Source organism: Arthrobacter stackebrandtii (assembly GCF_017876675.1).
In the GTDB taxonomy this organism is placed as follows: domain Bacteria; phylum Actinomycetota; class Actinomycetes; order Actinomycetales; family Micrococcaceae; genus Specibacter; species Specibacter stackebrandtii.
On record NZ_JAGIOI010000001.1, the window covers coordinates 3380438 to 3492058 of the forward strand.

The 111621-nt window shown below is 64.2% G+C and carries 118 protein-coding genes, 2 tRNA genes and 1 other RNA gene (2 of these 121 only partly in view); 61 read left to right on the forward strand and 60 right to left on the reverse strand.

The window, feature by feature from the left end; all coding sequences use genetic code 11:
* Positions 1-270: the 3' portion of a DUF3145 domain-containing protein gene (locus JOF48_RS14710; protein ID WP_209681847.1), read on the forward strand. 234 nt of this gene lie to the left of the window's left edge; 270 of the gene's 504 nt are visible here — the last part of the coding sequence; its start codon lies off the left edge, out of view; its stop codon occupies positions 268-270.
* Between the two features lie 108 nt (positions 271-378).
* Here JOF48_RS14710 and fabF read toward each other — a convergent pair whose 3' ends face one another.
* The 6 genes from fabF to aceE all read right to left on the reverse strand — a co-directional run bounded on the left by fabF (position 379) and on the right by aceE (position 8529).
* Complete coding sequence (gene fabF, locus JOF48_RS14715) at positions 379-1641, reverse strand: beta-ketoacyl-ACP synthase II (RefSeq protein WP_209681848.1); 1263 nt, start codon at positions 1639-1641, stop codon at positions 379-381.
* A gap of 139 nt (positions 1642-1780) precedes the next feature.
* Entirely contained in the window at positions 1781-2026 is a 246-nt protein-coding gene (locus JOF48_RS14720) for an acyl carrier protein (RefSeq protein WP_038462997.1), read from the reverse strand.
* A gap of 94 nt (positions 2027-2120) precedes the next feature.
* Positions 2121-3182: a beta-ketoacyl-ACP synthase III gene (locus tag JOF48_RS14725; RefSeq protein ID WP_209681849.1), complete on the reverse strand. Its 1062-nt coding sequence runs from the start codon at positions 3180-3182 to the stop codon at positions 2121-2123.
* Positions 3179-4123 (reverse strand): ACP S-malonyltransferase, encoded by a 945-nt coding sequence (locus tag JOF48_RS14730; protein ID WP_209681850.1) that lies wholly within the window; start codon positions 4121-4123, stop codon positions 3179-3181. The genes JOF48_RS14725 and JOF48_RS14730 overlap by 4 nt, the downstream gene beginning before the upstream one ends.
* Positions 4124-4266: 143 nt before the next feature.
* Entirely contained in the window at positions 4267-5517 is a 1251-nt protein-coding gene (locus JOF48_RS14735; protein ID WP_209681851.1) for a PucR family transcriptional regulator, read from the reverse strand.
* A 270-nt stretch (positions 5518-5787) separates the two neighbouring features.
* Positions 5788-8529: a pyruvate dehydrogenase (acetyl-transferring), homodimeric type gene (gene aceE, locus JOF48_RS14740; RefSeq protein WP_209681852.1), complete on the reverse strand. Its 2742-nt coding sequence runs from the start codon at positions 8527-8529 to the stop codon at positions 5788-5790.
* 295 nt (positions 8530-8824) lie between these two features.
* Between aceE and JOF48_RS14745 the strand changes: the two genes are divergently transcribed.
* The 12 genes from JOF48_RS14745 (at position 8825) to JOF48_RS14800 (ending at position 20111) form a co-directional block, all read left to right on the forward strand.
* Positions 8825-9244, forward strand: coding sequence for a DUF3052 domain-containing protein (locus tag JOF48_RS14745; RefSeq protein WP_209681853.1), 420 nt, complete (start codon positions 8825-8827; stop codon positions 9242-9244).
* Entirely contained in the window at positions 9244-9735 is a 492-nt protein-coding gene (locus JOF48_RS14750; protein WP_209681855.1) for a peroxiredoxin, read from the forward strand. Before JOF48_RS14745 ends, JOF48_RS14750 begins: the two co-directional genes overlap by 1 nt.
* Complete coding sequence (locus JOF48_RS14755; RefSeq protein WP_342591255.1) at positions 9732-10727, forward strand: NAD-dependent protein deacetylase; 996 nt, start codon at positions 9732-9734, stop codon at positions 10725-10727. The genes JOF48_RS14750 and JOF48_RS14755 overlap by 4 nt, the downstream gene beginning before the upstream one ends.
* An 11-nt stretch (positions 10728-10738) precedes the next feature.
* A complete protein-coding gene (locus JOF48_RS14760) occupies positions 10739-11782 on the forward strand; it encodes a LacI family DNA-binding transcriptional regulator (RefSeq protein WP_209681857.1) in 1044 nt (347 codons plus the stop codon).
* A gap of 244 nt (positions 11783-12026) precedes the next feature.
* Positions 12027-13361: an ABC transporter substrate-binding protein gene (locus tag JOF48_RS14765; RefSeq protein ID WP_209681859.1), complete on the forward strand. Its 1335-nt coding sequence runs from the start codon at positions 12027-12029 to the stop codon at positions 13359-13361.
* 4 nt (positions 13362-13365) lie between these two features.
* On the forward strand, positions 13366-14265 hold the full coding sequence (locus tag JOF48_RS14770; RefSeq protein WP_209681861.1) for a carbohydrate ABC transporter permease: 900 nt from the start codon (positions 13366-13368) through the stop codon (positions 14263-14265).
* 10 nt (positions 14266-14275) lie between these two features.
* A complete protein-coding gene (locus JOF48_RS14775) occupies positions 14276-15220 on the forward strand; it encodes a carbohydrate ABC transporter permease (RefSeq protein WP_209681863.1) in 945 nt (314 codons plus the stop codon).
* Entirely contained in the window at positions 15217-16611 is a 1395-nt protein-coding gene (locus JOF48_RS14780) for an arabinan endo-1,5-alpha-L-arabinosidase (RefSeq protein ID WP_209681864.1), read from the forward strand. Before JOF48_RS14775 ends, JOF48_RS14780 begins: the two co-directional genes overlap by 4 nt.
* Positions 16604-17278 (forward strand): DUF624 domain-containing protein, encoded by a 675-nt coding sequence (locus JOF48_RS14785; RefSeq protein ID WP_209681866.1) that lies wholly within the window; start codon positions 16604-16606, stop codon positions 17276-17278. The genes JOF48_RS14780 and JOF48_RS14785 overlap by 8 nt, the downstream gene beginning before the upstream one ends.
* 86 nt (positions 17279-17364) lie before the next feature.
* Positions 17365-18885, forward strand: a complete 1521-nt coding sequence (gene arfA, locus JOF48_RS14790) for an arabinosylfuranosidase ArfA (protein WP_425353723.1) — start codon at positions 17365-17367, stop codon at positions 18883-18885.
* Positions 18886-18904: 19 nt separating this feature from the next.
* Positions 18905-19885 (forward strand): arabinan endo-1,5-alpha-L-arabinosidase, encoded by a 981-nt coding sequence (locus tag JOF48_RS14795; RefSeq protein WP_209681868.1) that lies wholly within the window; start codon positions 18905-18907, stop codon positions 19883-19885.
* A 153-nt stretch (positions 19886-20038) separates the two neighbouring features.
* Positions 20039-20111, forward strand: a tRNA-Val gene (locus tag JOF48_RS14800).
* Between the two features lie 156 nt (positions 20112-20267).
* Here JOF48_RS14800 and JOF48_RS14805 read toward each other — a convergent pair.
* Positions 20268-21422 (reverse strand): IS1249 family transposase, encoded by a 1155-nt coding sequence (locus JOF48_RS14805; protein ID WP_209681872.1) that lies wholly within the window; start codon positions 21420-21422, stop codon positions 20268-20270.
* Here JOF48_RS14805 and JOF48_RS14810 point away from each other — a divergent pair.
* The 4 genes from JOF48_RS14810 to JOF48_RS14825 all read left to right on the forward strand — a co-directional run bounded on the left by JOF48_RS14810 (position 21409) and on the right by JOF48_RS14825 (position 25610).
* Entirely contained in the window at positions 21409-22398 is a 990-nt protein-coding gene (locus tag JOF48_RS14810) for an exonuclease domain-containing protein (protein ID WP_209681873.1), read from the forward strand. The genes JOF48_RS14805 and JOF48_RS14810 overlap by 14 nt on opposite strands.
* Before the next feature lie 176 nt (positions 22399-22574).
* Positions 22575-22862, forward strand: coding sequence for a hypothetical protein (locus JOF48_RS14815; protein WP_245346557.1), 288 nt, complete (start codon positions 22575-22577; stop codon positions 22860-22862).
* Positions 22863-23326: 464 nt separating this feature from the next.
* Positions 23327-24121, forward strand: coding sequence for an IclR family transcriptional regulator (locus JOF48_RS20050; protein ID WP_209684594.1), 795 nt, complete (start codon positions 23327-23329; stop codon positions 24119-24121).
* Positions 24122-24287: 166 nt separating this feature from the next.
* Complete coding sequence (locus JOF48_RS14825; RefSeq protein WP_209681874.1) at positions 24288-25610, forward strand: MFS transporter; 1323 nt, start codon at positions 24288-24290, stop codon at positions 25608-25610.
* A 251-nt stretch (positions 25611-25861) separates the two neighbouring features.
* Here JOF48_RS14825 and JOF48_RS14830 read toward each other — a convergent pair whose 3' ends face one another.
* The gene (locus JOF48_RS14830; protein ID WP_209681875.1) at positions 25862-26926 is read right to left on the reverse strand and encodes a D-2-hydroxyacid dehydrogenase; all 1065 of its coding nucleotides are present in this window, start codon (positions 26924-26926) and stop codon (positions 25862-25864) included.
* An 85-nt stretch (positions 26927-27011) separates the two neighbouring features.
* Between JOF48_RS14830 and JOF48_RS14835 the strand changes: the two genes are divergently transcribed.
* The 4 genes from JOF48_RS14835 to gndA all read left to right on the forward strand — a co-directional run bounded on the left by JOF48_RS14835 (position 27012) and on the right by gndA (position 31448).
* Complete coding sequence (locus JOF48_RS14835) at positions 27012-27965, forward strand: NAD(P)-dependent oxidoreductase (protein ID WP_209681877.1); 954 nt, start codon at positions 27012-27014, stop codon at positions 27963-27965.
* Between the two features lie 61 nt (positions 27966-28026).
* Positions 28027-28797, forward strand: a complete 771-nt coding sequence (locus JOF48_RS14840; protein WP_209681878.1) for an SDR family oxidoreductase — start codon at positions 28027-28029, stop codon at positions 28795-28797.
* 4 nt (positions 28798-28801) lie between these two features.
* Positions 28802-29857: an L-idonate 5-dehydrogenase gene (locus tag JOF48_RS14845; protein WP_209681879.1), complete on the forward strand. Its 1056-nt coding sequence runs from the start codon at positions 28802-28804 to the stop codon at positions 29855-29857.
* 139 nt (positions 29858-29996) lie between these two features.
* On the forward strand, positions 29997-31448 hold the full coding sequence (gndA, locus tag JOF48_RS14850; protein WP_209681880.1) for an NADP-dependent phosphogluconate dehydrogenase: 1452 nt from the start codon (positions 29997-29999) through the stop codon (positions 31446-31448).
* Positions 31449-31689: 241 nt separating this feature from the next.
* Here gndA and epsC read toward each other — a convergent pair whose 3' ends face one another.
* From epsC to msrA, 3 genes are all read right to left on the reverse strand, one after another.
* A complete protein-coding gene (gene epsC, locus JOF48_RS14855; RefSeq protein WP_209681881.1) occupies positions 31690-32277 on the reverse strand; it encodes a serine O-acetyltransferase EpsC in 588 nt (195 codons plus the stop codon).
* Between the two features lie 168 nt (positions 32278-32445).
* On the reverse strand, positions 32446-33381 hold the full coding sequence (cysK, locus tag JOF48_RS14860; protein WP_209681882.1) for a cysteine synthase A: 936 nt from the start codon (positions 33379-33381) through the stop codon (positions 32446-32448).
* Between the two features lie 114 nt (positions 33382-33495).
* Positions 33496-34020: a peptide-methionine (S)-S-oxide reductase MsrA gene (gene msrA / locus JOF48_RS14865; RefSeq protein WP_209681883.1), complete on the reverse strand. Its 525-nt coding sequence runs from the start codon at positions 34018-34020 to the stop codon at positions 33496-33498.
* Positions 34021-34541: 521 nt separating this feature from the next.
* Between msrA and JOF48_RS19735 the strand changes: the two genes are divergently transcribed.
* From JOF48_RS19735 to JOF48_RS14880, 3 genes are all read left to right on the forward strand, one after another.
* Positions 34542-35411: a Nif3-like dinuclear metal center hexameric protein gene (locus JOF48_RS19735; RefSeq protein WP_342591338.1), complete on the forward strand. Its 870-nt coding sequence runs from the start codon at positions 34542-34544 to the stop codon at positions 35409-35411.
* Between the two features lie 159 nt (positions 35412-35570).
* Positions 35571-36308 carry a zinc ribbon domain-containing protein gene (locus JOF48_RS14875; RefSeq protein WP_209681884.1) on the forward strand — a complete coding sequence of 246 codons (738 nt, stop codon included), beginning with the start codon at positions 35571-35573 and terminating at the stop codon, positions 36306-36308.
* On the forward strand, positions 36299-36721 hold the full coding sequence (locus JOF48_RS14880) for a VOC family protein (RefSeq protein ID WP_342591256.1): 423 nt from the start codon (positions 36299-36301) through the stop codon (positions 36719-36721). Before JOF48_RS14875 ends, JOF48_RS14880 begins: the two co-directional genes overlap by 10 nt.
* A 93-nt stretch (positions 36722-36814) precedes the next feature.
* Here JOF48_RS14880 and JOF48_RS14885 read toward each other — a convergent pair whose 3' ends face one another.
* Positions 36815-37579 (reverse strand): YaaA family protein, encoded by a 765-nt coding sequence (locus JOF48_RS14885; RefSeq protein ID WP_209681885.1) that lies wholly within the window; start codon positions 37577-37579, stop codon positions 36815-36817.
* 196 nt (positions 37580-37775) lie between these two features.
* Between JOF48_RS14885 and JOF48_RS14890 the strand changes: the two genes are divergently transcribed.
* From JOF48_RS14890 to JOF48_RS14900, 3 genes are all read left to right on the forward strand, one after another.
* Positions 37776-39257 carry a glyceraldehyde-3-phosphate dehydrogenase gene (locus JOF48_RS14890; RefSeq protein ID WP_342591257.1) on the forward strand — a complete coding sequence of 494 codons (1482 nt, stop codon included), beginning with the start codon at positions 37776-37778 and terminating at the stop codon, positions 39255-39257.
* A gap of 138 nt (positions 39258-39395) precedes the next feature.
* An RNA gene (rnpB, locus tag JOF48_RS14895) (RNase P RNA component class A) lies at positions 39396-39775 on the forward strand.
* 279 nt (positions 39776-40054) lie between these two features.
* Positions 40055-40888: an HNH endonuclease family protein gene (locus JOF48_RS14900; RefSeq protein ID WP_209681886.1), complete on the forward strand. Its 834-nt coding sequence runs from the start codon at positions 40055-40057 to the stop codon at positions 40886-40888.
* Positions 40889-40912: 24 nt separating this feature from the next.
* Here JOF48_RS14900 and JOF48_RS14905 read toward each other — a convergent pair whose 3' ends face one another.
* From JOF48_RS14905 to JOF48_RS14940, 8 genes are all read right to left on the reverse strand, one after another.
* Positions 40913-41659: an alpha/beta fold hydrolase gene (locus tag JOF48_RS14905; RefSeq protein ID WP_245346559.1), complete on the reverse strand. Its 747-nt coding sequence runs from the start codon at positions 41657-41659 to the stop codon at positions 40913-40915.
* A 47-nt stretch (positions 41660-41706) separates the two neighbouring features.
* Positions 41707-43317 (reverse strand): peptide chain release factor 3, encoded by a 1611-nt coding sequence (locus JOF48_RS14910; RefSeq protein ID WP_209681887.1) that lies wholly within the window; start codon positions 43315-43317, stop codon positions 41707-41709.
* 164 nt (positions 43318-43481) lie between these two features.
* Complete coding sequence (locus tag JOF48_RS14915; protein WP_209681889.1) at positions 43482-44342, reverse strand: acyltransferase domain-containing protein; 861 nt, start codon at positions 44340-44342, stop codon at positions 43482-43484.
* 506 nt (positions 44343-44848) lie between these two features.
* Positions 44849-46300, reverse strand: a complete 1452-nt coding sequence (locus JOF48_RS14920) for a sugar porter family MFS transporter (protein WP_209681891.1) — start codon at positions 46298-46300, stop codon at positions 44849-44851.
* A 241-nt stretch (positions 46301-46541) separates the two neighbouring features.
* Positions 46542-47114, reverse strand: a complete 573-nt coding sequence (gene def, locus JOF48_RS14925) for a peptide deformylase (protein WP_209681893.1) — start codon at positions 47112-47114, stop codon at positions 46542-46544.
* Between the two features lie 126 nt (positions 47115-47240).
* Positions 47241-47316, reverse strand: a tRNA-His gene (locus JOF48_RS14930).
* A gap of 168 nt (positions 47317-47484) precedes the next feature.
* On the reverse strand, positions 47485-48087 hold the full coding sequence (orn, locus tag JOF48_RS14935) for an oligoribonuclease (protein ID WP_209681895.1): 603 nt from the start codon (positions 48085-48087) through the stop codon (positions 47485-47487).
* 26 nt (positions 48088-48113) lie between these two features.
* The gene (locus JOF48_RS14940) at positions 48114-49448 is read right to left on the reverse strand and encodes a glycosyltransferase 87 family protein (RefSeq protein WP_425353740.1); all 1335 of its coding nucleotides are present in this window, start codon (positions 49446-49448) and stop codon (positions 48114-48116) included.
* Positions 49449-49761: 313 nt separating this feature from the next.
* On the opposite strand from JOF48_RS14940, the gene mptB reads away from it, so the two are divergent.
* On the forward strand, positions 49762-51270 hold the full coding sequence (gene mptB, locus JOF48_RS14945; protein WP_209681897.1) for a polyprenol phosphomannose-dependent alpha 1,6 mannosyltransferase MptB: 1509 nt from the start codon (positions 49762-49764) through the stop codon (positions 51268-51270).
* Positions 51271-51356: 86 nt separating this feature from the next.
* On the opposite strand, the gene JOF48_RS14950 is transcribed toward mptB, so the two are convergent.
* Positions 51357-52088: a DNA alkylation repair protein gene (locus JOF48_RS14950; RefSeq protein ID WP_245346561.1), complete on the reverse strand. Its 732-nt coding sequence runs from the start codon at positions 52086-52088 to the stop codon at positions 51357-51359.
* Positions 52089-52125: 37 nt separating this feature from the next.
* Between JOF48_RS14950 and JOF48_RS14955 the strand changes: the two genes are divergently transcribed.
* The 7 genes from JOF48_RS14955 (at position 52126) to JOF48_RS14985 (ending at position 55973) form a co-directional block, all read left to right on the forward strand.
* Positions 52126-53010, forward strand: a complete 885-nt coding sequence (locus JOF48_RS14955; RefSeq protein WP_209681899.1) for a putative protein N(5)-glutamine methyltransferase — start codon at positions 52126-52128, stop codon at positions 53008-53010.
* A gap of 266 nt (positions 53011-53276) precedes the next feature.
* A complete protein-coding gene (locus tag JOF48_RS14960) occupies positions 53277-53921 on the forward strand; it encodes a pyridoxal-dependent decarboxylase (RefSeq protein WP_209681901.1) in 645 nt (214 codons plus the stop codon).
* The gene (locus tag JOF48_RS14965; protein ID WP_209681903.1) at positions 53870-54007 is read left to right on the forward strand and encodes a hypothetical protein; all 138 of its coding nucleotides are present in this window, start codon (positions 53870-53872) and stop codon (positions 54005-54007) included. The genes JOF48_RS14960 and JOF48_RS14965 overlap by 52 nt, the downstream gene beginning before the upstream one ends.
* Positions 54008-54247: 240 nt before the next feature.
* Positions 54248-54394 carry a hypothetical protein gene (locus tag JOF48_RS14970; RefSeq protein WP_209681905.1) on the forward strand — a complete coding sequence of 49 codons (147 nt, stop codon included), beginning with the start codon at positions 54248-54250 and terminating at the stop codon, positions 54392-54394.
* A gap of 117 nt (positions 54395-54511) precedes the next feature.
* Positions 54512-55012 carry a universal stress protein gene (locus tag JOF48_RS14975; protein ID WP_209681907.1) on the forward strand — a complete coding sequence of 167 codons (501 nt, stop codon included), beginning with the start codon at positions 54512-54514 and terminating at the stop codon, positions 55010-55012.
* A gap of 77 nt (positions 55013-55089) precedes the next feature.
* Positions 55090-55464, forward strand: a complete 375-nt coding sequence (locus JOF48_RS14980) for an ArsR/SmtB family transcription factor (RefSeq protein ID WP_245346562.1) — start codon at positions 55090-55092, stop codon at positions 55462-55464.
* 11 nt (positions 55465-55475) lie between these two features.
* Positions 55476-55973, forward strand: coding sequence for an SRPBCC family protein (locus JOF48_RS14985; RefSeq protein ID WP_209681908.1), 498 nt, complete (start codon positions 55476-55478; stop codon positions 55971-55973).
* Positions 55974-56028: 55 nt separating this feature from the next.
* On the opposite strand, the gene JOF48_RS14990 is transcribed toward JOF48_RS14985, so the two are convergent.
* Complete coding sequence (locus tag JOF48_RS14990) at positions 56029-56664, reverse strand: TetR/AcrR family transcriptional regulator (protein ID WP_209681910.1); 636 nt, start codon at positions 56662-56664, stop codon at positions 56029-56031.
* Positions 56665-56741: 77 nt separating this feature from the next.
* Here JOF48_RS14990 and JOF48_RS14995 point away from each other — a divergent pair, with 77 nt between their 5' ends.
* Complete coding sequence (locus JOF48_RS14995; RefSeq protein ID WP_209681912.1) at positions 56742-57860, forward strand: flavin-containing monooxygenase; 1119 nt, start codon at positions 56742-56744, stop codon at positions 57858-57860.
* Here JOF48_RS14995 and JOF48_RS15000 read toward each other — a convergent pair.
* The 5 genes from JOF48_RS15000 to JOF48_RS15020 all read right to left on the reverse strand — a co-directional run bounded on the left by JOF48_RS15000 (position 57827) and on the right by JOF48_RS15020 (position 60017).
* Entirely contained in the window at positions 57827-58291 is a 465-nt protein-coding gene (locus JOF48_RS15000; RefSeq protein WP_209681914.1) for an SRPBCC family protein, read from the reverse strand. The two genes, JOF48_RS14995 and JOF48_RS15000, sit on opposite strands and share 34 nt — an antisense overlap.
* 9 nt (positions 58292-58300) lie before the next feature.
* Positions 58301-58828: a glycosyltransferase gene (locus JOF48_RS15005; protein WP_209681916.1), complete on the reverse strand. Its 528-nt coding sequence runs from the start codon at positions 58826-58828 to the stop codon at positions 58301-58303.
* Positions 58759-59553, reverse strand: coding sequence for a glycosyltransferase family protein (locus JOF48_RS15010; protein ID WP_209681918.1), 795 nt, complete (start codon positions 59551-59553; stop codon positions 58759-58761). Before JOF48_RS15010 ends, JOF48_RS15005 begins: the two co-directional genes overlap by 70 nt.
* Positions 59554-59600: 47 nt before the next feature.
* Positions 59601-59768: a hypothetical protein gene (locus JOF48_RS15015; protein ID WP_209681920.1), complete on the reverse strand. Its 168-nt coding sequence runs from the start codon at positions 59766-59768 to the stop codon at positions 59601-59603.
* A 93-nt stretch (positions 59769-59861) separates the two neighbouring features.
* Positions 59862-60017, reverse strand: a complete 156-nt coding sequence (locus JOF48_RS15020) for a hypothetical protein (RefSeq protein WP_209681922.1) — start codon at positions 60015-60017, stop codon at positions 59862-59864.
* Here JOF48_RS15020 and JOF48_RS15025 point away from each other — a divergent pair.
* The 5 genes from JOF48_RS15025 (at position 60012) to JOF48_RS15045 (ending at position 63098) form a co-directional block, all read left to right on the forward strand.
* On the forward strand, positions 60012-60569 hold the full coding sequence (locus JOF48_RS15025; RefSeq protein ID WP_209681923.1) for a sensor histidine kinase: 558 nt from the start codon (positions 60012-60014) through the stop codon (positions 60567-60569). The genes JOF48_RS15020 and JOF48_RS15025 overlap by 6 nt on opposite strands.
* Complete coding sequence (locus JOF48_RS15030; RefSeq protein ID WP_209681925.1) at positions 60560-60853, forward strand: response regulator transcription factor; 294 nt, start codon at positions 60560-60562, stop codon at positions 60851-60853. The genes JOF48_RS15025 and JOF48_RS15030 overlap by 10 nt, the downstream gene beginning before the upstream one ends.
* An 18-nt stretch (positions 60854-60871) precedes the next feature.
* Complete coding sequence (locus JOF48_RS15035; protein ID WP_209681927.1) at positions 60872-61795, forward strand: oxygenase MpaB family protein; 924 nt, start codon at positions 60872-60874, stop codon at positions 61793-61795.
* Between the two features lie 63 nt (positions 61796-61858).
* Positions 61859-62323, forward strand: a complete 465-nt coding sequence (locus JOF48_RS15040; protein WP_209681928.1) for a DUF3817 domain-containing protein — start codon at positions 61859-61861, stop codon at positions 62321-62323.
* A gap of 40 nt (positions 62324-62363) precedes the next feature.
* Entirely contained in the window at positions 62364-63098 is a 735-nt protein-coding gene (locus JOF48_RS15045) for a hypothetical protein (RefSeq protein ID WP_209681929.1), read from the forward strand.
* Positions 63099-63695: 597 nt separating this feature from the next.
* On the opposite strand, the gene JOF48_RS15050 is transcribed toward JOF48_RS15045, so the two are convergent.
* Entirely contained in the window at positions 63696-64634 is a 939-nt protein-coding gene (locus JOF48_RS15050) for a hypothetical protein (protein WP_209681931.1), read from the reverse strand.
* 98 nt (positions 64635-64732) lie between these two features.
* On the opposite strand from JOF48_RS15050, the gene JOF48_RS15055 reads away from it, so the two are divergent.
* The gene (locus tag JOF48_RS15055) at positions 64733-65848 is read left to right on the forward strand and encodes an FAD-dependent monooxygenase (RefSeq protein WP_209681932.1); all 1116 of its coding nucleotides are present in this window, start codon (positions 64733-64735) and stop codon (positions 65846-65848) included.
* A 152-nt stretch (positions 65849-66000) separates the two neighbouring features.
* On the opposite strand, the gene JOF48_RS15060 is transcribed toward JOF48_RS15055, so the two are convergent.
* Together JOF48_RS15060 and JOF48_RS15065 are read right to left on the reverse strand one after the other, a co-directional pair.
* Positions 66001-66417, reverse strand: coding sequence for a hypothetical protein (locus tag JOF48_RS15060; RefSeq protein WP_209681934.1), 417 nt, complete (start codon positions 66415-66417; stop codon positions 66001-66003).
* A gap of 647 nt (positions 66418-67064) precedes the next feature.
* Entirely contained in the window at positions 67065-68042 is a 978-nt protein-coding gene (locus JOF48_RS15065; RefSeq protein ID WP_209681935.1) for an alpha/beta hydrolase family protein, read from the reverse strand.
* Between the two features lie 88 nt (positions 68043-68130).
* Here JOF48_RS15065 and JOF48_RS15070 point away from each other — a divergent pair, with 88 nt between their 5' ends.
* The 3 genes from JOF48_RS15070 to JOF48_RS15080 all read left to right on the forward strand — a co-directional run bounded on the left by JOF48_RS15070 (position 68131) and on the right by JOF48_RS15080 (position 69617).
* Positions 68131-68691, forward strand: a complete 561-nt coding sequence (locus JOF48_RS15070; RefSeq protein WP_209681937.1) for a GNAT family N-acetyltransferase — start codon at positions 68131-68133, stop codon at positions 68689-68691.
* 52 nt (positions 68692-68743) lie between these two features.
* Positions 68744-69271 (forward strand): hypothetical protein, encoded by a 528-nt coding sequence (locus JOF48_RS15075; protein ID WP_209681938.1) that lies wholly within the window; start codon positions 68744-68746, stop codon positions 69269-69271.
* Positions 69272-69332: 61 nt separating this feature from the next.
* Positions 69333-69617 carry a hypothetical protein gene (locus tag JOF48_RS15080; protein ID WP_209681940.1) on the forward strand — a complete coding sequence of 95 codons (285 nt, stop codon included), beginning with the start codon at positions 69333-69335 and terminating at the stop codon, positions 69615-69617.
* Positions 69618-70372: 755 nt separating this feature from the next.
* Here the strand turns inward: JOF48_RS15080 and JOF48_RS15085 are convergent.
* Positions 70373-70957 carry a MarR family winged helix-turn-helix transcriptional regulator gene (locus JOF48_RS15085; protein WP_209681942.1) on the reverse strand — a complete coding sequence of 195 codons (585 nt, stop codon included), beginning with the start codon at positions 70955-70957 and terminating at the stop codon, positions 70373-70375.
* Between the two features lie 107 nt (positions 70958-71064).
* On the opposite strand from JOF48_RS15085, the gene JOF48_RS15090 reads away from it, so the two are divergent.
* On the forward strand, positions 71065-73305 hold the full coding sequence (locus JOF48_RS15090) for an MMPL family transporter (protein WP_209681943.1): 2241 nt from the start codon (positions 71065-71067) through the stop codon (positions 73303-73305).
* Between the two features lie 28 nt (positions 73306-73333).
* On the opposite strand, the gene JOF48_RS15095 is transcribed toward JOF48_RS15090, so the two are convergent.
* The 8 genes from JOF48_RS15095 to JOF48_RS15130 form a co-directional block, all read right to left on the reverse strand.
* The gene (locus JOF48_RS15095) at positions 73334-74848 is read right to left on the reverse strand and encodes a cryptochrome/photolyase family protein (RefSeq protein WP_209681945.1); all 1515 of its coding nucleotides are present in this window, start codon (positions 74846-74848) and stop codon (positions 73334-73336) included.
* 37 nt (positions 74849-74885) lie between these two features.
* The gene (locus tag JOF48_RS15100) at positions 74886-75743 is read right to left on the reverse strand and encodes a prenyltransferase (RefSeq protein ID WP_209681947.1); all 858 of its coding nucleotides are present in this window, start codon (positions 75741-75743) and stop codon (positions 74886-74888) included.
* Between the two features lie 3 nt (positions 75744-75746).
* Positions 75747-76106 (reverse strand): lycopene cyclase domain-containing protein, encoded by a 360-nt coding sequence (locus JOF48_RS15105; protein ID WP_342591258.1) that lies wholly within the window; start codon positions 76104-76106, stop codon positions 75747-75749.
* On the reverse strand, positions 76103-76459 hold the full coding sequence (locus JOF48_RS15110) for a lycopene cyclase domain-containing protein (RefSeq protein WP_209681948.1): 357 nt from the start codon (positions 76457-76459) through the stop codon (positions 76103-76105). The genes JOF48_RS15105 and JOF48_RS15110 overlap by 4 nt, the downstream gene beginning before the upstream one ends.
* A complete protein-coding gene (gene crtI, locus JOF48_RS15115) occupies positions 76456-78093 on the reverse strand; it encodes a phytoene desaturase family protein (protein ID WP_342591259.1) in 1638 nt (545 codons plus the stop codon). The genes JOF48_RS15110 and crtI overlap by 4 nt, the downstream gene beginning before the upstream one ends.
* On the reverse strand, positions 78090-78989 hold the full coding sequence (locus tag JOF48_RS15120) for a phytoene/squalene synthase family protein (RefSeq protein ID WP_245346563.1): 900 nt from the start codon (positions 78987-78989) through the stop codon (positions 78090-78092). The genes crtI and JOF48_RS15120 overlap by 4 nt, the downstream gene beginning before the upstream one ends.
* A gap of 69 nt (positions 78990-79058) precedes the next feature.
* Complete coding sequence (locus JOF48_RS15125) at positions 79059-80168, reverse strand: polyprenyl synthetase family protein (RefSeq protein WP_209681951.1); 1110 nt, start codon at positions 80166-80168, stop codon at positions 79059-79061.
* Complete coding sequence (locus tag JOF48_RS15130; RefSeq protein ID WP_209681953.1) at positions 80165-80662, reverse strand: MarR family winged helix-turn-helix transcriptional regulator; 498 nt, start codon at positions 80660-80662, stop codon at positions 80165-80167. The genes JOF48_RS15125 and JOF48_RS15130 overlap by 4 nt, the downstream gene beginning before the upstream one ends.
* 142 nt (positions 80663-80804) lie before the next feature.
* Here JOF48_RS15130 and JOF48_RS15135 point away from each other — a divergent pair, with 142 nt between their 5' ends.
* From JOF48_RS15135 to JOF48_RS20055, 3 genes are read left to right on the forward strand one after another with little or no spacing between them, the layout of a single operon-like run.
* Positions 80805-81593: a tryptophan-rich sensory protein gene (locus JOF48_RS15135; RefSeq protein WP_209681955.1), complete on the forward strand. Its 789-nt coding sequence runs from the start codon at positions 80805-80807 to the stop codon at positions 81591-81593.
* Entirely contained in the window at positions 81590-82204 is a 615-nt protein-coding gene (locus JOF48_RS19740; RefSeq protein ID WP_245346564.1) for an NAD(P)H-binding protein, read from the forward strand. Before JOF48_RS15135 ends, JOF48_RS19740 begins: the two co-directional genes overlap by 4 nt.
* Entirely contained in the window at positions 82137-83072 is a 936-nt protein-coding gene (locus tag JOF48_RS20055; protein ID WP_342591260.1) for an SDR family oxidoreductase, read from the forward strand. Before JOF48_RS19740 ends, JOF48_RS20055 begins: the two co-directional genes overlap by 68 nt.
* Before the next feature lie 97 nt (positions 83073-83169).
* On the opposite strand, the gene JOF48_RS15145 is transcribed toward JOF48_RS20055, so the two are convergent.
* The 6 genes from JOF48_RS15145 to JOF48_RS15165 form a co-directional block, all read right to left on the reverse strand.
* A complete protein-coding gene (locus tag JOF48_RS15145; protein WP_209681956.1) occupies positions 83170-84183 on the reverse strand; it encodes a ferrochelatase in 1014 nt (337 codons plus the stop codon).
* Positions 84184-84474, reverse strand: a complete 291-nt coding sequence (locus JOF48_RS15150; protein WP_209681962.1) for a transposase — start codon at positions 84472-84474, stop codon at positions 84184-84186.
* Positions 84396-84869, reverse strand: coding sequence for a glutamate-cysteine ligase family protein (locus JOF48_RS20240; protein WP_483414900.1), 474 nt, complete (start codon positions 84867-84869; stop codon positions 84396-84398). The genes JOF48_RS15150 and JOF48_RS20240 overlap by 79 nt, the downstream gene beginning before the upstream one ends.
* The gene (locus JOF48_RS20205) at positions 84761-85567 is read right to left on the reverse strand and encodes a carboxylate-amine ligase (RefSeq protein ID WP_209681965.1); all 807 of its coding nucleotides are present in this window, start codon (positions 85565-85567) and stop codon (positions 84761-84763) included. The genes JOF48_RS20240 and JOF48_RS20205 overlap by 109 nt, the downstream gene beginning before the upstream one ends.
* 120 nt (positions 85568-85687) lie before the next feature.
* Positions 85688-86284, reverse strand: coding sequence for a hypothetical protein (locus JOF48_RS15160; RefSeq protein WP_209681967.1), 597 nt, complete (start codon positions 86282-86284; stop codon positions 85688-85690).
* 138 nt (positions 86285-86422) lie between these two features.
* Positions 86423-87262: a formate/nitrite transporter family protein gene (locus JOF48_RS15165; RefSeq protein WP_209684621.1), complete on the reverse strand. Its 840-nt coding sequence runs from the start codon at positions 87260-87262 to the stop codon at positions 86423-86425.
* 310 nt (positions 87263-87572) lie between these two features.
* On the opposite strand from JOF48_RS15165, the gene JOF48_RS19750 reads away from it, so the two are divergent.
* The 4 genes from JOF48_RS19750 to JOF48_RS19765 all read left to right on the forward strand — a co-directional run bounded on the left by JOF48_RS19750 (position 87573) and on the right by JOF48_RS19765 (position 89902).
* Complete coding sequence (locus JOF48_RS19750; protein ID WP_342591261.1) at positions 87573-88787, forward strand: YihY/virulence factor BrkB family protein; 1215 nt, start codon at positions 87573-87575, stop codon at positions 88785-88787.
* A gap of 93 nt (positions 88788-88880) precedes the next feature.
* Positions 88881-89180: a hypothetical protein gene (locus JOF48_RS19755; protein ID WP_245346565.1), complete on the forward strand. Its 300-nt coding sequence runs from the start codon at positions 88881-88883 to the stop codon at positions 89178-89180.
* Between the two features lie 22 nt (positions 89181-89202).
* Positions 89203-89343 (forward strand): hypothetical protein, encoded by a 141-nt coding sequence (locus tag JOF48_RS19760; RefSeq protein ID WP_245346566.1) that lies wholly within the window; start codon positions 89203-89205, stop codon positions 89341-89343.
* 28 nt (positions 89344-89371) lie between these two features.
* On the forward strand, positions 89372-89902 hold the full coding sequence (locus tag JOF48_RS19765) for an NAD(P)/FAD-dependent oxidoreductase (RefSeq protein WP_245346567.1): 531 nt from the start codon (positions 89372-89374) through the stop codon (positions 89900-89902).
* 69 nt (positions 89903-89971) lie between these two features.
* Here the strand turns inward: JOF48_RS19765 and JOF48_RS15180 are convergent, their stop codons facing one another.
* Together JOF48_RS15180 and JOF48_RS15185 are read right to left on the reverse strand one after the other, a co-directional pair.
* Entirely contained in the window at positions 89972-90181 is a 210-nt protein-coding gene (locus JOF48_RS15180; protein WP_209681968.1) for a hypervirulence associated TUDOR domain-containing protein, read from the reverse strand.
* A gap of 124 nt (positions 90182-90305) precedes the next feature.
* On the reverse strand, positions 90306-90638 hold the full coding sequence (locus tag JOF48_RS15185; RefSeq protein ID WP_209681970.1) for a DUF892 family protein: 333 nt from the start codon (positions 90636-90638) through the stop codon (positions 90306-90308).
* Positions 90639-91413: 775 nt separating this feature from the next.
* Between JOF48_RS15185 and JOF48_RS15190 the strand changes: the two genes are divergently transcribed.
* On the forward strand, positions 91414-92355 hold the full coding sequence (locus JOF48_RS15190) for an SLC13 family permease (RefSeq protein ID WP_342591339.1): 942 nt from the start codon (positions 91414-91416) through the stop codon (positions 92353-92355).
* 310 nt (positions 92356-92665) lie between these two features.
* A complete protein-coding gene (locus JOF48_RS15195; RefSeq protein ID WP_209681971.1) occupies positions 92666-93310 on the forward strand; it encodes a carbonic anhydrase in 645 nt (214 codons plus the stop codon).
* Between the two features lie 80 nt (positions 93311-93390).
* Here JOF48_RS15195 and JOF48_RS20060 read toward each other — a convergent pair whose 3' ends face one another.
* The 8 genes from JOF48_RS20060 to JOF48_RS19915 form a co-directional block, all read right to left on the reverse strand.
* Complete coding sequence (locus JOF48_RS20060; RefSeq protein WP_342591262.1) at positions 93391-94179, reverse strand: molybdopterin-dependent oxidoreductase; 789 nt, start codon at positions 94177-94179, stop codon at positions 93391-93393.
* Positions 94146-94985 (reverse strand): hypothetical protein, encoded by an 840-nt coding sequence (locus tag JOF48_RS20065; protein ID WP_342591263.1) that lies wholly within the window; start codon positions 94983-94985, stop codon positions 94146-94148. Before JOF48_RS20065 ends, JOF48_RS20060 begins: the two co-directional genes overlap by 34 nt.
* A 127-nt stretch (positions 94986-95112) precedes the next feature.
* Entirely contained in the window at positions 95113-95910 is a 798-nt protein-coding gene (locus tag JOF48_RS15205) for an anti-sigma factor (RefSeq protein WP_209681973.1), read from the reverse strand.
* Positions 95910-96101, reverse strand: coding sequence for a sigma-70 family RNA polymerase sigma factor (locus tag JOF48_RS20070; protein WP_342591264.1), 192 nt, complete (start codon positions 96099-96101; stop codon positions 95910-95912). The genes JOF48_RS15205 and JOF48_RS20070 overlap by 1 nt, the downstream gene beginning before the upstream one ends.
* Positions 96062-96490 (reverse strand): sigma factor, encoded by a 429-nt coding sequence (locus JOF48_RS15210; protein WP_342591265.1) that lies wholly within the window; start codon positions 96488-96490, stop codon positions 96062-96064. Before JOF48_RS15210 ends, JOF48_RS20070 begins: the two co-directional genes overlap by 40 nt.
* An 89-nt stretch (positions 96491-96579) precedes the next feature.
* Positions 96580-97251, reverse strand: a complete 672-nt coding sequence (locus tag JOF48_RS15215; protein WP_245346568.1) for a fasciclin domain-containing protein — start codon at positions 97249-97251, stop codon at positions 96580-96582.
* A gap of 152 nt (positions 97252-97403) precedes the next feature.
* Positions 97404-98081 carry a DUF4192 family protein gene (locus JOF48_RS19910; protein WP_209681974.1) on the reverse strand — a complete coding sequence of 226 codons (678 nt, stop codon included), beginning with the start codon at positions 98079-98081 and terminating at the stop codon, positions 97404-97406.
* Between the two features lie 23 nt (positions 98082-98104).
* Entirely contained in the window at positions 98105-98632 is a 528-nt protein-coding gene (locus JOF48_RS19915; RefSeq protein WP_209681976.1) for a DUF4192 family protein, read from the reverse strand.
* Positions 98633-99100: 468 nt separating this feature from the next.
* Between JOF48_RS19915 and JOF48_RS15230 the strand changes: the two genes are divergently transcribed.
* The 3 genes from JOF48_RS15230 (at position 99101) to JOF48_RS15240 (ending at position 101022) form a co-directional block, all read left to right on the forward strand.
* Positions 99101-99619: a COG3415 family protein gene (locus JOF48_RS15230; RefSeq protein ID WP_209681977.1), complete on the forward strand. Its 519-nt coding sequence runs from the start codon at positions 99101-99103 to the stop codon at positions 99617-99619.
* Between the two features lie 395 nt (positions 99620-100014).
* A complete protein-coding gene (locus JOF48_RS15235; RefSeq protein WP_209681978.1) occupies positions 100015-100287 on the forward strand; it encodes a hypothetical protein in 273 nt (90 codons plus the stop codon).
* 9 nt (positions 100288-100296) lie between these two features.
* Positions 100297-101022, forward strand: coding sequence for a putative transposase (locus tag JOF48_RS15240; RefSeq protein ID WP_209681980.1), 726 nt, complete (start codon positions 100297-100299; stop codon positions 101020-101022).
* A 142-nt stretch (positions 101023-101164) separates the two neighbouring features.
* Here JOF48_RS15240 and JOF48_RS15245 read toward each other — a convergent pair whose 3' ends face one another.
* The 3 genes from JOF48_RS15245 to JOF48_RS15255 all read right to left on the reverse strand — a co-directional run bounded on the left by JOF48_RS15245 (position 101165) and on the right by JOF48_RS15255 (position 104032).
* A complete protein-coding gene (locus tag JOF48_RS15245) occupies positions 101165-102472 on the reverse strand; it encodes an ISL3 family transposase (protein ID WP_209681982.1) in 1308 nt (435 codons plus the stop codon).
* Between the two features lie 688 nt (positions 102473-103160).
* The gene (locus tag JOF48_RS15250; RefSeq protein WP_209681983.1) at positions 103161-103727 is read right to left on the reverse strand and encodes a type II toxin-antitoxin system RelE family toxin; all 567 of its coding nucleotides are present in this window, start codon (positions 103725-103727) and stop codon (positions 103161-103163) included.
* Complete coding sequence (locus tag JOF48_RS15255; RefSeq protein ID WP_209681984.1) at positions 103724-104032, reverse strand: type II toxin-antitoxin system Phd/YefM family antitoxin; 309 nt, start codon at positions 104030-104032, stop codon at positions 103724-103726. Before JOF48_RS15255 ends, JOF48_RS15250 begins: the two co-directional genes overlap by 4 nt.
* A gap of 209 nt (positions 104033-104241) precedes the next feature.
* Between JOF48_RS15255 and JOF48_RS15260 the strand changes: the two genes are divergently transcribed.
* Both JOF48_RS15260 and JOF48_RS15265 read left to right on the forward strand, forming a co-directional pair.
* Positions 104242-104922: a hypothetical protein gene (locus tag JOF48_RS15260; RefSeq protein ID WP_209681986.1), complete on the forward strand. Its 681-nt coding sequence runs from the start codon at positions 104242-104244 to the stop codon at positions 104920-104922.
* A gap of 256 nt (positions 104923-105178) precedes the next feature.
* Positions 105179-106321, forward strand: coding sequence for an IS701 family transposase (locus tag JOF48_RS15265; RefSeq protein ID WP_425353731.1), 1143 nt, complete (start codon positions 105179-105181; stop codon positions 106319-106321).
* Between the two features lie 628 nt (positions 106322-106949).
* Here JOF48_RS15265 and JOF48_RS15270 read toward each other — a convergent pair.
* Positions 106950-107777 carry a hypothetical protein gene (locus tag JOF48_RS15270; RefSeq protein WP_209681987.1) on the reverse strand — a complete coding sequence of 276 codons (828 nt, stop codon included), beginning with the start codon at positions 107775-107777 and terminating at the stop codon, positions 106950-106952.
* A 679-nt stretch (positions 107778-108456) separates the two neighbouring features.
* Here JOF48_RS15270 and JOF48_RS15275 point away from each other — a divergent pair.
* A complete protein-coding gene (locus tag JOF48_RS15275; protein ID WP_209681989.1) occupies positions 108457-110922 on the forward strand; it encodes an NB-ARC domain-containing protein in 2466 nt (821 codons plus the stop codon).
* A gap of 80 nt (positions 110923-111002) precedes the next feature.
* On the opposite strand, the gene JOF48_RS15280 is transcribed toward JOF48_RS15275, so the two are convergent.
* Positions 111003-111621: the 3' portion of a site-specific integrase gene (locus JOF48_RS15280; protein WP_209681990.1), read on the reverse strand. Its footprint extends 14 nt past the window's final position; the window shows 619 of its 633 coding nt (coding positions 15-633); its start codon lies beyond the right edge, outside the window; it ends in the stop codon at positions 111003-111005.

Here is a 111621-nt window from a genome sequence, read left to right on the forward strand (position 1 = left end):
GTCACCGAGGAGCCCAGCGCCGGCGTTGACGGTTCACGCTGGTCACACACCCCCGAACTTGGCATCTTCCACGCAGTGACGGACGTGCACGGGAACATCATGGTCTCCGAGGACCGGATCCGCTATGCCTATGAAACGGGCAAGGGCGTTCCCGCCGCCGTCTACCACGAACTCTCGCTCGCCCTGGGGGAGGCCTGGGACGAGGAGCTGGAACCCTTCCGCCATGCCGCGGCAGGGGCCAACGTCCGCTGGCTCCACCACGTGGGATAGCGCTCCGCGCCTGCAAAACAACTTAAACAGACGGCCCGCAGCAGGCGGCGAAAATTCCCCTTCGGGAGATTTTCGCTGCCGGCTGCGGGCCGTTTGCGTGCAGGCTGCCTAGCCGGCCAGCTCAACCTTGGGGCCGGTGCTGCGGATGGCAACAACGGCGTTGTGCCCGCCGAAGCCGAAGGAGTTGTTCAACGCCATGACCTCGCCCTCAGGCAGTTCGCGCGGGGTTCCCGTGACCACATCGAGCGGGATTTCCGGGTCCTGGTTCTCCAGGTTGATGGTGACCGGCGCCAGGCGGTGGTATACGGCCAGGACGGTCAGCACGGACTCCACCGCGCCGGACGCACCCAAGAGGTGGCCGGTCTGCGACTTGGTGGCCGAGACGCACACGTTGTTGACGTGCTCGCCCAGGGCGGCCTTCAGCGCGGTGTACTCGGGGCGGTCGCCCACGGGAGTGGAGGTGGCGTGCGCGTTGACGTGGCAGACGTCCTCGGGCAGGGCGCGCGCGTCAAACAGCGCAGCCTTCAGGGCGCGGGTGGCGCCCAGGCCCTCGGGGTCCGGGGCCGTGATGTGGTAGGCGTCGGCAGTTACGGACGTGCCGGCCAGCTCGCCGTAGATGCGGGCGCCGCGGGCCAGTGCGTGCTCCTCGGCCTCAAGCACCAGCGCGCCTGCGCCTTCGCCCATGACGAAGCCGTCGCGGTTCACGTCGTAGGGCCGCGATGCCGTCTCCGGGGAGTCGTTGCGCTTGGACAGCGCCTGCATGGCGGCAAACGACGCCATGGGCAGCGGGTGGATGGCAGCCTCGGCGCCGCCGGCCATCACGACGTCGGCCTTGCCCGAACGGATGAGCTCCAGGGCGATGTGCAGGGCCTCGGTTCCGGAGGCACAGGCCGAGACCGGAGTGTGGGCGCCGGCGCGGGCGCCCAGGTCCAGGCTGACGGCGGCGGCGGGGCCGTTGGGCATCAGCATGGGCACGGTCATGGGCAGCACGCGGCGCGGGCCCTTTTCACGCAGGGTGTCCCACGCGTCCAGGAGCGTCCAGACGCCACCGATGCCGGTGGCGAAGGCCACGGCCAGGCGGTCGTGGTCGATCTCCTCAATGCCGGAGTCCTTCCAGGCTTCGCGGGCGGCGACGACGGCGAACTGGGTTGAGGGGTCCATGCGCTTGGCTTCAACGCGGCTCAGGACCTCTGAGGCAGGAGTGGTGACCTTGGCGGCGAAGTGGACGGGGAGGTCGTATTTCTCCACCCAATCGTCGGTGAGGGTGTGGGCGCCGGAAACACCCTTGAGGGCGTTCTTCCACATGGTCGGGACGTCGCCGCCAATGGGCGTCGTGGCGCCCAAGCCGGTGATGACTACTTTGCGGGCCATGGTTCAACTCTCTGCAAAAAAATAGTGGGCAGGTACTAAACGTAAAAGGAAAAACAGTGGTTGGCCGGTGTCCTGCATATCCGGCCAACCACCAGTCCCCGGTCCGCCGCGGCGGACGGGGCGCAACACAAGCGAAAGCTTATGCCTGCGCGCCTGCGATGAAGCTGACAGCGTCGCCGACGGTCTTGAGGTTCTTGACTTCCTCGTCCGGGATCTTCACGTCGAACTTCTCTTCGGCGTTGACAACAATGGTCATCATGGAGATGGAGTCGATGTCCAGGTCATCCGTGAAGGACTTGTCCAGCTCCACAGCCTCGGGGGCAAGGCCGGTCTCTTCGTTGACGATTTCGGCCAATCCGGCCAGGATTTCTTCGTTGCTAGCCATTGACGGCTCCTTTTCTATATATGTTTGCGCAAGACCAAGGTTTTGATCTGTTCAGGCATGTTGACCAGGCCACGGTTGTGGCCAGATACGTTTGTTAGGGAAGGCGCACCACTTGGGCGCCAAACACCAGTCCGGCACCAAAGCCGATCTGAAGCGAAAGTTTACCGGAGAGCTCGGGGTTCTCGGCGAGCAGGCGGTGTGTTGCCAGCGGAATCGACGCCGCCGAGGTGTTGCCGGCGTCGGCGATGTCGCGGCCGATGATGACATGCTCGGGCAGCTTCAGCTGCTTGGCAAGTTCGTCGATGATGCGCATGTTGGCCTGATGCGGCACAAATGCGCCGAGGTCGGCGGCCGTAATGCCGGCGTCGGCCAGGGCCTTCTTCGCCATCTTGGCCATCTCCCAGACTGCCCAGCGGAACACCGTCTGGCCGTCCTGGCGCAGGGTGGGCCACAGTGTGGAGTGGGCCTCGTCCGCGGCGGCGAGGGCAACGCCGTCGCCCTTCATCGCTTCGAGGCTGAAGTCCCGGATGTCCAGCTGCGAGTGGGTCATGCCGATCGTGTCCCACTTGCTGCCGTCCGAGCCCCACACCGAGGGGCTGATGCCCGGCTCGTCGGAGGGGCCGATCACCACGGCGCCGGCGCCATCGCCGAGCAGGAAGGAGATGGTGCGCTCGTGGTTGTCGATGACGTCGGAGAGCTTCTCCGCGCCGATCACCAGGACGTAGTCGGCGGTGCCGGAACGGACCAGGGAATCGGCCTGGGCCACGCCGTAGCAGTAGCCGGCGCAGGCGGCGGAGATGTCGAAGGCCGGGGCCGGGGTGGCGCCGAGGCGGTCGGCGATCTGGGCTGCGGCCGACGGCGTGGCGTAGGGGTGCGTCACCGTCGAGACCAGCACTGCACCAATCTGTGACGGCTCAATGCCGGCTTTCTCGATGGCCTCGGCACCGGCGGCAACCGCCATGTCCACGACGGAGACGTCCTTCGGGGCGCGGTGGCGGGTAATGATGCCGGTGCGCTGCTGGATCCACTCATCGGAGGAGTCGATCCACTGGCACACGTCCTCGTTGGTGACAATCACCGACGGGCGGTAGGCGCCGATGCCCAAAATGCGGGCGCCTGCCCGGGTGGCGTTCTGCTTCAGGGTGGGGGTGCTCACAGTGTTCCTGCTTCCGGCGAGGTGTGTGCTGCCAGCAATGCCCGGGCAGCGTCGAGGTCATCGGGGGTCTTGACGGCGACGGTGGCCACACCGGCCATGCCGCGCTTGGCCAGCCCGGTCAGGGTGCCTGCAGGGGCCAGCTCGACCAGCCCGGCGACGCCCATGGCGGACATGGTTTCCATGCACAGGTCCCAGCGGACGGGCCGCGACACCTGGGCGATGAGCGACTCAAGTGCCGCTTCCCCGGAAGTGACGACGGCGCCGTCGTAGTTGGAGAGCAGCGGCACCTTGGGGGTGTGCGGGGCCAGTGACGGCGCGAGGGCCTCCAGGGCGGAAACGGCCGGGGCCATGTGGTGGGTGTGGAAGGCGCCGGCGACCTGCAGCGGGATGACGCGGGCCTTGGCGGGCGGGGCGGCCACCAGGGCGGCGATCTGCTCCAGCGTGCCGGCGGCAACCGTCTGGCCCTTGGAGTTCATGTTGGCGGGGGTGAGCCCGGCGGCGGCGATGGCGGCCAGGACCTCGTCCGGGTCCCCGCCCACCACGGCGGCCATGCCCGTGGGGGTGGTGGCGGCGGCGTCGGCCATGCGGTTGGCGCGTTCACGCACAAACGCCATGGCGTCGGCGTTGGAGAGCGTGCCGGTAAGTGCGGCGGCGGTGATCTCACCGACGGAGTGGCCGGCGACGACTGTTGCTGCGGGAGCCAGGTCCGTGCCGTCCAGCAGGGCGGCGGCGGTGATGAGGCCGGCGGCCACGATCAAGGGCTGCGCAACGGCGGTGTCCTTGATGGTTTCGGCGTCCGAGGTGGTGCCGTGGGCGGCGAGGTCGATCCCGGCGGCTTCGCTCAGGGAGGCAAGTTGTTCCGCAACTCCGGGCAGTTCCAGCCACGGTGAAAGGAATCCTGGGGATTGGGAGCCCTGACCCGGGCAGACTATTGCAAGCACATTAACCAGCTTTCCAAACTTATCGGCATTTTCACGGTGTTTTCATGCACCAAGCTCGTGAGCACAATTTGTAGGAAGTCTACAATAGCTGCGCTGCGCGGGCCGCATCGATGACGTCCTTCGTGTGAATTGGGGAACGAGGGTCAGGGCAGGGGCGGTGCCGGGGCGGCGGCCGGCTTGCCGTGTCCGGCCTTGGATGCCCCCGTCCGAGGTGCGGACAGGCGGCCCACGATCAGCGCGGTCTGGAGCACGAACGCCTCACGGGGGATCAGCGGGTCCCACCCCGTGACGTCGGTGACCCGGCGCAGGCGGTAGCGGACCGTGTTGGAGTGGACAAACAATTCCCGTGCGGCGGCCTCCAGCGAATGGCCGCCCTGGAGGTAGCTGCTGAGGGTCTCGATGAGGCCGTTTGAGGCTGCCACGAGGGGACGGTAGATGCCGTTGAGCAGTGTCTTGCGGGCGGAATCGTCACCGCCGATGACCCGTTCCGGCAGCAGGTCCTCGGCAGAGACGGGACGGGGCGCGCCCGACCAGCCGCGGGCCACGGACACTCCGGCGAAGGCGGCCTTGGCAGACGCCGTGGCTTCCGTCAGTGTGACGGCCAGCGGCCCGTAGACCACGGGACCCGGGGCGAACAACTCGCTGAGCCGCGCATGGGCGGACTCCGGGTTGCGTACATTGCCCAGGACGAGAATGAGCCTGTCACCCTGGATGCCCACCATGACGTCCTCGGCAAAACGGGCTGCGGAACGGCGCAAGTTGCCCAGGAACGATGCGTTGGCTTCCGAAGGGGCGGGGCCCACCATGATCGTGAAGTTGCCGTGCGAGGTCCAGCCCAGTGCCGAAATCCGCGACTGCAGGGCGTCGGTGTTTTCGCCGCGCAGGATCCCGTCCACTGCCAGCGCTTCCAGACGCGTGTCCCATGCGCCGCGGTTCTCTGCAGCCCGTGCGTAGACATCCGCTGCGGCAAACGCCACCTCGCGCGAGTAGCGCAGCACGGCCTCCCGCAGGGCCACCTGCTCGCCGGCCGTGGCCAGCTCCGGGACCCTGTCCTCGACTACCTGGACCACGGTGCGGATTAGCTGCAGGGCACGCTGCAGGCTGATGGACCGGGTCAGTTCCGTCGGTGCGGTGCCGAAGACGTCGGAGAGCACCCAGCTGGGGGAGGAAGGCTGCTCGTACCAGGAAACAAAGGCGTTGATGCCGTTTTGGGCCACAAGGCCCAAGGCCGATCGTTCATCGGCGCTCAGCCGCCGATACCAGGGCAGCGTCTCCTCCAGTTCCTTGCGCATCATGGTGGAGAGGGTGCCGATGTTGGCCCGCAGCCGTGCCAGGGTTTCGGGAGACCGGGTGGGCCCGGTGTTCTTTGCCGGAGGTGTCTGCTGTGATGCCATTCCTTGAGGATAGGTGCAAACCTAGCTCCGGTGCTATTTGTGTGAATCCCACAAGTCAGGCCGTGCCCTGCAGTTCCATGCCCGCACCGTTTGTGTGGCCATGGAACTGCGTCGTGCGGCGAGGGTGATTTCGGGGGAGTTGAACCGGAACTAGCGTTTAGGTGGTGTTGGTTGTTTGAGTGCGTGGGAAAGGCCCCCGAACGGTGTGTTTGGGGGCCTTTCCTGTGGTTGTTGCCGGGCCCGTGGGTGGGGCCTTTGGTGTGTGTTGGGTTAGCTGTCGCCGCCTGCGTTGCCGGTGGTGCCGGCGTTGACGTTCAGCAGGTCGTATTTCGCGGCGGCCTGGGCGGGGGCTTCGGCGGGGACTTCGCCTCGCTTGGCGAGCATTTGCAGGGTGCGGACGACCACTGAGTGGGAGTCGATCTTGAAGAAGCGCCGTGCTGCTGCGCGGGTGTCGGAGAAACCGAAGCCGTCGGCACCCAGGGTGGCGAAGTCATTGGGCAGGAACTGGCGTACCTGGTCCGGCACTGCCTTCATGTAGTCGCTGACAGCAACCACCGGACCCTGGGCACCGGCCATCTTGGCGGTGATGTAGGGGACCCGTGCCTCGTTCTCGGGGTGCAGGAAGGATTCTTCCTCGGCAGCCAGTGCATCGCGGCGCAACTCGGTCCAGGAGGTGACCGACCAAACATCGGCGGCCACGCCCCATTCCTCGGCCAGGATCTGCTGTGCCTCCAGTGCCCACGGAACCGAAACACCGGAGGCGAGCAGCTGCGTGCGCGGCCCGTCGATCTCGGCACCCTTGAGGTGGTAGATGCCCTTGGTGATGCCTTCGACATCCATGTTTTCCGGAGCCTTGGGCTGGATGATGGGCTCGTTGTACACGGTGATGTAGTACATGACGTTGGGATCGGTGGAGTCCGGCCCATACATGCGCTCCAGGCCGGCGTGCATGATGGCGCCGATCTCGTAACCGTAGGCGGGGTCGTAGGTGATGACCGCCGGGTTGGTGGAAGCAAGCAGCGGGGAGTGCCCGTCAGCGTGCTGCAGGCCCTCGCCGGTCAGGGTGGTGCGCCCTGCCGTGGCTCCGATGATGAAGCCACGGGTCATCTGGTCGCCGGCAGCCCAGAAGGAGTCGCCGGTGCGCTGGAAGCCGAACATGGAGTAGAACACGTAGACCGGGATCAACGGTTCGCCGTGGGTGGCGTAGGAGGTGCCGGCGGCGGTGAACGCGGCCACGGAACCGGCTTCGTTGATGCCCGCGTGCACGATCTGCCCGGAAATGGACTCCTTGTAGGCCAGGACGAGGTCGCGGTCCACGGAGAGGTAGTTCTGCCCGTTGGGGTTGTAGATCTTTGCCGTCGGGAAGAAGGCGTCGATGCCGAAGGTGCGGGCCTCATCCGGAATGATCGGCACAATGCGCTTGCCGATATTGGGGTCGCGCATGAGGTCCTTGAGCAGGCGCACAAAGGCCATGGTGGTGGCGGCGTGCTGCTTGCCGGAACCTCGGTTGGCCACTTCGTACGTCTTGTCGCCCGGCAGTTCCAGTTCGGTGTGCTTGGTGCGGCGTTCGGGCAGGAATCCGCCCAGTTCGCTGCGGCGCTCCATCAGGTACTGGATCTCGGGGGTGTCCATCCCCGGGTGGTAGTACGGGGGGCGGTACGGATCCGCTTCCAGGACCTCATCGGAGATGGGCAGGCGCAGGTGCGTGCGGAAGTCCTTCAGGTCCTGCAAGGTGAGCTTCTTCATCTGGTGCGTGGAGTTGCGCGCCTCGAAGTGGGTGCCCAGGCCGTAGCCCTTGACGGTGTGCGCCAGGATGACCGTGGGCTTGCCCTTGAACTCCATGGCTGCCTTGTAGGCGGCGTAGACCTTGTGGTAGTCGTGGCCGCCGCGCTTGAGGTTCCAGACCTCGTCGTCGGAGAGGTGCGCAGCCAATTCCTTGGTCTGCGGGGTCTGGCCGAAGAAGTGCTCGCGCACGAATCCGCCGGACTCGGCCTTGTACGTCTGGTAGTCGCCGTCGAGCGTGGTGTTCATGACGTCCACGAGTGCGCCGTCGCTGTCACGGGCCAGCAGGTCATCCCACTCGCGGCCCCACAGGACCTTGATGACGTTCCAGCCGGCGCCGCGGAAGAAGGCTTCCAGTTCCTGGACGATCTTGCCGTTGCCGCGCACCGGCCCGTCAAGGCGCTGCAGGTTGCAGTTGATGACAAAGGTCAGGTTGTCCAGCTTGTCGTTGGCTGCAAGCTGGAGCAGGCCGCGTGATTCCGGCTCATCCATTTCGCCGTCGCCAAGGAAGGCCCAGACGTGCTGGTCGCTGGTGTCCTTGATGCCGCGGTTGTGCAGGTACCGGTTGGACTGCGCCTGGTAGATCGCGTTCATGGGACCGATGCCCATGGAGACCGTGGGGAATTCCCAGAACTCCGGCATCAGGCGCGGGTGCGGGTAGGAAGACAGGGCGTGGCCCTCGTGGGACTTCTCCTGACGGAAACCGTCCAAATCCTCCTCGGACAGGCGTCCTTCAAGGAACGCGCGGGCGTACATGCCCGGGGACGCGTGGCCCTGGAAGAAGACCTGGTCCCCGCCGCCGGCATGGTTCTTCCCACGGAAGAAATGGTTGAAACCCACCTCATACAGTGTCGCAGCACCGGCGTAGGTGGAGATGTGTCCGCCAACACCAATGTCGGGGCGCTGGGCGCGGTGCACCAAAACAGCCGCGTTCCAGCGCAACCAAGCGCGGTACTTGCGCTCAATCTCTTCATTGCCGGGGAACACGGGTTCCTGGTCGGCAGGGATCGTGTTCACATAATCAGTCGTCGTGACCATGGGCACGCCAACACTCTGCGCACCCGCCCGCTGAAGCAGGCTACGCATAATGAACTGGGCACGCTCAGTGCCACGTTCCTGAATCAATGTGTCCAGGGACTCAAGCCATTCGGCGGTCTCTTCGGGATCACGATCAGGCAGCTGGTTTGTCAACCCGCTGAGGATATGGGAGTTCTCGTCTCCTGCAGCCACGTCCAACCTCTCTTAAAAGCAGTGTGGGGTGCCCAATGCTGTGGCCTTGGGCGTATAAACACTCTAGTCCGACGTGCGCGCCAGTGCGTAGCTGTGCACGCCTCATGAACACGCCGGACCGTCAGCAATAAGGCTTGCACACACCGGTTGGTAAGGTAAATCACAGGATCTTGGGTGTTTGGCAGTGATGTTTATTGCCAATGTCCAATAAGTGGAGGCAATATGGCCTCACCCCCTAGACTGGGGTTACTGACCAACAAACCAGCGCGCAAGCGTTGATCGCAGGAGGAAAAACGTGAGCGAGGCCGACGCCGGCACTGTTGCCAAGGTGGCAGGCAATTTGGGGTTCAAGGACGGGGATCTTGTCCAGGAACTCGGATATGACGACGACGTTGATTATGACCTGCGCGACAGCATTGAGGAACTGATTGGTTCCGAAATGTTTGACGAGGACGATCACGACGTTGTTGACGCTGTCATCTTCTGGTGGCGCGAAAACGACGGCGACCTGGTGGATGCCTTGATGGATTCACTCACCAGCCTTGATGAGGGCGGCGTGGTGTGGATCCTCACGCCCAAGCAGGGTCGCGACGGCTATGTCCCGCCGTCGGACATCCAGGAAGCCGCGCCCACTGCCGGCCTCCACGTGACCACCACCGCCGGCGTGTCCACTGACTGGGCCGCAACCCGCCTGGTTCCGCGCAAGCGCCAATAATGGACGACGGCGGCACCCGCCAGGGATTGGTGCCAGGGGACATTGCTCCCGACTTTTCCCTGCCCAACCAGTTCGGCGAGCCAGTCTCGCTGTCCGGGCTGTTGGGCGGTTCGCGGCCGCCCAGGGGAGTGGCGCTTGTCTTCTACCCCTTCGCGTTCTCCGGCATCTGCACGGGTGAACTGTGCGAGCTGCGGGACAACATCGCCGACTTTGCGGCCGCCGGGGTAACCCTGCTCGCGGTTTCGGTGGACACGAAGTTCACGCTCCGTGCCTATGCCCGGGCCGAAGGCTATGACTTTGACCTGCTGGCCGACTTCTGGCCGCACGGGGAGGTCGCGCAGGCTTACTGCGTCTTTGACCCGGTGAACGGCATGGCCGGGCGCAGCACGTTCCTGATTGGCGCCGACGGGCGCATCGCCGATTCGTTCAGCACCCCCCGGGGTCAGGCGCGGCCGCTTGGGCGGTACCGGCAGGCGCTGGAGCGGCTGTGAACGGCGGTGCCGCCCTGAACGGCGACAAAGTGCGTCCCGGCATCGGCCAGACCGGCTTCCGGCAGGCTGCACCGTCGGCTGCTGCCGGGGAAGGAACGCCTGCGGTGCTTGCCCCGGCCGACGCCGCCGTTCTCGACACGGTGGCAGGCATGCTTCGCGGGCTGCCCGTGGCGCTGCTGACGGGGGCCGGGCTCAGCACCGATTCGGGGATCCCCGACTACCGCGGCCCCAGTGCTGCACCCCGGCAACCACTGACGTACCAGGAGTTCATGGGCGACCCGGACCTGCGCCGGCGGTACTGGGCCCGCAACCACCTTGGCTGGGCTCACATGCAGCGGGCCGAACCCAACTCCGGCCACTATGCGGCCGCCGACCTGGAACGGGCGGGTGTGCTCACCGGAATCATCACCCAAAATGTCGACAGGCTGCACCAGGCGGCCGGGGCCCAAAACGTCGTGGACCTGCACGGCCGATTCGACCAAATTGTGTGCACCGACTGCGGCAACAGCTATTCCAGGGAATTCCTGGCCGTGGTCCTCACGGAGCTGAACCCCGGATTCCTGGAGGCCGTTGAAGCTGCCGGTGGCGTTTCTGCCGCGCCGGACGCCGACGCCGAGCTGGAGAGCGAACTGCTCATCGCCTCCTTCAACGTGGCCAGGTGCCCGCTCTGTGGCGGGCTGCTCAAGCCGGACTTTGTGTTCTTCGGCGAAAACGTGCCCCGCGACAGGGTTGAGCGGTCCTTTCACATGCTTGACCGCGCCGGCGCCCTGGTGGTTGCCGGATCGTCCCTGACCGTCATGAGCGGGCTGCGGTTCGTCAAGAAGGCCGCAAAGGACGGCAAGCCGGTCATCATCATCAACCGCGGTGAAACCCGTGGAGACCCGCAGGCCACGGTGAAACTCGAGGCCGGTGTGGGGGAGTCCCTGGTGCGCCTGGTGGAATTGCTGGCCCCCGAGGCGCCGCAGCCGCGGACAGGCGCAGGCACGCTGTAGTCTCTGAAGTTATGGAAATTGCCAAGGATGTGGGCAGGCGCACGGCGCCCGCGACACTGCAGGACGTGGCCGCCCGGGCCGGTGTGTCCATCAAGACCGTCTCAAACGTGGTCAACGACTACACGCATGTCCGGGCCACCACCCGGGCCAAGGTGCAGGCGGCCATTGACGAGCTGAAGTACCAGCCCAACATGACGGCCAGGAGCCTGCGTTCGGGGCGCACCGGTGTCATCAGCCTTGCGGTTCCCGAACTGAGCCTGAGCTACTTCGCCGAACTGGCCGACGGCGTCATCCGGGCGGCCGAGCGCCACGGCCTGGTGGTGCTCATCGAACAGACGGGCGGCGACCGGGACCGGGAGATTGAGCTGCTCACCAGCACCCGTCTCCACTTGTCCGACGGACTCATTTTCAGCCCCCTGGGCATGGATAGCGACGACGCGCACCACCTTGATGTCCCGTACCCCATGGTGTTGCTGGGTGAGCGCATCTTTGGCGGGCCCGTGGACCACGTGACAATGCGCAACGTGGAGGCTGCCCGGGCGGCCACGGAGTTCCTGATCAGCCGCGGCCGCAAGCGGATCGCCGTCATCGGCGCCCATGAAGGCGAGGTCGTGGGCTCCGCGGCGCTGCGCCTGCAGGGATACCGGGAGGCGCTGGCGGCGGCAGGGCTGCCGTTTGACGAAGCGCTGATAGGTCCGACGGGCTTGTGGCACCGCCACGACGGGCTTGTGGCGATGAAGGCCATGTTGGACAGGGGCGTGGAATTTGATGCCGTCTTTGGGTTGAACGACACCCTGGCGCTCGGTGCCATGCGTGTCTTGCAAGAGGCGCGGTACAAGATCCCCGACGATGTTTTCGTCATGGGCTTCGACGACCTGGACGAGACCCAGTACTCGCTGCCCGCCCTGACCACTGTGGACCCCGGCCGGGCGGAGATCGCGGAAATGGCCGTCAAGGTGCTGCTGGACAGGATTGGCGCCCGGGGCAGCCGGAGCCAGCCTCCGCTACAGCACCTCACCGAATTTGCCATCCGCGAACGCGAGTCCACCGGGTAATTGCAGGCGCGGCCGGCCGATTCGACGACTCCGGCAGTGAGCATCGGCAACCAATTCCCGGCTGATTGCTGCCCTGGGCCGTGCCGTCGTGTGCGGCGCTCGGGATGAGGTCATAAATCGTCATAATTTCCATCGTTGGAAATATGTGACGCAAACCACTTGACGAGGCCTGCGGGGGTGTGAGAAGTTTTTCCAACGTTGTAAACGAGGAATTGCACAATCCATCCATCGAAAGGATCCCGTGATGATGAAGTTACGGTTCAAAACTGGTGTCGTGGCTGCGGCCGCCGCCATGGCGCTGGTGCTTGGCGGTTGCGGGGGAGCCGGCACCGATGCCGGCGGCACCACAACACTTACCTTCATGTTCCGCGGCAACGCGGACGAGAAGGCCGCCTACACCAAGGCCATCGCGGAATTTGAAAAGGCCAATGACGTCAAGGTCAACATGGTGGTCACCACGCCGGATGACTACTCGACAAAGCTCAAGGCGGCCATTGCCGGCAAGAAGGTGCCCGACGTTTTCTATGTTGACCCCGGCAGCGTGCAGGCCTACGTCAAGACCGGTGTCATCAAGGACATGAGCCCCATGCTGGAAGGCGCGGACCCCGTGGACCTGGACAACATCTGGCCCTACGGCGTGGACAGCTACCGCTTTGACGGCAAGCTCATGGGCCAGGGCAGCATCTACGCGCTGCCCAAGGATGTTGGGCCGTTTTCCTTCGGCTACAACAAGACCATGTTTGAAAAGGCGGGGATCCCGCTGCCCAGCAAGGACAAGCCCTATACCTTTGACGAGTTTGTGGCAGTGGCCAAGCAGCTGACCCAGGACACCAACGGCGACGGCAAGCTTGACCAGTGGGGGACGGGACTGAATGTCCAGTGGAACCTGCAGCCCTTCGTCTGGTCCAACGGCGGGGACTGGCTCAACGAAGACCGCACCAAGGTCACGGTGGACACGCCGGAATTTGCCGAGGCGCTCCAGTGGTTCGCCGACCTGCAGAACGTGGCCAAGGTAACCCCGTCCGTCGGCGAGGCCCAGACACTGGACACCTACCAGCGGTGGATGCAGGGACAGATCGGCTTCTTCCCTGTCGGCCCGTGGGATGTGTCCACGTATGAGAAGCTGCCGTTTGACTGGGACTTGATCCCGTACCCGGCAGGGGCCACCGGCAAAACCGCCACCTGGACGGGCACGCTGGGCATCGCCGTCTCCAACTCCACCAAATCACCGGAGCAGGCCGTAGAACTGGCCAAATACCTGAGCACCAACGAAGAGGCTCAGCAGTCCCTGGTGGATGCCGGGGTGCAGATCCCCAACCTGATCGACATGGCTGAGGAGTGGGTCGCCGAATCCACGACCAAGCCGGAGAACAAGCAGGAATTCCTGGACATCGTGCAGGACTACGGCCGGGCGCTTCCCGCCAACAACACCTACAGCGCCGAATGGTACGACGAGCTCTTCAAGAACATCCAGCCGGTCCTGGACGGCAAGAAGACGGCCGCCGAATACCTGAAGGAAGAGCAGCCCAAGATGCAGAAGTACCTGGACCAGGCCAACCAGGCCGCCGGGATCGGCTAAGCACGTGACAACCGTCAACCGCCGGTCTACCTTGCACCGCAGGGAGCAGCGCACGGCGCTGGCCTTTGTGGCACTGCCCGTCATCGGGTTCGCGGTGTTCGCCGTCTTTCCCCTGCTGTTCTCGGTGTATGCCTCATTCACCGAGTGGAACGGCATCTCCGCACCCGTGTTTACCGGGCTCGCCAACTTCCAGGCCATGATGGTTGACCCCTACTTCTGGCAGGCCATGTGGAACACGCTCTTCATGATGATCGGCATCCCCGTCGGCCTGTGCCTTTCCCTCCTGCTGGCGCTGGCCCTCAACCGGAAAATGCGGGGCACCACGTTTTTCCGCACCGTCTATTACGTGCCGGTCATCTCCTCGATCGCAGCCATCGCCATCATGTGGCAGTGGGCGTTCAACGGGGATTTTGGCCTCATCAACCAGGCCCTGGCGCTCATCGGGATCGACGGGCCCAACTGGCTGGCCAACACGGCCACCGTCAAGCCGGCCATCATCATGATGAGCGTGTGGAAGGGGCTGGGCTACTCGATGCTGCTGTACCTGGCGGCCCTGCAGTCAGTGCCGCGGCATCTCTACGAAGCCGCGGCGCTGGACGGGGCAGGGGTGCTGGCGCAGTTCCGCAACGTGACGCTTCCCATGCTGCGCCCCGTCACATTCTTCCTGGTTGTCACCTCGATCATTGGCGGCTCGCAGATCTTCATCGAAATCAACATCATGACGCCCACGGGGGGTCCCGAGTTCGGCTCGGCCTCGATCGTTTGGTACATCTGGCAAAAGGCTTTCAACTACCTGCAGATGGGCTACGCCACCTCCATGTCGCTGGTCCTGGGCCTGATCGTCTTTGCCGTCACCGCCATCCAATTCCGGCTCAACCGCCGCAACCAGTTCTCCATTGACTGAGGGAGGGACCATGAGCATTTCACCAACCACTTCCGCGCCCCCAAACGCAAGCACGGGCCCGGCGGAACGGTCCCTGCCCAGGCTGCCGGACCGCCGTCGGGCATCCGAAAGATCAGGCCGCGACAAGCGCAGGCGCACTGGAAACATTGTGGTGGCCGTCCTGCTGTCGGCGGGTGCCTTCATCATGCTGGCGCCCCTGGCCTGGACCTTTTCCACCTCGCTGAAGACCCACGAGGCAGTCTTTGCGCTGCCGCCGCAGTGGATCCCCGACCCGGCGGTGTGGGAGAACTACATCAGGGTGTGGTCGGCGGGCCCGCTGTGGAGCGGCATCAAGAACAGCCTGATCGTGGCCTGCTCGGTGACGGTCGTGGGCACGGTGGCGTCATCGCTTGCCGCCTTTGCCTTCGCGAAGATGCGCCTGCCGGCCAAGAACGTGATCTTCCTGGCGCTGCTGACCGGGATGATGATCCCGTTCCCGACCATGATGATTCCGCAATTCATGATGTTCGCCTCGATCGGCTGGGTTGACACGTTGTGGCCGCTGATCGTGCCGGGGCTGTTTGGCAACATCGTGATGATCTTCTTCCTCAAGCAGTACCTGGATTCGGTCCCGGACTCCATCATCGAGGCTGCCAAGCTGGATGGCGCGTCCTTCCTGCAGATCTTCGCCAAGCTGATCTTCCCCATCATCAAGCCGGCCATGGCGGCCCAGTTCATCCTGTGGTTCATGGCCGTGTGGAACGACTACCTGGCGCCGATCCTCTACCTGAACTCGCCCGAAAACCAGACCCTGCAGCTGGTCATCGCCAGCTTCAACGCCACCTATGCCACGCAGACCGACTACCCGCTCATCATGGCGGCGTCGTTCATCGCGCTGCTGCCGGTGCTGCTGGTGTTTGTCATCTTCCAACGCCAGATCATCGAATCGGTCGCCTTGACGGGGGCCAAGGGATGAGCACGACGGCGTACGACCCCGCCCAGGTGCGCACCTGGGGAGCCCGGAATGCGCACGACCCCACCGTGGTGCGCGGCGCCGACGGGCATTGGTACATGTTCAGCACCGATGCGGGGGCCGGCGCAGCCGAGTCCGCAGCGCCGGCCGGCGTGCACATGCGCCGCTCGGCGGACCTGATCACTTGGGAATTCACGGGCACGGCCCTGGCCGGCGTCCCCGCCGAGGCTGCGGCCTGGTCGGGGGCGGGCGGCCTGTGGGCGCCGGAAGTGGTGCGCTGGCCCGCGGCCGGCGGCGAGACGCGCTGGCACATGTACTATTCGGCGTCCACTTTCGGCTCAAACACCTCGGCGATCGGGCTGGCCACGGCGCCGGGCCCGGCCGGGCCCTGGACCCACCAGGGCCTGGTGGTCGCCACCCGGGCAGGCACGGACGCACAAAACGCGATCGATGCCGCCGTCACCTTTGACGCCGGCGGCCGGCCCTGGCTGACGTATGGCTCCTTCTTTGCCGGGATCCACACGCTGCAACTGTCCCTCGCCGACGGCATGCCCGAATCACCTGGCGACAAGGGCGTCCTGATCGCCCGGCGCGACGCCTCCGTGGAGGGATCGGTGGAAGGCGCCTGCGTGCTGCACCGTCCGGACACCGGACAGTACATCCTGTTTGCCTCGTACGGTTCCCTCTTCTCCACCTACAACATCCGTGTGGCAGTGGCGGACTCCATCACGGGCCCGTACCGGGATGCGCTGGGAAGTTCCTTGACGGATGCGGCCCTGCCGCCGTGGCGGGCCGGCACCAAGGTGCTGGGCAGCTGGCAGTTCAAGGGCGGGCCCGCCTGGACCGCGCCGGGCCACAACTCGGTACTGGTGGAGGAGGGGCCGGCCGGGCCCGAGTTCTTCATGGTCCACCACGTCCGCTTTGCCGAGACCGCCGCGGATCCGGCCATTGAGCACACGGCCCAGTTGCGGCGCATGTTCTTCACAGCCGACGGCTGGCCCGTGGTCTCGCCCCACACCTTCCACGGTGCGGGCAGCGAAATCCTGCCCGCACCCGAGGCCGTCGCCGGCCGGTGGCGCGCCGTGCAGTTCCGTCCCGAAACTGAGCAGCCGGCCCGGGACGTGGCGGGCACGATCACGGTGGCCTCCGGCCCCGCGGCCATAGCCGGGGAGCCTGTGCAGTGCCGCCTGGTCCTGGCTGTCGACGGCGGTCCGGCTGGGTGTGGCGGCACGGGTGGCACCGGGTCCGGGTCCGGGTCCGGAGCCGGGGTGGAACTGGACGCCGTCGTGTTTGGTTCGTGGGATGACACCCGCGGCGAAACATTGCTGTCCTTCTCCGGCATTGACAGCGACGGCACGGCCTGGTTCGGCAGCAAGGGAGGCAACCATGTATGACCATGAAACCGGCTGGGCCGGACGGGTCATGGGCTGGCTGAGGGCCTTGCTCAATCTTGTCCTGGTGAACTTGCTGTTCGTCGCAGGAACCGCGGCGGGGCTGCTGGTGCTCGGGTTCTTCCCCGCGGCCGTGGCGGCCCAGCACGTGCTGGCGGGCATGCGCGGCGGGTGCCGCGGGCAGCAGGTGGCCCGCGAATTTGCGCAGGAATACCTGGCCCAGTTCCGCCGTGCCAACCTGGTTGGCGCACCCTTCTGGGGAGTGGGGCTGCTGCTGTTCCTGGATGCGGGCGCCCTTGCCTCCGGGCATCTCTCCGGGCCGGGCACCGCCGTGCTGGCCGCACTGCTCCCGGCACTGGGGTTGTACGCCGTGCTGGTCATGCTGGCGTCCGTGACGATTATGGCCGGACGGCGGGATTCCGCGGCTGCCATCTGGCGGTATGCACTGGCGCTGCCCCTGTCCTCGCCGGGCATGAGCACCATGCTTGTCCTGGCCATGGCGGCCCTGGCGCTGGTCCTGGGGCAATGGACCGTGCTCATCCCGCTCGTGGGCGCATCCCTGCCCCTGTTTGCGGCCGGCTGGGTCATTGGGCACCGGCTCGAGGCGCTTGAGGCCGGCACGGCCAAATCCCCGGCCGCGACTGCGCCGGGCCAACCGAAACTGGGCTGAACCGGCCCGGCCACGGCCTGCCCCAGCCAAGAACCATCCATCCAAGAACCTACCCATCCGTGCACGGCACGAACATTGGGAACTCAATGAAAGAGGAAGCAACAGTGACAAAGGCAAGCATCTCCATTGACCGGAATTTGGTCGTGGCACCCATCAACCGGCGCATCTTTGGCTCGTTCGTCGAGCATCTGGGACGGTGCGTCTATGACGGCATTTACGAACCCACCCACGCAACTGCCAACGAGGACGGCTTCCGCACTGACGTCGTCGAGCTTGTCAGGGAACTGGGCACCACCACCATCCGCTACCCCGGCGGCAACTTTGTCTCCGGCTTCCGCTGGGAGGACAGTGTGGGCCCGCGTGAGAACCGGCCCGTCCGCCGCGACCTGGCCTGGCACTCCATCGAAACCAACCAGGTGGGCATGGATGAATTTGCCCGCTGGCTGAAGCTGACGGACTCGGAACTGATGCTCGCCGTCAACCTGGGCACCCGGGGCATCGAGGCTGCACTTGACCTGCTGGAATACACCAACCATCCGTCCGGGACGGCCTTGAGCGACCAGCGCATCAAGAACGGCACGGAGGATCCCCACGATGTGCGGATCTGGTGCCTGGGCAACGAGATGGACGGGCCGTGGCAGACCGGATACATGACGGCCGACGACTACGGCAAGATCGCGGCGCGCACGGCCCAGGCCATGAAGACGGCCGACCGCAACCTGGAACTGGTGGTCTGCGGGTCCTCCGGCTCCTCCATGCCCACCTTCGGCGATTGGGAGCGGACCGTCCTCGAGCACAGCTACGAGCACGTCGACTACATCTCCTGCCACGCCTACTACCAGGAGCGCAACGGCGACCTGGCATCCTACCTGGCGTCCTCGCTGGACATGGAGTACTTCATCAAGACGGTAGTGGCCACGGCCGACCATGTGGGCAACAAGCTGCGCAGCAAGAAGAAGATCCAGCTTTCCTTTGACGAGTGGAACATCTGGTACCTCGACGAGCACAAGGACTCGGACGAGGTCAACGACGAGTGGCGTGAAGCCCCCCGCCAGCTCGAGGACGTCTACTCGGTGGCTGACGCCGTCGTGCTCGGCAACCTGCTGATTACGCTGCTCAAGAACCACGACCGGGTGACCTCCGCGTCCCTGGCGCAGCTGGTCAACGTCATCGCCCCCATCATGACCGAGCCCGGCGGTGCGGCCTGGCGCCAAACCACGTTCTTCCCGTTCTCCGTCACTTCGCGGCTGGCACGCGGCGAGGTGCTGGACCCGCGCATCACAGTGGGCAGCTACGCCACCGAAGCCCATGGCGAGGCGCCACTGGTTGACTCCGTTGCCACGGTCGACGGCGAAGCTGCCGCGGTTTTCCTGGTCAACCGCAGCACCACCGATTCCATCGAGGTCACGATCGACGCCTCAGGGCTCGGTGCCACGGCGATCACGGAGGCGGTGACCCTGCACGACGCCGACGTCTACGCAAAGAACACCCTGGCCGACCAGGAGAGGGTGGGCCTGAAGCCGTTGGAGGGCGCAGTGCTTTCCGGCGGCGTGCTCACGGTGGTCCTGCCGCCGGTGTCCTGGTCCGCCGTCGCACTGGCGTTGTAGCACCATGTCGGGGAACCCCATGAGAAGGGCCATCACACTGATCGCAGCGGCCCTGGCCCTGGCCATGGGGCTCTCCGGCTGCGGTGCGCCCGCAGGGGAAAGTGCGCTCCACGGCGATTTCTACACCCACGACCCCGCCCTTGTGGCAGGTGGTGGCGGGGAGCCGTGGTTCGTTTACTCCACAGGGAACGGGGAGGAGGACGACGGGAACATCCAGATCCGGTCCTCCGTCGACGGGGCAACGTGGGAGCGGGTTGGCCAGGTGTGGGAGACGAAGCCGGCCTGGCTGAAGGAGGCCGTTCCGGGCGTGGACAACCTGTGGGCGCCGGAATTGTATGAACACGGCGGAACCTGGTACCTGTACTACTCGGCGTCGACGTTTGGCAGCAACCGCTCGGTGGTCGCGCTCGCCACGAACACCACGCTCGATCCCTCGGAGCCGGGTTATGAATGGGTGGACCGGGGCCCGGTCATCGCCTCCGAGGGGACGGACTACAACGCCATCGACCCGGGCATCGTGGAGGACGGCGAGGGGACGCCGTGGATGGCCTTCGGGTCCTTCCATTCCGGCATCCGCATCGTCAAGCTGCAGTGGCCCGACGGGTTGCGGGCCGACGGGGCCGAGCCGGCGCTGGTGGCCAGCCGCGGGGACGCCGTGAACGCCATTGAGGCGCCCTACATCCTGGAAAGGGACGGCTGGTTTTACCTGTTTGTCTCCAAGGGGTTCTGCTGCCGGGGACTGGAATCCACGTACAGCATTGCAGCCGGGCGCTCGAAATCAGTGACGGGGCCGTACGTGGATGCCAATGGCGTGGGGCTGCTGGACGACGGCGGCACGCCTGTCATGGAGGGTGCGGGGGACCGGGCAGGACCCGGCGGGCAGTCGGTGTCCGGAGGCATCCTGGCGTTCCACTACTATTCGCAGGCCCTCGACGGCGCTTTCCGGCTGGGGCTTGTCCCGCTGCGCTGGGAGGATGGCTGGCCTGTGCCCGACGAGTGAGCCGGGGGCGGCGGTCCGGCATGCCGGGACCGCCGCCGGTGCAGGTTGGCGGGATGCAGCTGCCCGATTGGCGCAACAGGCAAGCCATCATGTACAGTAGTTTCTCGTTGGTCAGCCCGACAGGCGGAAAGCCTGAAGTGCAGAACAATGAATGGGTCTTTAGCTCAGCTGGTAGAGCGCCACGTTTACACCGTGGATGTCATCGGTTCGATCCCGGTAGGACCCACCCAAGAAGAACCCCGCCCTTCCCGCCACATGGCACGGAACGGCGGGGTTTTTTGTGCAGGCGCCCGGATCCTGCGCAGGAACACGTGAGGGAGCACATGCAGGACATTTCATTTACTGGGGTTAGCGGCCAGAATGTGTGTATGGCCCGGGCGTGTCATCGGCTTCTTCCGCCCCATCCTTGTTGGATTCCGTTCCCGTCTTCGGGGCTGAAGGCTGTGTCGTAGAGGGCTGGCCCGATGGGCTCTTCGATGGTTTTGCTTTGTTTTCTTTGGGGCTGCCAGTGGCTGGGTTTCACGAACGTCCAGGGGTCTTTCGGAGACTCGCTGTGGAGGTAGAGGTACCAGTCAACGGCTCGTTTGGCGTGGTCGTCGGTGAGACCACGGTGATCGCGTAGAAGGTGCTTGAGACCGGCATTGATTCCGCCTTCCAAGGGGCTGGTGGTGCGGTCGATCTTGTGCTCGTTGGTGGCGGCGGTGAGCCAAGTGAACAGGTGCCCATTTTTCAATACCGTGGCCAGTGTTCCGCGGGCCCGACGCAGGCGTAGATGTGTAAACCACCATTGCTGGTTCGTGCCGATATGGGAGGGCCTCTCGCCGTTCTTCTTCGCGTAGGTTCGGGTCTTCAAGAAGGACTCCCAGCGTGCTTCCCAGGAAGCGAATTCCCCGGCCCAGACAGCGGCTTGGTCAAGGTCTTGGATCGGTGTCAGGGCCTTGGCTAGTGCCAGTAATTCCTTGCCGGCATCGAGGTTTGGGCGCATCGTGAGGTGTGTTCGAATGTTCTGCTGGATATGAAAAAGACACCGTTGCACCTTCGTCTCTGGCCAGTGCTCGCGCAGCGCACTTTCCAGGCCTTTGTGCCCGTCAACGATCGCGACCGCAGGTGCCGGGATTTGTTGCAGCAGGGCAGACCAGGACGCATTCTTTTCTCTGTCGCACCACTGCCAGGCGATGACGTGGTTGCCGGTGTAGGCGACCAGCACGCACCAGTCGTTGAAGTACGTTCCGTCAAGCATGATCTGGGGGTGTATTTCGCCGCTCACGACGGCTGTAGGGGGCACCGTCCAGCACCAGGCACTCTGACGCCTAAAGGTGCGTGCGGAGCCTGCATGGGCTTCCTGACGGTCCTTGCCGGTGATCCAGGACAGGAACGCTGTGAACTCTGCTTTCTTGCTGACATCGACACGTGACTGGGTGCTGGAAGCACCACAGGACTTGCACCGCCACCTAGTTCTTCCCGCGCTGGTCTTGCCATTCTTTACGAGCTTCTTAGTACATACACCACACCTGGGGTGATTCTTGGGAACTGTCACCGTACATGCTTTCAAAGCATGTACAGGGCCCTGCATCCCATATGATTACTGGCCAAAAGCCACTTTTCATACACACATTCTGGCCGCTAACCCATTTACTGCGATCGACTTTGAAACCGCCAACAACTTCCGGGCCTCGGCCTGCGCCGTGGGCATGACCAAGGTGCGGGCCGGCGTGGTGGTTGAGCAAGTGTCCTGGCTCATGAAGCCGCTGCCCGGCTTTGACGACTTCCACCCCGTCAACGTGGGCATCCACGGCATTACAGCCGCCCAGGTGCGGAACATGCCGGATTGGCGGGGCATCCACGGGCCCATGCTGGACTTCATTGGCGCCGACGCGCTGGTGGGCCACAACGTCAGCTTTGAGAAGTCGGTGATTTCCAAGGCGAACGAGGCCTGCGGGCTTCCCGCCCCGGCCTTTGACTTCCACTGCACCTTGAACCTGGCCAGGCAGCACCTGGTGCTGGACCACTACACGTTGTCGGACGTTGTGGGTGCGCTGGCGCTTCCGGCCTTTAACCACCACGACGCCGGCGACGACGCGCGCGCCAGCGCGTTGATTGCCATTGAACTCGCCAGGCGCAACGGTGCCTCAAGTCTGGGCGCCTTGTGGCCCGGCGAATCAAGGCCGCGGGTGCCCGCCTATTACTCTCCGGGCTACACGCGCAAGGTGTCGGAACTGCCGAAAGCCAACCCGGATGCGAACCCTTACGGTCCGCTCTTTGGCCAGACCATTGTGTTCAGCGGGGACCTGGCTGCCATGCCGCGTGCGGACGCCCAGGACGCTGCGGCGGCCAAGGGTGCGGTGATCGCCAACGGCGCCACCAAAAAGGTCACGCTGGTGGTCAGTGCGGATGCCGGGGGATCAGGCCGGCAGAGCGCCAAGGTCAGGCGCGCCCATGAGCTGGCCGCGGCGGGCCAGGACATCAAGGTCATCAGCGAGCTGCAGTTCCTGCGCCTGCTGGCCTTCAAGTAGCCGCCGCCAGTCGGCCCGCGACACAGTCCGCGACGGCGCGGCCTGTGGGCACGCCCCTCCCGAAGGTGACATCCACGGTGTATATGTGGAGCTCTTCCAGGCGCCCCGCCGTGGGCCATCCCATGTGCGGTGGCAGCCGGGGAGCAATGTCGGACCCCTCCCGTAGCGTTCCCTGCATGAGATTGCCGGGGGAAGAAGTGCTGGTGGAAACCACGGATGAGGGCGTGCCTGTCAGGGTGCACCGCAATGGCAGGCTGTGGACGGTGGGGGCGGAGCCGATGCGCTGGTATGAGCGCACGCCCTGGTGGGAGTACATGCAGCGGATGCCCAAAGGGCAGGGCCGCGTGGATGTCCAGGTGTGGCGGGTGCAGGCGCGGCTGGGGCAGAACATGCGCAGCGATCTCGTCACCATGGACCTGGAGTGCGAGCTCGAGGGAGGCCGGTGGCGCATGAGGGAGGGTTAAACTGAAAGGTTCCCCGCCACAGCTATTGGGGGACGCTGTGGTGGGGAACCAGTAATAAAAATATAACTGGTCGAGAGCCACAATGCAAACTGACACTCAACATTTCCAGATTATTAACAGCTGGCTGTCAGCGGGCGCTCAACTTGGCGCCTGCGGCCGTGTGAAGTGCCGGCCCGGCACGGCACCAGACGCCGTGATACCGTGGGGCGGTTGCCCTTGGCGTGCCATTGAGGCCTTAAATTGGAGGACCTCCCACTGTGGCTATTGGGGGACGCCACAGTGGAAGGTCTGAGAAGAAATATACAGTCTCCGGGGCCAAATCACAACACGGGACGTTCTACGTTCACCTGAACAGTATGATGAATGATGTCCACTGCAATGTACAGTTTTTTGGCCTGCAGAACGCCGCCCGGGGCCGGTCCCGGTGCCTTCAATGTTGAGGAAAACGAAAACACGTGAGCAATATTCTTGCCGAGCCCGTCAAGGGCAATGAGGCGCGGGGTCACGGTTCTCCCGCCCCGGCCGTCACCCGTGCCGCGGCCGTGCTGGACGCGCTGGCCGGCTGTGAAACGGGGCGGCTGACGCTCAGCGACCTGGCCCGGGAGCTGGGCATCCCCAAGTCCTCGACCTCAAACCTGCTGCAGGCCCTCGAGGACGCAGAGCTGATTACCCGGGTCGGGTCCGACTATGCCCTGGGCGTTCGGCTGGTGGAGCTCGGTGCCGCATACCTCAGCCGCCGCGACGAAGTGCGGGAGTTCTACCGTTTCTGCGAGGCCGCACCTGTGCTCAAGGGCGAGACGGTGCGCATCGCCATGCTTGACGGCGGAAACGTCATCTACCTGGCCCGCTATGAAGGCCACCCGGCCGTCCGGTTGACCTCAAACATCGGCGACAAGATGCCGGTCTCCCTGTGCGCGGTGGGCAAGGTGCTGGTGGCGAAGCTGCACGACCATGACCTGGACCAGCAGTTTCCCGACGAATCCCCCCTGCCCGTCCTGACGCCCAATTCGCTGCGGACGGGGCGTGAGCTGAAGGAGCAAATCGGCGCCATCCGCCAGCAGGGCTATGCGTTTGAGGACGAGGAGTCGACCCTGGGCGTGGTCAGCCTGGCGGTGGCCGTGCCAACGCGCGGCTCGCACGGCCCCAGCCTGGGCGTTTCCGTCACGGCGCTCAAGGCGACGTTTTCGGACGGCCAGCGGGATGCCATGGTGGCCGAGCTGACCGAACTGACCAAAATGCTGGGAAATCCCATGGGCTAGTGACGTGGGCAATACTTTACCTTGGCCATGTGTTCATTATGTTGCACGCTGTTCACCATAGTGATCGGCCTTATGGTCGTTGTCGCCTGCCCGGGCCAATGGTGGTCCGGCACGTTTCAAGGGAGATTCAGTGACTGCACGGCCATTAAGCCCCAAAAACCCAACCGTGAATTCCGACGCCGACAAGGTGGATCCGGACCAGCTTCGCCGGGCCACACTGGCCAGTTCGGTCGGCTCTGCGCTGGAGTACTACGACTTTTACATATACGGCCTGGCCTCTGCCTTGATCTTTGGCCCGCTCTTCTTCGCCCCGCTCGGCGACACAGGTGCGTTGATCGCCTCCTTCGCCACGTACGGCGTCGGCTTCGCCGCCCGCCCCTTCGGCGGACTCATCTTTGGCTACATCGGCGACCGCTTCGGCCGCAAGCAGGTCCTGCTGCTCACCATTGGCCTCATGGGTGGTGCGTCCTTCGCCATCGGCCTGCTGCCCACCTACGAGCAGGCAGGCATGGTGGGAGCCATCCTCCTGGTGACCATGCGCATCGTGCAGGGCCTGGGCGCCGGCGCCGAACAGGCCGGCGCTACAACCCTGATCTCCGAGGTGGCCCCGCGCAAGCGACGCGGCTTCTTCGCCGCGCTGCCCTTCGTGGGCATCCAGGTGGGCACGCTGCTGGGTGCCGGAACCTTCGCGCTGCTTGGCATGGCCAACCCCGAGGTCCTGGAAGGCTGGCTGTGGCGCGTTCCGTTCCTGGCCAGCATCCTGCTGATCGGCGTCGCCGTGTACATCCGCCTCAAGCTCAAGGAAACCCCTGTCTTCCAGGAACTGGAGAAGCACAAGAACGTCACCAAGAACCCGCTGGGCTCGCTGTGGCGCACCTCCAAGAAGAACGTGCTGATCGGCATCGGCCTGCGCATGGGTGAAAACGGCAACTCCAGCATCTACTCCACCCTCCTGGTTGGCTTCATGGCCGCCAAGGGCGGCGTGTTTGAAGGGGACAAGTTCATCGGCCCCGTGGGCCTGCTGATCGCGGCAGGATTCGCCGCCGTCATGGTCATCACCTTCGGTGCCATCTCCGACCGCATTGGCCGCGTCAAGGTCTACCGCTACGGCGCACTCTTCCAGCTGCTCTTCGCCTTCCCTGCGTTCTACCTCATCACCCTGGGCCATGTCTGGCTCGTCTGGGCGGTCATGGTGGTGGGCATCTCCATCGGCGTGCAGTCCATGCTTGGCCCGCAGTGCGCCATGCTCCCCGAGCTCTTCGGCTCAACCCACCGCTTCACCGGCGTCGCCATGAGCCGCGAAATCTCGGCCGTGTTCGCCGGCGGCATTGCGCCGATTGTTGGTGTGGCCCTGTTGGCTGCCACGAACCACTCCTGGCTGGTGTTGGCCGTGTACTCCGCGGTGCTTGCAGGCATCTCCTTCTTCACCACGTTCGTCACTCCCGAAACCGTGGGCCGCGACCTCAACCTGGTTGAGGACGCCTCCTAACCCTTCGAAACACCCCGGCGGCGCCTGCTTCGGCAGGCGCCGCACCCGCTTAACGGCCTTGATGTTCGACGGCGGGGCGTGCCTTGCGCCGGAAGCGCACCGAGCGCCGGGGTGCTTCATGCGGCATCGACGGGAGAGGCGGCCCGCCCCGGGTGGTGCGCATCGCCGTCGCCCATTCCCGGGGGCCGCAAAAAGGGTGAGGGCACACAAAAGGGGAGCCGCCCGATGGCAGCTCCCCTATGCCGGAATTGTCAGTAGAAGTGGACCGTGTCTACCTCGTGCAGCAGCGGGGTGCCGGCCTGAAAGCGCTTCAGGTTCTCCATGAAGCGCTCGGCGATAAGGCGGTTCTCGGCCTGGCTGAGGGCCGAGGTGTGCGGAGAGACCATGACGCGCGGGTGCTCCCACAGCGGGCTGGCCTCCGGCAGCGGCTCCACGGCGAACACGTCCAGGCAGGCGTAGGACACCTGGCCGTTGTTGAGCGCCTCGAACAGCGCGTCCTCGTCGATGACCGTGCCGCGGCCCACGTTGACCACGATGGTTCCCGGCTTCATGGCGGCGAAGATCTCGGCGTTGATCATCTTTTCCGTGTACGGGGTGCCGGGGAGGGTGTTGATGAGGATGTCGGCCGAGGCGACGAGGCCGGGCAGCCCTGCCGTGTCGGTGACGGTGTCGATGCCGTCGATGGGCTCCACGGTGCGCTTGGTGCCGCTGACGTTCATGCCCAGGGCGCGGGCCAGGCGGGCGGTTTCGAGGCCGATCTCGCCCAGGCCCGTGATGACCACATTGGAGCCGCTCGCGAGGCGGGTGGGGGTTCGCAGCTCGGGCCAGTGCTTGGCGGCCTGGTCTGCGGCGAGCTCGGCGGTGCGCTTGAGGCCGTTGAGCGCGCCCATCATGGCGAATTCAGCCAGCGGCAGGCTGTGCACGCCTGCCGAGCTGGTGACCTTGATGCGGGAGAGGGCCTCTTCCGGCAGCTGCGCCGCCTTGACGGCCCCGCCGGCACCGGCGGCCATGGCCTGGATCCACTGGAGCTTTTCGCTGGAGGCAATTTTGGCCAGGCCGGCCGGGCTTTCGTTGGGGAAGCCGTACAGGACGTCTGCACTGCGGAGCATCTCCCAGTAGCGCGCCTCCTGCTCTTCGGTTCGCTTGAAGGCAGGGTCGCCTGCATGGTCGGCAGGGAAGCGCTCCTGGGGGAGCAGCTCGGGTTCGTATATGACTGTGACGGCCGGGTTGGCGGCGCGGATGGCCTCCACATGCTCGGCTTCGAGGGGGACTGCAATCGCGACGGTGAGATTATTTGAGGTCATAGTGTTCATCATACTGAATTGTGGATAGAATACTGAACAGATATGGCAATGTTTCACGTCAGCATCCAAACCACAACGTTGTGAGGACTGGTAACAAATGGTGCAAACCACAACTTCGAGGCAGAAAGATCCGCTGACCGTCGGATTTGTCGGCCTAGGCCACATGGGGGCGCCCATGGCCGCCAACCTGCTTCGGGCCGGCTGGCCCGTGACGGTCTGGAACCGCTCGGCACCGGCCGTGCAGAACCTGGCAGGCCAGGGCGCGCAGGCCGCAGCCGGCGTCGCCGACATGCGCAGCCTCAATGTCATCATCTTCATGCTTCCGGACCTCGGACACATCAAGGACTCCGCCGCCCCGCTGCTCGACGCCTGGCGGCAGTCACCCCCGGAGCCGGGAACCGCCGTCGTGGTCATGAGCAGTGTCTCCCCGCAGGCGGTCCAGGCATTCGGCGGGGAGGTGCATGTCGCCACCGGCGGGCGGGCCTTCGTCATCGACGCCCCCGTCAGCGGCGGCACCGTGGGTGCCGCGAGCGGCACGCTGGCCATCATGGCCGGCGCGGAACCTGGTGAATTTGAGCTGGTCCGCCCGGTCCTGGACAGCATGGGGACCACCGTACGCCTGCTGGGCCCGCTGGGCAGCGGCTCCCTCGCGAAGGCCTGCAACCAGCTCCTTGTCGGAACCACGACGGCGGCACTCGCCGAGGCTGCCGAGCTCGCCGAGAGCTCGGGGATGGACGTCGCGGCACTCTTTGAAGTCCTGGCCGGCGGCCTCGCCGGCAGTGCCGTCCTCCGGCTCGCCGGTCCGAGGATCGCCGCCAAGGACTATACGCCCACGGGGCCGGCAAAGTTCATGCACAAGGACCTGGGGTTCGTGCTCGAAAGTGCCGCTGCCGTGGGGTCGGCTGTGCCCATGGCAACTGCCGGCCATGCACTGTACGGCACCTTGAAGGACCAGGGGCTGGGTGAGCAGGACCTGACGGTCGTGCGCGAATCGATCGCCCGGTTGGGCCGCGGGCAGCAGCCCGGCGCCGTGGGGCACGGCACGCCGTGACGCGGCAGGCCGGCATGGCCATTGAAGGTTTTTGGAACTCCCTATTAACAAGGATGAATTGATGAGTGGATTATTTGACCTGACAGGCAGGACGGCCCTCGTGACAGGGTCCAGCCGCGGGATTGGAAATTCCCTGGCCCGCGGGCTGGCGGAGGCCGGGGCGACCGTGGTGCTCAACGGGCTGAACGAAGCGAGGCTGGCGGCGGCCGAGGCGGCCATGGCTGCGGACTTTGCCCCCGGGCAGATCCGCTCGCTGGCCTTCGATGTCACGAGCGACGTTGCTGCGGCCGAGGGCATTGCCTGGATCGAGGGCAACGTGGGGCCGCTGGAGATCCTGGTCAACAACGCCGGCATCCAGCACCGCGTGCCGCTGCTGGACCTTGACGTCAAGGACTGGGACCGGGTTCTGAGCACCGACCTGACAAGCGCGTTCCTCGTGGGCCGCGAAGCCGCCCGCGGCATGCTGGCCCGCGGGCGCGGCAAGATCATCAACATCTGCTCGGTGCAGACGGATTTGGCCCGCCCCACCATCGCCGCGTACACCGCGGCCAAGGGCGGCCTGCGGAACCTGACCCGCGCAATGACGGCCGAATGGGCCTCCGGCGGGCTGCAGATCAACGGGATCGCCCCCGGATACATCCACACCGAGATGACCCAAAACCTGGTGGACGACGAAAAGTTCAACTCCTGGATCTTGGGCCGCACCCCCGCCAACCGCTGGGGCACTGTACAGGACCTGGTGGGCCCGGCCGTGTGGCTGGCCTCCGACGCCTCGAACTTTGTCAACGGCCAGACCATCTTCATCGATGGCGGCATGACGGTGGTGGTCTAGCACCATGGCTGAGAACTTTGACCTTCCCGAAAGCGCCCCGGCCGTGGTGGCCCACGGCAAGGACGACCTGCGCATCGAGGACGTGGCCCTGGCAGTTCCCGCCGCAGACCAGGCAGTCGTGGAGATTGCCTACGGCGGCATCTGCGGCTCCGACCTGCACTACTGGCTGCACGGCGCCGCGGGTGAATCCATCCTCAAGGACCCCATGGTCCTGGGCCACGAAGTGGTGGGGATAGTTGTTCGCGCTGCTGCGGACGGCACCGGCCCCGGAGTGGGAACGCCCGTCGCCGTTCACCCCGCCACGCCGGCGCCCGGCGCCGCCCGGTACCCGCTGGACCGGCCCAACCTGTCACCGGGCTGCACATACCTGGGCAGCGCCGCCCGGCATCCGCACACCGACGGAGCCTTCCTGCGCTACGCCAACCTGCCAACCCGGATGCTTCGCGAGCTGCCGGAAGGGCTGTCGCTGAGGGGTGCGGCCCTGGTGGAGCCCGCCAGCGTGGCGTGGCATGCGGTTGCCCGAGCGGGGGAGGTCCGCGGCAAGACCGCCCTCGTTGTGGGCTGCGGGCCGATCGGTGCCCTGGCCGTGGCAGTGCTCAAGCGCGCAGGCGCCGCCCACATCACTGCCGTGGACATGCATGCCAAGCCGCTGGAAATCGCGCAGGCCGTCGGCGCCGACGCAGTGCTCCACGCGGGCGACACGGAAGCCATAGCTGCAGTGGAGGCGGACGTGGTGATTGAGTCTTCCGGGAACCATTTTGGCCTGGCCTCGGCCATCAACGGTGCTGTCCGGGGCGGCCGCGTAGTCATGGTGGGCCTGCTGCCCTCCGGGCCACAACCGGTTGCCATTTCGCTGGCCATTGTCCGCGAGCTGGAGCTCGTTGGATCCTTCCGCTTCAACAATGAAATTGACGACGTCATTGCCGCACTGGCTGAGGGCTCGTTGTTTGTTGATCCGGTGATCACGCATGAGTATGCACTCGGCGATGCGTTGGAAGCGTTTGCAATGGCCAAGGACTCTGCCGTTTCGGGCAAAGTGCTCCTCAACTTCGGGGCCTGAGGCGTCAAGTTGGCAGCCGGTTGCCACGTTTCATTTCAATTGTGACGGCCCAGACCATCCAAATCATGGAATCAGCTGGGGAACCGGCTTCATCACCGATAAGCTGTAGGAAACCTGTTTATTTCTCTCTGGAGGTAGTATGTCTGCACAAACCGGCACTGCACAGATCGGCGTCACAGGCCTCGCGGTCATGGGCGCAAACTTGGCCCGCAACCTGGCCCGCAACGGATACACCGTTGCCCTGCATAACCGCTCGGTTGAAAAGACCGACGCCCTGCTCGAAGCCCACGGCTCCGAAGGCGTATTCGTCCGCACTGAAACCCTGGCCGAACTGGTTGACTCCCTCGAGAAGCCCCGCCGCGTGCTCATCATGGTCAAGGCCGGCGGCCCGGTCGACTCCGTGATCGACTCACTGGTGCCGCTCATGGAAGAGGGCGACATCATCATCGACGGCGGCAACTCGCACTACCTGGACACCCGCCGCCGCGAAGCCGCACTGGCCGAGAAGGGCCTGCACTTCGTTGGCGTTGGCGTCTCCGGCGGTGAAGAAGGCGCACTGCTCGGCCCCTCCATCATGCCCGGCGGCTCCAAGGAGTCCTACGACGCCCTCGGCCCGCTGCTGGAAAAGATCTCCGCCAAGGTCGACGGCCAGCCCTGCTGTGCTTGGATCGGCACCGACGGCGCCGGCCACTTTGTAAAGATGGTCCACAACGGCATCGAATACGCCGACATGCAGGTCATCGGCGAAGCCTACGACCTCCTCCGCAGCGGCGCCGGCATTGAGCCCGCAGAGCAGGCTGAAATCTTCGGCAAGTGGAACGAAGGCCAGCTGGCCTCCTTCCTGATCGAAATCACCGCCGAGGTCCTGGGCCACGTCGACGCCAAGACCGGCAAGCCGCTGGTTGATGTCATCGTCGACTCCGCAGGCCAGAAGGGCACGGGCCGCTGGACGGTCCAGTCCGCACTGGACCTGGGCTCACCCACCTCCGCGATCGCCGAGTCCGTGTTCGCCCGCGGCCTCTCCAGCCAGCGCGACCAGCGTGCCATCGGCCAGGAAGTCCTGGCCGGCCACGAGGTTGCCGTGGACCTGGGCGAGAACTTCGTTGAAGACGTCCGCCAGGCGCTCTACGCCTCCAAGCTCATCAGCTACGCACAGGGCATCGACATGCTCACCAGCGCAGCCACCGAGTACAACTGGGACTTGAAGCTGGACGAGATCGCCTCGCTGTGGCGCGGCGGCTGCATCATCCGTGCCGAGCTGCTCAAGGACATCACCAAGGCCTACGCCGCCGAGGAGAAGCCCGCGAACTTGCTCTTCGCACCGGCCTTCGCCGCGGAAATCGCCGAGGTCCTCCCGGCCTGGCGCCGCGTCGTGGCCACGGCGGTCCAGCTGGGCATCCCGGTGCCCGTCTTCTCCTCCTCGCTGGCCTACTACGACGGACTGCGCCGCAAGCGCCTGCCCGCCGCACTGACCCAGGGCCTGCGCGACCTCTTCGGCGCCCACACGTACAACCGTGTCGACGAAGAAGGCACCTTCCACACCCAGTGGAGCGGCGACAAGAGCGAAGTCAGCGCAGTCGACACCCACTAGCAGTCCCCCTTCCCGTCTATGACGCGGTTGTTGCACGTAGAAAGCGTTTTCCAAGCGATTTCGATGCAGTAACTGCGTCATAGACCGGGGAAGGGCATGAAGCACGACGGCGGCCGGCACCTTTCCCTTGAAAGGAGCCGGCCGCCGTCGAGCTTTAACAACAAGAATGTGTGCGGCTGTTATCGGCCGAAAAACACCGAAGGATCCAACTGACGCACGGAAAAAAGAGCGGGGGTGCGGGTTAGATCCACATGGCGGGGTCGATGTACTCCGCGGGGTCCACGGCCGGGGCCATCTCCTTGCTGGAGTCGCGGTGCCGGACCTTGGCGGGGATGCCGGTGAGGATTGAGCTGGGCGGGGCATCCTTGACCACCACGGCGTTGGCGCCCACAGCGGAGTCGTCGCCGATGTGGATGGGGCCCAGGACCTTCGCGCCGGCGCCGATCGTGACGCGGTTGCCGATCGTGGGGTGGCGCTTGGTCTTCGCGAGCGAGCGCCCGCCCAGGGTCACGCCGTGGTAGATCATGACGTCGTCGCCAATTTCGCTGGTTTCGCCGATCACCACGCCCATGCCGTGGTCGATGAAAAAGCGCCGCCCGATCGTGGCGCCCGGATGGATCTCAATGCCGGTGGTGAACCGGGCCAACTGAGAGAGGACGCGTGCGGGGAAGCGCAGTGCCGGCTGGGCCCACATCTTGTGCGTGAGCCGGTGGACCCAGATGGCGTGCAGCCCCGAGTAGACGAAAAAGTTCTCCACGTTGCCGCGTGCTGCCGGGTCATGTGAGCGCGCGGAATCCAGGTCCTCGCGTATGGTGCCGAAAAATCCCACGGACTTCTTTCAGTTGGTTGCCGCGCGGAATGCGCGGCCGGGTTCTCAAAACGTCAAGCTGTGCCGGCGGGCCCAGATACCAGAAGACCCGCACCACCGGCACAGCGCCGGTGATGCGGGAAATATTCCGGGGTCTCAGACCCCGGAACACTGGGGATGCGTGGGCGGTCAGCTCCGGATGTCGTCGAACAGGACGGTGGAGATGTAGCGTTCGCCGAAGTCGGGGACCACGGCAACAATCAGCTTGCCGGCGTTCTCCGGGCGCTTGGCCAGCTCCAGGGCGCCCCAAACGGCGGCACCGGCGGAGATGCCGCCGAGGATGCCTTCCTGGTTGCCCAGTGCCCGCGAAACGGCAACTGAATCCTCGATGGTGGCGTCGAGGACTTCATCGTAGATGCCCTGGTCCAGGACCTCCGGGATGAAGTTGGCGCCCAGGCCCTGGATCTTGTGCGGGCCGGGGGCGCCGCCGTTCAGGATGGCGGAGTCAATGGGCTCGACGGCCACAACCTGTACCTCGGGCTTGCGCTTCTTCAGCAGCTGGCCTGCGCCGGTGATGGTGCCGCCGGTGCCGATGCCTGCCACGAGGATGTCAACGGCGCCATCGGTGTCTTCCCAGATTTCCTCGCCCGTGGTGGTGCGGTGGATGTCGGAGTTGGCGGGGTTGGAGAACTGCTTGGCCCAGATGGCGTTCTCGGTGTTGGCTACAATTTCCTTGGCCTTCTCGACGGCGCCGCGCATGCCCTCGGAGCCCGGGGTCAGCACAATCTCGGCGCCGTAGGCGCGCAGCATGACCCGGCGCTCGGTGGACATGGTCTCCGGCATGGTCAGGATGACCTTGTATCCGCGGGCAGCGCCCACCATGGCCAGCGCAATGCCGGTGTTGCCGGAGGTGCCTTCCACAATGGTGCCGCCCGGCTTCAGCTCGCCCGAGGCCTCAGCGGCGTCGACGATGGCAACGCCGATCCGGTCCTTGACGCTGTTGGCGGGGTTGTAGAACTCCAGCTTCACCACAACGGTGGCGCCAAGGCCCTCGGTCAGGCGGTTCAGGCGCACCAGGGGGGTGCCGCCAACCAGTTTGGTGACATTGTCATAAATACGAGCCATGGGTGGTCCTTAGTTCATTCGTGCAAGCATGAGACATGCAACGGGTGGGGTGCGCCCGCCAACGGAACCGTGCGCAATTGTTATCGAAAGCGTAGCGAGTCCGGCGCCCGGGTTCTAGGCGGCAAGCCACGCGGCGTAATGTTTTCGCACTTTTGCGATTTTGGGGTTGATAATGACCTGGCAGTAGCCCACCTCGGGCCGCTGCGCATAGAAGTCCTGGTGGTAGTCCTCGGCCTCGTAGATGACGCCCAGCGGCGAAACCTCAGTCACAATCGGGTCCGCCCAGAGCTGCTGGTTCCGTGCAATCGCGGCCCGGAACAAGGCTTCCTCCTCCGCCGTGCGATAGTACATGACGGAGCGGTACTGGGTGCCGACGTCGTACCCCTGGCGGTTGAGGGTGGTGGGGTCGTGCTGGACAAAGAACATGTCCAAGATGACGTCCGCCGGGATCACGGATTCGTCAAACGTCACCGACACCACCTCGGCATGGCCCGTCATGCCGGAGCAGATCTGTTCGTAGCTGGGGTTGGGAAGCGCGCCGCCCGTATATCCGGACACCACCGATTCCACGCCCTTGGTCATTTGATACACGGCGTCGAGGCACCAGAAGCAGCCGCCGCCCAAAACAAAAGTCGTCATGTCACATACAAGTCATATGGGGCCCACATGATTCCCGTGCATTGTTACGGTCCCTCAACAGCCTTTGCCGCCAGTAAGGTAGGAGCATGAGCAAGGATCCCACTTTCCCCATGCCCGACGCCGGAGCCGGCCAGGGCGCCACCGTCACCGACACTTCGGCCGGCCAGGCAGACGCGCCGGCCGCGGCTGCATCCGCAGGCGCCGGAACGCCTTCCGCGGAAGCCGCGCCGGCCGCCGAAACGGGCACCCCCGGCGGTGCCGGAGCCCCGTCCGTCGATGAACTTTCATCCGGCAGCGCCGCCGGCGAGCCTGCAGCCCCGCTTGATGGCGGCGCCGTTGCCGCCGGTGCGCACACCGCCCCCGCCGACGTTTCGGCCGCCCAGCCGCTCCATCTGGCCGACACTCCCGCAGCCCGCGTGGCAGCAGTGCCCGCACTCCACGAGGCCGGCACTCCCGGCGCCCACCTGGCCGATGCGTCTGGCGCAGAGACAGCGGACGGCGGGACCGGCGTCGAACTTCCCGTGGGCACCCCGGAAACAGGCGACAACCTTGAATCGCCTGTGCTGGCGGATGTCCTGGTGGCCATCGAGGAGCTGTGGCCCGAATCCCTCGCGGAGGCCTGGGACCGGGTGGGCCTGGTCGTGGGACGCACCGAGGCCGTGGTGGACAGGATCATGTTCGCCGTGGACCCCACCCTTGAAGTGATTGACGAGGCCATCGAATGGGGTGCCCAGCTCCTGATTACCCACCACCCGTTGCTGCTGAAGGGCGTAAACTCCGTTGCGGCGACCACCGGCAAGGGGAGGGCGGTGCACCGGCTCATCGAGGCCGGCTGCGCCCTGCTGACGGTCCACACCAATGGCGACAGCGCCGTGGGCGGCGTCTCGGACGTCCTCGCCGACGTCATCGGCCTGGGCGACGTGGAGCCGCTGGTCCGCACTCCACATGGCCTGGTTGAGGAAGGCATCGGTCGCGTTGGCGTGCTGGCCGGCCCGGAAAAGCTGGGCGACCTCGCAGCCCGCGTGTTCCTGTCCCTTCCCGCCGTGGCCGGCGGAGTCCGCGTGGCCGGGGACAAGGATGCGCTGGTGCGCAAGGTTGCCGTGTGCGGCGGCGCCGGCGACAGCCTGTTTGACGCCGTGCGCGCCAGCGATGCGGACGTGTTTGTGACGGCCGACCTCCGGCATCATCCCGCATCTGAGGCCAGGGACGTGCGCGGGGACGGGCGGCCGTACCTGATCGACCTGTCCCACTTTGCCAGCGAATGGCTGTGGCTGCCGGCCGCAGCCGAGGCGCTGGGGAACGTGCTCGCCGACCAGGGCTTTGCGGCCGAGCTTGCCGTCAGCCAAATCAACACGGATCCCTGGGACTTCATCCTGACACCGGGAACCTAACGATTGCCGGCCTCCCGCCGCTCGCGGGCTCGCGGCGGGTCCCTCGGCCGCTAACGCTTATCGGCCTCCCGCCGCTCGCGGGCTCGCGGCGGGTCCCTCGGCCGCTAAGCTTGGGGGCAACAACCCACTGATCCACACCAGGCATGCAGGAGGACACACATGGCCAAGGCAGCACCGGGCGAGCAACTGCGCTTGCTTGACATTCAGTCTCTGGACGGAAAGTTGCGGGGGCTCGACGTTCAGGCGAAAGCACTGAAGGAAGACCCCCGCCTTCCCGACCTGCACGGGGGAGTGACGGCGGCCAAGAGCGACCAGGTCGTCTTGGACACCGCCGTCGGGGACGCCCAGCGGGCCCTGACCAAGGCCGAAGACGACGTGGCCGCCGTCGTGGCCCGCATTGACCGTGACGAGGCCAAGCTCAACAGCGGCACGGGCCTGTCCAAGGACCTGATGGCGCTGCAGAGCGAGATCGAATCCCTGGGCCGGCGCCGGTCTGAACTTGAAGACACCCAGCTGGAAGCCATGGAGGCCTTCGAGGAAGCCGTGGCGCGGCAGGAGGCCCAGCGGGGGCTCGTGGAGCAGATGCAGTCGGTGCTGGACGAGGTCCTGGATGAAGTCCGCAGCAAGCTGGCCGGGCTGAAGATGGAGCGCGACGCAACACTTGCCGAGCGTGCCGAACTGGCCGCCACCTTCGACCCCGCCCTGTTGGCCATCTACGACCGCACCCTGGCCAAGTACGGCGTGGGCGCAGCCCGGCTGTTCCACGGAAAATCCGAGGGATCCGGCATGGAGCTCAGCGCCGGCGACCTCGTGGAAATCAAGAAGGCCGCTGCCGACACCATCGTGTTCTGCCCCGATTCGGGCGCAATCCTGGTCCGCTCGGAGGAGTGGGGCTGAGCAGCCCCCTCAGCGCCACGGGGCGGCTGCACCACGTGGAAATCTGGGTCGAGGACTATCCGCGGGCCAAGGCCTGCCTGGGCTGGATGCTGGAACAGCTGGGATACCGGCTGGAGTCCGAATGGGCCCACGGCGGCAGTTGGCAGGGTGCGGGGGAGTACATCGTCCTTGAGGCCGGGCCCCACGTTTCAGGCCCGCACCGGCGGCGCAGTGCGGGACTGAACCATCTCGCGTTCGCCGCCGGTCCGGCATCGGCCGTGGACGCCCTCGCGGCGGCCGCAACAAATCGGGGCTGGACGCTCATGTTCCCGGAATTGCATCCCCATGCCGGCGGCGCCGGACATTACGCCGCCTACCTGGAAAATGCCGACGGCTTCGAGGTTGAGCTGGTCGCCGGTGGTGCCAGTGCATAAATGCCGCCGTATGGGACGAATGCCACGGACCACACCACGGCAGTTGTCCCAAACGGCGGCAATTATCAAATAGTGCGGCGCCTGTGCCTGCCGTCAGTCCTCGAGGATGATGTTCAGGGAGTGTGCCTTGCGCGCGGTCCCCGGCACAAGCTCAACTGTCCACTTTTCCGCAGCGGCCTTCGCAAGCTGCGCGGGCGTTTCCGGAGCCTTGCCGCGGCGGACAATCAAATGCCGGGCCAGTTCCCCGCGCGTGTGCTTGGCGAAGTGCGAGACCACCTTGCGGACACCGTCGCGCTCCGTGAAAACGTTGACGGACACCGTGCGGGCCGGGTCGGGAACCCAGGCGGCGGCGTAGCTGCTCGAGCGGCAGTCCACCAGCAGGTGCCCCTCCGCATGCCCAGCCACGGCGGCGGCCAGCTTCGGCTTCCAGTAGCTGGCCAGTTTGCCCAGCCCCGGCAGCCCCACCGACATCGACAGGCGGTACGCGGGAATGCTGTCGGCAAAACCCACGGCACCCCACAGCCCTGAGACAACCACGACGGCGGAATCCGCCTTGCGCCTTTGCGCCGGCGTGAGGCTTTGGTAGCCAAGGGCGTCGAACAGGACGCCGGTGTAGATGCTGTGCGCGGGGGCCGCGGGTTCATGGGCGAGCCGCGTGTTGCGGCTGACCTCGTGGACCAGCGACGCGCCGACGCCCAATTTCGCCAGGGCATCCTCCCTGCCGGAAACGAGGGCCAGGGCCTCCGCCACTTCCTGGCGGGCATCGGTCAGTTCGGGAAAGCTCAGGGCGGCCAGGTCGACCGGGACGCCGGCGCCGGCGGGGGTCTTGCCTTCGGAAGGGGGAAGCAGAATAAGCACCAGATGAGCTTATCGGCTTTGTGACGCGGGCCCACGCGCCCGGGGGTCCCGCTGCGAGCGAAGCGAGTTGCAGGAGGGCGCGGGGATAGACCGGTCTAGTGAAAGGGCTCACTGAACTCGCCGGTAAGGCACATCGGCTGCCAGACTGGATTCGGCTTGAACCAAGGGTGTTTTGAGCTGGAAGAGGATATATCAAGTGGTGCAGCAACTCGTTGACAACAACTCCGACGCCGTCCTGGACTCCTGGATGGAACGTGAAGCCATGGCCGAGGCTATGATCCCGCTCATTGGCCGGCTCTACCGGGACAACAATGTCCTGACCAGCATCCACGGCCGCTCACTCATCAACCAGTCGGTCATCAGCATCCTGAAGGCGCACCGTTTTGCGCGCCAGGTCGATGACGTGGAACTGCCCGTAGAACAAACCCTGCCCATCCTGCAGGTCCTTTCAACAATGCAGCTGGGCGCAGCCTCCCTGGATGTGGCCCGTCTCAACGCAGGCTTCAAGTCCTCCAACGCGGACAGCCTGGAAGCGTACCTGCGCACCGAACTGGCCGACATCGTCAACAAGTACGGCGCCGACGAACGCCACAGCACCGACGTGGTCCTGTACGGTTTCGGCCGCATCGGGCGCCTGCTGGCCCGCATCCTGATCGAACACGAGGGCGGCGGCCACGGCCTGCGCCTGCGCGCCATCGTGGTTCGCAAGGGCGGCCCCAAGGACCTCACCAAGCGTGCCAGCCTGCTGCGCCGCGACTCAGTCCACGGCCCCTTCCACGGCACCATCACCATCGATGAGGACAACAACACGATCCAGGCCAACGGCACGGCCATCCAGGTCATCTACTCGGACAGCCCGGCAACCATCGACTACACCGCCTACGGCATCAGCGACGCCCTCGTCGTGGACAACACCGGCCGCTGGCGGGACGAGGAAGGCCTGTCCCAGCACCTGCAAAGCAAGGGTGTTGCCAAGGTCCTGCTGACGGCCCCCGGCAAGGGCGCCCTGAAGAACGTGGTCCATGGCATCAACCATGCCGTCATCGCCCCGGATGACAAGATCATCACGGCAGCCTCCTGCACCACCAACGCCATTACTCCGGTACTGAAGGTCCTCAACGACCGCTACGGGATCGTCCACGGCCACGTGGAAACCGTCCACTCCTTCACCAACGACCAGAACCTGACGGACAACTTCCACAACGGCGAACGCCGCGGCCGCTCCGCAGCACTGAACATGGTCCTGACCGAAACCGGCGCAGCGAAAGCCGTGGCCAAGGCCCTGCCGGAGCTTGAAGGCAAGCTCTCCGGCAACTCCATCCGAGTCCCCACGCCCAACGTCTCCATGGCCATCCTGAACCTGACCTTGGAAAATGGCACCACCAAGGAAGAGGTCAACACCTACCTGCGCGACATCTCGTTGAACTCCGGCCTGCGCAAGCAGATCGACTTCATCGACTCCCCGGAAGTCGTTTCCAGCGACTTCGTGGGCTCCCGCCGCGCCGGAATCGTAGACGGCCTCGCCACCATCAGCACGGACAAGCACCTGGTCCTGTACGTCTGGTACGACAACGAGTTCGGCTACAGCTGCCAGGTGGTCCGCGTCATGGAGGAAATGGCCGGCGTGCACCCGCGCCAGTTCCCCGCAGTGGAGCACACGGCCACCCTCCGCGGATAGCCCCAGGCACCCAGGGCGGGTGTCCGGCGTCGGACCTTGATGGCCGACGCCGGTCACGCGCCTTCCGCATTCGGCCCGCCGGAGGGCGTCTGCCTTGCGTAAACGCCCCGTCTACTTGGAGTAGACTGGGCAGCTGGATAGGGCAGCTAGGCAACCGCGCGTCACGCAAGTGGCTCGAGGAACGTCCGGGCTCCACAGAACGGGGTGGTGGGTAACGCCCACTCGGGGTGACCCGCAGGAAAGTGCCACAGAAAGTAGACCGCCAGCACGGCTTAGGCCGGAGCGGGTAAGGGTGAAACGGTGGTGTAAGAGACCACCAGTGCCCCAGGTGACTGGGGGAGCTAGGTAAACCCCACCCGGAGCAAGGCCAGACAGGGCATGATTGAGGGCTGTTCGCCCGAGTGCCTGGGTAGGCTGCTAGAGGGCGTCGGCAACGGCGTTCGTAGATGGATGGTTGCCTCTCCGTCGCCGGTAACGGCGGCGGATGACAAAACCCGGCGTATCGGCTGCCCTATCCACATATTTGCCGTCGCGGCGTGGGCCCGACGCACCAAATGCCCACCACACCATTTCTTCTCCCGCACCGCACCAACCTCCCCAACGCCATCGCAGCAATGGCTGGTTTCTCGGCAACGCTGTCGCAATCCGCCGTGGTGGAGGCGCCACCCGGCGGCGGTGATACCGCCCCTGTGGATAACCGGCGGCAGCATTTCGCCGAGGACCCTAAACTTGAACCATCACGATCCGCATGGCCTGGCCGCGCCCGCCAGGCAGCGCAGTTCGGGGATGGGGCGGCAATGGCACAACACGCACGGCAGCGCTACCCGGCGCGCCCGAGACGGCCCGCACCCTCCACCCCGGCGGTACACGGCCCGCGGCGCCCACCCTTTGTGTCCGCCGCCGTGCTGCTCGCGGTGGTTGCGGTGGTCCTGGCCGGCTGGCTGCACACCTCGGGGCGCTGGCCCTTTGAGCCCGACGCCGGACCTCCACCCTCCCTGCGCCCCGCACCTCCCGTGCTGGGCGCGCCCGTGGTCGACGTTGGGCCCGCCACGGCGCTGGCTGTCCTGGAGACGCTGCAGGTCAAGGGAAGGTCGCCGGGGAACAACTACCAGCGCAGTGCCTTCGGTGAGGCCTGGCTGGACGCCGACGCCAATGGCTGCGACACCCGCAACGATATCCTCCGCCGCGATCTGACCGCGACCGCGCTGGCGGACGGCCAGCTGTGCACCGTGGCGGCGGGAACGCTGCAGGAACCGTACACGGGGAAAGAGGTGGCGTTCAAGCGCGGCAGGGACAGCAGCGGCGACGTTCAGATTGACCATGTTGTGGCGCTCGGCAACGCCTGGCAGAGCGGTGCCGCGGCACTGACCGCCCAGCAGCGCCAGAGCCTGGCCAACGATCCGCTGAACCTCCTGGCCGTGGATGGGCAGGCCAACCAGGACAAGTCCGCCAGCGACGCCGCCACCTGGCTGCCGCCCAACAAGGGCTTCCGTTGCCAGTATGTGGCGCGGCAGATTTCCGTGAAGGCCGCGTACCGCCTCTGGGTGACCCCGGCGGAAAAGGCGGCCATGCAGCGGGTTCTCGGCCTCTGCCCGAAACAGCAAAGCCTGCCCTCCGGCTACCCGCCGTGAGGCGTGCGTGGCAGGCGGTGGGAATCAAGGGGCAAGTTGCCGGTGAATCACGCCTGCAAGAAGCTGCGGCTGGGTGAACGGCATGTCGTGTGCGGCATTGGGCACGACGAGCAGGCTGCCACCGGCGGCTTCATGGATGGTCCGGGCGGAGCTGCGCATGATCCTGCGCTCCTTGGCGCCGACCAGGACCGCAGTGCTGCCCTGGAACGCGCCCCACGCGCCGGGCAGGGTGAAGCGAATGTTCTCACCGACGCTCGCGAGCAGCGTGTCGCGGCTGATGCCGCGGCTGTCACGGACATACTCGGCCAGCAGGTCACCAGGCACGGAAAGCTGTTTCGCCTGGAGGCGGGCAAACCACTCCTGCCGGGCCAGGGGAGCGGCCCACCCCAGCAGTGCCAAGGTTGCACGCGGCATCGGTGCCGGTTGTGCTTCCGCGCTGATGATGACGGCGCCGCTGACGAGTTCGGGATGATCGGCGGCCAGCCGGATGGCCAGCTGCGCACCGAGGGAAAAGCCCACCAGCAACACTCCAGCGGGGGCCTCCTTGCGGATCAGCCCGGCAAGCCTGCCAACGGTCTCATCGTGGGACAGGTAGCCGGTGTCACGGCTTTGGCCATGGCCGGGCAGGTCGGGGACGACGGCGCGAACCCCGCCGTTCAGGACGTCCAGGAGCGGCCGCCACATCCACCCGGAAACGCCACCGCCATGCAGGAACAGCACCGGCCGCCCGTTGCCGGAGATGTCAACGTGCATGATCGATGCCCTGTCCATGGGAAGTGGGTGGTCGGGAGAGTCGCCCTGCGAGAGAGGGCGGGAGCCTACTTTTGCATGGAGGTGCCGATTTCGGCCAGCGGCAAGTCCGGGTTGTTCTTTTCCACCCGGCGCATGGCCCAAATGTCATTGAACAGGGCCAGGAACTCACCGTCGGAGCGCTCAAGCACCTCAGCGCCATGGAGGTTGGCCAGCGTGGCCGTCGCGTCCGCCGTCGTCAATCTGGCGAGGGAGTACGGCAGGCGCTCCAGGCGCATGGGGGCGTTGAAGTCGTGGTGCATGCGGTCCTCGACCACCTCGAACTGCATGGGTCCGACGGCGGCGAGCACGGGTGCCTGATCGCCGCGGAGGTCCGATCGCAGCACTTGGATGACGCCCTCGTGCTCGAGCTGTTCGATGCCGCGGCGGAACTGCTTGTACTTGCTGGGGTCCTTGGAACGGGCCACCTGGAAGTGCTCGGGGGCGAACAGCGGGATGGCCGGGTATTCCACGGGTTCCTCGACGAAGAGGCTGTCGCCCACGCGCAGGGCGGAGGCGTTGACCAGGCCGACGACGTCGCCCGGGAACGCGGTGTCGATGACCTCGCGGTCGCGGCCGAAGACCTGCTGGGCGTACTTCGTGGCGAAGGACTTGCCGGTGCGGGACTGGGTGACCACCATGCCGCGCTCGAACATGCCGGAGCAGACGCGGACAAAGGCGACGTGGTCGCGGTGGGCCTGGTTCATGCCGGCCTGGACCTTGAAGACGAAGCCGGAGAACGGGGCGTCGACGGCGCGGTCGTTGCCGTCGATGTCGGCGCGGGGCGCGGCCGGCGGGGCGAAATCGACGAGGGTGTCCAGGATCTGCTTGACACCGAAGTTCAGTGCCGCGGAGGAGAACAGCAGGGGGGTGGCCTTGCCGGCGTAGAAGGCATCCAGGTCCAGCGGGTTTGCCTCGTCCACCACCAGGGAGGCTTCCTCGGTGGAGTCCGTCCATGCGTCGCCTTCGGACTCGGCGGCCTGCTCCGGGGTGAGGTATTCGGTCAGCGCGATCTGGGCGCCGGAGCTGTTGCGGGCAAACTTGGCGAACTCGTCACGGCGAATGTCCCACACGCCGCGGAAGTCGCCGGCGATGCCGATGGCCCAGGTCAGCGGCATCGGAGTCAGGCCGGTGCGCTCGGTGATCTCGTCCATGAGCTCCAGCGGGTCAAGGCCCGGGCGGTCCCACTTGTTGATGACGGTGATGATCGGGAGGTTGCGCTGGCGGCAGACCTCGAACAGCTTCATGGTCTGCGTTTCCAGGCCCTTGCCCGCGTCCACAAGCATGACGGCGCAGTCCACAGCGGCCAGCACACGGTAGGTGTCTTCCGAGAAGTCTGCGTGACCGGGGGTGTCCAGCAGGTTGATAACAGTGTCGCGGTAGGAGAACTGCAGTGCCGCGGAGCTAATGGAAATACCGCGGTCCTTCTCCATCTGCTGCCAGTCAGAAACGGTGTCCTTGCGGTTGGACTTGCCGTTCGTGGCGCCGGCCGTGCCAATCACCTTTGCGTGCAGCGCCAGGGCTTCAGTCAGCGTGGACTTGCCGGCATCGGGGTGGGAGATGACGGCGAAGGTGCGGCGGCGTTCCGCCTGGCCGGAAATTTCGGTGGCGCGGGCGGGGGACTGGGCCGGAGAGGACACAAGACTACTTTCTAGCGGTGAAGTTCTTGAACAACTGCAAAAAATGTGGAGCACCGGGCGGCGGTGGGACCAGCCGCGGCAAGGGCGCAACTATCAAGTTTACCGCAGCACGGAAGCAGCCCTTTCGCTGTGCCGGGAGCCCGCCTTTCCGCGTCCGACTGTACCTACCCGGGCAGCGCCAGGTACCCGAAGCCCAGCTGCCAGGCGCCGCCGGCGTCGATCCGCTCCAGGACAATGCGCTGCAGCGCCGTGGCCCGTGGCAGTTGGGCAAGATTTTCCATGCTGCGCGTGCGGAAGGTGAAGTAGACGGCATCTGAGGGTTCGTCGCGGGGCGTGCCGTAGGGCGTGAAGAGGGCGGCGAACTTTGCGATGTTTGAGGCGGGGTCGATGTTCGCGGACAGGTACGGGTCCAGCAGCCAGGATTCGCAGTTGGCGGTGCGCACCGGCTTGTCGGCAAAATGCGCGGCGAAGAAGTCCGCCGCCAGGGCAAGGCTCCCGGCCACCTCTGCCTGGCCGAGCCCGCCGCCTTCCGGGATGTGGACGCCAAGGATCCACTCGCCCTCGCCGACGCCCGGAATATCGGCGGAAGGCTGGTGGATCAGGTACTGCAGCCGACCCAGCTGGTAAATGCGGCCGGAGTACACATGGTTGAGCCACTTGTACGTGTCCATGCCGAACCGGTTGTGGACGCGGCGGTTGATGGACATGTTGCGGCCAAAATCGGCCAGCGTTGCGTGCGACACCGCTTCGGGGATGCCCCGCCCGGCGTGCCAAGCAAGAACTTCCGGGGTGAACCGCATCATGGCGCCGAGCCAGTCCATCTCGGTGACGGGCACCTCCTCCGTGCCGAGCTCCGGATTCGAGTCGTCGGCGCTGCCGAGGCGTGTGGCCAGGTGCGCCAGGACCCGTTCCACGCCGGGGCGCACCGGAGCCTCCAGCAGTTCGAGGGCTTCGGGGCGGTCATCGGCGGCGATGCCCAGGATGTCGAGGGTCTGCCCGGGGCTCAAGGTGGTGCGTAAGGTCATTGGGCCAGTTTAGCGAACCCGTTGCCGACCTCATGCGCAGCCGCGGAGCCGCATCTTGCGCATGGCCAAACCCGAGTTGGGGCATGCGCCGCATTCACCCAGGAATGTTGCGCCACTGCAGGAGCTGCGCCACATGGCACCCCCAACGGTGCGCATGACCAAAGTCAGTTTCGATATGCGCCAGATAGCTATCCAACGAGGCGCATAAAAGGGGTGCCCTCTACGTCAGGCTGGTTGTGAGTCATTCATGCGCAACGCCCGCCCCGAATGAATCGCATGGCCAAATCCGGGTTGGGGCATGCGCCGCATTCACCCAGGAATGTTGCGCCACTGCAGGAGCTGCGCCACATGGCACCCCCAACGGTGCGCATGACCAAAGTCAGTTTCGATATGCGCCAGATAGCTATCCAACGAGGCGCATGAAACCGGAAGCGGCGCATGCGCACAAGTCATGCGGCGCTGCGCAGCACCATTCGAGGAACCGCCAGTGAGGCGGACAGAGCCACTTAGGGCTGTGCGGCGGCCTTGGGCTTCTTCACGAAGAGGGTTTCCGCCTGCTCCAGGGACATGCCGTTGGTCTCCGGGATCTTGAACATGACGAAGAAGAACGACGCCGCGGCAAACAGCGCGTACATGCCGTAGGTCAGCGGCAGGGACGCCGCTGCCATGACCGGGAATGTGAGCGTGATGAGGAAGTTGGCGATCCACTGGGCCGCGGCGGCCAGGCCGAGGGCCCGGGCGCGGATGCGCGAGGGGAAGATTTCGCCCAGCAGCACCCAGACGAGCGGGCCCCAGGAGACGCCGAAGCTGATGACGAACACGTTGGCGGCGACGAGCGCGACCGGGCCCCAGGCGCCGGGCAGTGAGATGTCGGTGCCGGAGCCGTTGGCCGCGGAGAACGCCAGGGCCATGGTGCCCAGGGACACGGCCATGCCTATGGAGCCGGTGAGAAGGATGGGGCGGCGGCCGATCCGGTCCACCAGGGCGATCGCCACGAGCGTCACCAGAATGTTCACCACGGAGGTGACCACGGAAATCGTGAGGGAGTCCTTTTCCTGGAACCCTACCGCCTGCCACAGGGTGGTGGAGTAGTAGAAGATGACGTTGATGCCCACGAACTGCTGGAGCATGGACAAGATGATGCCGATCCAGACCACCGGCATCAGGCCAAAGCGGTTGCCGCGCAGCGAACCCTTCCGGGCGGCGAGCGAGTCCTCCTTGACAGCGTTCTTGATCTCGCGAATGCTGCGCTCGGTGTCCTCGTCCGGTGCGATGGTCTTGAACACCCGGGCGGCTTCCTCGTCCTTGCCCTGGAGGACCAGGAAGCGCGGCGATTCGGGGAGCACCAGGGCTATGCCGAAGTAGACCACGGCGGGAACGGCGCCGGCCAGGAACATCCAGCGCCACGCCGGCAGTCCCAGCCACAGCTCCTGGGCGGCACCGCCGGCGGAGGTGGCGAACAGGGCGTTGGAGAGCAGGGCCGCGAAGATGCCGATCGTGATGGCCAGCTGCTGCAGGGAGGCCAGGCGGCCGCGATGCTTGCGAGGGGAGATCTCGGAAATGTACGCCGGGGCAATGACGGAGGCCAGGCCGATGCCGAGCCCGCCCACAATGCGCCAGAAGATCAAGTCCCACACGCTGAACGCCAGGCCGGTGCCCAGCGCGCTCACCAGGAACAACATGCCGCCAAGCTTCATGGTGGGGATGCGACCCTTGGCATCGGCAATCTTGCCGGCCAGGTAGGCGCCGAGGGCGCAGCCCAGAAGTGCGACGGCGACCGCGAACCCCGTGAGCGCATCGCTGAGTTTGAATTGGCCCTGGAGGGCATCGACGGCGCCGTTGACTACCGACGAGTCGAAGCCGAACAGGAAGCCGCCCACAGCTCCGGCGACTGCAAGTCCAATGACCTTGCGCGGGATGGAGCTGGGTGCGGGCGTGGGCGTGGTGGTGCTGGACATGGTTCCCCTTTGCGCCCGCCCTCCTTGTGGGAGCCGGCAGGCAGACAAAAATAGCTCAAGTTTTCTCTATGCCAAGCTACTGCACACCGGGAGGTGGCAGTGGCGCATGTTACCCAGAATGACGGGTGATAAAAGACTCATGGGAGGAAGCTCACAGCGTGCCGCGGCGGTCACCGGGGGCCCACTCGCCCCAGGTTCGCGATAAATCATGCCCGTGATTTATCGGGCCCGGGAGTGGGGATCAGTGGCCGAAGGGGTCCGGGTCCACGCCGGGCATCCAGGTCAGGCCGGGCACACCCCAGCCGTTGGACTTGGCGGCGCGGCGGGCCTTCTTGTTGAATCGGGCGTTGAGCCGGTCCACGTAGAGCTTGCCGTCGAGGTGGTCGTATTCGTGCTGCATGCAGCGGGCAAACCAGCCGGTCGCCTCAAAGTCCAGCGGATTGCCGTCCACATCGAAACCGCGCACGCGCACCCATTCGGCGCGCTTGAGCGGGAAGTCGATGCCGGGGACGGAGAGGCAGCCTTCAACCTCGTCGTCGGGGTCGGGGGCATTGCCGGAGATCTTGCCGACCGTCAGCGTGGGGTTCACCACCACGCCGCGGGCGGGGACGCCGTCGTCGTTTTCCATCTTGTAGGTGAAGATGCGCAGGCCCACGCCGATCTGGGGTGCAGCAAGGCCCACTCCGTTGGCGGCGTCCATGGTCTCGTACATGTCAGTGACCAGTGCCTTGAGCTCGTCGTCGAAGGCCTTGACCTCATCGGCGCGGCGGTGGAGCACGGGCTCACCCAAGATGGTCACGGGGCGGATGGTCATGACGGCTTCCTCATCAAGCTGGGCAACAATGGCGGTACTAGGAAATTCAAGCAGGCAAGTTCGTGCAGGCAAAGAAAAACACCCCGATCAAGTGACCGGGGTGTTTCATGATTCCTGGGAATCACTTGGGGTGAGATACGGGGGTTGAACCCGCGACCTCCTGGACCACAACCAGGCGCTCTGCCAACTGAGCTAATCCCACCATGTCCGCCGCGGCCGGTCTGGCCATCTTGCGATGTCCTCCGTGCTTGTGGCAACGACCAATACTCTACCCGAAAATATTGGCGCCTGAGACCACTTCGCGTCTTTTGGCCCTATTTGTGAGCTAAATCGCTTTGTGGCGGCGGAAGATTGGCGAAAAGCCGCGGATTCAGGGCTTGTACTTGGCCGAGATTTTCTTGGCGGTGGGGGTGTCCGGGCCCGGTGCCGGCACAAAAACGGCTTCACGGTAGTACTTGAGTTCGTTGATGCTGTCCTTGATGTCGCCGAGGGCGCGGTGGTTGCCGGTCTTGGCGGGGGAATGGAAGTAGGCGCGGGCGTACCAGCGGCGGGAGAGCTCCTTGATGGTGGAGACGTCAATGACGCGGTAGTGCAGGTGCTCCACCAGCTCGGGCATGTCGCGCGAGAGGAACACCTTGTCCGTGCCGATGGAGTTGCCGGCCAGGGGTGCCTTGTTGGGCACGGGGACGTACTTCTTGATGTACGCCAGCACCTGTGCCTGGGCATCTTCCATGGTGGTGCCGGCCGCGAGCTCGTCGATCAGCTTCGACTCGGTGTGCATGTTGCGCACAAAGTCACCCATCTGTGCCAGGGCCTCGTCGCTGGGCTTGATGACGACGTCAACGCCGTCGCCCAAAATGTTCAGTTCCGAGTCCGTGACAAGGGCCGCCACCTCGATCAGGGCGTCGTTGACCTCGTCCAGGCCGGTCATCTCACAGTCAATCCACACAATGCGTTCATTAGTAATAGCCACGGGTCCAATGTACCCCGCCGTGTCCGTCAGGCCGCAGAGGAGGTTTGTTCGTCGTCGTGCATGGAATGCCCGTGGCGCGGAATGGCGGAGGGGTTGCGGCCCATCAGGAACAGCTGCCGCACGCTCCAGGCAAACAGGACCACCAGCAGCCCGTTGCGGGCTGTCAGCACCAGCGCCATGAACGGGTTGTTCTCGGACAGCGGCCCGTAAAACAGGGGGTAGATGAAGAACGTCAGCACGCCGACGCCGATCAGCATGGCTGCCGGAACCCGCCAGGCCTTCCACTGGAGGGACAGTCCCACCGCCACGGCCGGCGCCAGCCACACCATGAACTGGGGGGAGCCGACCTTGTTGAACACCACAAACGCCGTGGTCAGGGCCAGGGTGCCAAACAGCAGCAGGGCCGTGCGGTCGGCGCCGCCGTTGCCCTTGCCGGTGTGCAGCGCCCAGAAGATGAGCCCGGCCACGAGCAGTGCCGCGGCAATCAGCAGCGGCTGCATCAGCACGCTCATGATCTCCGACCCCGGCCCGTCCACCTGCATCGAGTTGATGTCGTGGTTCATGTACATCTGCGCGCCGCCAATCCCCAGCACGCTCATCCACAGCCAGGGCGTGGTGAACGTCGCCTCCAGCTGCATGCCGCGGTCGCCCTGCTCAAGCAAAAAGTTCAGCAGTTCCGGCAGCTCGCCCACGGCCAGCGCCAGCCCCACCACCGCGGCGGTCACCAGCATGCCGGCCAGGACCACGCGCACGCGCTGCCTGACCACGGTGAACAATGCCAGGACGACGGCGGCCGGCCAGACTTTCGTCCAGGTCGCCACACTGAGGATGGCAGAAGCCAGGAACGGGCTGGCCGTGCCGATCGTCAGCGCCACCAGGACAATCGGGGCGGTGATGCCGTCCACCCGGGTGAAACCCAGCCAGGCCAGCAGCGTGGTGAAGCCGATCCACCACAGTGCGGCGGGAATGGCCTTCGTGTTGCGCCCCCACCGGGTGAGCCTGCCCACGGCCAAGGTGTTCAGGATGGCGATCATCAGCACCCAGATGAAAAGGAACGGCGCCTCGCCGAATGAATAGGCGATCCCCATCGGAATGAGCGCCAGGATGGGGTACACCCACGGGCTGGGGCCGATGACGCGGTCGCTGTCGAACCCCACGGAGGCCCACACCCGGTAGATCTCAGTGTCGCTGAACGCCTGTCCAAACAGCGACAGGATCGCGGCGGCGAGCAGGAACACGCCCTGCATGGTGCCCAGCACGGTCCACATGCCACGCGGCGTCTTCAGCCAGGCTTGGAGGCGTGCGGGCAGCACGGCATCGCGGGCCCGGGAGATTGCGGCAAAAAATGAGTCCGTGGAGATGGTCCAGTCCTTATCCGGTCGGTGGCGCCCCAGGCGGGGCCAGGCCGCCCCAGCGTGAACGGGCACGTGGACATACAGCGAACCGCCCGGCTGGAGTGGGTAGAATGCCAAGATACGGAGTCCTTGGCTGGTTACATGTTAGCGCAGCGCCTTGTTGCTCCTCTGGTCTCCCTGCAGGATCGCATGCCGCCCGGCTGCGTGCTGCGGGATGACATACATTCAGGAGAAACGCTTTTTGACCAGCACGCGTGTTGCCCCGCCGGAGGTGAAGTCCCAGGTGTTAGCCAAGCTGCCGTCCACGGATGGCACCGCAATGTCAGTAGTCTGGCAGGGATTCGCCGGATCCCTCCTGTTGTTCCTGGGCTCCCTGGGCGTGGGCTGGCTGGCCGGCAGCTCTGTCCTCATCCGGACGCCGCTGATCATCCTGGCCCGGACCACCCCCGCCGCCGTGATTGTCACCACACTTCTGCTGTGCCTCGGTGCGGCGCTCATGCTGCGTGCCTGGCTGCGCCTGCGCCAGCACCTCGCAGCCTGGGACGACACCGCGCGGCCCGTCCTGGCGAAGGCCCTGGCGCTGTGGGTCACCCCCATGATGTTTGCGCTGCCGCTGTTCAGCCGCGACTCCTACGCCTACATTGGCCAGGGACGGCTCATGCAGGAGGGCCTGAACCCGTACACCAACGGCATTTCCGCCCTCAACAACTACTTTGTCCTGGGCCCGGACACCTTGTGGACGGAAGCCCCCACACCATACGGCCCGCTGTGGCTCTGGCTTGAGCACCTGGCCGTGATGCTCCCGGCCCCCAGCCCGGAAATCGCACTGATCCCCTTCCGCCTGGCCAGCTTGGCCGGCGTCATCCTCCTGGCCGTCTACGTGCCAAAACTAGCCGCCCGGCACGGCCTGAACCCGCACCGCACCACCTGGATGGTGGTCCTGAACCCCATCCTCCTGATCAACTTCATCGCCAGCGTCCACAACGACTCCCTCATGCTGGGCCTGGTGGTGGCGGGAATTTACTACGCCTCAACCCGCAAGCCAATCCTCGGGATCCTCCTTGTGACGGCCTCCATCGCGATCAAGCCCATCACGTTGATCGCCCTGCCGTTTGTCGGCCTGCTGTGGGCAGGGGCCCATGCCGGCTGGGTGCGCAAGTTCGCCATCTGGGCGGCCACCCTGGCCATTTCGACGGCGGTCATGGCCGCCATGGGTGCCGTGAACGGGCTCGGCTTCGGCTGGCTCGCCGCCCTGCAGACGCCCGGCACCGTGTGGATTTGGTACGCACCCGTGGGCCTGCTCTCCAACGCTGTTGGATTTGTGGTGGGCCTGTTCAACGCCGCTGCCGGGGCGGCCGTGACGGATGTCATCCAGACCGTCGGGCAGGCGGTGTCCATCCTGCTGGTCATGGCGCTGGCCTTCGTGAAAATCCCGCTGCCCTCCGCAGCCAGGATCGCCTCCACCGGCCTGGACACCGAGCGCTGCTACAGCGAACTTGTGCTGCGCCGCATGGCCTGGGCGTTTGCCGCCGTCGTGCTCCTGGCGCCCATGATCCAGACCTGGTACATGCTGTGGCTGCTCGCGTTCTTTGCCGTCACCGGCATCAAGGAAGGCTGGCAGCTGCGTGTCGTGCTGTACCTGACGGCGTTCTTCACCGCGATTGCCCTGACAGACCAGCTGAGCATCTTCCCGTGGATTCCCGTGGTGCTGATTCGGATCGTGGCCATTTCAGCCACTGTCATCTGCATCACGTACGTCATGTTTTGGGACAGAAAGACGCGCGGTTCCTTCCTGCCGCGCTTTGACGCCCTGGTCCAGTCCCGCTGACCCTCTTGCCTGCGCCCGGCGGGTGGGCGGGCATGGCCGTGCGGCCCGGCACCACCGGTCAGTTCACAGGCGCTTGAGCCGCCGGATCACAGGTGCTTGAGCGCCTCCCTGCGCGAGAGCGGGCTCAGCCCATGCACCGCCACGAAGCGCAGCACCCATTCCGGATCGGTCCGCGCATGCTGGCGCAGCGCCCAGCCGATCGCCTTGCGGATGAAGAATTCCTTGTCGGCCAGGTTCGGCACAATGACGTCGGACAGCAGTTGCACGTCCGTGGCGGCCTTGGCCGGGAGCTGGGAAATGATGGCGGCCCGGCGGAACCAGAAATCCGGATGGCCGCTCCACTCCCGCAGCAGCGGCCCCATGGCCGCCCGGTCCTTGGCCAGCAGGTCCCACAGCCGCGGCGCCACGGAATCGACGTAATCCCACCACTGCCCCGTCCCAATGACGACGGCGTAAAACGGCAGGAGCGCTGCCTCACCCCGGCCCAGCCGGGAGTCGCACAGCATGATGGCGGCATGGCGTTCCTCGCGGTGGGCTGCACCGCTCCACAGCTCCATGACAGTTGCGTGGAGTTCGCCGGGGCTGGAAAACGGGTGCTCGCGCGCCAGCGACCTGACGGCCTTGCGCACGGCCGGGGCGGGGACGCCCAGAAACGGCATGCTGGATTTCATGTAGGCGGCCATGCCGGCCGCCTTCTCGGGCAGGGCAACGGCCGCCAGTGCCGGGCCGAGTGCGCACATAAATGCGGCGTTGGCGGGTTCTGTTCCGGACATGACTGCGGGGCCGGGCGGTTTGTGGACGGCGTCCTGCTTTTTCATTCCCCCAGACTAGCCGCCGCTGTACGATGTGGAAGCTATGGAGCCCGTTGACGTGCTGACCCCCGCAGGGCTGGCGGCCGCCCTGCGCCAGGCAGGCTGCGTCTATGCGGAAGAGGAAGCCGCCATCATGATCGAGGCGGCCGCGGGGCCGGGCCCGGCCGCCGTTCAAGGGTGCGATTCCCTGCTGGCGCACATGCTGGAGCAGCGCCGGGCCGGCATCCCCCTTGAACACATCGTGGGCTGGGCGGAATTCTGCGGACTGCGCATCCGCGTGGCTCCCGGGGTGTTCGTGCCAAGGAAACGCAGCGAGTTTCTGGTGCAGCAGGCACTTGAAGCCCTGGCCCTGGGCGGACCCGGACGGGCCGACCGCCCGCTGGTGCTGGACCTTTGCTGCGGGAGCGGGGCCATCGGCGCCGCCCTGGCCCAAGCCCTCAAAGGATTCCCGTTGCCGGAGGCACGCGGCAGGACGGGTTTCCTTCCGGCCATGGAGCTGCATGCTGCGGACATCGACCCGGCCGCGGTGGCCTGTGCCTCCGTGAACCTTGCCGCGCATGGCGGGTGCGTCCACTGCGGAGACCTCTTCCGGGCGCTGCCGAAGCAGTTGGAGGGGCGGATCCGGCTTATCGTGGCCAACGCCCCTTATGTACCCACTGCGGACATCCGGTTCATGCCACCCGAAGCCCGGCTGCACGAACCGGATGCCGCACTCAACGGCGGCGGAGACGGCCTGTGGCTGCACCGCCGCATTGCCGGGGAGGCGCCGCACTGGCTGGAGCCTGGCGGCCGGCTGCTGCTGGAAAGCAGTGCCCGGCAGGCGCCGCACAGTGCTGCCATCCTGGCTGGCTGCGGGTTCCGCCCCACAGTCCACACCAACAGGGACGTCGGGGGAACAGTGGTTGCCGGCATTCTGGCAGACCGCTGAGGTGCCGATGCGCGGTGCCAGCATTGCCTGGGCAGCCCGCCGGGCCCGGTCCCTGTCTTCCCCGCCGCAACTGGCTGGCCTCAAGGTATCAGCACCGGCCCAGCTCCACCTGTCGCACCGGCGCCCCAAGGAGAACTGCATGAGCCTGCACAGCCACCACCCGAAATGCCACGAAGCCATTGTCGAAAGCGCCTTCAGCACCGGCCTCGGCGCGATTCCCCGGCACGCCCTCCCCAGGGCAGCCAAAATACCGATGCGCCCAGGGATTGGTCCAGGACGAACTCATCCTGGACGGCAACGCGCGGCAGAACCTGGCCACGTTTGTGACCGCGTGGATGGAATCGCAGGCGTCGGCGCTGATCCAGGGGTCGCTGGAGAAGAACATCATGGACAAGGATGAATTCCCTCAGTCGGCCGAGATTGAACGGCGCTGCGTGAACATCCTCGCCAACCTGGGGCACGCACCCGAACCCACAGGCGAGACGGACGCCGTCGGATGTTCCACAGCGGGCTCCCCGGAGGCCGCCATGCTGGCCGGCATGGCGCTGAAGTGGCGCTGGCGTGCGCGGCGGGAGGCTGCGGGGCTGGGCACCTCCCGGCCCGACTTGGTGATGGGCGCCAATGTGCAGGTCTGCTGGGAGAACTTCGCCAGGTACCGGGATGTGGAGGCCCGCCTGATCCCGCTCGACGGCGCCACTCACCTGACTGCGGAACAGGCGGCTGCCGCGTGTGACGAGAACACGATTGGCGTGGTCGCGGTGCTTGGCTCCGCCGTGACGGCTCATGTGAACCCGTCGCAGGGATCGCCGCCGCCCTCGACGGGCTGGCTGCAAGCACGGGCCCGGACGTGCCTATGCACGTGGATGCGGCCTCCGGCGGCTTCATCGCACCCTTTCTGGACCAGGACCTGATCTTCACCGTGGACTACCTGGGCGGCTCCATGCCCACCTTCGCCTTGAATTTCTCCCGCCCCACGGCGCAGGTGATTGCCCAGTAGTACACGCTGGTGCGGTACGGATTCGACGGCTACCAAAGCATCCAGCTGCGTTCACGGGACATTCCCGGCACGATTGCCGCCGGGTGGAGGCGATGGGCCCCTTCACCCTGCTCAGCCGGGGGACGAGCTGCCGGTGCTTGCTTTCAGGCTGACGGCGCCGGGAAACTGGAGCGTCTACGACGTGGCGCACGAGCTTGGCCGCTTTGGCTGGATCGTCCGCGCCTATCCCATGCCCGGGGGATGGCGGGTGTGGATGTGCTGCGCGTGGTGGTGCGGAACGGTTTTACCGCGGACCTGGCGGGGATGTTCCTGGCCGGCCTGGAGAAGTCGGTTCGCAGGCTGTCGGGGCAGCAGCGGCAGCGGGGGCATTCCACCACTGACAGTTGATGCCGGCGGCAGCAGCGGACGCGTTGGGAAATCCGTGCTTTCCCAACGCGTCCGCGTGCGGGAAAATGAAGACAGCAGCCCTGCCATCGGTGGCGGGCCCGGGCGAAGGGGCAGGCCATGAAACCTCGTTTTGGACAGGGCGCCGTCGTGGTGGGCCTGCTGCCCGAGCAGGATCCGTCCGTGCTGCACCAGGCCGGTGCGCTCGCCGCCGTCATGGGTGCCGAACTGGTGGGTGCCTATGTGGACCCCGGCAGCTACCTCATTGAGTGGGACCCTGCGGGGGATGTCCTGGGCAAGTCCCTGGACAGGGCCCTGGATCCCGACGACGAGGCGGCCTCCGCCGTGCTCGAACTGGGGCCGCTGCTGGCCGGCGTCGCCCAAGACAACGGGCTGCGGCACAGCTTTCGGGTGTTGGGAGGGGATCCCGGACTCGCGCTGGGGCGGTTGGCGGATGCGATTGGGGCCGCGGTCATCGTGGTGGGCGCGCGGCGCCCTGGCCTGCTGGCCGGCGTCAATGAAGTTCTGACGGGCTCTGTGGTGCGGAAGCTGCTTGCCACCCAGTCCGTGCCGGTCCTCGCCATCCCGCGCGTGGATGCGCACCCTCCGGCACACGGATAGCAGGCCGAAGAAAAACCTTGACATGCCGCAGGGGCAGTCCTAGCGTTAAATAGTCAACAAGTTCGTTGATAAACAAGATGATTGATTACTGGATGGTGGATGTGTCCGAAAAGGCCGACGAACGGTTGGACAGGGCCTTCATGGCGTTGGCGGACCCCGTGCGCCGGGCCCTGGTGGCCCGGCTCTCCACGGGACCGGCCACGGTCAATGAACTGGCCGAACCCTTCACCATCAGCAAACAAGCCGTCTCCAGGCACCTGCAGGTATTGGAGCGGGCGGGCCTGATAACCCGCAGCCGCGACGGCCAGCGCAGGCCATGCCACCTGGCACCCGCCGCGCTGGAGGAACTGACCGCCTGGATCGACGGATACCGGCTCACGGCCGAGTCCAGCTTTCGCAAGTTGGACTCCCTGCTGGCCATCATGACAAGCAGCACCACCGAAAACAAGTAGAGGTACGTAAAATGACCACCAGCAATGCCCTTGTTGTCACGGCGGAACCGGGAGTGCCCTTCGTGGGCACGGTCCGGGAGGTGGACGCCCCCGTGGCGGACGTCTACCGGGCTTTCATCGAACCCGCCCTGGTCCGTCAGTGGATGGGCCCGCGGGACCTGGAAATGGACATCGACTCCTGGGACGCCCGGCCCGGAGGGAGCTGGGCCTACACCCACATCGACCCGTCCGGAGGCCGCTACGGATTCCGCGGCGTGTTCCACGACGTCGTGGAGAACAAAAGCATCACCCAGACCTTTGAGTTCGACGGCTATCCCGGCCACGTCAGCCTGGAGCGCGTGGAGTTTGAAGACCTGGGCGGGCACACCCGCATTGTGAACCACTCGGTGTTCCAGTCTGTGGAGGACCGGGACGGGATGGTCTCCTCCGGCATGGAACAGGGCGTCCGGGAAGGCTACGAACGCCTGGAGGAACTGTTGAGCGCCGCGCCACGCCCGGCCGGGGCCTGATCATGCCCCAGAATGGAGGTGCCCGTCGACCCGGCGCCTGCGCCCGGTCCCGCCGCTAGGACAGGATGGCCAGCAGCGAGGCGTGGATCCAGTCGCGGTAGTGCGGCAGGGACCAGCCGAACTGGGCCACGAGCGTGGCGTAGCTGTCCGGGTGCCCCACGGCGAAGATCGCGGCGGCGGCACTGTCGTCATCCATGCCGTTGGCCAGGCCGCCGCGGGCCCGCACTGCGGCGGCGGCCAGCCGGTAGTTCGCCAGCCGCTGCGCCGCCCGCTGTTCGCGCAGGACTGCCACGGCGGGGTCGACGGCAGCCGCCTGGCTGATGATGGTGAACACGGCCTGGCTGCGGGGCATGCCCTCGGCAAACCAGTCGGCCAGGACGCCGACCACCCCCGCCACATCCGCTGCTTTCGCGACCCGCTCCCGCATGAATTCAGGCACCGTGGCCGGTGCATTGGGGCCGGCCACCGCCGCGTCCAGGACGGCCGAGAGCAGCGCAGGCTTGTTGCCCACGGAGTTGTAGATGGTTTGGATGGCAACGCCCGCCCGGGTGGCAACCGCCTCAATGGAGGTGGCCATGTATCCGTTGGCCAGAAACAGCTCCCCGGCGCAGGTGACGATGAGCTCGCGCGTCTGCCGGGACTGGGCCTGGCGGCGGCCCGGCCGGGCTGCTTCACCCGCTGTTTCAACCATAAAAAAAGAATAGCATTCCAGTCAGTGGAAGCGTATTCTAGTGAAATAGTTTCCGGGGCGGTACCGAAGGACGCATCATGGCTGGACAACAGGAGAGCGGCACCATCATTGTTGGTGCGGGGCAGGCGGGCCTTGCTGCCGCGTTTGCGCTCCGGGCCAGGGGGCTCGGGTGCCGGGTGCTGGAATCGGCAGGCTCGCCGGGGGAGAGCTGGCGCCGGCGATGGGATTCACTGCGGCTGTTCACTCCCGCACAACACTGCTCACTTCCGGGCGTGGCGTTCCCGGCAGCCAAGGGCAGTTTTCCCACCAAGGACCAGGTTGCCGACTACCTGGCGGAATATGCGGCGCAGCTGCCCGTCACCACAGGAATTTCCGTGACGGGCATTGCCGCACGCCGGGACCGCCGGGACGGGGAGGGCTTCACCCTGGACACCAGCGCCGGGGAATTCACCGCCCGCCACGTTGTCATCGCCACGGGTGCCACCTCAACCGCGTTCGTCCCTGCACTCGCTGGCCGGCTGTCCGCCGCGACCCGCCAGCTGCACAGCAGCGAATACCGGAATCCCGCGCTACTGCCCGACGGCGCCGTCCTGGTGGTGGGGGCAGGCACCTCCGGGCTGGAAATCGCCATTGAGCTCGCTCGGGACCGCGAGGTGTGGCTGGCGGGCCGGGTGCCGTTCCATGTTCCCGACGCTGTCCTGGCCCATGCCGGGGGGCTGTACTGGCAGTTCATCCACAACGTGCTTACCCGCAGGACACCGCTGGGCAGGAAAATTGCCGCGGACTTTACGGCGCAGGGCGGGCCGCTCATTTCGGTGTCACTGGCCGACGCCGAACGGGCGGGTGTGAGGCTCCTGCCGCGGCTTGAAGGCATTGACGACGGCGGCCGGCCGGCTTTTGCAGGGGGGCCTTCCCTGGCTGTCTCAACAGTCGTCTGGGCCACCGGCTACCGGCCCGACTGCAGCTGGCTGGGCGCGCTGTCCGGCGGCGGGCCGCCCGTTGACGGCCGGGGCTGGCCGGTCACTGTGCGCGGCGAGGTCCCTGCCATTCCGGGACTGTATTTTGTGGGCCTGCCGTTCCAATACGGGCTGACCTCTTCATTGCTGGGCGGGGTGGGACGGGATGCAGCCCACGTGGCGGATCTCATCGCGGAGCGCTCGCGTCAGTCCTCCGCGGCCACCACGGCAGCCAGCTGAGCCAGGCCCTTTTCAAAGTCGCCACCCACCAGCTTGTCCATGTTCATGAACAAGGCAAACACCCGGGCCACCCCCTTGTTTTCGCCCTGCATGGTCCAGGTGACGCGGGTACCGGAGCCTTCAGGGACAAAGGTGAAAGTGGTGGGGTTGACGGCCTTCATGGGCTTGGTGAATTCGAGCCGAAGCTCAATCCGCGAGGGTTCAACGGCGTCGACGATCTCCATGGTGCCGGCCCCGGCCCTGCCGTTGCCCTTCCATGCGTACTTGGCGCCGACACCTTCCACCGGGCCGGAATAGGCGCGCTGCATCGACGGGTCGATGCCCTCCCAGGGGGACCAGTTCAGCCAGCTCCGGAAGCCGATGACGTGCGGGTAGATGTGCTCCGCCGGGGCGGGGATGAAGGCGCTGCGGGAAACGCTGAAAGTGGCCATGGGGACAGCTTAGGCCGGAGAGCCGGCCATGTCCTCAAGGAGCCGCACAATTTCTTCCGGAGCCGACAAGGCGTTGAGCCGGGACGCAAGTTCGGCGGCGCGTGCAGCGTACCGCGGATCGGCAGTGACGGCGGCGATGGCGGCCGTGAGCCGGGCGGCCGTGGGGGTGCCGGTGCGCAGGTCGACGCCTGCCCCTGAATAGGCCACCCGGGCCGCAATCTCCGGCTTGTCGATGTCCCCGCCCGCCACGACCAGGGGAATTCCGTGCGAGATGGCTGCCAGCACCCCGCCCCAGCCGCCGTTGGTGACCATGAGGGCAACATGCGGGAGCAGTGCCTCGTAGGGGATCAGGTCGGCCATGTGGCAGTTTCCGGCCAGCGGCACGCCCGCGTCGTGGTGGCCGGGCCTGCCCGTGACGGCAACAGCCTGCGTGTCCATCGCTGCCACGGCGGCCAGGGCGGGCCGGATCAAGTCGGCCGGGTCAACGTTTTGCGTCCCCTGGGTGATGTGGACCAGCGGCCGGGGATCGGCCAGCACGGCATCCCACCACGGCGGCGGGGCCCCGTTTTCCACGGGCGCCTTGTGGACCATCCCCACATAGTGGACGCGCGCCGGCAGCGGCCGCGGACAGTCCAGTTCAGGGGTGCCAAAGACACAGACCAGCGCGGGGGAGAACCACGCGGTGTCGAGCCGAACCCGGGAAGGCGGCAGGCCGGCGTCGTGCCGGGTTTGGTTGTAGGCCCTGTGCAGGGGGCGGTCAACAGGGTGTAGGCGCCGCGCCACAGCACATCCCGGATCCGGCCGGCGGGGCCGCGGGCCGGGCGGAGCGCCAGGCCCTGCGGTGGGAGGCCGGGGCCGGGCAGGGCCAGGGGTGTCACGGACAGCGACGCCCACCGGCAGCCCGTGGCCTCGGCCGCCAGGACCGCCCCGGTGCTCAGGGTGTCGGCCAGCAGAACATCCCACGGCCGGGCCGCCCAGGCTCCCTGAAGGTCCCGGAACTGCCCGGCGCCCGTGCGGATGAAGAGGTGTTCAAGGTTGGCCATGAGCTGGCGCGGACCCTTGCGCCCCGCCAGGGCTGGAAAGGTGGCGGCCAGGTTGTTTTCGTCAAAGTCGGCGGCGTGCACCCAACCCAGCCAGGTGGCACCGGCGGCGAGAACGTCGTCGCGGTAGGCCGCGCCGGTGTACACCCGGACGTCATGGCCGGCGCGCACCAGGCCGGCGGCCACGGGCAGCACCGAGGCAAGGTGTCCGGCAAACGGCATGACTGCCACCATGACACGCACGGGACGGCTCCGAAGGCCCGGGCCGGCTAGTCGGCGTCGGGCCCCTCGGCCGCTGCCTGGGAGTGCATCCGGATCTCGGGCATCTCCAGGCCGTCGGTTCCCTCGACGGCAATTTCGCTGTGCTCGCGGGGGTTTCCGGCCTCGTTCTCAGCGGCTGTTGTGTGCGATGAACTGGAAGCTGTTGAGTTGCTCATGATGGGCCCTTCCTGCAATCCGGGCCGCAACCTGGCGCCGTGCGGCCTCACCTTCATTGTGGTCCTTTGCCGGGGGTTTGTCATGAGGAGCCCTCATGGGCGGCGGGCCATCGGCGCAAGGTCCCATTCGCCGTCGTCCATCTTCAGCACGGCGGCGGAGACCATCAGCGTGCACAGGGTGGTCAGGCCCCAGCCAAGGGTGACATCAAGCAGCCGGCTGGGCAGCACCACTGCAGCAATGAAATGCACGGGCTGGGAGGCGATGAGCGCAACCCACACCCAGGTGCGCACCACTTTTGCCCGGCCCAGCGCCATCTGGCGAAGGACCAGGCACAGCTCAACGGGGTGCTGGATGAGGCCGTGGCCGAATTGGGCACCGTCGTTGCGGAGATCCGCCAGCTGGCCCACGGGCTGCGGCCCAGCAGCCTGAACGCCGGCCTGCCTGCAGCGTTGGAGGAGTTGTGCCACACGGCACCATTCCCCATCGACCTGCAGGTGCGCCAGAACCGGGAGGCTGCCATCCCCGACCTGGTGGGCACCACGGCGTATTTTGTGGCCAGCGAGGCCGTGGCCAGTGCAGCAAAATATGCCCAGGCCAGCAAGATAGCAGTCAGCCTCGACCGCGACGGGACCACTGTCCGCATCGGCGTCACCGACAACGGCGGCGGCGGAGCCGTGCTCCGGCAGGACGGGGGACTGGCCGGGCTGCTCGACCGCGTGCGGGCCCAGGGCGGCACCATGAACGTTGTCAGCCACGCCGGCAGTGGCACCCTGGTGGAGGCGCAGCTGCCATGCGGCTAGTCATTGGTGAGGACTCGGCATTGTTCCGGGACGGCCTGGCCCGCCTACTCGCCGACGCCCGCCTGGCCCGGCTCACGCCCAGGGAGAGCCAGGTCCTGGCACTCATGGCGGAAGGGCTCACCAACATGGGCATCGCCAGCCGGCTCTGGCTGAGGCCGCGGACCATTGAGACACACGTGGGCAACATCCTGAACAAACTCGATCTGCCCCTGGGCACCGACGACCACCGCCGCGTCCTGGCCGTCATCGCCTACCTCGACTCCCAAGGTGCGGACCCCGCCTGAACACGACAGACTGGGGACATGGAAAACATCGTGGCCCGCTGGCGCAGGGAGCTGCGCGGCACCTTCAGCAACAACTCGCCCACCGTCCCGCAATGGGAGCTGGACCTGGAAAAGGGCGACGACGGAGGGTACTTTGGGCCGGAATCGGCGGCCTGGGCCGTGCACGGCTCCATGACGACGCTCGTGGCCGGGATCCAGGCGCTGCTGATCCAGGCCCTCCACCCGGGCGCGCTCGCAGGCGTCCACGACCACTCCAGCTATCGCACCGACCCCCTGGGCCGGCTGGCCGGCACCATCCGCTGGATCTTCACGCTCACCTACGGCGACACCGCAGCGGCCCGGGCGGCATCGGAGAAGGTGCTGCACATCCACGACTACATCCGCGGTCACTACTCCACCAACACAGGGGAGGAGCGCCCCTACACGGCCAATGATCCGGACCTGCTGCGCTGGATCCACCTTGCCTTCACCCAGGCGTTCCTCGGCACCCACCAGGCCTACGGCGGCCCCATCCCCGGGGGAGCAGACGCCTATGTTGCCGACTGGGCCGTGGCCGGGGCGCTCATGCGCGTGGACAACCCGCCCACAACCGTGGCCGGGCTGCGCGCGCAACTGGCCGCCTTCCGCCCGGAACTGCGCTACGACGAGCGCGTCGCAGAAACGCTCGCCTTCATCAAGGACCCGCCGCTGCCGCGCTCGCAGCGGGCCGGATACAAGGTGCTGTTCGCCGCAGCCATCGCCTCGCTGCCGGAGGAATACCGCAAACTCCTGCAACTGGAGGCACCGTCCCTGGGCCCGGTCCCGCTCCCGGTGGCGCTGCCCACCAAGGCCGTGCTCGGCGTCGTGCATTGGAGCCTGGGCGCCCAGGGGCCCAGCGAACTTGCTGCGCGCGCCCGGCGGCAGAGGCTTGGTGTGGAGCCGGCTCCCAGAAAGCGCCGATAGAATCCTTCAGACACCATTTTGTCGACTACCTGTCAGCAACTAACCGAGGACTGCACCCAGCCCATGACGCCCCGCATTTTTTACCGCATCCTGTCCATCGCAGAGGCGGTCACCTGGACCCTGCTCATCGCCGGCATGATCATGAAATACGTGTTCCATGTGGGTGACTGGCCCGTCAAGGTGGGCGGCTTTGCGCACGGGCTCGTGTTCATCGCCTACGTCACCACCGCCGTCATCGTGGGCCTGAACCAGCGCTGGCATCCAATGCAGATTGTTGGCGCCGCCGCCACGGCCTTTGTGCCCTACCTGACCATTCCCTTTGACCACCGACTGGAGAAGCGCAACATGCTCGACGGCGGATGGCGCACCACTGCCTCCGACCACCCCGGCGACAGGCACTGGATTGACGTGACGCTGCGCTGGATGCTGAACCGTCCGGTGCTGCTCGGCGTGGTGTTTGTGGTGTTCGTTGGCGGCATCATGGCCACCATGCTTTTCATCGGCCCGCCCGGCGGCCGCAGCGCCTAGGCGCCGGATGCCCGGCCGGTTGGCCGGGCACCGCCCGATCATGAACTTCCCCATTTTCCGCGCCTTGTCCCTCGTGTGTGCCGTCGCGGCGCTGCCCGGCATGTGGTTCATTGCCCTGGAAGGGAACATGGGCGTGGGCATGCCGTGGATTGCCGCGGCCAATGCATTGTTGGGTGTGGTGCAGGCGTTTCGGCTGTACCCCATGACCCTCGACGGGAGCGGGGGCAGCTTCGGTGCCCGTGCCCAAGGCATCGACTTGGCGTGGGCGTCGGCTCTTCAGGTTGCCGCAGCGCTGCTTCTTGGGCTGCTTTCCCTGTTGGGCGGAGGCGGGGGAGCGGCGTTGTGGCTGCCGCTGCAGGTGCTGGCGATGGTGGTCCTGGGGTTTCTCCTGGGGCTGTTGGCGGGCCTGCTTGTGCCGGTTCCGCTCGCCACTGCGGTTGGCGCCATCGCGGGCAGGGGAGGGGCGTCCGCCGAGGCCCTGCTGTTCTCCGCCATCCTGGTCTCCCTCGCTGCAGTCGGCGTCCTGGGAACCCTGGCCGTGGACATGGAATCCCCGGGGCGGGGCCGGGGTTGGCTTCTCATCATGCTGGTGGCGGGCATGCCCGTGGACAACAGCGCAGTGACCAGTGCACCCCTCATGTGGGGTGCACGTGCCGCGGCCCTGCTGATGGTTGCTGCCACCGTGGCCCTGGTGCGTTTCCAAGGGGGCCGGCGCAAGTCCCGGCGCGAAGGGCGCAACCCGGCCATCCGGCGTCGGGCCTCCGGAAAGGGCTAGGCGCCAAGCCCGGCACGCCCGGCCACGGCGGGGTGGCCGCCGCCGGGCATAAAGGTGCCGCCAGAGTGGACTGTTCTGCGCAGAACAGCACTCTTGCGCCGCCAGGGCCAGCCGGTCGGCCAACGCCGCGTGACATTCGCCGCCGCCGTGGGCATGCGCCGCGCCCGTGCGTTCGCTTGCGCAGCCGTCGCTGCTGCGCAAGCGAAGCGCCGTCGCGGGCGCATGGGCAAAGTGCCCAACGCGACTACTCGGCCCGGAGTTCGGGGATCGCCGTGAAATCCACCTGCCGGCCGCCACCGTGAAGCGCTCCACCAAGCCGGCGGCCTGCAGCATTTGGGCCAGCAACGTCCGGGACTCGCGTTCATAGGCGGCCAGGTCCCACAGCGCGACGGCGAGCGCCGTGGCCTGGGCGTCCGGCGAACCTGCCCCGGCGGCGGGGGCGCCCAGCAGCGTCAGGACGGGGCGCCGTCGAGCATCAGTGGACGGACAAGGTGGGCTGGGCGGGGTGGTTGCTGACCAGCAGGCTGAGGATGACACCCCGGGCCGTCATCTTGGACAGGCTCAGTTCCGGCCGGGTCCGCGCGCCGATGGCCGTCCCTACTCTGCGTCCGCTGCGTAGGGGTTGAGGGTGTGGCCGGGGAACGGGATGAACCAGTCCGACACGTCGTGGTTGTCGGCCTGCGCCGCATCCAGTGCCAGCGCGTCCCGCCAGCCGTGCGGCAGCGGAATGGACGGCAATAGCCGTGGGACCAGGTCAACGCCGCCCAGAATAAGCATCAGCGCTTGCGCCTGGGCGGGGCAGCTGGGGCCGGTGTAGTCCGTGGCGAGCGCGGTGCCAAGGTCAAGTGCGGCGGCCAGGAAGCGCTGGGCGAAGAGGGGGTCGACGCTGTCCCGGTGCTGTTCCGGCAGCTGGGCCAGCTGCAGGGTCTCGCCGAGAGCGGACGGGTCTTGGCGCAGCAAGGCAATGTCATCAAACAGTTCGTCGATGAGGTTCTCATAGGCCCAGTGGACCGCGCCCGCCAGCAGCACGGCGTGGCGTTGCGGCTGTGCAGGGTCGGCAGGGTCGGCAGGGGAGTCTCGGGGGTCAAGGCCAAACATTGCCAGGGGCAGCCCGGGCAGCTTGGCCGCGTCCACCCGGAACTTCTCCAGCCAGTCGTCCTCGCTCCACTGCCCGTCATCCTCGCCGGCGTCCATTGAGTCGTCGTCCGCAAGGATGTCCACGCCGTCCACGCCGTCCCCGGCGTCGCCGCCAAAGCCGCCGTCGTCGCCGTCGTCCATCTGGATGGGATCCATCCACATCGTGGCACTGACGGCCGTGACCCCCGGAATCTCGTCCACGACGTCGGAGGCCTCCACTGCCAGCATCAGGGCCGACTCGACGCCTTCTTCCGCCTGCGCCAGCATGTCCGCCAGGGCCGCCGCGCTACCGCCGGAATTGCGGAGGGCAAAGTCCCGGGCATGGGCCTGCACCTCCTCCGGATCGGTGATCTCCAGGTCCAGTTCAACGTACAGCCGTGCTGTCAGGGTGGGTTCCATGCCAGAAAGCCTACCGGCCATGCCTGCCCGGATGCGCCGGCCACCGTCCATAGGATGGGAACGGGCTTCGTCCCGCACGCAGAGCGAAGGAAAGAACCATGAAGATCGCCATCATCGGAGCCGGCATCGGCGGACTCACGGCAGCCCTGGGCCTGCAGCGCGACGGGCACCGGGTGCGGCTCTTCGAACGACAGCCCGAGCTACAGGGCATCGGCGCCGGGCTCTCACTGTTTGGCAATTCGTTCGCAGCGCTGGATGCGATCGGCCTGGGCGAGACCGTCCGCGGGGCGTCCGGCACGGAAGCCGCCGTCTTCAAGGGAGGCCAGCGTGCGCCGTCGGGGGAGTGGCTGGTGGTCCTGCCGCCGGCGGCAACGGCCACGCTGCGCGCGGCGCACCGGGCGGAGCTGCACCGTGCGCTCGTGTCCGCACTGGAACCGGGGACCCTCCGCCTGGGCGCCGATGCGTCGGTGTCCCCGGACGGGGCGCCGCGGATCACGGTCAACGGCCGCACGGAATCGTTTGACCGGGCCATCGCCGCCGACGGCATCAACAGCCGGGCCCGCCGCACCCTGGGGATCGACCCCGGCCTGCGCTATGCCGGGTACACGGCCTGGCGCGGCGTCACGGACGGGCCGTTCGATCTTGGCGGGGTGGCGGGCGAGACGTGGGGGCGCGGGCACCGATTCGGCATGCTGCCGCTTCCCGGAGGCCGGGCCTACTGGTTCGCCACCGCAACGGTGCCCCCTCTGGAACCGCCGGGTGACAGCCACGAGGAGCTGCTGCGGCGCTTTGGCGGCTGGCACCGGCCCGTGGCCGAGCTGCTGGAGGCCACATCGCCGGCTGCGGTGCTGCGCCACGACATCAACGACCTGGCCGCTCCGCTGCCCTCGTTCGGGCGCGGACAGACCTTGCTGCTGGGGGATGCCGCCCACGCCATGACGCCCGATCTTGGCCAGGGGGCCGGGCAGGCGGTTGAGGACGCGGTGGCCGTTGTCCTGCTGGCCCGGGCCGGCAGGCTGGGCCTGGACGCCTATGACCATGCACGACGGCGGCGCTCACAGCTGGTGGCCCGGCGATCGCGGGCCATGGGAAGGGTTGGGCAGCTGTCCTCGCCCGTTGCGGCCGGGCTGCGGGATGCGGCGCTCCGGCTGGTTCCCGGCGGCATGGTGGGGGCGGCGGCCATGAAATTCCAGCGCTGGGAACATCCCCGGTAGTGCGGGCCGCGCAGGTGCGGCGGGGCCGGGGCGTGCGGGACGGGCCGGGGGCCCTGGCATTGTGTCCGGGCTTAAAGACAGGTGCCGCCGCCGGGAAAGTCCGGCGGCGGCATCCGTTTCGCCCGCGAACGGGCGACACCGCTAGAAGTGATTTAGCACTTCAGGTCGGCGTTGAGCTCAGACTGGGCAGATGCCAGCTTCGAGACGTTGCCGGTCAGCGCGTCCTTGGCCTCGGGGATGGTCATGTCCTTGTCGAGGCCGGTGACGGCCTTGTCCAGACCTTCCCACGCGGCGTCCAGGGCGTCGACGCGGTCCTGGCTGACCTCGTCCAGGTTCTTGTTCAGTTCCTCGTAGGCCGAGGCGGCCTTGTCACGGGCGTCCCGGATGTCGCCGATCGTCGAGCCGGAGGTCAGAGCAGTGTTGACGTCGCCCACGGCATTGACGAACGTGGTGTAGGAATCACAGGCGGAGGTGGTGTTTTCCTCCGGGGTGGAGCTGCAGGCTGCCATGGAAGTGCCGAGAATGGCGGCCAGGGCCAGGGATGCAAACATTTTGGTGGTCTTGCGCATAGTTCTCCTACTTGTTGGGCTGCGTGGCGGGTCCACGCGGCCTGGTGGTTCCGTGGCGGGAGTGCCACGGGAAGGCTGGCTGCCGGGCAGCTTCGCCTTGGCTTGGCCAAACTTTGGGGCACCGAGTGGGCCCTGCTGTTTCAGCGGTCCGAACGGCGGCAGGGCCCTACGGCTCCGCCAGGCCAGTCCCATACTTTCGCAAGGGGTGCCCGCTTGCATCATCCATAATTGGTCAACTGCGGCGCCGCCACAGCCGGGGCAAGCTGAATTCCGCGGCTTCCTGCGGCAGGACGCGTGTCCGCAGCGCGGGCAATGGAGTCCTCCACGCGCCGTTGCGCGCGTCACATTTCCGACACATTCGACTCCAGGGCCCTTGGGGCGACGGCGGGGTGCCGGCCGCGCCGGATTTCCCGTTCCTGCGCCCGGTTGTTGCCCAACGGTGCACAACCCGAACAATGCCATGCCGAGGCAAGCCGCCCGGCTGGTTCGTGAGGCGTAAGCGCGCTGTTCTGCGCATGGTTTGGTGCCGGCATGACGCAGAACAGTGTTGTGCGTCGGGCCAACGCGGAACGCTGCGCAGAACAGTGCACTTGTGCTCCGGACTGCCATGCCCGACGGCGGCCAACCCGCCTGGGGCGGGCCGGGCGCTACGCGAGTGTGGTCCGCAGCCAGCCGATGATGGCTGCCGCGCTTTCGGGGTCCAGACGCGTGCCCGGCTCGTTGTAGCCGTTGCCGGGGGAGGCAGCCACCTCGGCGCGCGTGCGGACGTCCTCCTTGAACACGTGGTTGGCACGAGGCGGGAAAACGAAGGTCACGTTGGGCCGTCCGGATGCAGCCTGCTGGAGGGGACCGCCGTCGTCCTTCTGGTCAATCTGCACATCCCTGCCGCCAATCAGGACCAGGGCGGGGGTGCCAATGCTGCCAAGGGTGTCGCGGGCGGAGACCCTCCACAGCTCGCGGGCAAAGGGAAGGTTGGCGGGCGTGTCAAAGCTGCTGAGCACCTGCCGGACGCTTTCGGGCAGTGCGGGGTCCGGGTCCATGGGCTCCCCGGCGGCGTACCGTGCCGTCGCCTCCTCCACGAGCTGCATCATCTCATTCCCGCCCGGGACGGCGGCGGACTGGAGCCGCAGCTGGGCCAGCAGCACATCCTGGATGGGGCGGCCCGGAGGGGCTGCGAGCACGGCGGCCTTGAACGGAAACTCGTGCGTCCCGGCCGCGTAATTGAGCACGTGCAGGGTGCCTTCGCAGTTTCCGAAGCCTGCGATCCTGGCCGGGTCCATGAAGTCCAGGCGGGCCAGCACGGCGGTTGCCGCGGACAATTCGTCCAGGTGGGACTGCATGCTCATCCGGCCGAAGAGCTTTGGCAGGTTATCCATGGCGTGCGGCCCGGATGCGCGTTTGTCGTAGCGGATGCTGGCGAAGCCGGCGTTGGCCAGCTCCTCGGCGAAGAGCCGCCCGCTGCCGTTGGTGCCGGGCAGCATCGGCGAGCACCAATCCCTGTCCGTGGGCCCGCTGCCGGCCACCAGGACCACGCCCGGGAAGGGGCCGGCGCCGTCCGGCTTGATGGCGGTGCCTTCCATGGTGATGCCGTCAAGCTGCCACGTCAGGTCCGTTGAAGTCGCCATGCCGCCACTCTCACAGCCAACACACTGCCGGGCAACCCCCGGACGCCGGTTAAGATGGTGGATCTGAACACAACGGGATGGGCGGGGCATGGAATATTCGGCATCACAAGCGGCTGGGGCCGGCCTGGGTTTTCGGGCCTTCGAACCCGCCGACATCCCGGCCGTCCATGAGTATGCCTCGGACCCGGAAGTCTGCCGCTGGTCCACGTGGGGCCCCAACACCCTGGAGCAGACCGCCGCCTTTGTCGAGGCGGCGGTGCGGGGGAGCCTTGAGGGAAGCCCGACGGCGTTCACCCTCGCCGCCGTCGTGGACGGGCGGGCCATCGGGTCGGTGTCCGTGTGGACCACCGACATCCAGGACCGCAACGGCGAGCTGGGCTACACCTTCCACCGCGCACACTGGGGCAGGGGCTACGCGACGGAGGCCGTCGGGCACCTGCTGCACCTGGGGTTCGATGCCCTGGGGCTTGAGCGGATCAGCGCCACCTGCCATCCGGGCAACGCCGGGTCGATCCGCGTCCTGGAAAAGAGCGGTTTCAGCCGTGAAGGGTTGTTGCGTTCCCACCGCCTCGTCAACGGCGTGCGCCGCGACTCCGTGCTGTTTGCAAAGCTGCGCGCGGAGCATGGCCACCATCGGCACCAGGAGTGACCGGAGTTCCCGGGTTCCGTCCCCGTGGGCAGCCGGGCGGTAGCCTGATCCCATGGACACCGTGCTGATGGACCTGGTCGTGTACACCGACTATGGGCAGTTCGACCTCGTCTGGGCTGAGGGAGGCGGTTTCGACGGCAACTTCGACCGCAACTTCACCGGCCAGGTCAATGGCCTGGTTGGCGCAGCTGCCCCGGACGGCGTGTACCTCAACCTTGCCCGCCGTTCAGGCGGATCCAGTGTGCGAATCGTGCTGGTTGATGTCCCGCCCGGTATCGGCGGTCCGCTGTGGGAAGACATCGTGGAGGTGTCCACTTCCATCCCCGCCGGGCAAGCGCTGCACTGGTGGGGGTGGGCCGGCATGTCCGGGGGAGTCCTGGCAGGCCTGGAACCTGGCAGCTACCGGTTGCGGGCCAGCGCCCGGGGACGCGACACGGGCCGGGACGATGATTATTCGGACCGTGTCCTCGACTTCTACCTGCTGGAAATGTGGCCTGCCGCGTGGCAGCCGGACGCGATTTTGCGTGTAGGCAGCGATGATGCCAAGTATTGGCACCGGGAAGTGGGCGGCCGCCGCTAGCCAGGCCACCTAGAATGCCGCCCCGACACTTGGTGCAGGTCAACAGCACCACCAGGCTCGTATGGAGTGGATCGATGAAACCGGGACAATTGTCCTGCGCTACTCAGGGGCCATGCGCCACCTGGCCATCGGCCGAGGCCACAAGGGAAAACGCGTCATCGTCCGGATCGCCGACATCACGACCGGCGCGATCCCCGCCGAACACACCATAGACCGCAACCAAAACTACCAACCCAAGAAAAAACTGAAGCCCCTTCCCAAAGAAAGAGAGCTTCTGTCAGTGATGTCTCGCTACATCAGTCAACGATGTCTCGACACATCAAAAAGTGCCCCGGGCGGGAATTGAACCCACGACCAAGAGACTCTCATTATCTGGATGCTGACGGGTGCCGCTGGCTATCAAAATTCTTGCAGTTTCCGGAATTTTCGTCTCTTTTTTGGTGACAACGACATGTCAGCAATTGCCGTGGTTTTCGGTTGAATTTGATGGGTAAAAGATGAGTGGCACTGTTGAGGCATTTGACGTTTTCGGGGCTTGCCCTACAATTCTACGAAAAACAGGTTCATCAGTGGTCAGCTGCCCCCAATTTCACAGTCATACGGTGCACCCTCAACGGCATTGCAACCAGCGGCGGTCATCAGCCACCGGGTGCATGATCTAGTGAGGAACAGATTTTCTTCACCGAACGTGACCAGTGCGCTGCAGCCGAACACTTCGGTCGCGGACGAGGAACGACCCGCCATACTCGCGACAGCCAGTCCCGTATCCTTGAACTCGGTGCGACAGGAGCCACTTCCTTTCCTGGCCACGGAATTGGCGGTCACAGGGGACAGAAGTTCACACGCGCCCTCCAGATCGTGGCCGTCAGAGCGGTATGGAAGGCTTGGGCCGCGCTGACATGGCCTTCGCCCGGGGTGTGCAGCCGGGCATGGCCGCGAGCAGCAGCATAGGCACAAAAAGTCGCCAGGATAGGGTTGGCGTCCAGTACTTGCGGCAGCCAAGTCGCCGTTGAGGATCGTCCACGTGGGAGATTAGTCTTGACAGCATGATTTGACCGAAAAATAAGGAGTGGAGGTCCTTCGTCCTTCAGAGAAGGCAAGCTATTCCGGTGAGGCTGGGGGCTGGGCCCATGGCTCATTCGTAAGGGAAATTTCCTGGGTCATGTCGTCCAGGAAGCGGATGACCACATCGCGCTCTGCGGCGCTGAGACGCGCTGCTGCGTGGAACCGCTTGGACTGCTGGCGGCCAACTGTTTCCATGGCTGCTTGGCGGGTCTTGGCGGTAATGGAAATGGCCAATGCGCGACGGTCACTGGGATGCGGCTGGCGGATGATGTGGCCTGCGTTTTCCAGCCGGTCAAGCAGTTTGGTGGTGGACGCCGTCGAAATTTTCAGGTGGCTGGCAATGGCTCCGGGGGTGGCAATGGTCTCGGTGTTGGCCGCGACGATCAAGTAGTGCAGGGCCCGCATGTCAGACTGGTTCAACTTCATGTACTTCAGCGACGCCTCCGAGAGCTCCTGCTCCGCGGCCCGCAGTCTGCCCAGCGCAGCCATCAGCTCTCCAATGTGCGCCACGTCGGAGGGGTCCATTTCCGAGCGGTCGACCAATTCACTTTTTGGGTCGGCAGCATCGACATCGTAGACGTTGGGCGGCAATGGTGCAGGGGTTGCCTTGATACTTGCCATGGTCATAATTCTATCCTTTGCCCGATATAAAGACCTACCAACGTTGCAAGCTGAGTTACTTGCTAGCTAAACTAGATTAAAATTATGCGGCTACCGGAGAAGAACCAATGACTAAGACACTGCTGTCGAGCAACGGTGGCACCCGCCACAACAAAGTGGCGGGAAATAACAAAAAGTGGCTGCGGATCCTGCTGCCCGCGTTGATCATCATCGTCTGGTTCGCCGGCGGTTCCATCGGTGGACCATATTTTGGCAAGGTCAGTGAAGTTTCATCCAATGACCCAACCGCGTACCTCCCCTCTTCTGCTGACGCCACCCAGGTACAAAAGTTGCTGGGCGAGTTCCGTGACTCCGATGAGATCCCCGCCGTGGTGGTTTTTTCCAGCACTGCTGCCCTGGACAAGACTGATATTGCAGCAGTGTCCCAGGAGATCGCAAAGCTCCCGCAGATCCCCGGCGTCGGAGCCGATCTGTCCCCTGGCATTCCCTCCGAAGACGGCCGGGCAGTGCAGGCATTTGTTCCGATCCAGGCCGATGCAGACATCGGTGCGGTGGTCACCGCCATTGGCACGTCCCTGCGGGCTGCCGTCACCGACGGGGTAGCGGTTCATGTCACCGGCCCTGCCGGTTTCACCGCAGATCTCATCGCAGGTTTTTCCGGCATTGACGGGATACTTCTGGGGGTGGCCCTCTTGGCCGTCTTCATCATCCTGATCCTCGTCTACCGCTCCCTGCTGCTTCCCGTAGCCGTGCTCGCCACGAGCCTCTTTGCCCTGTGCGTGGCGCTGCTGAGTGTGTGGTGGCTGGCAAAAGCCGGAATCCTGATCTTGAGCGGGCAGACCCAAGGCATCCTGTTCATTCTGGTGATCGGCGCGGCCACCGACTATTCCCTGCTCTATGTGTCCAGGTACAGGGAAGAGCTGCGAGTCAGCACGGACAAATGGGCTGCCAGCATGGCGGCCATCCGCAAATCCGCCGAACCCATTGCAGCCTCCGGCGGGACCGTGATCGCCGGCCTGTTGTGCCTGTTGTTAAGCGATCTGAAATCCAACAGTTCGCTGGGACCGGTTGCCGCAGTCGGCATCTTTTTTGCCATGCTCTCCGCACTGAGCCTTTTGCCTGCTCTGTTGTACGCCTTTGGACGGAACGCTTTCTGGCCGCGACGGCCCAAATTTGAGCCCGAGGTGGTAGCCGCAGAGCACGGCGTACATGCCACAGGCGTCTGGGCCAAACTTGCCCGGATCATCAAGCGCCGCCCGAGGCTGATTTGGATGGCCACAACGGCTATCCTGCTGGTGGGTGCCTTTGGTGCCACCACGCTCAATGTCAGCGGTGTGCCGCAATCAGATTTGGTGCTGGGCGCCTCGGGGGCACGTGACGGCCAGGCCATTCTCGGCGAACATTTCCCCGGCGGCACCGGCAGCCCCGTCCTGGTGGTGGTCCCGGCGGCGGAGCTTCAGATGGCAGCAAACGTGATGCTGGTGCAGAACGGCATTGAATCGGTTTCCGTCATATCTGCGGATGCCCCCAGTGGCGCCGCCACGGTGACAACTCAGGGACTCCAGCCTATGGGCACCCCCGGCGCTGCAGTTCCCAAACCCACTTTGGTCGCCGGAGACGTCATGCTCCAAGGCACGCTGGAATCCGCTGCTGACTCGGACGCGGCGGCCGGCGTTGTGCGTGAGATCAGGGCGAGCCTGGCCGGCACTGTGCCTGATGCCCTGGTCGGCGGGGTCACGGCAACCGCGGTTGACACCAATGACGCATCGATCCATGACCGCAACCTCATCATTCCCGTGGTTCTTGTGGTGATTCTGCTCATCCTCATGATGCTGCTGCGTTCCATCCTGGCCCCGGTGCTGCTGGTCATGACCACGGTCCTCTCCTTCGGCACGGCGCTGGGAGTTGCGGCCTTCTTCTTCAACCACATCTTCGACTTCCCCGGCGCAGACCCGGCCGTTCCACTGTTCGGGTTCATCTTCCTGGTGGCCTTGGGGATTGACTACAACATCTTCCTCATGACCCGTGTGCGCGAAGAATCGGTCAAACATGGCACGCGTGAAGGGATTGTCCGGGGGCTGGTGATCACCGGTGGGGTGATCACCTCGGCCGGGCTGGTTTTGGCCGCCACCTTCTCCGCCCTGGGCGTGATCCCCATCCTGTTCCTGGCGCAGATCGCATTCATCGTGGCCTTCGGGGTCTTGCTGGACACCTTCATCGTGCGGTCGCTGCTGGTTCCTGCACTCAGTTACGACATCGGAAAAACCATCTGGTGGCCGTCGAAATTATCCGGCGCATCGGAGGGCGAAAGCGGTGACATGGCACCCTCAGCGCACCACCACAGTTAGTCTTTCGCTGCCCGAACCGGCGGTGCCTTCAGTGTTGGGCATCGCCGGTTCGGGCCATTGCCCTCATGTGCTCGTAGGCTGCCAGTGCGGCGGTTCGTGATTGTTTCAAATCCACCACGGGCTGCTGGCTCAGTGTTGGCCCGAACCGTGCATGGTAGCTGCCAAGGGCATCAAATTTCTTGGCTTGCAGGACAGGATTGAAAACCCTGAAGTACGGTGCAGCGTCAGCACCGCACCCTGCCACCCACTGCCAGTTCGCCGGGTTGGAGGCAGCATCCGCGTCCACCAGGGTGTCCCAGAACCACGCCTCACCGGCCTGCCAGTGGATGCCGAGATTCTTCACCAGCAAGCTGGCGGTGACCATGCGCACCCGGTTGTGCATCCAACCGGTTTCCCACAGTTCCCTCATGCCCGCATCGACCAGCGAAAAACCTGTCTCACCGCGGCACCATGCTTCGTATAAGGCATCGACCCGGGCCTGCCCAGGAGGATCCGATCCCGGTTGGGGCTTTGCTGCGCCGGGGCTGCTGTTGGGTGAGGGAAGCAACTCCGTAGGCCATGCCCAGTCAAAATTGTTGAACTCCGGGCGCAGGTTCATGGTGCCCATATCCGGGCAGTGGTACAGCTGGTTCCAGCAAAAGTCCCGCCACGCCAATTGGCGCATGATGGCCCTGGCACCGTCGGCAGCTCCCTGATTCCCCGCCGCCAACGTCCCCAGCGCTTCCCATACTTGCACCGGGCTCACATGCCCCCACCGCAATGCCGGTGACAGTCGTGAGGTGCCGTCCGTCCCGGGGCGGTCCCTCCCGAGCTGATAGTCGGCGGCCACGTCCTGAAGCACTACTGCGAGGCGCTCGTGCGCTGCCGACTCGCCGGGAGTCCAGGCCGCAGCCAGCCCGGCCGACCAATCCGGGTTGCGGGGCAGCAACCCCCAACCATCCAGTTCCTCGCCAAGGTGCATCTGCGGTGCACGGGCAGATTGAGGGGTTGCCGGTGCCGGCAATGCCGGGCGCAGCGGGAGCCGCTGCGAGGCGTTATGGAAGGGTGTGAAAACTTTGTAAGGGCGCTGCTCTTGGGTTTGCACGGTCCAAGGCTCGTGCAGCAGGGTTCCGGAAAAGCTGGTGACGGCGGCGCCGCGTTCACGCAGGTGCGCCATGAGGGAAGCATCGACGGCCCTTTCCCCGCCACCATAACGACGGTTCCAATAGACCGAGAGGTTTTCAGGGCTCAGGGAAAATTGTTCAAGGATGCCCCCTGCCGCCTGGGGGAGCTTTTCCAGTGCCGTTCCTTGGTGCAAGAGCAGCGGCACACCCAAGGTCGAAAGTTGGGCACGCAGTTCCTGCAGGCCATGGTGGAGCCACCATCGTGCTGCGGATCCCAGGGGCCTGATATTCCGGGAAACTTCGTCATGCACGTAGACGGCGATGGTGAGCGTGCCGGCGTCGTTATGTTCCAGGGCCGCAAAAAGTGCGGGGTTGTCGGCAACCCGCAGATCATCCCGGAACCAGACAAGATGCACGGTGTGCACAGCAGAATTGGTCATGGCAGCTGAGGTCCTTAATGTCATGTCTTACCCGGGCTTACCGTGTGAGGGAATACCAAATCAACAGCATGGTGACAAAGAAGCCCGTCCCGTAGTTCAACCAGAGGAAACGCACCCATCCTGTGTGTGCCCGGCCCGAGTCGGAATCCTGCAGGGCCAGGAACGGCAAGACATTGAGCAGATACGGCACTGCCAGCAGTGCTGCCAACGGTCCGGGCCAGTCGGTGAACACCAACAGGATGCCGGCCAGCAGGTAAGCCAGCGCGGCCAACGCCACGGTCCGACGGGTTCCCAACACGGTCCCGATGGATCCCAGGGATGCGGCTCGGTCCGGGACAATGTCCTGCACAGCCCCAAAGGCGTGTGATGCCATGCCCCACAGGAAGAAGGCAGCCGTGATTGCCAGCAACCCGGTGTTGAAATGTGCTCCGGCCAGCACCAGCCCGTAAACCATGGGGGAAACAAAATGGGTGCTGGAGGTCAACGAGTCCAGGAACGGGCGTTCCTTGAAACGCAGGCGCGGGGCACTGTACGCCACCAGTGCCGCCATGGACAGCAACAGCACCAGGTTCGCCTGCAACGAGCCAACGATCACCAGGACAACGAGGAAGGGCAGCACGGCCAGCACACACAGCAGCAGGATTCCCTGGTGTCTGCTGCGGTCCACCAGGGCCCCCTCTGCGCCGCCTTTTCGGGGATTGAGCAGATCGGACTCGTAGTCAAAGACGTCGTTGATGCCGTACATGGCCAAATTGTAGGGAATGAGAAAGAAGATCGTGCCCAGGACAAGAATCCAGTCCATGGTTCCAGTGCACAGAAAATAGGCTGCAGCAAAAGGGTAAGCGGTATTGATCCAGGAAACGGGGCGGGAGGTCTGCAAGAGTTCACGCAGCATGGCCTATACTCCTGCCTGGGTGGTGCTGGTTGCTGCCGCTTCCCGGGCTGAAGCTGCCGGAGGGTGCCCGCCGGCAAGCCACCACAAAGCCGGGGCAAAAAGCACCACGCTGACCGGGTAGCTGAAGTCCTCAATCGGGGCCAGCCCCACCCGCAGCCCCAGCAGTGTCTGCCGGCCGTAATCAAAAAGTCCCGATCCGATCATCACATTGTCAAAGACCGCTGTCAGAATAAGGAGAATTGCCAGGGAGAATCCAAGCGCCGGAAGAACGCGGCGCAGGCTGATGCGCCTCACGCGCAGTGCCAGGAGCAGCAGCAGGGCAGAGCCGGCCATGAAACACAGGGAAAGCAACGCGAAGCTCACATCGCCTCCTTGGCGGCGGCAGTGTCAGGTGCGCGGTGTTGCGGCCGCCGGGACGACCGCCAGCGCAGGAAGCCTGTTACCAGAACCATGGTCTGGTAGCAGAGAAAGAAGAGGAAGAAGGCTTCCTCCACCGGCAGTTGCTCCCCCAGCATGAGCCCGGTCATGAGTGCGGATTCGCGATGTAGAAAGATGCCCCCGGCGATGGCGATGACATCCCACAGCAGGAAAATGCCGGTGCCGACCAACAGTGTCAGCAGTGCAGGCAGCGGCTGGGAGAAGACGAACAGCCGGTATCTGGCATCGAGCGTGGCGATGCAGATGATCAGGACAATCAGGATCAACAGGTATGTCATGATCCCGCCTGTTCCCGCAACGGTGCCGGTTCGGCGGCATCGAGGGCAAACGGTCCCGGAGTCCTGATCCCGTTGATGCGTTTTGCCACGAGCTCGGCGCTGATCATGCACATCGGGATGCCAATCCCCGGCCGCACCGAACTGCCAACATAGTGCAGCCCACGGACCTTGGGGTTGCGGTTTGCTGGGCGGAAGAAGGCGCTTTGTCCCAGCGTGTGTGCCAGTCCCAGTGCGCCGCCGCGCCACGCATTGACATTGTTGACAAAATCCTCGGGACCATAGCTTTGCCGCACCACGATGCGCTCGCGGAGGTCCGCAATTCCCGCCCAGGCAGCCAGCTGGTCAATGGCGGCATTCGCCACCTCCTCCACCTTGGGGCTGCCCGTGCCGTCGGGGCCGCCGCTGCCCCAGGAGGGCAGGGCTGGCGCAGGGACCAAGATGAACAGGTTCTCATCTCCCACAGGAGCAACGGAAGGGTCGGTATGGCTGGGCATGCAGACGTAGATGCTGGTTTCTGGTTCAAGATCGCGTCCCTCGTGGATGCGGGCGAAATTTTCCCCCCAGTCCCTGGTGAACAGCAAGTTGTGGTGGTTCAGTTGAGGGAGTTTGCCTCTGACACCCAAACACACCAGCACGGCGCTGGGGCCAGGGTCGCGACGTTTCCAGGACGACGCCGAATGGGAGCGAAATTTCTTCGGCAGCAGCTCCGTCTCGATATGATGCAGATCTGCGGCACCGACGACGACGTCGGCCTTCACCTCATGGCGCTTGGTCCCCGTTGTCGCGGTGTTCACCCACCTCACCGCCTCAACCCGCGGTGTTCCAGCGGCCACACCGACATCGATGCCTTCCACACGCGCATCCGTAATGATCTCCACACCAGCCTCCCGGCAGATCCGCGCCATGGCGTCGACGAGCTGTGCGAACCCGCCCAGGGGGTACTGCACGCCCTGGGTGAGATCCAGGTGGCTCATCAGGTGGTACAGGGCCGGGGTTCGTTGCGGGCTGGAACCGAGGAACACTGCCGGATAACCAAGGATTTGCCGAAGCCTGGGGTCGCCAAAGCGCTTGGCGACATGTTTTTCCAGCGAGCCGGCAAGAAGCGGTGCAAGTTTTGGCAACAGCTTCAGCAGTTGGGGGTTGAGGAACGTTTTGGCCGAGGAGAAATCATCGTAAAGGAAATGCTGCAGGGCAAGGCCGTAACTTTCCCGAGCTTCGTCCCGGTAGTCCGCGAGCGCGGCACCGGCTCCGGGCGATAACGACTCAAAGGCGGCGTCCGCTTCCTCCCCCGTTGAGAGATCCAGTGAACCGCCGTCCTGTCCAAACCAGATCCGGTACCCGGGGTCAAGCCTGACCAGTTCCAACGCCTGGTCCGTGCTGGTTCCCATCAGCCCGAACCAGTGCTCGATGACTTCCGGCATGAGGTACCAGGACGGGCCGGTGTCAAAAGTGAATCCCTCCCGCACCAGGCGTCCCGCACGGCCGCCAAGATGCTGCTGCTGTTCCAACACGGTGACCTTGTGACCGGACGCTGCCAAGAGACCGGCCGTCGCCAGTCCTGAGAAGCCTCCGCCGATGACCACCACGTGGTGGGTGTGGGCTGCCTGCAGGGCGTTTTTGTCGTCGTTTTTCACTTTTGGCTCTCTTCGTGCTGTGGCCGGGTCATCGGGCGGGGCCGCTTGAAGGCATATGGCAGCAGGGTTTGCAGTGCTATCGTCGCCTTGCGCCCGGAGGACACCGACACCCGGTGGAGGCGAAGCTCCGCCGCAGTGGTGCGTTCCAGCTGCCTATTGAGTTCGGCAAACAGCCTGTGGGCCAGAATCACCGCCAAAGCCGCGCGCGGTGGCAGGTGGGCGATGCCACGGGCAGCGGCGTCGAGGTCCTCACGAATCTCCCGGACCAGCTCATTTTTGTGGTCATCTGAAAATCCCGAAGGATCCAGACCCGGGAAATAGCAGCGGCCCAGCTCGCTGGTGTCCACGGCCAAATCGCGCAGGAAGTTGACTTTTTGGAATGCTGCTCCGAGGCGTCTGGCCGCAGATTCCGCCTCGGCCTCGTGGCCTGTGGGGGAGTCCGGTGCGCAACGGAAAATACGCAGGCACATCAACCCCACCACTTCGGCGGAGCCGAAGATGTACTGATCGAGGGAGGCCTCGTCATGGTTTGAGATGCTTAGATCGTTGCGCATGGAGGTGAAGAAGGGGCGGGTCAGATCGGTGCCAATGTTGCTGAGCCTTGCCGTGCAGGCGAAGGCATGCACAATCATGTTGGTGCTGTAGCCGCTCCGCAAGGCTGCTTCCGTTTCGGCTTCCAGCCGGTCCAAGGCCTGGGCCGTTGCTTGATCGCTGAGCCCCGCCTCGCGAGCCACCCCGTCCACCACTTCATCGACCAGGCGGACCAGGGCATAGACGTTTTCAATGTGCGTCCGTGATTGTTTGTCCAACATCCGGCAGGCCAGCGAGAATGAGGTTGAATACTTCTTGATCACCACCCGGGCGCTGCTGCTGGCCGTTGCAGAGTAGCGTTCCAAGGGTGTGGGAGCAACCCCGGATGCACGCCTCGCCGCTGTCGAATTGGCTGAAGTCTCATGGCCCATGAACTAGGCCCCCCTGGTCAAGATCAGTGTTGCAAAGTCTTTCAGCTGGGCCGAAACAGCCTCAGGCAATGCCAGCTGCCGGGCCGAAAACAGGGCCCCGTCGCAGAGTTCCTTGGCCAGCTGACGAGCCAACGGTTCCGCGTCGGCAGCCGCCAGGGCGGAACGCAGCGACTTGAGCGTGGCCGTGTGGGTGCGCAACAATTTAAGGTTTTCACCAAATTCGGGTTGTTCAGCAGCCAGCGCCGTCAAAATGGTGCTTTTCCCTTCACGCAGGTCGGAGTCAACCGATTTTCCGGTCTTGCCGGGATCTCCAAACGTGCCCAATACATCATCAATGAGTTGATACGCGACCCCGAGTTGGCCGCCGATGTCCGCCAGCGCGGCTGCCTGTGCCGGGCTTGCACCGGCCAACAGCGCTCCGGTTTGCAGCGGAAACCTGAAGGAATAGGACGCGGTCTTCAATCCTTCCATGCGCAGGACGTCCTGGACCTTCGCAGGAGAGTGATCCAAGGAATAGAGCAGGTCTTCTAGCTCTCCGGCGCCAGCATTGTGGATGGCCAGTTGAAAGGACCGTTCAATGGCGCCGGCATGATCCAGTGAGGCGCCGGCACGCAGTGCCACCGCAATCGACGCGGCGAGGAGCAGGTCTCCGGCAATGATCGCGGCAGAATGACCGGCATGGTCCGCGTCGGGCCGACTCTGCCCCGCGGCCAGGGCATCGTCGCGGTACTGCGCAGACAACGTGGGCCTTCCCCGGCGGGTGAAGTCCCGGTCAATGACATCATCATGCATCAGCAACGAAGTGTGCAGCAGTTCAAAGGCGCAGCCCAGAAGGACCACCCGCTTCTCGGCGGGCTGCTCCTGCCTGCGTTGGGGAGCGAAGGCGTCGTAGCCCAGCCTGACCAGGCGCGGCCGGGTAAGCTTCCCGCCCTCCAAGGAGGCAAGAATGCGTTCCCACATGATCGACGTGGCCGGTGAATAGGCTGCGGCCTCCTTTTTGTAGCCATCTACCAGTTGAACGATCTCATGGCGGACTGCTGCGTCAAATCTTGCACTTGTGGCAGGGCTGAGTCCTGCTGTGGATTGGGCGATTGTCCAGGTCGACAAGGTCATGATCGGGCTCTCCGTTTCGCGGCGGTCGTTGCAGGGAAGGAATCGATCCCGGCATGGATCGAGTGCAGGATGTCTTCCAGAAAAGCTATGACGGCCTGGTGTTCCTCCGGCGCGGTGTTGTTCAGTCGATCATTTGGATCCTTAAAAAGCGGACGCAGCGCCGTCACCACCAGTTCCACAGTGTCTGGGCTGGCATGTACCAGGACGCTGCGCCGGTCCGAGGGGTTCGGAGTACGCACCACCTGCCCCCGTGCGCTCAACCTGTCAACCAGCGCGGTTGACGCAGCAGAAGTGATGCCCAGCTTAGCCGCCAATTCACCCGGGGTCAGCGCTGTTCCAAAGGTCAGATGCTGCAGTGCCTTGAAATCAGTTTCGTTGATGTCAAGTTGGCGGCAAAGCGAATGCTGGAGCGCGTCGTTGAAGAGCAGGACTTCCTGCAACAACCGGGCCGCTGACGGCCCGCCGCTGGTCTGTTCGAGAGGGCTTTCTGTCATTTTTACCTCGAGGGGTTGATTGCTCGCCTATCTAGATACATTATGGGTTACACGACTCACACTTGTCGAGTGGGGACGAGAGCTGTCCAGTGGGGCTCTATTGGGAAGGGTATTTGCAATGCCAACTACATACTCAGCGTCAATGACGGCGAGGATGGTGTGCGCTGCCGCGGTGTTGCTGGCAACATTGGCAGCCTTCTACGGCAGTGGAGTGCTGGGAGGCACCCCCATTGCCGACGCCGCTGGCGGGCGTCTCGGCGCTGACTCAACGCTGCTGGCACCGGGAACGGGAGCCTTTTCCATCTGGAGCTTCATCTACACGGCCTTGCTGGTTTATGCAGGCTGGCAGTTGACCGCGACAGCCGGCCAAAGCCAATCCCAGCAAAAGATCCGCCCCTGGGCCGCAGCCTCGGCCGTCATCAACGCGCTGTGGATCGGTGTGGTGCAATTGGGATTACTGGGACTCAGCGTCCTGGTGATCTTGATTCTGTTGGTAGTCCTGATCAAGATCTTCCTGCTCATGATCCCCGGAGCGGAATCTGCGCCGGAGCGCTGGATTACCTCCCTGGCCTTCGGCCCCTACCTGGGCTGGGTCAGTGTTGCTGCAGTGGCAAACATTGCAGCGTGGCTGTCGTCGCTGGGTGTGGGGGAGGGCGCAGCATGGGCCACCCCGCTGGCGGCAGTCCTGGTGGTTGTTGCAGCACTTATTGCCGCCGGTACAGTCCACTCCTCCGGAGGGCGCATAGCGGCCGCGGTGGCCATGGCGTGGGGCATCGCTTGGATTGGCGTGGGCCGCAGCGATGGCGGGCTGGAATCGGCGCCAGTGGCGATCACGGCCTTCTGCGCCGCCGCCCTGGTCATTCTGTACGCGCTCGTGGCAGCTGCCACGCGCCGAAAAAAGTTCAACCGAACATCGGAGCAGGCCCCATGAGTGTCATTGCCGTCACCGGCGCAACCGGCTATATCGGGGGACGCCTTGTCCCCGTCCTCCTGGAACAGGGCCACGATGTACGGGTCCTGACCCGGCGTCGAAATGCCTTGCGCGATGTGCCGTGGAGCAAGAAGGTCACCGTTGTCGTTGGCGATCTGGCAGATTCACAAGCGGTCCGGGAACTGTGCGCAGGTGCAGAAGTCCTTTACTATTTGGCGCATTCGATGGGTGGCACCAAGGACTTCGGGCCGGTCGAGGAAAGGTGCGCGCAGGTGCTGGCAGCTGCAGCCAAGAACGCGGACCTGCAGCGCTTGATCTACCTGTCCGGGCTGCATCCCGACGGCGAGCTCAGCGCGCACCTCACTTCCAGGGTCAAGGTTGGTGAGATCCTTGAATCCAGCAGCGTCCCCACCCTGACCTTGCAGGCTGGACTGATCATCGGCTCCGGTTCAGCCAGCTTTGAAATGGTCCGCCACCTCACGGACGTACTGCCAGTGATGCCGGCCCCCCCGCTGGGTGTTGAACCAAGTGCAGCCCATCGCCGTGCGCGATGCCCTGCACTACCTCAGCGCGGCTGCAGCGCTGCCACCGGAGGTGTCGGGCCGCTTTGACATTGGCGGCCCGGAATCCCACAGCTATGCGGACCTGATGCGGCTCTACGCCGATGCTGCAGGAATTCGCCGGCCAAAGATCCTGCCCCTTCCTGTACTGACCCCTTGGTTGGCCGCCCAATGGGTCAACCTGGTCACCCCCATTCCGCGGTCCTTGGCGGTCCCCCTCGTCGAATCACTCCAACACGACTGCGTGATGCGCAACCATCACATAGACGCAGTGATAGCCCGCCCTGCCAACGGACTGACAGGATACCTGCGTGCGGTGGAACTGGCATTGGCCAAGATGCGCGAGGACACGGTGGAAACGACGTGGGTGAGCGCACACGCGCTGGAATCACCAGCAGACCCGCTGCCGACAGACCCACAATGGGCTGGACACACGGTCTTTACGGATGTGCGTGAACGCGACACCCAAGCCCGCCCCGAGAGCGTTTTTAAAGTCATTCAAGGAATAGGCGGGGAGACCGGATACTACTCGCTGCCAGTGGCCTGGGCACTGCGCGGCCTCATGGACAAGCTGGTAGGCGGGGTCGGGCTGCGCCGCGGCCGGCGCAGCCGGGGAAGCCTCTCCCTCGGAGACGCCGTTGACTGGTGGCGGGTTGAAGAAATAGTGCCCGGTCAACTTCTGCGACTGCAAGCAGAGATGCGCGCCCCGGGCCGGGCGTGGCTCGAGTTCTCGGTCGCCCCCACTGTGTCTGGAAGCCGCTACACCCAGCGTGCCGTCTTTTTCCCCTACGGCATTCCCGGCCGTCTTTACTGGCTGGCCATCCTGCCCTTTCACGGCCGGATCTTCTCGTCCATGTCCAAACGCATCACCATGGCGGCCGAGGAGATCGATCGCAACCTCCCACGGCACTTGGAATAAGGAGCCACTCGGGGTCCGCGTCGCAGTCACTGGTCGACGCCCCCATCGTTCGGAGGCCCAATGCCATGGCACGCTGTGGTGGTCCGGGCATGCCTACCTATGAATCAGCGCCGGCAGGCCACGATGGGAACGCGGACTTCTCCTGCCTGCCCAGGCAACACGAGATTGAGCATGCACCAGAGCCCGGCCCCAATGCAGGTTCGCCCGTCACTGAAGGGGACTCCACAGCCTCCCCCCTGAGCTGGGCAGCACGTTCCAAAGCCGCGTCAACAAGACCGGCAACAAAGGCAGGATCAGTACCAACCGAATCAGCACGCAAAAACGTCATGCCCAACGCGGCCGCGCTCTGTGCTGCCTCTGTGTCGAGATCGTACTTGACCTCCATATGGTCTGAGACGAAACCCAAAGGGACAACAATGACACCCTCGATGCCCTCCGCCTTGAGCTCCTCCAGGCGGTCGTTCACATCCGGCTCGAGCCACGGCACATGGGGGGCACCCGAGCGGGAACAATAGACCAGCTCTGACTTCAGCGGTTGTTCCGAGCCGAGCTCCCCGTCAATCCAGTCGATCAGCTGTTCATGCTGATTGCGGTATCCGGCTGTCCATCGCTCCGACGCATCTTGCATGCTCTGGGGAATTGAATGCGTAACATACAGCAGGCGATGGCGGCGAGGATCAAGTTCGCCTACTTCCTGTGCGAAGGCTTCGATGGCCCGACGGACACAGCCCAACTCAGCCTCAGCAAACCCAGGATGGTTGTAATACTGACGGATCTTATCGAAGGTGACTGGTATGCCTTCATTGGCCAGGGTTTCAATCGTTTGGGCAAAATCTTCACGGTACTGCCGGCAGGATGAATAGGAAGAATAGGCCGAAGTGTCAATGGCAAGAAAACTATTGCCTCCGGTCTCGGCGACGAAGTCCCGGGCCACATCGGTCAGGAACGGAGCCCAATTCCGATTCCCCCACAGGATCGGTGTTTTGATCCCACGCTTTGCCAGTTCTTGCCGCAATGCTTGCAAGAGATTCTGGTTCTGCTCGTTGATCGGAGACTTTCCCCCGAAACCGTAGTAGTGCTCACCGACTTCGACCAAGACGATAGAGGTCATCTACCGTTGTTCTTTCGCGAAGAACGCTGAAACTTTTTTTAGGAAGTCATTCTCCCGTTCGAGCTCACGCAGTCGTACTTCCATGGCCTTGTATCTAGCGGCATCCACGGGTGCATCAGGTTTCCGGTCGCCGCCTTCTTGGCCCTCACGGGAGAGCTTGATCCAGCGCTTGAGCGCGGTCAGAGAAATGCCAAGCTCAGCAGCTACAAGAGCTATCGGGCGGCCAGAGGATTCAGCCAAGGCAACGGCATCGGCTTTGAACTCATCGGAATAGGTTGGTCGAGAAGACATGGGAACAATCCTTTCAAAGACTGTCTCACATCAGTAATACACCTCAGCGAGACCAGCTCTGCCGTGTAGGGCGAAAGCCTGGCGTTGGCGGTCTGCCCCGGACCAGTCCGCAGGAGTTGCTCGGCCAATGCTGTCACGATGGCAAGGTCACCGGATGCTTTCAAGGCCTGACGTGATTCGGCCAGCAACACCTGAACAACCTCCGCGGCTGGTGCAAGCCTGAGCTCGACCGGATGAAGCAATGCACCGTCAAGGCCGTGTCGTGCCGCATGCCATAACGCCGCATCTAACAATTCAGGACCCGGCACCAAGGCCAAAGCCGCAGACCGGCCCATGGAGGTGGCGACCAGTGCCCGCCCCAGCAAAGCCAGCAGCAGCGTCGTGGAGGGCTCCAACTGGCATCAGCAACCCGTATTCCCACTGTGGGCTGGTGGCATGAAAGCCGGGCGGACCATGAAATGGATCCCTTGTCCGCGGTGACGCCGGTGCCGATCAGCGCCTTGGTCCTGCGGTCGTAGCCCGCTGCATCGATAAACGTTGGTGGACATCCTGCAGGTGTCCACCGCCGATACTGAATGGTACGCCAACTGGAGAACCTGTTGTCCTGGCCACACCAAAACGGCGAGTTTGAGGACATCGCCAACAAGACTGGCAACCACCGGCGCAGATAGTTCAACTCACCAATGGCGGCATTGCGATCCGGGACTCCCACATGGATGTGCAAACCGTTGATATGGTGCTCGAACGCCGGTTCACCAACGCTGTCGGAAATAGCCGCGTACCGACTATCGTCGGTCACGTTGGCCTCCGCCGGGTTATCAAACGGTGTACCGACCCCAGCGACCGAAACACCTTGGCTCTCGGCGCACCTCACAAGGGCTTCCCGGAAACCCCACAACGCGTCGACCGCCTCCTGAAACGATCTCAACACAGGCGACGCGTACTCCAACTGAGAGCGTAGAAACTCGCTCTGAACCACACCCCGGGCAGAATCAAACCCGTGGAGGTCGCATCGAACATCCGCCGCGACAGGGACCGGCGTCAAAGATACACGGTCCAGGAAAACGAACTCTTCCTCAATCCCAAAGGTCAACTTCGTCGACGCACCTCCCGTCCGGTCCGGTCTTGATCACTTCTGGAGTTAACCGCCGCCCAACCACCTGTGCCCAGTGGACGGTACTGGCCATTGAACCACCAAAATTGTTCTCCCGCCCTAACCGGGTAAAAGCATTTGAAAACCACAATGGCATCGCAAAACATCCGTGGACAGGCGAACGTAATGTGCATCGCTGAGACCAACGTCATCATCACCGACACCCGTGAGATGCAAGCCAGTGCGCACCATGGGTTCACCACAATGAATGTAATAGCGACTAGACTTCATCACGCCGCGTTGCGTATCAGAAAGGGTAAGGAAACACGCCACTGCCTGCACCGAGGCCTTCAGCGCGTAGCAGGATCCGCACTTGCGGCAGCTGTACTCCACCATCACCCAACCGTCGAGTCGGGGGACCACAGACTGGATGGATTCGACCGTCACATAAGTAGCTGTGCGGCAGTCGGAACAAGTGACGAGTGAACCGGCAATGGCAAGAGAATTCTCGGTGCCGGCTGGACGCGGATCGATCATCATTGCACACCTCCTCATCAGTTCAATGCCCCACGTGCCCGCCGAACCACGACTGATCGACAACGCAAATAGATTCAATCCACCCATGTTGTTCGGTTCCGCACCGCCACAGGTGCCTCCATTCCCGTGTGCCAAGGAAACCAACCAGCAGATGATGAGAAAAATATTGGCCCCGTTCATATGAACTGTCCGCGGCGCGGAGCGGAGCGGAAGGGGGCGTGGGATGAGGAGACGCTCCCATGGTTTTGGGGCGGTCATCCACAGTGCTTGCGGCGTGCGATGCGGGCACAGGGGCCGCCCATCGCCTGCCCTCAGGAGCTAATGTGGCCGGTCGGCCCCTGGTTCCTGCGGTGCCTCGTCCCTGCGCTCCTTGATCAATTCCTTGTTGCGCAGCAGGCGCAGTGCGGTCACCAGCAGCAGGCCGCCGAGAACGTTCAACGGCAGGGTGTACGCGAACCAGCCCAGCCAGTCCAGGTAGCCGACTGGTGCGCCGGCATGGATGGCACCGAAGATCAGCAGCGAATCCAGGATGGAATGGAACAGCTGCAATCCGGCCAAGAGAAATCCTCCGGCAATGGCGGCAGCCATCTTGGCCGGATCAGAATCGGTACCGTGTTGCATGCGCGTCATCAGCGTGATGGTGCTGCCGCCCAATACGGACAGGGCCACGGACTGCCACGTGAACCCCGCATCCACGAAGTGCGTGGCGGCTTCATGAAGCTCAACTTTCCATTGAGGAAAGGCCTGAACCACAATCCACATGAAGGCCCAACCTCCCGCCAGGTTCATCACCAGCGTCCCACCCCACAACTTGAAGAGCTGGGAAAAATTGGCTTCCTTGGCTGCCACGGCCATGATCGGGACCAGGAAACCCTCCGTAAATAATTCACTCTTGGCCAGCAGTAGGGCAATGAATCCAATGCCAAACGCCAGCCCGGCCAAAAGGTGATCATGCGTCTGGTGCAGGACGGCCAGATAGGCCATCACGCCAACCCCGATTTCAAGCCCGCCAAAGGCACCAGTCACCAGGATCGTTGTCCATGACCGGGCAAGGCGCTGGGCCCCCTCCTCCACGATGCGGTCAAAGGACTCCTCAATTTCTTGCTCGACCGGCCCGTCGTTGTCCCCCAGCTCCCGCCGGCGGCCATCCTCATTCATCACGGACCACAATCTGGAACAAGCAGGCGGCTGTGGAATCAATCACGGGCGTGGCCTTTCGGGATCTTCGTGCTAGCATCAAGAAGTTCGTGTCAGTATCAGGAAGTAGGGGCTGATAATTTCACAGTAGCCCCACATCCGCTGTGAGTCAGCCCCCTGCGGGTTCCGGTACTGCGCGGTAGTGTCGTTGCATGAGACACTCAGAGAATTCGGTTGCTGAGGCCACTGCCGATCTCGCCGACGCACTAGTCCGGATGAGCCCGGAATACCTCAGCAGGTGACACGGCTGCGGGCTGAGTCCTGGAAATATGTGGGCAAACGTTCCCTGGCCACGTTCAGTGCGGAGGGCTGTACCGACTTGGCCGCGTCCCTGACGTACTACGGCATCTTGTCACTATTCCCAGCCATCCTCGCCGTAGTATCCATCCTGGGCCTGGTGGGCCAGGGCGAAGAATCCACCCAGGTGATGCTTGACCTGGTGGGTGAGCTGGCCGATGAATCCGTAGCTGAAACCCTCGGCCCAACCGTGCAGCAACTCTCCGGCTCCCCAGCAGCCGGGTGGACCTTCTCACTGGGCTTGTTCACGGCCCTGTGGTCCGCTTCCGGTTTTGTTGGTGCATTCAGCCGGGCCATGAACCGGCTCTACGGCATCGCTGAGGGCCGCCCCGTCTGGAAGCTCCGCCCGTCCCTGCTGCTGGTAACCGTGGCAACTGTGATCCTTGTAGCCATCATTGCCCTGCTCCTGGTCATCTCCGGCCCCATCGCCCAGGCTATAGGTGACGCAATAGGCCTCGGCGATGCTGCCGTGACCGCCTGGAATATGGCAAAGTGGCCGGTGGTCGGTGCCCTCACCATTGCACTCATAGCCGGGTTGTACTACTTTACCCCCAACATCCGGCAGCCGAGGTTCCGGTGGATCAGTCTCGGAGCAGCCATCGCACTGACCACCGCCGTGCTGGCCTCGGGCGGATTCGGGATCTACCTGGCCAACTTTGGCAAATACGCCAACACCTACGGCGCCATAGCCGGGGTCATCGTGCTGCTGCTGTGGCTGTGGCTGTTGAACCTGGCCCTGCTTTTCGGGGCGGTGGTGGATGCAGAGATGGAACGCGGTCGGGAGCTCCAAGGCGGCATCCATGCAGAGGCCCAACTTCAACTACCACCACGGGACATCAGCGCCAGCCTAAAAAACGGGGCAAGGAACAAGTGCTGGTGGCCGAAGGGCGGGACCTCAGGCAGCAGCTCGCCCCGGAGCCGGGAGCGGACCCAGCCAAAAGCGGCACCGAACTGCGTGCCCTGCTCTGGCTCGCCGGACTCGGCGCTGCCGCAGCCGCGATCGCAACCACACGCCGCCGGCGCAGCAACCGCACAGCCACACACCCTCCCACCGCGCACCAGCAGTGATCCTGTGCGGCATTTTGATCTTGCCATCATCGGGACCGGATCCGGTGCCACCTTGCCCGGTCCCGAGCTGGCCCACCTGAGCATAGCGATCGTGGAGGAAATCCACTTTGGCGGCACCTGACTGAACGTTGGCTGTATTCCCAGCAAGATGTGTATCCACCCCGCAGAGTTGGCCGATGCCGGCCGTCACGGCCGGGCATTGGGTGTCACCTCAATGCTCAATGCTGTGGACTGGCCAGGCATCCGCGACAGGATTTTTGGCCGGATCGATGCTCTTGAGGCCACCGGCCGGGCCTATCGCGAAGGCCCCGAATGCGGCAACGTGAGCGTTTTCCCCGGGCATGGCCGTTTCAATGCACCGAAACAGCTGAACATTTCCCTGCCCCACGGTGCCAGGCAGGTAATCACCGCAGACCGCTTCGTTGTGGCGGCCGGTTCCCGTCCGACCGTGCCGGACATTGCAGGACTGGGCGATCCTTCGCTCACATCTTCTCCTCCTTCGGGGTGGCCGTGACACAGACTGTCCGGGCCCGGCTATGCTGCGCAGTCAGGACACGGATATCTCACAGCTCTTCACCTCGGAAGCAGCCGCACGCTACAGCGTGCACCTTGAGACGTCGGTGGCCCGCGTCCGGGCCAACACATCCGGCGTCGTCCTTGAATATAGAGACACTTGACGGGCTATCTACTGTCGCCACGGAGCTGTTGCTCATCGCCACCGGACTCACACCGAATGCCGACCGGCTGGCCGTGGATCGGTATCACGGCACCAGTGTGGAGGGAATCTTTGCCTTGGGCGACATCTCCGGCTCCCACCAGCTCAAACACGTCGTCAACCATGAGTCCCGGGTGGTCAAGCACAACCTGATCCATCCAACGGACTTGATCGCGGCTGCTCACCGGTTCGTCCCTGCCGCCGTGTTCTCGGACCCGCAAATCGCCTCCATCGGACTCACCGAACAACAGGCTGCCGGCCGGGGCGTTAGCTATGTGGCGATAGTGCAAAAGTACGCTGACATCACGGCAGATTGGGCCAGAAGACACAGTGCATTTCCTGAGCGTGCTGGCCGCCCCGGACACGGGCACCTGCTCGGCGCCCATGTGATTGGCCCGGAAGCAGCGACCATCATTCAACCCCTCACTCAGGCCATGTCCTTTGACCAGAGCGCGCATCAGGTGGCCCGTGGACAGTACTGGATCCATCCAGCCTTGAGCAAACTAGTCGAGAACGCCTAGTTGGGCCTGCCCGAACCCCATACCAGCCCCAGCACCGGCCGCCAACAGCAAACCCGGCCACCGGGTCCGTCACATCTTGCGCAGTGCCGTCCCCTTGTGCACGGCGATGTGGTCAGTTGCGTCACTGTGAATTTCATACTGCGGCTCGTCATCGCTGCAGTGGCGCGTGTACCCCTTGAACTGAAAATCATGGGTGTGAACCTTGGTGATCGTGCCCGCAACTTTTCCGGCCTCGGAATTCCACTGCACATGGTCCCCCACAGCGAATTTGTGTCTCATCTGTCCTCATTCCTTACTCAGGTTCCTGAAGCTGCTAAATAGAGTCGGGCGGTCGACACGGCGGCACCTCAAAGCCAGGACGCCCATCCGTTTCACCCTCCCTGGCCTTGAGATCGTCCTGGGTTTACCCGTCCGCACCGGCAACCAACGTGGCTGCCACCTTGATCTTCTCAATCATGGATTTCTCCTGCTCCTGATTCTCCTGGAGCAGGTGTGCCACGTCCAGGGCACCGGTGGCTTGGGCGCAGATGATAAAAGTTTCATAGGCGGCCGTTTCACAGTGCTCCATGACCAGTGCCCCCGCCATCACGACAGAGTCCACCAGCGACTGTTCAGTTCTGCCCGCAGAAGACGTGACGTGCCTGGCCAACGCCTTGGTGGCAGGGGTGGAGGCGAGACGGGCGTGGTCATCCAGCAAGGAAAAGCATTGTTTCAGGTTCTCAATGTGCTTGAACATTCTGTACCCGAAAAGCTGTTGCTGGTGTTGGCTAGGCGAGTTATGGTCAAAGGAGTCTGGCGGGGAACGCTTTTCCCGTTAGCGTTCCAGTGACAGGATCGGTGCTACGTGGGGATTTGGGCTTTGCACCCTTTCTTCGCCTGTGAGGGAGATTTCCTTCGTTATTGCATCAAGGAAGCGGATGACGATGTAGCGTCCTTCGGTGGCCAACATTGCCGCTGCGTGGAATCGCTTGGCCTGCTGGCGCCCCACCGTGCCCGCAGCCTGGTGTGCTGTTGAGACTGGCAGCAGTGCGCTGGACCAGGACCAGCGGAAGAATGGACCTTTCAGAGGCATCACGCGGCACCGGTGCACATTCTTGTCGACCGCCGGGGCAATGCACACCGGGACCAGAACTTCACCGTTGAGCAGGGCTGGAAAATGCGCAGGGCAGAACGGGGCCTGTGCTGCGGCGGCCGGGAATAAACTTGAGAGATGCGCTTGACAGTCTTGGGAGCGATCTTGTGGGCGGTGGGTGGCGTTGCAGTCGCTACCGGCCTTCTTTCATGGTCTGATGTGACGGCGTTGATGGTGAGGGTGACGCCGATCCTGCTGTTTGTGGCATCGATGACGGTGGTGACGGCGCTGGCTGACGAGGCCGGGATTTTTCTGTGGGTGGCCCGCGGTTTCCAGAAATGGGGGCGCGGCCGCCATGTTTTGTTGTGGCTGATTGAGGCTGATTGTGGCGGTGGTCGCCGTGGTGTGCACCGTTTTTCTGTCCTTGGATACAACGGCGGTGCTGCTCACCCCCGTGGTGGTCCGCACCGCGCGGCAGGAAGGCCTTTCGGTGCTGCCCGTTGCCCTGGCCACGGTGTGGCTGGCCAGTACGGCCCGCCTCCTGCTGCCGATGTCGAACCTGACCAACCTGCTGGCCCAAAACACCCTTGATGGCATCAGCCCGGCACGGTTTGCGGCCATGATGTGGGCCCCGGCACTTGTTGCAGCAGTGGTTCCCCTGCTGGTCATCGGACTAGTTTTTCGGACTGACCTGCACATGCGGTCTGGCAGGAATCCGGCCAGCACTACCCGCCCAGACAGAGTGGGCGGTGTTGGTGACGGCCCGGCCATCGGTGGGAGCGGGGCCGTGTCCGGCCAGCCAGCCCCGGACAACACCTTCCTGGTGGCCAGCTGCGCTGTTCTGGCCATCCTGCTGCTGCTCTTGGTTTCCGGGGTTCCGGTGTGGGTACCGTCCACGGCAGCCGCTATAGTGTTGACAGCCCTCGTTGCCGTGCGGCGGCGGCAGGCACTGACCATGGTGTTGGTCCCGTGGCCGCTGCTGCTGTTTGCCGCGGGGATGTTCCTGGCCATGGAAGCAGTCCGCAGCCTGGGCGCACCGGTGCTCCTGGGGCAGCTGGCGGGACAGGGCAACGGGCTGTTGGATCTGCTGCGACTGGCAGCCACCGGCGCGGCCGGCGCAAACCTGGTCAACAACCTGCCCGCCTACCTCCTGATCGAACCCGCGGCGGCGACGCCGCACCGGTTGGCAGCCCTGCTTATCGGCGTCAATGCCGGGGCGCTGGTGACACCATGGGCGTCCCTGGCAACACTGCTGTGGCACGACAGGCTCAAGCGCATGAATGTGGTGATCCGTTGGAAGGGGTATGTGCTGTGCGGGGTTGTGGCAGCTCCGCTGACGGTGGCGGCTGCTGTGCTGGCCTTGGCACTGGAGTCCAGGTGAGGCCTGTGGGGGGTGGGTTTCTTGTCGCCATCAAGTTCCCGGCGTCAGGGAAACGATTTGTTGGCGCAGAACGGAACCGCCCACGGCACCTGAGAGCTGCACCGAAACAACCATGGCGCAGTCAAGAATCCGCAGCGTGGTCGGGATCATGATAAACCTGATGGAAGAATCAGGTAATGTCCCTGCATCATGGCGCCGACGTACCGGCCAGCTGCCGCCTCTATTCGGGCGAATCAGCGGCCCAGACAGGCCGCCAGTTGTGGGTCCTGAATACTTGTCAATACACCCCTTGTTACGAAAGGCATGCCCCATGACAGAAGAAGCCAACGGAATCGCCCACCCCGGTACCCCGGCCCAGGCGTGGGCCACCCTGATGAAGGGAAACATGCGGTTTGTGGAGAGCATTGCCTCCCACCCCAACCAGGATGCAGCCCGCCGTGCTTCCTTGACGGACGGTCAGCACCCGTTTGTGACGATCTTTGGTTGCTCGGATTCCCGACTGGCCGCGGAAATCATCTTTGACATGGGCCTGGGTGACGCCTTTGTGGTCCGCACCGCCGGCCACGTCATTGACAACACCGCGCTGGGCTCGATCGAATTCGGCGAGGAGTACCTGGACGTGCCGCTCATTGTAGTTCTGGGCCATGACAGCTGCGGTGCCGTCACCGCCACCAAGGGCTCGGTAGAGACCGGCAGCATGCCGGCCGGGCATGTCCGGGGAATCGTTGAGCTCATCACCCCCTCCGTGCTGGCATCCCTGCGCGCCAACAGCGCCAGCACCGTCAACTCGATGGTCGCCGAACATGTTAAGCAGACTGCGGTGCGCCTGCTCGAGGAATCACCCATCGTCGCCGCTGCAGTGGCGAGCGGGAAAACCGCCGTGGTGGGGCTTACCTACCACCTCAACGACGGCCGGGCGGAACTGGTCCACAGCAGCGGACCCATCTCCATCTGAACCGGCCGCCGCCGCGGTATTTGGGCCACCGCGAAAGACGGGATGGTGGCGGTACCGGCGGCGGCCGCGGTGCATCTGGCCTAAACGACGGTGAAGGTGATGGAGTGCCATCCGGTGGAGCCGTCGGGTTCCGGCGGGGCCTGCCGTTCGTCCTGGAGCACGCCGGCGCCGTCGTAGGCGCGGACCCGGACAGTGTGGGTGCCGGCCCTGGCCCCGTCCCACTCGTAGGACCACTGGCGCCGGGTGTCAATGGAGGCTTCTCCGGCCAGGACTGCCGGTTGCCAGGGCCCGCCGTCGAGCTGGATTTCCACCCTCTGGATGCCGCGGCGCTGCGCCCACGCTGTCCCGCCAATGCCCACCCGGCCGGCGGGCACGCGCGCCAGTGCCCGGGGCACCTCAACGCGGGAGGCTGTCTTGATGGGCCCGTGGCAGGACCAGCCGCGCGAGGTCCAGTAGCCCTCCTTGGCCGCGAAGGTGGTCACCTCCAGATCCACCACCCACTTGGTGGCGGAGACGAAACCGTAGAGTCCGGGAACGACCATGCGGACGGGGAAGCCGTGTTCCAGGGGCAGCGGTTCGCCGTTCATGCCGATGGCCAGGACGGCGTCTCTGCTGTCTTGCAGCACCGGCAGGGGTGTGGAGGCGCTGAAGCCGTCGATGCTGGTGGAGAGCACCATGTCGGCCCCGGCTGTGGGCTTGGCGCGGGCCAGGACATCCCGCAGCGGATAGCCGAGCCATTTGGCGTTGCCGGCCAGGTTTCCGCCCACCACGTTCGACACGCAGGTCAGCGTCACATACGTTTCGACCAGCTCGGCGGCGAGAAGTTCGTCAAAGGTCAGGGTGAATTCGTTCTCCACCAGCCCGTGCACGCGCAGGCTCCAGGCGCGCGGATCCAGCTCGGGGACGACCAGGGCCGTGTCGATCCTGTAGAAATCCGGGTTGGGGGTGACGAATGGTCCCACCCCGCGATGGGCGACTGGGCGCCGGCGGGCAGTGCCGGAGCCGGTACCCGCGGGGCCGGGAGCGTGAGCATGTCACGGACCTGGCGGGCCGTGTTGCGCGCCGTGGACAGGAGGGTGCCGCCCACACCAACGACGACGGCGGCACCGGCCAAAACGGCCGACCTCACCAGAAACGCCCGGCGGCTCGGCTGCGCCGCAACCGATTCCGCGGACCCGTCGGGGGTGGGTGCCGCGCGGCGTGCTGTAGCGGCGCCGGTGAGGAAACGCAGGGCCGCCAGGCCGGCCGCCGTGCCGGCCAAAAGAGGCAGAAGGTCTGCCCCGGTGGCGCCGGCCCGGGTGATGACGCAGGCGGCCATGACGATGGCGAAGGCGCCGACCATCCCGGCACCGGCGGCAAACCGCTTCCGGGCCACCACACCGGCCAGGGCGGAGAGGATAATGGCGGCCGCCGCCGTGGAGAGCAGGAGCACCGTCTTGTCATTGGTGCCGAAGGTGGCAATGGCAAAGTTCTTCATCCACGCCGGGGTGAAGTCGATGAACGTGGACCCCACGGAGGTCAAGGGGGAAGATGCTGCGCCGAACAATGACGACAGCAGCTGCGCCACGGCAAACAATGCCCCGGCCGCGATGACGCCGGCCACCGCCGACATCACCAGCTGCCGACTGCCATCCCTTCTACGGGCTTTGACTGGCTTCTTGCTGCGTGATTTCACCACTGGCTCCTCGGACGGGACGTGGCCGCCCACGTTCATGCGGGCGGCGCTTCTTGCCAGTACTTCGGAGCCGGAGGGATGTCCGGATTGGCAAAGATTTCCTGCCGCCCTGTGTCCCAGGGCGAGGCTAAATGGGCTGGAGCAATATCGGCGTGGTGGTCGGCTGGGGCGAGCCACCGGCAGGCTCCACCGTGATGCCAATGTGTGTGGCACCGTCCAGGGGCCCCTGCAGGACCTGGACGCTTGTTGCGGAGTCGGAAACTTTCATCAGTCCCGCCGCCACCGCACCCTTGGCGGTGATGAACCACAGCTCGTACGCCTTTCCGGCGGGAGCGGGCGGCATGTCCTTGACCAGGACGGCAGCCTGGTTGGCCTGCCCCGAGGAGGCCACGGTCACCACGGTTCCGGCACCCACCTTGGCGGTGGAAATTTTCGCGTCCGGCGCTCCCATGATCGCCAGCATGGCCGACTGCTGCGCGTGTTCGGCGGCCAGCCGCTGCTCCGTCCCTTGTTGCCCGGCGCCGTGGCCAACCGCCCAGCCGCCCACCCCGGCTCCGGCGAAGATCAGCAGGGCGGCAGCGGCCGCCAAGGCCGACACCCACCGGCGGCGCGGCGCCCCGGGAAGCCGGAGACGCGCCGTCGTGCCCTGCTGGGAGGCCCGTGCGGTGCTGAGGTCCCGGACCACGGCGGAGGGCGACAGCTGGCGGGTGTTGCGGATGGCGGCCATGACAGAGTCCTTCAACTCCGGGGGAGGTGCTTCGGCCGGTGTGCCGTAGGCGAGCAGCGCTGCGGTTTCGCTGAGGCTGCGCACCTCCTCGAGGGTCTGCGCGTCAGTCAGGGCGTGGCGTTCAAAGGCGGTCTGCTCGGCGTCGGTGACGGCGTTGAGTGCGTAGGCGCCGGTCAGCAGATGCAGTTGTTGTTCCATTACGCCACCCCCAACCTGTCTCGAAGTCTGATCATGCCATCGCGAATTCTTGTCTTGGCGGTACCCACCGGTATGTCCAGCAGCTGCGCCACTTCCTGGTGGGTGTAGCCGCCGTAGTAGGCCAGGCGGATGGCCTCCTGCTGGGGGGTCGTCAAGGTGTCCAGGGCCTTGCGGACGCGTTCGGCGTCCATGGTGGTTTCCACGGTGTCCGCGACGTCGTCGTAACTTTCCTGGTACTCCTTGATGCCTGGCGCAGGTCGCGGTCCCTGCTGGCCTGGCTGGCCCGCACACGGTCCACAGCCCGGCGGTGGGCGATGACCAGAATCCAGGCCATCGCCTTCCCGCGGTCCGCATCAAAACGGGCCGCCTGCGTCCAAATGTCCAGAAAGACTTCCTGGGTGACCTCCTGGCTTTGGGCCGGGTCTCGAACCACACGGCGCACCAGGCCGAACACCCGGGGTGCCACGGCGTCGTAGAGTTCAGCGAAAGCCGCCTCGTCGCCGAGGGCGACGAGGCGGATCAACTCTTCGTGCGTGGGCGGAGCCAAGGGCTCCACGGACCGCAACCAGGGCAGTCGCATGCCTTCTACTCTCTCATGACCGCTGCCCATGGTGCCGTTCCTTGAGGTCCGTGTTGCCGTCGGGTTGCTTTCGATGACGTCCTGGCTGGTTACTTCTTGGCCGGGGGCATCAGGACGGTGTCGATGAGGTAGACGGTCGCGTTCGCCGTCTTGACCCCGCCACAGATGACCTTGGCATCGTTGACCATCATGTTGTCCCCGCTCCCGGTGACCTTCACGGTGGCGCCTTCAGCCGTGGCGTGCTCGCCGTCGATCTGGCTCGGTGAGAGCTGCCCGGGAACCACATGGTAGGTCAGGATGGAGGTCAGCATCTTCGAATCGGTCTTCAAACCGTCAATTGTGGCTGTCGGGATCTTGGCAAAGGCATCGTCAACGGGGGCGAAGACGGTGAACTCGCCCGAGTTCAGGGTGTCCACCAGGTTCACGTCCTTGTTCAGCTTCCCGGAAACGGCCGCCGTCAGCGTCTTCAGCAGCGGGTTGTTCGACGCCGCCGTGGCAACCGGATCTGCCGCCATGCCGCCCACCGATCCGGCACCGGACGGGACGGCTGCAGCATAGGCGGCGCAGCCCGGTCCGACCAGGTCCCCGGCAGCAGCCATCGGCGTTGTGGCCGCGGGGGCGGGGGTGGACATGGGGGCCTGCGAGGTTGTGGGAGAGGTGGTGGTGCCGCTGCAGGAGGTCAGCCCCAGGGCGGCAACGGCGAGCAGTCCCATGCCCAGGCTGAGACTCTTGCGGGTGGTGGACGTCTTGGTTGCATTCATGATGGTTCTCCATGCCTTGAAAACGGAGGGTTTCCGCTTGCTTCCCTGCCGCTGCCTTGGCTGGCGAGATGCCTGATGCTGCGGGGCGGTGCGGGCTGTCAGGTAGTACTTCGGAACATCACCGCCGCGGGATTGGGCTAATTCCGAGAATTTCAAATCCCGGCTTGGCCGTGGATGCTGACAGACTTGGGACACGCCTGAATGCGGGTAACCCGCCGACGCCTGTACTGTTGGGGTGCCGTTGGGCAAGGGGAGCTGAGCCCAAATAGGCCTAACTTGAACCGGCTACCAAGAGCCGCAGTTCTTTGGTCTAGTCGAAACTGTTTTGCCATCCCCATTCCGCCAATTTCGGGGCCGCGGGTGTGGGGTGGCTGGTATGCGGTTTGTCTGTCGGTGGCCCAGTCAGAGAGGAATCCTTCGCGGACGAGATGGTCGGTGAGTTGGGCGAGACGGTACTCTGGGTCTGCTTCAAGAGCGCGTTGGAAGCATTGGTAAGCCTTGCTGCCGTGGCCTTCCCACCACTGGATGATGCCCAAGCTCGTCAGTACGGGTGCGGCGTCACTACCGTCCGTACGCAAGTGCAGCTGAAACAGCACGTCGGAGGCACGGTCGACGCGCTGCCAATGTGGGCTCTGTTTGGTTTGTCCCAGGAGCAGATCCTGCATGCTTTCGTCGATGCCGGGAATGTCGGCAAGGAGCCGGTCGCGGACAGTGATGAATTTAAGGTTGGCGATAAGCTCGGCCGCCTCATCATCGGTAGGTTCGCCGCCGCCGTCGAGCATCTTGTCCCAAAGCACCCTTGCTCGGCTGATTGCAGCCTCCGGATTCATGGCTTCGATCCTGAAACAATGTCTCAGGACCTCGGTATTGAGGTTTGGTCGAGCCACGAGGGGTATACGGAATCCAGGGACGCATCGATGCTCGACCCGCGAAAGACAAGTTCCGCATTGAGCTGACTATTCATGACCTGATCCAACGGGTAAATCACTCCGGCAGGAGTGCCGATGTGCAAGTAGTTGGTGAATGTTGTTTCGCCAATGAGCCAGCCGTCCCGGACGATCACGCCCTGTTGGCTGAGCCAGCCGGTCAGTTCCTCCAATGCGCTCTCATGTTGACGCCGTTCATTCGAAGTCCAGGATGCGTGGGTGAAGATGCCGAACACGACGCCGGTGGCGTCACGGTCTGTGCCGACGTATCGCACTATCTGGTCGACGAATTGGTCCCTATCAGCACTGGGGGCGGGAAGATTAACCCTCAGTGTGGCGCCCATGCGGCGGTCGTCCAGGACGATGCAGACCAGGCTTTCCTGGGGCCAGAAACCCAGGGTGTGTCCCATGAGTGCGATGAAGTCGTCAGGGGTCTTGATACTGAGCTTTTCCATGATGCCTCCGCGTGCCGGTACCGCCGGCTGATGCCGACTGCACCTATTCATGGCTGGCGGCAACGAAACTACATGACCGCGAGCAGACGGTGGCTGTGTCAGTGTCCTTGGAGAAGTTGTTCGGCCTTGTTGACGAGGACGCGGTCGCGGGGGAGCAGCGTCATGCCTCGCTGCTGGCAGTCTCGGATCTCGATGACCCGGCGGTGGAGGTGTGCCGTTGTGTGGTTGGCGACCGGGTAGGGGCTTGGGGTTCGCTGGTTCCGCCGGAGTATGCGGTGAGGGTGGTGACGCCGAAGGGGTCGTAGTGGTAGGCGAAGGATTCGTAGGCTGCTGAGGGCACAGAACCGGCTGGACTGGCTCTTGCCAGCTTCGGAGGGCAGGGGCTGGTGCGCTGCGGGCGCGCCCTGCTCTATCGCTACGAGGAGGGTGACACGGGGACGCGGAACTTGGCGATCGTCGCGTTGACGGATGACGGATGCCGGTATCCGGGTCGATGAGGTTGCTGCGGTGGTCGGGCTGACGGCGACCTATGTCTCGATGCTGCGGGGCCGGGCCCGCGCCCAGGGCTCGGCCGGGTTGGTGCGCCGTCGCGCGCGCCCGCCCAAGCTTACCGACCGGCAGGTCGCGAAGGTGCGGGTGTGGGCCGGTGAAGGGATGACACAGCGGGCGATCACCGACAGGCTCGGGGTGGCCCAGTCGGGAATCAGCGACCTGCTCGCACGGCGGGGTCCGACACCGGTGCAGCAAGAACACCTGCCCGAACCCGGCATCACCGCCCCGGCCAGGAGAATGCAGTGCACGATACGGGTGCGGCCGGGGAGGCATCCATCCCCGGTGAGGAGCCCGCACCAGCTGCCGGCCGCGTTGGCCCGCATCGGCTCGGGCACGGCATTGTCCCGGTTTGCGGGGGCGATGCTACTGCATGCGATCCTGGACCGGGTCGGGATCGAGAGGATCTTCGCCACCCTGGCCGGCGCGACGCTATGACAACTTGGCGGAGCTCACCACCGCGGTGCTCGGCTTCGCCCTCGGCACGGGGACCATTGAATGGTTCAAGCACCTTCGCCCGGCCGAGCTCGGCCCGGTGGCCGGGGTTCAGATGGTCCTGGAGCTGGCGACCCTGCGCCCCCGCCTGACCGCCCTGGCCGATGGGTCCGACCCGCTAAAGGTGCAGCAGGCCTTGGCCCCCGGGATGCTCGCCTTCGACCCGGCCGACGGTCCGGTCTACTATGTCGATGACCACTTCGTGCCCTACGCCCGAGCGAAGCCGGTGGCGAAAGGCTGGAACACCAAGCGCCGCCACGCCGGCCCGGGCCGCGATGACACGGTCCTGGTCGATGCCCGGGCCGGGCGGTCGTCTTCGGCTCAGGGAACCGACGTCCGTGGCCTCCAACTTGCCCGGCGTGCTCACCCGGCTGCGGGAGGTGATCGGTGCGGGCGCGACGATCCTGCTCGGCTCTGACCGCCGCGGGGCCTTTCCCATCGCCTATGCTGCCTGCCGGGACGCCGGTGCCGACTGGATCAGCTGCCGCCGCGCCCCATTGGTCGAAACGACCGCCACCCCGGCAACCTCCACCACCGTGCGCAACGGCAAAGCGATCAGCGTCGAGCTCGCTGATGAGACCGTGGCGATCAAGGGCTACGGTGAGGCCTGACAACTGACATTGTTCGAACACGGCGTCCAGGTGCTGCAGGTCCTCACCAGCGAAACCAACGGCACCGGCGCGGACCTGCTGTGTTGGTTGCGGTCCCGCTGGCAGATCGAGAACATGTTCAAATACGCTGCCGAGCACAACGGCATCGACGCCCTCGCCGACTACGGAATGGACATCGCCGCCGAAACCCGCAAAGTCGCCAACCCCGCCCGCGTCGCGGCACGCAGTGCCGTCAAAACCGCTGAAACCTCGTTGGCTGATGCCGAACGGTCCCTTGCACAACTCCTGGCCAGCAACGGCACTCCGAAGCAGATGAATGCCGCCCTACCCGGCATCCACCGCACCATCGAAAAAGCCACTCAGGAAGTGACCGCTGCCAAGAAAGCCCTCAAGCCCATCCCCGCCAAGATCCCCGCGAACGCGTTGAACCCCGACGCGAAACTCGCCCGCCCCCACCCTCAACGGCGGAGCATGCAAATGGTGCTGCGGCTGCTGGCCTTCAACGCCGAAGCCTGGCTCGCCGACCGCCTCAACACCTACCTGAACGACCCGGACGAATACCGGGCCATCACCCGCCACCTGCTCCACCAAGGCGGATCCATCAATTACGGGGCCCGCCAGATCACCGTCACCCTTGACCGGCCCGACAGCCCCCGCATAGACCGCGCCTTCAACTACTCACCGAGGAACTCAACAACACACCCACCCGAATCCCCTGCGACCGACGCGCTCTGAAATACCAAGTCGCACAAGCTCAGACTTCAACAATTAACGAGTGCCTGCTCCAGGACGTCTGAGACTGACGATGGCAAGGCATCCTCTGGATTGCTCTGCCCACGGAATGGCAACCCTTGTCCGGGACCAGAAATCCGGCTCTTCAGATTTGAGGGTGTAGTTTTGGTCTGAATCCGCCGGATTCCAGCAATGCCCGGGCGACATAGTTGGTGAGATTGCGGAAGCCGAGGGCAGATCCGCGGAGGTGTTCCAAACGGCCATTGATCGCTTCAGTTGGGCCATTGGAGGTTCTTGGGTGGTCGAAGTATGCGAGGATGTCGGCTGCCCTGCGTTTGAGTGTTCCGCCCATCTTTTTCAACTCTTTCAGCGCGGCCGGAACGCCGGTACTGAGGGAGTCAATGAGTGCCTGCATGAGCTTCTTGCCCTGGACCGGGTCTTTCTCCCGGTAGGCGGAGATCATGCGTTGATATGCGCCCCATGTTGCTTCGACCTCGACATGCTTCTCGTCGGCGAAGAGGTCAATGATGCGTTGCTGTTGCTTCTCGGTCAGCAGCCCGTCCCCGGTATGTAGCGTCAGCCGGGCTTTGTAGAGTGGGTCTCCGGCCCGTCCACGGTGTCCGCACGTGTCCTGCTGTACCCGGCGCCGGCAGTCATCGAGCGCGTCCCCGGCAAGACGGACTACGTGGAACGGGTCCATGACCGCAACAGCTTCGGGGAGCTCTTCGGCGGTGGCACTTTTGAAGCCGGAGAACCCGTCCATGGCCACGACTTCCACCCCGTCCCGCCACTGCTGCGGGCGAGCCTGTAACCATGTAGCGAAGACCTGTTTGGAGCGGCCCTCGACCATGTCCAACAGCCGGGAAGGGCCCGTCTTGTCACGGGCCGGGGTGAGGTCGATGATGACGGTGACGTACTTGTCCCCGCGCCTGGTGTGGCGCCAGACATGCTCGTCAACACCGATGATCTTGACCCCGTCGAAGCGGGTGGGGTCATTGATCAGGACCCGTCGCCCTTCGGCCAACACGGCCTTGTTCGCGGTATTCCAAGACACGCCCAGCCCCTCGGCGACACGGGCAACAGTGAGGTGCTGACAAACAATGCCTTCAAGCGCCCACACCAGGCCGCGTCGGGAGAGCTTTGACCGTGGCTCAGCGGCTTCAGCGGTGTCTTGCCTCCAGACATGACCGCACTCGGTGCACTTGTAGCGGCGGATCCGCACGAGCAAAGTCGTTGGTCGCCAGCCGAAGGGTTCATGGCCGAGTTCCCGCGTCACGGTGTCCCTCGGAATACCTTGGCTCCCGCACTTGTGGCACCACTCGTCCGTAGAAGCCACCTGGCAGGCAATCACGGCACGATCCGGGGCAAGGAACTGTCCGGTCGCTTGCAAACCAAGGCCGTCAAGACGGCAGAAAGTAGTCAGGTCAGGGCATTGGAAGGTAGCGTTAAACACGAGGGCCTTGCTGTAGAAAACGAGATCTAGACAATCTGATTCTCTACCAAGGCCCTCACCTATCCCGAACCAACTTCCCCGCCCCGGCTCTCACGCGCACCAACCCCGACTACACCCTGCATTCGGAAGAGCCTGAAATTCTGCTGAATTAGATGAGTAAAAGATGACCTGGGCCGTTTTTGGCCTTAATCGCCCCTGACCTGCGGATCATATCCGCAGGTCAGGGCCACTTTTTGGTGCCCCGGGCGGGAATTGAACCCACGACCAAGAGAGTCTCCCCGTCAGGATTTTAGTGGGCCTGGATACTTGCCATAATCTGCGTGTTTCCGGGCAAATTCGACGTTTCCGAAGGCCCGGGCATGTCGTGACTTGCCGTAGTTTCTGGTCGAAAAGGGGGAGTAAAAGGGGAGTGGATGCTTTTCGCTCCCGGTACTCTTTTGGCTTGGGCGCCCAAGACCGAAATAACAGGCTTGCTGCAGCTTGCTATGGAGAAGCGTTTGCCCTCAACTTCTCTCACCATTTTACGCCTCAGGCGTGGATCCAGTGGATGCCCTTTCTTCGACATTGCGAAACGCCCGTCGAGGCTGCTCGCGGGCGATCTAGTGGTATTTGTTGGACCAGATTGGCGGTTCGCTACCGGATGGGAACAGTAGCCGGACTCACGGTTCGTGACCTTTTACCTTGTGGCTTAGGGTTTCTGGCGGCCGGACCAGAATTCCATCAGCAGCTTTTGTCCCTGTTGCTCTGATATTTTGGAGATCTCGTTCTGGCTGAGATTGAGTTGCTCGCGGAGGGCAGCCTGAAGCCAATCCGGCAGAGAAGACTCCTGTGTGGGTTCCGCGGCGGCTTCAACGGATTCATAGAGACGACCCATTTGGGTAATGACGTCCTTGAGCGGTTGGAGTTTGGGGTCATCGCCTATTCGTGCGACGCGGGCCTTGAGCTCCTCGTAGACTTCGCTGTCGGATCGGACGCCCACGGCCCATACTTCGGAGATATCAAGGACCGGCGTGCCGTCGGTGTCCTCGGTGACTCGCCAGACAATGCGCCAATGCCGGTCTCCCACCACCAGTTTGCGGAATCCGATCAAGGCGCCCAGCAGAGGCTCGCCGGCATTTGGCGACCGCTCCAGGAGCAGCATCTTCTTGAATACCGTACGGACAGCGTGGGGGTCTTTTTTGCCGAGTCGGTGAAGGTCGGCAACGGCATCCTCAGTGAGTCGAACCACGCAAACGCGCTTCAGATGCGAGGTCACGCTCGTCCTGCAGAGATGTCGGCAGCAATCTCAGCTTCCAGCTCAGCACGAGTGAAACCGAAGAATTCCATGGCCTGATCTAGGTCGGTGCGGACCCCAGAGTCGGTTGCGAAACGGGCCATGACGAGCGCCGCATCGCGAAGAGTGTCACGATCACGCCTCAGGCCGGCGATTTCCTCAGCGGAAACAACTTCGGCAACGACCCGGCCATGGCGGGACAGGGGAACATCGTTTCCGGCTTCAGCCGAAGCAACGAGCGAGGAAAGGCCGGCACGGGATGCTTCTGTGATGGTCATGGTGGTCATACGCAAACTATACAGATTTCTTTGTAGATTCTCAATGGGTCGCTTGCAACCGTAACTGGAGTGTGGTTAGCGTCGATCGGGAATGGCTTTCATTCGATGTGCAAGTTTGCCGAACTGACCGATGGATCACTGTGGACCACAACGGCTTTGACGTCTCGCATGGGCAACCTATATCGGTCATAATTCTTGAGCGCTGCTACGGTTTGGGCATGACTCACGACCCCGTCGATGACACCGTTCTCAATTTCGATGACACCCTGTTCGGGATTCGTCCAAACCCTAGCTACAGAGATTTGATGCGAATCGACAAGTTCGTTGAAGATCTGGGCTACCGGATGCCGATGCTGGACCGGGGCTACTCCCTCGAAGAGGTGAAAGAGAAGTTGCGCACAGAGGGTCCCAGCGCTTTCTTGAATCTGATGTGGGTTCAGGAAGATATTTCTCCGAAGGCACCGCCTAACGAGGCTTGGATGTTCGTGGCCAAGCGGCTGGCAAAGCTTGGTCCATCGAATGACTTGATCATTATTGACCCGTATCTGTTCCCGAAGACGCCTAGCCTGGGGGTAGAAGGTTACGCGAAATACCTTGCAGAGCTGATTTCACCTGTACTTACGCCGGTGGCAACAGTTACGTCCGTAGTCAATAAGGTGACGAGCGAGGACGTCATGAAAGCTGTGCAAGCAGAATTGGCCGTACTCAAGCCAGGTGTGTCGTGGTCGGTCAAAAAGACGGAACACTTCCATGACCGTTTCTGGATCACGGATCGGTCAAAGGGGGTCGTGGTGGGCGCATCCCTGAACGGCCTTGGCTCTCGTGTCTTCTTTATCGATGCCCTGAAGGCTGCCGACGTAGGGTCAGTTGTAGGTGAGCTCAGAGCTCTAGGACTCTAGGAATAAGCCTGCAGCAACCGTGGCCATCTTGCTGCACTCGTGTTGGAGGCCCAGCGTACGTGCCAGCAGTTGTCGCCATAGCCCAATGCTTCGCTGACCTGGATGCCGGTGAACATGAGCAGGCCAAACCGGGTTCCCTTGCGACCGACGATTCGGCCTAATACTACAGTCGCGTTTATTTTTGTCCGTGTCGGCGGTTTAATCGGACTTTGGCCCGGAATCCTGTTAATCATGATGGGTGAGCGATGATATTTGGGTGGCAGAGATACAGGAATGGGCTGATGGCCTGGAGGAAATCCGTGAGTTGATCGGGGATCAGTTTGCGCGTACTGAGCCGCGGAATAACGCGGTTAGTTACATTCGGGGGCTGCTTTCGGATGAGGAGCGGAAGAACTCTTGGACGCTGTCCGAGCGCGCTGGGCAGGGCACGCCGGATGGGATGCAGCGGCTACTCTCGACGACCGATTGGGACCCGGATAAGGTCCGTGATGCTTTGTTCGGCTACGTGAAAAAGCACCTCGGTGATCCAGAAGGCATTTTGGCGATTGATGAGACCGGTTTCCTGAAAAAGGGGACGGCTTCTGCCGGGGTGGCCCGCCAGTACTCGGGCACCGCCGGGAGGGTGGAAAACTGCCAGATCGGGGTGTTCCTGAGCTACGCTTCACCGGCGGGGCGCACGTTCCTGGATCGGGAGCTTTACCTGCCCAAGGCCTGGATCGAGGACGAGGCCCGGTGCAAGCGCGCTGGCATCCCGGAAGAGCGGGAAATGGCCACCAAGCCGGTGCTGGCCGGGGACATGATTGAACGTGCCCTGGACGCTGGAATCCAGGCCGAATGGACCACCGGGGACGCCGTCTACGGCCAACACACAGGGCTGCGCCGCCGACTCGAGGCCCGGGGCATGCACTACGTCATGGCGGTACCTATGAACCAACACGCCATCGCCCGGGCGCGTGGTTCAGTGGGCGGGGACGGCCGTGCCGATGAGCTCTTCGCTGCCCTAGACAGGCGTGCCTGGCGCACCCGAACCGCCGGGACCGGGACCAAGGGTGAACGGCTCTACGCCTGGGCCAGGATCCGCATTAACGGCCCTGCCGAAACCGGCGAGCATTGGCTGCTGGCCCGCCGCTCCCTGAAAGACCCGACCGACCTGGCGTACTTCATTTGCCACACCCCCGAGAACGTCACCTTGATCGAGCTGGCCCGAGTCGCCGGGGCCCGCTGGGCCATCGAGGAAACCTTCCAAACCTCCAAGGGCGAAACTGGACTCGATCACTACCAGGTGCGCCAATACACCGGCTGGTACAGGCACATCACCCTCTCCATGTTCGCCCACGCATTCCTGAGCGTCATCCGCTCTAAAAAGGGGGCCCGCACCCAGGCTCCGAGCACTTGGTAAGACTCTCCCTGCCAGAAATCAGGCACCTCATCACCCGCATCATCTGGCATCGGGAACCGGACCCACACCACGTGATCCGCTGGTCACTTTGGCGACGACGACACCAATACCGCGCCCAACAATGCCACTACAAAGCCCGCGGCCACACCCCACAAACGCGACTGTAGTACTAAGCTCGACAGGAGAATAGCCGCATATTCTGACCCAGCCCAGCCCAGCCCAGCCCAGCCCAGCCCGCTGCGCGCAAGGTGCAGTTAGTCCGTAGTAGAGGGCAGATCCAGCCGGAAATATCTAGCCTGCTCGCGAGCTGTGGATATTGGATCATCAGTCACACTGCTCTTACCTGACCCATAGACACCAGAAATCCCCCAAATACACCAAGTCACCGTCGACAACCAGCGTTTCAAGTGCGACCGCGGTTGATTTCATCGCGGCAGTCCCGCTGGTCGGCCCACGCATGGTTTTGACTCACGTGGTCATGAAGAGCTGTACGTCGCCCAGCACGCCCCATTATTCGACGGAGCGTGCCCTGTGCAGGCCAATTTCATGCGCCATCGCCACTTCCCGTTATGGCTCAGCCCTAGAGGTGAAACCTCTCGCACTGTTGAAGTTGAGATCATCTCTGCTGCTAGCGGTCATTCCTTGCCAGCGCGGGGTCTTGGGCTAGAGCTACCAGTCCTTCGGCGTAGTCTTGGGCCGCCAGGCACATGGCCTTCAGTCGGTTGTCCAGTGATCCCCAAGGCCGGCACGGGCGCCCAGTCGTTGGATGGGGTACTTGTTCGATTTCCAGTACGTCTAGGTCAAATTCGAAGTCCAGATCGAGTATCTCTGGAGTCAATTCCGATTGTCCAATCTTAGTAAAGGTGACTACGATGCTGTCGTCTTTGAGCGGTCCCGTGTTCACTATGAGGTCGCGGATGATTGTCTTGTCGTAGGTTCCTTTCACCTTTTCCGGCCACATCGCGAGTTCGTGCGGGACCCGGTGTCGGTCAATGCGCGCAAGATCGTGGAGGATCCGAAGACAGTTCCACTCGGGACTGTCGGCTTGGAAAGGTTGAATCCGGTGGAGGGACTCGATGAGATGCGGCGAAAGGTGTTTCAATCGTTTGGCATTGGCAGCCCATTCTTTGGGTGTGAGTGCAATTGGCCACTGGAGTTGCGTCCCATTTGGCGGTGGGTTCTCTCCCGAATCGATGATCGCCACAGCGTAGAGGCAGTTGTCCAATCCGGCGCGCAGGTTGTGTAATGCTTCGCCAAGGAGGATGGGCAGGTCGTCGGGTAAAGGCTCTTGTCGCTCAACTCGAATCTTCCCTAGGCCTTGCGAATCGATACTGACCTGAATTTTCGATGGTCGACGTTTAACGTAGTCATCCAAAACTACTGCAAATTCATTGATATTGTCGTGGGCGCGACGGATTCGTGCGCGCGCCATTGCAAGCTCACGTATTGCCTTCAAGAATCTCTCCTACTGGCTAGGTTCGATCGCTATGTCCACCTTTAGGAGGCGTGTATCCAACGCGCCCGAATATTATTTAGAGGCCGGGCTGGCGCCTCCAATTTCCTATGTTGGTGCTCATGGCACCGTCTCCGGACGGCTCCTGCCTGCTTAGCCGCTCTACTCCCGCGCTAGGACAGCGATCCATGATGATATTAGGCCAGACTGCGCCGTGACTTACTATCCTTCGTCATTGATTGGTGACGAGGGCAAACATAGTCCGGTGACGGAAGACCGTCTCTCCTGAGATCTGGAGGAGCCGGAGGAGGCCTTCTCCTCCGGACAACAGACCTTCGCCGTCCGGCGAGGCTCAAATCGTGGCACCACGACAGAACCTGTTGGCGCAAGCCAGTCGTAATACGTCACTCGGCGACCATAATATTACGAAAACTGGTCGCGTCGTCGATGATCTTGGGCGACCAGCCGGGTAGGTTGGGAAGAGGGTTAAGCCATGCTCCCAAAGGCGTTACGCAATACAAAAGGTTATGAGCTCAACTGTTCAGTGTCGGAGCAACGGGGACGGCGGATGCATAGAAGATCCGCGCTTGCAGCACGTACGGCAATCCCTAGCCAACGATGAAGTTCCTTGCTTGACTAATCGATTTTCTAGGCAAAGTATCTAGTTCGAAGGATATATACAATGGCCGTCAACGTAGGCGTAATTCACGAAGTCAGAATGAGTCGTGCCCGCCTGTATATACTAATTGATTCCTTCGAGCAAGATATGAGATTTGCGATCGAAGCCCATCTTTTAGATCACATGGACGAGGAGGCTGTTTTTACCTCGAAAGAGCTGGAAGCGATGAGGTCTAAGCAAGCTCAAGACGAGTCCGGTCAAGATGCAGGAATTGTGCACTACCTTGATTTGAGTCCTAGTTACGATATTTTACTCCGACACAAGGAACTGCTCCCAACCGACCTCGCTACAGATCTCAAACTGTCGGCTTCAATTATTTCTCAACTCGTTCCTATTCGACATAGAGTAATGCATGGACGGCCTCTGAATATTAATGACCAAGCGACAACTGTCACACTACTTTCTCCTTTTACGGGGCAATTTTGGACAAACACCCACTACATAATCAACAAACTGCGTCAAGATCCCAGCTGGGAGCCCGTATTCGAAAGAACATTGTCTCCCCAGGAGCGCACGCTCCATAACCTTCCAGAGGCAGACTACGATGAAACTTCATTCATCGGAAGAAAAGTTGAATCCGCATGGTTACTTGCTGCTCTTCGTAAGCGTCGCAATCCGATAATAACGATTACCGGCGAAGGTGGAATCGGCAAAACAGCTCTCACGCTCGATGTTGCTTACAGGCTCGTTGATAGCGACGAGAATCCATATGAAGCCATACTATGGGTATCTCTGAAAACAGAAAAGCTGACAGCCTCCGGAGTTGAACTCCTGAGAGATGCCGTTAGGGGAATTGATGACACCATTCAATACCTCGGGCAGACATTGACCAACGATTTCTCTGGAAGCGCTACGGAACTTGCCGATGCACTTGAAGGAATTGAGTGTCTGATAATTATTGATAATTTGGAATCCGCTAATGGCGATGAAATCGTACAACTTTACGATATTCTGCCAGACTCTGTAACTTTCCTTTTTACGAGTAGGGTAGGCATCGGACAGCTTGAGCGGCGATACGCATTGCCAGCTCTGAATGATTCTGAAGCGGTACTATTGCTCCGCAAGTTTGCATCCGCCCACGGTCAGCACAAACTTACCAAACTAAAACAGGCAGATGCGCTGGAGGTGGTTAATTCCCTTCGGTGCAGCCCATTAGCGATTAGATGGTACGTGCTCGCAGCAGCTTCAGGGGCCATCCCGACTGACGTTTTAAAAAATCAACAGGAGCTTCTCAATTTCTGTGTTCAAAACGTGCATGAAGGACTCTCTGAAAACTCCAAAGCTGTACTAAACGTCCTGCGAGCGTTAGATCGCAGGATTGGATTTGATGAATTTGCTGTGCTTACTGACCTGTCAATTGACGACCTTCGGATGGTAACTCAGGAACTTACGAGGGGTTCCTTAGTCTCAGTTGAATCGATTACGGCTGGCCAGCCTGGAAGCAAACTTGCATTGACGCCGACAGCAAGACTGTATCTGAAGAAACCTGACCACTCGGGCACCTTTATTGCGGAAGTTCTCCGTCGAGAGCGTCAATACAAAACGATGCTCGAAGCCAGCTTGTCGACTACCAAGTCCGTTGATCCCCGAATCATTAATCCGCGAAGCGAATCAGACAGCCCTGCAGTTTTCATGTTGCAACGCGCCCTCAAAATGGCCTATACGGGAAATGCGGAAAAGGCGGAAGAGTTGGTAGGCCGAGCACGCACTTTCAACCCAGATTTCTCAGAGGTGCATAGGGTCTCCGGTGATATCCAGTCTAGATTTGCAAGATACGAGTCCGCTGTTTCGGATTATCAAACCGCCCTATCCTTTGCATCGACGGACGCAGCTATTGTTATTGCAAGCTACCAGTTGGCCAGTGTATTCGGATATCGATTGCACATTGCCAACGTCGCTCTACCTCACGCCGAACGCGCATTCGAATTAGCTCCGAATCTAGACACAACTACTTTATATGGGAAGATATTGGTTTGGACCGGCGATTTTGAAGCAGGTCATCTGCGATTGCGGGAGGCCCTGAGTGGGGCCACAGGTCGTGATCGGTTGATGATCGGCACGGCGCTGGCCAATGCATATTCCCGCTGGGGTGAATCTTTCATGAAGACGCATTCATATGCCGATGCGTTCGCTAAATCTACCGAAGGCCTTCTTTCGGGATGGGAGCTAACCAATTACGGTAAAGCGGATCAGAAACTCTCCGCTGCTTTGGCTGAATGTTGCATTGTTGCCCTTCGAGCGCTCGAGCATGATTCGAGTTTGCACGGCGACACAACTGATGGACATCTTTCCAAAATTGCAAGTTTTCTTGTGCAGAGTTCGAAACTTATTCCGACAAAGAAGAGAGAGTTGATATTTGCAACGCTCAATAATGTCCTCATTGAAATGGATAACTCAACACCGGTCTATGCCGAACTTTATGCTGGATACTTGGCCGTCAATATGGGTAAATCCATCCCGGCGCCCTAGAGAGTTTTGCTCTCGGCAGGAGCGGCGGCCGTTCCTGGCCTAAACGTTAGCCTATTAGACTGCGAGATGGCGCGGCAGGGTCAGGTAGCCTGATCCTCTTCTTTCTTCCTCTCTTCACCGAACGCTTGCAGCACCTCCGTGTTGTCCGGCACCTCGTGCGTTTTCTGCACATAGTGCTTGCTGGTGATTTTTTCATTTGAGTGGCCCAGCTGGGCTGTAGCGGCGGCGATGCCCTGGGTGTTGGCGAGGATTGTGCCGACTGACTTGCGGAATGTGTGCGGGGTGACCCAGTCGTAGCCCAATGATTCTCGGCATTCACGCCATTGCTTGCGGAAGCCGTTCGGGTCGCGGATGGTCAGGACTGTTGACGGGAAGACTAGGCCAAGGTCGTTTTGGAGCACGGTGTTGGCTTGGCGCCGGCGCATCATTTCCACGGCAAATGTCGGCAGGAAGTACCTTTGCCGAGAGTTCGAACTCTTTGGATGGTCCTGGATTCTCAAGCCGTGCGCACCTTTGACCTTGATGACGGTCCCGTTGATCGTCACCGTCGGCTTCTCCGCTTCGAGGTCCACATCGGTCCAACTAATCGCAAGGGCTTCGCCGATACGGGCACCGGTGGCCAACATGATGTCCACGACGTCGAGGATGTCCTTCTCATGCAGCCCGTTGGGGCGCCCGGTCGGCTGCTGCCACGCATAC

Excerpts from the sequence above, each read along its gene's own strand:
- fabF (WP_209681848.1), bottom strand. The coding sequence starts at position 1,641 with ATGGCCCGCAAAGTAGTCATCACCGGCTTGGGCGCCACGACGCCCATT.
- JOF48_RS14720 (WP_038462997.1), bottom strand. The coding sequence starts at position 2,026 with ATGGCTAGCAACGAAGAAATCCTGGCCGGATTGGCCGAAATCGTCAAC.
- JOF48_RS14735 (WP_209681851.1), bottom strand. The coding sequence starts at position 5,517 with ATGGCATCACAGCAGACACCTCCGGCAAAGAACACCGGGCCCACCCGG.
- JOF48_RS14750 (WP_209681855.1), top strand. The coding sequence starts at position 9,244 with ATGGACGACGGCGGCACCCGCCAGGGATTGGTGCCAGGGGACATTGCT.
- JOF48_RS14760 (WP_209681857.1), top strand. The coding sequence starts at position 10,739 with ATGGAAATTGCCAAGGATGTGGGCAGGCGCACGGCGCCCGCGACACTG.
- JOF48_RS14765 (WP_209681859.1), top strand. The coding sequence starts at position 12,027 with ATGATGAAGTTACGGTTCAAAACTGGTGTCGTGGCTGCGGCCGCCGCC.
- JOF48_RS14775 (WP_209681863.1), top strand. The coding sequence starts at position 14,276 with ATGAGCATTTCACCAACCACTTCCGCGCCCCCAAACGCAAGCACGGGC.
- JOF48_RS14780 (WP_209681864.1), top strand. The coding sequence starts at position 15,217 with ATGAGCACGACGGCGTACGACCCCGCCCAGGTGCGCACCTGGGGAGCC.
- JOF48_RS14785 (WP_209681866.1), top strand. The coding sequence starts at position 16,604 with ATGTATGACCATGAAACCGGCTGGGCCGGACGGGTCATGGGCTGGCTG.
- arfA (WP_425353723.1), top strand. The coding sequence starts at position 17,365 with ATGAAAGAGGAAGCAACAGTGACAAAGGCAAGCATCTCCATTGACCGG.
- JOF48_RS14795 (WP_209681868.1), top strand. The coding sequence starts at position 18,905 with ATGAGAAGGGCCATCACACTGATCGCAGCGGCCCTGGCCCTGGCCATG.
- JOF48_RS14815 (WP_245346557.1), top strand. The coding sequence starts at position 22,575 with ATGAGATTGCCGGGGGAAGAAGTGCTGGTGGAAACCACGGATGAGGGC.
- JOF48_RS14830 (WP_209681875.1), bottom strand. The coding sequence starts at position 26,926 with ATGATGAACACTATGACCTCAAATAATCTCACCGTCGCGATTGCAGTC.
- JOF48_RS14835 (WP_209681877.1), top strand. The coding sequence starts at position 27,012 with ATGGTGCAAACCACAACTTCGAGGCAGAAAGATCCGCTGACCGTCGGA.
- JOF48_RS14840 (WP_209681878.1), top strand. The coding sequence starts at position 28,027 with ATGAGTGGATTATTTGACCTGACAGGCAGGACGGCCCTCGTGACAGGG.
- JOF48_RS14845 (WP_209681879.1), top strand. The coding sequence starts at position 28,802 with ATGGCTGAGAACTTTGACCTTCCCGAAAGCGCCCCGGCCGTGGTGGCC.
- gndA (WP_209681880.1), top strand. The coding sequence starts at position 29,997 with ATGTCTGCACAAACCGGCACTGCACAGATCGGCGTCACAGGCCTCGCG.
- cysK (WP_209681882.1), bottom strand. The coding sequence starts at position 33,381 with ATGGCTCGTATTTATGACAATGTCACCAAACTGGTTGGCGGCACCCCC.
- msrA (WP_209681883.1), bottom strand. The coding sequence starts at position 34,020 with ATGACGACTTTTGTTTTGGGCGGCGGCTGCTTCTGGTGCCTCGACGCC.
- JOF48_RS14875 (WP_209681884.1), top strand. The coding sequence starts at position 35,571 with ATGGCCAAGGCAGCACCGGGCGAGCAACTGCGCTTGCTTGACATTCAG.
- JOF48_RS14900 (WP_209681886.1), top strand. The coding sequence starts at position 40,055 with ATGGCACAACACGCACGGCAGCGCTACCCGGCGCGCCCGAGACGGCCC.
- JOF48_RS14905 (WP_245346559.1), bottom strand. The coding sequence starts at position 41,659 with ATGGACAGGGCATCGATCATGCACGTTGACATCTCCGGCAACGGGCGG.
- JOF48_RS14915 (WP_209681889.1), bottom strand. The coding sequence starts at position 44,342 with ATGACCTTACGCACCACCTTGAGCCCCGGGCAGACCCTCGACATCCTG.
- JOF48_RS14920 (WP_209681891.1), bottom strand. The coding sequence starts at position 46,300 with ATGTCCAGCACCACCACGCCCACGCCCGCACCCAGCTCCATCCCGCGC.
- def (WP_209681893.1), bottom strand. The coding sequence starts at position 47,114 with ATGACCATCCGCCCCGTGACCATCTTGGGTGAGCCCGTGCTCCACCGC.
- mptB (WP_209681897.1), top strand. The coding sequence starts at position 49,762 with ATGTCAGTAGTCTGGCAGGGATTCGCCGGATCCCTCCTGTTGTTCCTG.
- JOF48_RS14950 (WP_245346561.1), bottom strand. The coding sequence starts at position 52,088 with ATGAAAAAGCAGGACGCCGTCCACAAACCGCCCGGCCCCGCAGTCATG.
- JOF48_RS14955 (WP_209681899.1), top strand. The coding sequence starts at position 52,126 with ATGGAGCCCGTTGACGTGCTGACCCCCGCAGGGCTGGCGGCCGCCCTG.
- JOF48_RS14970 (WP_209681905.1), top strand. The coding sequence starts at position 54,248 with ATGGCGGGTGTGGATGTGCTGCGCGTGGTGGTGCGGAACGGTTTTACC.
- JOF48_RS14975 (WP_209681907.1), top strand. The coding sequence starts at position 54,512 with ATGAAACCTCGTTTTGGACAGGGCGCCGTCGTGGTGGGCCTGCTGCCC.
- JOF48_RS14980 (WP_245346562.1), top strand. The coding sequence starts at position 55,090 with ATGATTGATTACTGGATGGTGGATGTGTCCGAAAAGGCCGACGAACGG.
- JOF48_RS14985 (WP_209681908.1), top strand. The coding sequence starts at position 55,476 with ATGACCACCAGCAATGCCCTTGTTGTCACGGCGGAACCGGGAGTGCCC.
- JOF48_RS14990 (WP_209681910.1), bottom strand. The coding sequence starts at position 56,664 with ATGGTTGAAACAGCGGGTGAAGCAGCCCGGCCGGGCCGCCGCCAGGCC.
- JOF48_RS14995 (WP_209681912.1), top strand. The coding sequence starts at position 56,742 with ATGGCTGGACAACAGGAGAGCGGCACCATCATTGTTGGTGCGGGGCAG.
- JOF48_RS15000 (WP_209681914.1), bottom strand. The coding sequence starts at position 58,291 with ATGGCCACTTTCAGCGTTTCCCGCAGCGCCTTCATCCCCGCCCCGGCG.
- JOF48_RS15010 (WP_209681918.1), bottom strand. The coding sequence starts at position 59,553 with ATGCCGTTTGCCGGACACCTTGCCTCGGTGCTGCCCGTGGCCGCCGGC.
- JOF48_RS15015 (WP_209681920.1), bottom strand. The coding sequence starts at position 59,768 with ATGAGCAACTCAACAGCTTCCAGTTCATCGCACACAACAGCCGCTGAG.
- JOF48_RS15025 (WP_209681923.1), top strand. The coding sequence starts at position 60,012 with ATGCACGGGCTGGGAGGCGATGAGCGCAACCCACACCCAGGTGCGCAC.
- JOF48_RS15030 (WP_209681925.1), top strand. The coding sequence starts at position 60,560 with ATGCGGCTAGTCATTGGTGAGGACTCGGCATTGTTCCGGGACGGCCTG.
- JOF48_RS15035 (WP_209681927.1), top strand. The coding sequence starts at position 60,872 with ATGGAAAACATCGTGGCCCGCTGGCGCAGGGAGCTGCGCGGCACCTTC.
- JOF48_RS15040 (WP_209681928.1), top strand. The coding sequence starts at position 61,859 with ATGACGCCCCGCATTTTTTACCGCATCCTGTCCATCGCAGAGGCGGTC.
- JOF48_RS15045 (WP_209681929.1), top strand. The coding sequence starts at position 62,364 with ATGAACTTCCCCATTTTCCGCGCCTTGTCCCTCGTGTGTGCCGTCGCG.
- JOF48_RS15050 (WP_209681931.1), bottom strand. The coding sequence starts at position 64,634 with ATGGAACCCACCCTGACAGCACGGCTGTACGTTGAACTGGACCTGGAG.
- JOF48_RS15055 (WP_209681932.1), top strand. The coding sequence starts at position 64,733 with ATGAAGATCGCCATCATCGGAGCCGGCATCGGCGGACTCACGGCAGCC.
- JOF48_RS15060 (WP_209681934.1), bottom strand. The coding sequence starts at position 66,417 with ATGCGCAAGACCACCAAAATGTTTGCATCCCTGGCCCTGGCCGCCATT.
- JOF48_RS15065 (WP_209681935.1), bottom strand. The coding sequence starts at position 68,042 with ATGGCGACTTCAACGGACCTGACGTGGCAGCTTGACGGCATCACCATG.
- JOF48_RS15070 (WP_209681937.1), top strand. The coding sequence starts at position 68,131 with ATGGAATATTCGGCATCACAAGCGGCTGGGGCCGGCCTGGGTTTTCGG.
- JOF48_RS15075 (WP_209681938.1), top strand. The coding sequence starts at position 68,744 with ATGGACACCGTGCTGATGGACCTGGTCGTGTACACCGACTATGGGCAG.
- JOF48_RS15080 (WP_209681940.1), top strand. The coding sequence starts at position 69,333 with ATGGAGTGGATCGATGAAACCGGGACAATTGTCCTGCGCTACTCAGGG.
- JOF48_RS15085 (WP_209681942.1), bottom strand. The coding sequence starts at position 70,957 with ATGGCAAGTATCAAGGCAACCCCTGCACCATTGCCGCCCAACGTCTAC.
- JOF48_RS15090 (WP_209681943.1), top strand. The coding sequence starts at position 71,065 with ATGACTAAGACACTGCTGTCGAGCAACGGTGGCACCCGCCACAACAAA.
- JOF48_RS15095 (WP_209681945.1), bottom strand. The coding sequence starts at position 74,848 with ATGACCAATTCTGCTGTGCACACCGTGCATCTTGTCTGGTTCCGGGAT.
- JOF48_RS15100 (WP_209681947.1), bottom strand. The coding sequence starts at position 75,743 with ATGCTGCGTGAACTCTTGCAGACCTCCCGCCCCGTTTCCTGGATCAAT.
- JOF48_RS15110 (WP_209681948.1), bottom strand. The coding sequence starts at position 76,459 with ATGACATACCTGTTGATCCTGATTGTCCTGATCATCTGCATCGCCACG.
- JOF48_RS15125 (WP_209681951.1), bottom strand. The coding sequence starts at position 80,168 with ATGACCTTGTCGACCTGGACAATCGCCCAATCCACAGCAGGACTCAGC.
- JOF48_RS15130 (WP_209681953.1), bottom strand. The coding sequence starts at position 80,662 with ATGACAGAAAGCCCTCTCGAACAGACCAGCGGCGGGCCGTCAGCGGCC.
- JOF48_RS15135 (WP_209681955.1), top strand. The coding sequence starts at position 80,805 with ATGACGGCGAGGATGGTGTGCGCTGCCGCGGTGTTGCTGGCAACATTG.
- JOF48_RS19740 (WP_245346564.1), top strand. The coding sequence starts at position 81,590 with ATGAGTGTCATTGCCGTCACCGGCGCAACCGGCTATATCGGGGGACGC.
- JOF48_RS15145 (WP_209681956.1), bottom strand. The coding sequence starts at position 84,183 with ATGACCTCTATCGTCTTGGTCGAAGTCGGTGAGCACTACTACGGTTTC.
- JOF48_RS15150 (WP_209681962.1), bottom strand. The coding sequence starts at position 84,474 with ATGTCTTCTCGACCAACCTATTCCGATGAGTTCAAAGCCGATGCCGTT.
- JOF48_RS15160 (WP_209681967.1), bottom strand. The coding sequence starts at position 86,284 with ATGAACGGGGCCAATATTTTTCTCATCATCTGCTGGTTGGTTTCCTTG.
- JOF48_RS15165 (WP_209684621.1), bottom strand. The coding sequence starts at position 87,262 with ATGAATGAGGATGGCCGCCGGCGGGAGCTGGGGGACAACGACGGGCCG.
- JOF48_RS19755 (WP_245346565.1), top strand. The coding sequence starts at position 88,881 with ATGCTCAATGCTGTGGACTGGCCAGGCATCCGCGACAGGATTTTTGGC.
- JOF48_RS19760 (WP_245346566.1), top strand. The coding sequence starts at position 89,203 with ATGCTGCGCAGTCAGGACACGGATATCTCACAGCTCTTCACCTCGGAA.
- JOF48_RS15180 (WP_209681968.1), bottom strand. The coding sequence starts at position 90,181 with ATGAGACACAAATTCGCTGTGGGGGACCATGTGCAGTGGAATTCCGAG.
- JOF48_RS15185 (WP_209681970.1), bottom strand. The coding sequence starts at position 90,638 with ATGTTCAAGCACATTGAGAACCTGAAACAATGCTTTTCCTTGCTGGAT.
- JOF48_RS15195 (WP_209681971.1), top strand. The coding sequence starts at position 92,666 with ATGACAGAAGAAGCCAACGGAATCGCCCACCCCGGTACCCCGGCCCAG.
- JOF48_RS15205 (WP_209681973.1), bottom strand. The coding sequence starts at position 95,910 with ATGGAACAACAACTGCATCTGCTGACCGGCGCCTACGCACTCAACGCC.
- JOF48_RS20070 (WP_342591264.1), bottom strand. The coding sequence starts at position 96,101 with ATGGACGCCGAACGCGTCCGCAAGGCCCTGGACACCTTGACGACCCCC.
- JOF48_RS15210 (WP_342591265.1), bottom strand. The coding sequence starts at position 96,490 with ATGCGACTGCCCTGGTTGCGGTCCGTGGAGCCCTTGGCTCCGCCCACG.
- JOF48_RS15215 (WP_245346568.1), bottom strand. The coding sequence starts at position 97,251 with ATGAATGCAACCAAGACGTCCACCACCCGCAAGAGTCTCAGCCTGGGC.
- JOF48_RS19910 (WP_209681974.1), bottom strand. The coding sequence starts at position 98,081 with ATGAATCCGGAGGCTGCAATCAGCCGAGCAAGGGTGCTTTGGGACAAG.
- JOF48_RS19915 (WP_209681976.1), bottom strand. The coding sequence starts at position 98,632 with ATGGAAAAGCTCAGTATCAAGACCCCTGACGACTTCATCGCACTCATG.
- JOF48_RS15230 (WP_209681977.1), top strand. The coding sequence starts at position 99,101 with ATGACGGATGCCGGTATCCGGGTCGATGAGGTTGCTGCGGTGGTCGGG.
- JOF48_RS15255 (WP_209681984.1), bottom strand. The coding sequence starts at position 104,032 with ATGACCACCATGACCATCACAGAAGCATCCCGTGCCGGCCTTTCCTCG.
- JOF48_RS15260 (WP_209681986.1), top strand. The coding sequence starts at position 104,242 with ATGACTCACGACCCCGTCGATGACACCGTTCTCAATTTCGATGACACC.
- JOF48_RS15275 (WP_209681989.1), top strand. The coding sequence starts at position 108,457 with ATGGCCGTCAACGTAGGCGTAATTCACGAAGTCAGAATGAGTCGTGCC.